Annotated in this window: 76 protein-coding genes and 1 tRNA gene (1 of these 77 cut by a window edge); 47 read left to right on the plus strand and 30 right to left on the minus strand. The window is 67.5% G+C overall.

Features of this window, described 5'->3' with window-relative positions:
• Positions 1-1,438, minus strand: the 5' portion of a protein-coding gene (locus NWF34_RS12635) for a UvrD-helicase domain-containing protein (protein ID WP_258325198.1). 1,076 nt of this gene lie to the left of the window's left edge; 1,438 of the gene's 2,514 nt are visible here — the first part of the coding sequence; the start codon lies at positions 1,436-1,438; its stop codon lies beyond the left edge, outside the window.
• Positions 1,439-1,632: 194 nt separating this feature from the next.
• Between NWF34_RS12635 and NWF34_RS12640 the strand changes: the two genes are divergently transcribed.
• Positions 1,633-3,189 carry a hypothetical protein gene (locus NWF34_RS12640; protein WP_258325199.1) on the plus strand — a complete coding sequence of 519 codons (1,557 nt, stop codon included), beginning with the start codon at positions 1,633-1,635 and terminating at the stop codon, positions 3,187-3,189.
• Between the two features lies 1 nt (position 3,190).
• On the opposite strand, the gene NWF34_RS12645 is transcribed toward NWF34_RS12640, so the two are convergent.
• The gene (locus NWF34_RS12645) at positions 3,191-5,005 is read right to left on the minus strand and encodes a hypothetical protein (RefSeq protein ID WP_258325200.1); all 1,815 of its coding nucleotides are present in this window, start codon (positions 5,003-5,005) and stop codon (positions 3,191-3,193) included.
• A 100-nt stretch (positions 5,006-5,105) separates the two neighbouring features.
• On the opposite strand from NWF34_RS12645, the gene NWF34_RS12650 reads away from it, so the two are divergent.
• From NWF34_RS12650 to NWF34_RS12665, 4 genes are all read left to right on the plus strand, one after another.
• Positions 5,106-5,465 carry a chorismate mutase gene (locus tag NWF34_RS12650; protein ID WP_006436126.1) on the plus strand — a complete coding sequence of 120 codons (360 nt, stop codon included), beginning with the start codon at positions 5,106-5,108 and terminating at the stop codon, positions 5,463-5,465.
• A gap of 75 nt (positions 5,466-5,540) precedes the next feature.
• Positions 5,541-7,238: a glucose-6-phosphate isomerase gene (gene pgi, locus NWF34_RS12655; RefSeq protein ID WP_024499970.1), complete on the plus strand. Its 1,698-nt coding sequence runs from the start codon at positions 5,541-5,543 to the stop codon at positions 7,236-7,238.
• Positions 7,239-7,348: 110 nt separating this feature from the next.
• Positions 7,349-7,876 (plus strand): hypothetical protein, encoded by a 528-nt coding sequence (locus NWF34_RS12660; RefSeq protein ID WP_024499969.1) that lies wholly within the window; start codon positions 7,349-7,351, stop codon positions 7,874-7,876.
• 20 nt (positions 7,877-7,896) lie between these two features.
• The gene (locus NWF34_RS12665; RefSeq protein WP_024499968.1) at positions 7,897-8,430 is read left to right on the plus strand and encodes a hypothetical protein; all 534 of its coding nucleotides are present in this window, start codon (positions 7,897-7,899) and stop codon (positions 8,428-8,430) included.
• A 19-nt stretch (positions 8,431-8,449) separates the two neighbouring features.
• Here NWF34_RS12665 and NWF34_RS12670 read toward each other — a convergent pair whose 3' ends face one another.
• From NWF34_RS12670 to NWF34_RS12690, 5 genes are read right to left on the minus strand one after another with little or no spacing between them, the layout of a single operon-like run.
• Positions 8,450-9,199 (minus strand): SDR family oxidoreductase, encoded by a 750-nt coding sequence (locus NWF34_RS12670; protein ID WP_024499967.1) that lies wholly within the window; start codon positions 9,197-9,199, stop codon positions 8,450-8,452.
• Positions 9,200-9,228: 29 nt separating this feature from the next.
• Positions 9,229-10,263 (minus strand): histidinol-phosphate transaminase, encoded by a 1,035-nt coding sequence (locus NWF34_RS12675; RefSeq protein WP_024499966.1) that lies wholly within the window; start codon positions 10,261-10,263, stop codon positions 9,229-9,231.
• Positions 10,260-11,285: a 3-oxoacyl-ACP synthase III family protein gene (locus NWF34_RS12680; protein ID WP_024499965.1), complete on the minus strand. Its 1,026-nt coding sequence runs from the start codon at positions 11,283-11,285 to the stop codon at positions 10,260-10,262. Before NWF34_RS12680 ends, NWF34_RS12675 begins: the two co-directional genes overlap by 4 nt.
• Positions 11,282-11,947 (minus strand): hypothetical protein, encoded by a 666-nt coding sequence (locus NWF34_RS12685; protein ID WP_024499964.1) that lies wholly within the window; start codon positions 11,945-11,947, stop codon positions 11,282-11,284. The genes NWF34_RS12680 and NWF34_RS12685 overlap by 4 nt, the downstream gene beginning before the upstream one ends.
• A complete protein-coding gene (locus NWF34_RS12690) occupies positions 11,944-13,674 on the minus strand; it encodes a thiamine pyrophosphate-binding protein (RefSeq protein ID WP_024499963.1) in 1,731 nt (576 codons plus the stop codon). The genes NWF34_RS12685 and NWF34_RS12690 overlap by 4 nt, the downstream gene beginning before the upstream one ends.
• A gap of 136 nt (positions 13,675-13,810) precedes the next feature.
• On the opposite strand from NWF34_RS12690, the gene NWF34_RS12695 reads away from it, so the two are divergent.
• Positions 13,811-15,310: an ATP-binding protein gene (locus NWF34_RS12695; RefSeq protein ID WP_238064213.1), complete on the plus strand. Its 1,500-nt coding sequence runs from the start codon at positions 13,811-13,813 to the stop codon at positions 15,308-15,310.
• On the opposite strand, the gene NWF34_RS12700 is transcribed toward NWF34_RS12695, so the two are convergent.
• Together NWF34_RS12700 and NWF34_RS12705 are read right to left on the minus strand one after the other, a co-directional pair.
• Positions 15,295-15,963 carry a response regulator transcription factor gene (locus tag NWF34_RS12700; protein WP_024499961.1) on the minus strand — a complete coding sequence of 223 codons (669 nt, stop codon included), beginning with the start codon at positions 15,961-15,963 and terminating at the stop codon, positions 15,295-15,297. The two genes, NWF34_RS12695 and NWF34_RS12700, sit on opposite strands and share 16 nt — an antisense overlap.
• Positions 15,964-15,966: 3 nt before the next feature.
• Positions 15,967-16,857: a DNA-formamidopyrimidine glycosylase family protein gene (locus NWF34_RS12705; protein WP_258325201.1), complete on the minus strand. Its 891-nt coding sequence runs from the start codon at positions 16,855-16,857 to the stop codon at positions 15,967-15,969.
• A gap of 25 nt (positions 16,858-16,882) precedes the next feature.
• Here NWF34_RS12705 and NWF34_RS12710 point away from each other — a divergent pair, with 25 nt between their 5' ends.
• Both NWF34_RS12710 and NWF34_RS12715 read left to right on the plus strand, forming a co-directional pair.
• Positions 16,883-17,623, plus strand: a complete 741-nt coding sequence (locus NWF34_RS12710) for a 3'(2'),5'-bisphosphate nucleotidase CysQ (RefSeq protein ID WP_258325202.1) — start codon at positions 16,883-16,885, stop codon at positions 17,621-17,623.
• Positions 17,624-17,633: 10 nt separating this feature from the next.
• Positions 17,634-18,383 (plus strand): ABC transporter permease, encoded by a 750-nt coding sequence (locus tag NWF34_RS12715; protein WP_258325203.1) that lies wholly within the window; start codon positions 17,634-17,636, stop codon positions 18,381-18,383.
• 138 nt (positions 18,384-18,521) lie between these two features.
• Here the strand turns inward: NWF34_RS12715 and cobF are convergent, their stop codons facing one another.
• From cobF to NWF34_RS12730, 3 genes are read right to left on the minus strand one after another with little or no spacing between them, the layout of a single operon-like run.
• Complete coding sequence (gene cobF / locus NWF34_RS12720; protein ID WP_258325204.1) at positions 18,522-19,289, minus strand: precorrin-6A synthase (deacetylating); 768 nt, start codon at positions 19,287-19,289, stop codon at positions 18,522-18,524.
• 2 nt (positions 19,290-19,291) lie between these two features.
• Complete coding sequence (locus NWF34_RS12725) at positions 19,292-20,101, minus strand: SDR family oxidoreductase (RefSeq protein WP_258325205.1); 810 nt, start codon at positions 20,099-20,101, stop codon at positions 19,292-19,294.
• Positions 20,102-20,126: 25 nt separating this feature from the next.
• The gene (locus NWF34_RS12730; protein WP_006436111.1) at positions 20,127-20,342 is read right to left on the minus strand and encodes a hypothetical protein; all 216 of its coding nucleotides are present in this window, start codon (positions 20,340-20,342) and stop codon (positions 20,127-20,129) included.
• Positions 20,343-20,424: 82 nt separating this feature from the next.
• Here NWF34_RS12730 and NWF34_RS12735 point away from each other — a divergent pair, with 82 nt between their 5' ends.
• Entirely contained in the window at positions 20,425-21,387 is a 963-nt protein-coding gene (locus NWF34_RS12735) for a GlxA family transcriptional regulator (protein ID WP_258325206.1), read from the plus strand.
• Positions 21,388-21,431: 44 nt separating this feature from the next.
• Here NWF34_RS12735 and NWF34_RS12740 read toward each other — a convergent pair.
• A tRNA-Arg gene (locus tag NWF34_RS12740) sits at positions 21,432-21,507 on the minus strand.
• Positions 21,508-21,759: 252 nt separating this feature from the next.
• On the opposite strand from NWF34_RS12740, the gene NWF34_RS12745 reads away from it, so the two are divergent.
• Positions 21,760-23,091 (plus strand): acyltransferase, encoded by a 1,332-nt coding sequence (locus NWF34_RS12745; RefSeq protein ID WP_258325235.1) that lies wholly within the window; start codon positions 21,760-21,762, stop codon positions 23,089-23,091.
• Between the two features lie 39 nt (positions 23,092-23,130).
• On the opposite strand, the gene NWF34_RS12750 is transcribed toward NWF34_RS12745, so the two are convergent.
• Positions 23,131-24,354 carry an oxygenase MpaB family protein gene (locus NWF34_RS12750; protein ID WP_258325207.1) on the minus strand — a complete coding sequence of 408 codons (1,224 nt, stop codon included), beginning with the start codon at positions 24,352-24,354 and terminating at the stop codon, positions 23,131-23,133.
• A 151-nt stretch (positions 24,355-24,505) separates the two neighbouring features.
• Here NWF34_RS12750 and NWF34_RS12755 point away from each other — a divergent pair, with 151 nt between their 5' ends.
• Positions 24,506-25,198, plus strand: coding sequence for a TetR/AcrR family transcriptional regulator (locus NWF34_RS12755; protein WP_258325208.1), 693 nt, complete (start codon positions 24,506-24,508; stop codon positions 25,196-25,198).
• A gap of 56 nt (positions 25,199-25,254) precedes the next feature.
• Positions 25,255-26,913 carry an MFS transporter gene (locus tag NWF34_RS12760; protein WP_258325209.1) on the plus strand — a complete coding sequence of 553 codons (1,659 nt, stop codon included), beginning with the start codon at positions 25,255-25,257 and terminating at the stop codon, positions 26,911-26,913.
• Positions 26,914-26,919: 6 nt separating this feature from the next.
• On the opposite strand, the gene NWF34_RS12765 is transcribed toward NWF34_RS12760, so the two are convergent.
• Positions 26,920-27,360, minus strand: coding sequence for an SRPBCC family protein (locus tag NWF34_RS12765; RefSeq protein ID WP_006436104.1), 441 nt, complete (start codon positions 27,358-27,360; stop codon positions 26,920-26,922).
• Between the two features lie 143 nt (positions 27,361-27,503).
• Here NWF34_RS12765 and NWF34_RS12770 point away from each other — a divergent pair, with 143 nt between their 5' ends.
• The 3 genes from NWF34_RS12770 (at position 27,504) to NWF34_RS12780 (ending at position 33,234) form a co-directional block, all read left to right on the plus strand.
• Entirely contained in the window at positions 27,504-28,877 is a 1,374-nt protein-coding gene (locus NWF34_RS12770; RefSeq protein WP_258325236.1) for an MFS transporter, read from the plus strand.
• Positions 28,878-28,892: 15 nt separating this feature from the next.
• Positions 28,893-30,884 (plus strand): gamma-glutamyltransferase family protein, encoded by a 1,992-nt coding sequence (locus NWF34_RS12775; protein WP_375295658.1) that lies wholly within the window; start codon positions 28,893-28,895, stop codon positions 30,882-30,884.
• Positions 30,885-31,062: 178 nt separating this feature from the next.
• Entirely contained in the window at positions 31,063-33,234 is a 2,172-nt protein-coding gene (locus NWF34_RS12780) for a glutamine synthetase III (RefSeq protein ID WP_258325210.1), read from the plus strand.
• A 137-nt stretch (positions 33,235-33,371) separates the two neighbouring features.
• Here NWF34_RS12780 and NWF34_RS12785 read toward each other — a convergent pair whose 3' ends face one another.
• Positions 33,372-34,979, minus strand: a complete 1,608-nt coding sequence (locus tag NWF34_RS12785; protein WP_258325211.1) for a CdaR family transcriptional regulator — start codon at positions 34,977-34,979, stop codon at positions 33,372-33,374.
• Between the two features lie 75 nt (positions 34,980-35,054).
• Here NWF34_RS12785 and pruA point away from each other — a divergent pair, with 75 nt between their 5' ends.
• From pruA to NWF34_RS12800, 3 genes are all read left to right on the plus strand, one after another.
• Positions 35,055-36,701 (plus strand): L-glutamate gamma-semialdehyde dehydrogenase, encoded by a 1,647-nt coding sequence (gene pruA, locus NWF34_RS12790; RefSeq protein ID WP_258325212.1) that lies wholly within the window; start codon positions 35,055-35,057, stop codon positions 36,699-36,701.
• 1 nt (position 36,702) lies between these two features.
• Entirely contained in the window at positions 36,703-37,653 is a 951-nt protein-coding gene (locus NWF34_RS12795; RefSeq protein ID WP_258325213.1) for a proline dehydrogenase family protein, read from the plus strand.
• A gap of 380 nt (positions 37,654-38,033) precedes the next feature.
• Positions 38,034-39,293 (plus strand): HNH endonuclease signature motif containing protein, encoded by a 1,260-nt coding sequence (locus NWF34_RS12800; RefSeq protein ID WP_258325214.1) that lies wholly within the window; start codon positions 38,034-38,036, stop codon positions 39,291-39,293.
• Positions 39,294-39,437: 144 nt separating this feature from the next.
• Here the strand turns inward: NWF34_RS12800 and NWF34_RS12805 are convergent, their stop codons facing one another.
• Positions 39,438-39,986, minus strand: a complete 549-nt coding sequence (locus NWF34_RS12805; protein ID WP_258325215.1) for a molybdenum cofactor biosysynthesis protein — start codon at positions 39,984-39,986, stop codon at positions 39,438-39,440.
• Between the two features lie 342 nt (positions 39,987-40,328).
• On the opposite strand from NWF34_RS12805, the gene NWF34_RS12810 reads away from it, so the two are divergent.
• From NWF34_RS12810 to NWF34_RS12825, 4 genes are read left to right on the plus strand one after another with little or no spacing between them, the layout of a single operon-like run.
• A complete protein-coding gene (locus NWF34_RS12810; protein ID WP_243828719.1) occupies positions 40,329-40,649 on the plus strand; it encodes a DUF2249 domain-containing protein in 321 nt (106 codons plus the stop codon).
• Positions 40,650-40,658: 9 nt separating this feature from the next.
• Complete coding sequence (gene fdxA, locus NWF34_RS12815; protein ID WP_258325216.1) at positions 40,659-41,012, plus strand: ferredoxin; 354 nt, start codon at positions 40,659-40,661, stop codon at positions 41,010-41,012.
• Positions 41,009-41,629 carry a metalloregulator ArsR/SmtB family transcription factor gene (locus NWF34_RS12820; protein WP_258325217.1) on the plus strand — a complete coding sequence of 207 codons (621 nt, stop codon included), beginning with the start codon at positions 41,009-41,011 and terminating at the stop codon, positions 41,627-41,629. Before fdxA ends, NWF34_RS12820 begins: the two co-directional genes overlap by 4 nt.
• Positions 41,626-42,102, plus strand: coding sequence for a hypothetical protein (locus NWF34_RS12825; protein WP_258325218.1), 477 nt, complete (start codon positions 41,626-41,628; stop codon positions 42,100-42,102). Before NWF34_RS12820 ends, NWF34_RS12825 begins: the two co-directional genes overlap by 4 nt.
• Before the next feature lie 15 nt (positions 42,103-42,117).
• Here NWF34_RS12825 and NWF34_RS12830 read toward each other — a convergent pair whose 3' ends face one another.
• Both NWF34_RS12830 and NWF34_RS12835 read right to left on the minus strand, forming a co-directional pair.
• The gene (locus tag NWF34_RS12830) at positions 42,118-43,830 is read right to left on the minus strand and encodes a substrate-binding domain-containing protein (protein ID WP_191834817.1); all 1,713 of its coding nucleotides are present in this window, start codon (positions 43,828-43,830) and stop codon (positions 42,118-42,120) included.
• A gap of 113 nt (positions 43,831-43,943) precedes the next feature.
• Positions 43,944-44,381 (minus strand): SRPBCC family protein, encoded by a 438-nt coding sequence (locus NWF34_RS12835; RefSeq protein WP_024499933.1) that lies wholly within the window; start codon positions 44,379-44,381, stop codon positions 43,944-43,946.
• Here NWF34_RS12835 and NWF34_RS12840 point away from each other — a divergent pair.
• On the plus strand, positions 44,359-45,000 hold the full coding sequence (locus NWF34_RS12840) for a DNA-3-methyladenine glycosylase (RefSeq protein WP_024499932.1): 642 nt from the start codon (positions 44,359-44,361) through the stop codon (positions 44,998-45,000). The two genes, NWF34_RS12835 and NWF34_RS12840, sit on opposite strands and share 23 nt — an antisense overlap.
• A gap of 8 nt (positions 45,001-45,008) precedes the next feature.
• Here the strand turns inward: NWF34_RS12840 and NWF34_RS12845 are convergent, their stop codons facing one another.
• The 3 genes from NWF34_RS12845 to NWF34_RS12855 form a co-directional block, all read right to left on the minus strand.
• A complete protein-coding gene (locus NWF34_RS12845) occupies positions 45,009-45,269 on the minus strand; it encodes an antitoxin (protein WP_024499931.1) in 261 nt (86 codons plus the stop codon).
• Positions 45,270-45,344: 75 nt separating this feature from the next.
• On the minus strand, positions 45,345-47,831 hold the full coding sequence (locus NWF34_RS12850) for an HAD-IC family P-type ATPase (RefSeq protein WP_258325219.1): 2,487 nt from the start codon (positions 47,829-47,831) through the stop codon (positions 45,345-45,347).
• The gene (locus NWF34_RS12855; protein ID WP_096273394.1) at positions 47,828-49,012 is read right to left on the minus strand and encodes an MBL fold metallo-hydrolase; all 1,185 of its coding nucleotides are present in this window, start codon (positions 49,010-49,012) and stop codon (positions 47,828-47,830) included. The genes NWF34_RS12850 and NWF34_RS12855 overlap by 4 nt, the downstream gene beginning before the upstream one ends.
• Positions 49,013-49,185: 173 nt before the next feature.
• On the opposite strand from NWF34_RS12855, the gene NWF34_RS12860 reads away from it, so the two are divergent.
• The 5 genes from NWF34_RS12860 (at position 49,186) to NWF34_RS12880 (ending at position 55,157) form a co-directional block, all read left to right on the plus strand.
• Positions 49,186-49,845 (plus strand): TetR/AcrR family transcriptional regulator, encoded by a 660-nt coding sequence (locus tag NWF34_RS12860; protein WP_232513077.1) that lies wholly within the window; start codon positions 49,186-49,188, stop codon positions 49,843-49,845.
• Positions 49,829-51,118 carry an alanine racemase gene (locus tag NWF34_RS12865; RefSeq protein ID WP_375295660.1) on the plus strand — a complete coding sequence of 430 codons (1,290 nt, stop codon included), beginning with the start codon at positions 49,829-49,831 and terminating at the stop codon, positions 51,116-51,118. Before NWF34_RS12860 ends, NWF34_RS12865 begins: the two co-directional genes overlap by 17 nt.
• Positions 51,106-52,437 (plus strand): D-arabinono-1,4-lactone oxidase, encoded by a 1,332-nt coding sequence (locus tag NWF34_RS12870; protein ID WP_258325221.1) that lies wholly within the window; start codon positions 51,106-51,108, stop codon positions 52,435-52,437. The genes NWF34_RS12865 and NWF34_RS12870 overlap by 13 nt, the downstream gene beginning before the upstream one ends.
• 120 nt (positions 52,438-52,557) lie before the next feature.
• Entirely contained in the window at positions 52,558-53,667 is a 1,110-nt protein-coding gene (locus NWF34_RS12875) for an XdhC family protein (protein WP_191834812.1), read from the plus strand.
• 302 nt (positions 53,668-53,969) lie between these two features.
• Entirely contained in the window at positions 53,970-55,157 is a 1,188-nt protein-coding gene (locus tag NWF34_RS12880; RefSeq protein ID WP_375295661.1) for an IS30 family transposase, read from the plus strand.
• Between the two features lie 83 nt (positions 55,158-55,240).
• On the opposite strand, the gene NWF34_RS12885 is transcribed toward NWF34_RS12880, so the two are convergent.
• On the minus strand, positions 55,241-55,972 hold the full coding sequence (locus tag NWF34_RS12885) for an enoyl-CoA hydratase (RefSeq protein WP_096273386.1): 732 nt from the start codon (positions 55,970-55,972) through the stop codon (positions 55,241-55,243).
• 108 nt (positions 55,973-56,080) lie between these two features.
• Here NWF34_RS12885 and NWF34_RS12890 point away from each other — a divergent pair, with 108 nt between their 5' ends.
• The 5 genes from NWF34_RS12890 (at position 56,081) to NWF34_RS12910 (ending at position 60,350) form a co-directional block, all read left to right on the plus strand.
• Positions 56,081-57,217: an NAD(P)/FAD-dependent oxidoreductase gene (locus NWF34_RS12890; RefSeq protein WP_258325238.1), complete on the plus strand. Its 1,137-nt coding sequence runs from the start codon at positions 56,081-56,083 to the stop codon at positions 57,215-57,217.
• A gap of 79 nt (positions 57,218-57,296) precedes the next feature.
• Positions 57,297-57,608 carry a helix-turn-helix transcriptional regulator gene (locus NWF34_RS12895; RefSeq protein WP_258325222.1) on the plus strand — a complete coding sequence of 104 codons (312 nt, stop codon included), beginning with the start codon at positions 57,297-57,299 and terminating at the stop codon, positions 57,606-57,608.
• A complete protein-coding gene (locus tag NWF34_RS12900) occupies positions 57,608-58,231 on the plus strand; it encodes a hypothetical protein (RefSeq protein ID WP_258325239.1) in 624 nt (207 codons plus the stop codon). Before NWF34_RS12895 ends, NWF34_RS12900 begins: the two co-directional genes overlap by 1 nt.
• Positions 58,228-59,124, plus strand: a complete 897-nt coding sequence (locus NWF34_RS12905) for an ABC transporter ATP-binding protein (RefSeq protein WP_258325223.1) — start codon at positions 58,228-58,230, stop codon at positions 59,122-59,124. Before NWF34_RS12900 ends, NWF34_RS12905 begins: the two co-directional genes overlap by 4 nt.
• Positions 59,121-60,350 carry an ABC transporter permease gene (locus tag NWF34_RS12910; protein WP_258325224.1) on the plus strand — a complete coding sequence of 410 codons (1,230 nt, stop codon included), beginning with the start codon at positions 59,121-59,123 and terminating at the stop codon, positions 60,348-60,350. The genes NWF34_RS12905 and NWF34_RS12910 overlap by 4 nt, the downstream gene beginning before the upstream one ends.
• Before the next feature lie 227 nt (positions 60,351-60,577).
• On the opposite strand, the gene NWF34_RS12915 is transcribed toward NWF34_RS12910, so the two are convergent.
• The 4 genes from NWF34_RS12915 to NWF34_RS12930 all read right to left on the minus strand — a co-directional run bounded on the left by NWF34_RS12915 (position 60,578) and on the right by NWF34_RS12930 (position 64,628).
• A complete protein-coding gene (locus NWF34_RS12915) occupies positions 60,578-61,861 on the minus strand; it encodes a deoxyribodipyrimidine photo-lyase (RefSeq protein ID WP_258325225.1) in 1,284 nt (427 codons plus the stop codon).
• A 14-nt stretch (positions 61,862-61,875) separates the two neighbouring features.
• The gene (locus NWF34_RS12920; protein ID WP_006436075.1) at positions 61,876-62,244 is read right to left on the minus strand and encodes an FKBP-type peptidyl-prolyl cis-trans isomerase; all 369 of its coding nucleotides are present in this window, start codon (positions 62,242-62,244) and stop codon (positions 61,876-61,878) included.
• Between the two features lie 62 nt (positions 62,245-62,306).
• A complete protein-coding gene (locus tag NWF34_RS12925; RefSeq protein ID WP_006436074.1) occupies positions 62,307-63,629 on the minus strand; it encodes a citrate synthase in 1,323 nt (440 codons plus the stop codon).
• A 60-nt stretch (positions 63,630-63,689) separates the two neighbouring features.
• Entirely contained in the window at positions 63,690-64,628 is a 939-nt protein-coding gene (locus tag NWF34_RS12930) for a carbohydrate kinase (protein WP_159405861.1), read from the minus strand.
• A gap of 57 nt (positions 64,629-64,685) precedes the next feature.
• On the opposite strand from NWF34_RS12930, the gene NWF34_RS12935 reads away from it, so the two are divergent.
• From NWF34_RS12935 to NWF34_RS12960, 6 genes are all read left to right on the plus strand, one after another.
• Positions 64,686-65,369: an allophanate hydrolase subunit 1 gene (locus NWF34_RS12935; protein WP_159405860.1), complete on the plus strand. Its 684-nt coding sequence runs from the start codon at positions 64,686-64,688 to the stop codon at positions 65,367-65,369.
• Positions 65,370-65,379: 10 nt separating this feature from the next.
• Positions 65,380-66,252, plus strand: coding sequence for a biotin-dependent carboxyltransferase family protein (locus NWF34_RS12940; protein WP_006436071.1), 873 nt, complete (start codon positions 65,380-65,382; stop codon positions 66,250-66,252).
• Positions 66,253-66,338: 86 nt separating this feature from the next.
• On the plus strand, positions 66,339-66,734 hold the full coding sequence (locus tag NWF34_RS12945; RefSeq protein WP_024499921.1) for a phage holin family protein: 396 nt from the start codon (positions 66,339-66,341) through the stop codon (positions 66,732-66,734).
• Positions 66,735-66,986 (plus strand): DUF3618 domain-containing protein, encoded by a 252-nt coding sequence (locus NWF34_RS12950; protein WP_006436069.1) that lies wholly within the window; start codon positions 66,735-66,737, stop codon positions 66,984-66,986. It begins immediately after the preceding gene.
• Positions 66,987-67,011: 25 nt separating this feature from the next.
• Positions 67,012-67,281 (plus strand): DUF4235 domain-containing protein, encoded by a 270-nt coding sequence (locus NWF34_RS12955; protein ID WP_006436068.1) that lies wholly within the window; start codon positions 67,012-67,014, stop codon positions 67,279-67,281.
• A gap of 47 nt (positions 67,282-67,328) precedes the next feature.
• The gene (locus NWF34_RS12960) at positions 67,329-68,456 is read left to right on the plus strand and encodes an oxygenase MpaB family protein (protein WP_159405859.1); all 1,128 of its coding nucleotides are present in this window, start codon (positions 67,329-67,331) and stop codon (positions 68,454-68,456) included.
• An 82-nt stretch (positions 68,457-68,538) separates the two neighbouring features.
• On the opposite strand, the gene NWF34_RS12965 is transcribed toward NWF34_RS12960, so the two are convergent.
• Together NWF34_RS12965 and NWF34_RS12970 are read right to left on the minus strand one after the other, a co-directional pair.
• Positions 68,539-69,612, minus strand: a complete 1,074-nt coding sequence (locus NWF34_RS12965; RefSeq protein ID WP_159405858.1) for an isopenicillin N synthase family oxygenase — start codon at positions 69,610-69,612, stop codon at positions 68,539-68,541.
• A gap of 44 nt (positions 69,613-69,656) precedes the next feature.
• Complete coding sequence (locus tag NWF34_RS12970; RefSeq protein ID WP_159405857.1) at positions 69,657-70,925, minus strand: MFS transporter; 1,269 nt, start codon at positions 70,923-70,925, stop codon at positions 69,657-69,659.
• A gap of 131 nt (positions 70,926-71,056) precedes the next feature.
• Here NWF34_RS12970 and NWF34_RS12975 point away from each other — a divergent pair, with 131 nt between their 5' ends.
• Positions 71,057-73,756 carry a cation-transporting P-type ATPase gene (locus NWF34_RS12975; RefSeq protein WP_258325226.1) on the plus strand — a complete coding sequence of 900 codons (2,700 nt, stop codon included), beginning with the start codon at positions 71,057-71,059 and terminating at the stop codon, positions 73,754-73,756.
• A gap of 93 nt (positions 73,757-73,849) precedes the next feature.
• Here the strand turns inward: NWF34_RS12975 and pdxH are convergent, their stop codons facing one another.
• Positions 73,850-74,584, minus strand: coding sequence for a pyridoxamine 5'-phosphate oxidase (pdxH, locus tag NWF34_RS12980; RefSeq protein WP_024499916.1), 735 nt, complete (start codon positions 74,582-74,584; stop codon positions 73,850-73,852).
• Positions 74,585-74,710: 126 nt separating this feature from the next.
• On the opposite strand from pdxH, the gene NWF34_RS12985 reads away from it, so the two are divergent.
• The 7 genes from NWF34_RS12985 to NWF34_RS13015 all read left to right on the plus strand — a co-directional run bounded on the left by NWF34_RS12985 (position 74,711) and on the right by NWF34_RS13015 (position 82,050).
• Positions 74,711-75,838 carry a citrate synthase 2 gene (locus tag NWF34_RS12985; RefSeq protein WP_024499915.1) on the plus strand — a complete coding sequence of 376 codons (1,128 nt, stop codon included), beginning with the start codon at positions 74,711-74,713 and terminating at the stop codon, positions 75,836-75,838.
• A 151-nt stretch (positions 75,839-75,989) separates the two neighbouring features.
• Positions 75,990-76,205, plus strand: a complete 216-nt coding sequence (locus tag NWF34_RS12990; RefSeq protein ID WP_258325227.1) for a hypothetical protein — start codon at positions 75,990-75,992, stop codon at positions 76,203-76,205.
• A 305-nt stretch (positions 76,206-76,510) separates the two neighbouring features.
• Positions 76,511-77,074 (plus strand): hypothetical protein, encoded by a 564-nt coding sequence (locus NWF34_RS12995; RefSeq protein ID WP_258325228.1) that lies wholly within the window; start codon positions 76,511-76,513, stop codon positions 77,072-77,074.
• Between the two features lie 310 nt (positions 77,075-77,384).
• Positions 77,385-78,530: a phosphoserine transaminase gene (gene serC / locus NWF34_RS13000; RefSeq protein WP_006436060.1), complete on the plus strand. Its 1,146-nt coding sequence runs from the start codon at positions 77,385-77,387 to the stop codon at positions 78,528-78,530.
• A 235-nt stretch (positions 78,531-78,765) separates the two neighbouring features.
• Entirely contained in the window at positions 78,766-79,851 is a 1,086-nt protein-coding gene (gene sepH, locus NWF34_RS13005; RefSeq protein WP_258325229.1) for a septation protein SepH, read from the plus strand.
• Between the two features lie 3 nt (positions 79,852-79,854).
• Positions 79,855-80,628, plus strand: coding sequence for a DUF6928 family protein (locus NWF34_RS13010; protein ID WP_258325230.1), 774 nt, complete (start codon positions 79,855-79,857; stop codon positions 80,626-80,628).
• Between the two features lie 81 nt (positions 80,629-80,709).
• A complete protein-coding gene (locus tag NWF34_RS13015) occupies positions 80,710-82,050 on the plus strand; it encodes an IS256 family transposase (protein ID WP_258325231.1) in 1,341 nt (446 codons plus the stop codon).
• Positions 82,051-82,332 lie beyond the last annotated feature (282 nt).

The following is an 82,332-nucleotide window of genomic DNA, read 5'->3' on the forward strand; positions in this document are numbered from 1 at the left end:
AGCTCCGTCCGGTGTTCTCCGAATGCACGGCGACACAGGCCTCGGCGCGATCGCCGATGCCGCGACGGGGGGTGTTGAGAATGCGCCTCAGGCTCACCGAGTCATCCGGGTTGGCGATCACCCTCAGGTAGGCGACCACGTCCCGGACTTCCTTGCGCTCATAGAACTTGGTGCCGCCGACCACCTTGTACGGGATGCCGTGGCGGACGAACACCTCCTCGATCGCACGTGAGCCGGTGTTGGTGCGGTAGAAGACCGCGATGTCGGAGTACTTGTGGCTCGAACTGCCGCCGATCGAGTAGTCGGTGAGTTCCTCGATCTCCTTGGCGATGAACGTCGACTCCTCGCGATCGGAGTCGGCGACGTAGCCGACGATGAGTTCGCCGTCGCCGGAGTCGGTCCACAGCTTCTTCTCGCGGCGGTTGGTGTTGCGCGCGATGACCGCGTTCGCGGCCGACAGGATGGTCTGCGTCGAGCGGTAGTTCTGTTCGAGCAGAACGGTTTCGGCGTTGGTGAAGTCGCGCTCGAACTCTTCGATGTTGCGGATCGTGGCACCGCGGAAGGCGTAGATCGACTGGTCGGCGTCACCCACGACGCACAGCTCCGACGGTTCGAGTCCGCTCGCCGTGGTCTGCTCGCCCACCAGTTCGCGGATGAGTACGTACTGGGCGTGGTTGGTGTCCTGGTACTCGTCGACGAGGACGTGGCGGAACCGGCGCCGGTAGTATTCGGCCACCTGCGGGTGCCGCTGCAGCAGCGCGACGGTCTCGCCGATGAGATCGTCGAAGTCGAACGCATTCGCCGCCCGCAGCCGGCGCTGGTACTCCGCGAAGATGCGGGCGATCGTCGCCGCGGCGAGGTCGTCCTCGTTCACCGCGGCCGCCGCCTCGTCGGGCGAGATCAGCTCGTTCTTGAAGTTCGAGATGGCCACCGAGACGCCGCGCGGACTGAACTTCTTCGGGTCCAGATCGAGGTCGCGGATGATCATGCCCAGCAACCGCTTCGAGTCGTCGGCGTCGTAGATGGAGAAGTTGGAGTTCATCGACTCCAGCAGCCCCGACTGTGCCCGCAGGATGCGAACGCACGTCGAGTGGAAGGTCGACACCCACATGTAGGCCGCCCGCGGGCCGACGAGGTCGATCACCCGCTCGCGCATCTCGGCGGCGGCCTTGTTGGTGAAGGTGATGGCCAGGATCTGCCCGGGCGTGACGTCGCGCGCCGCCAGCAGGTAGGCGACTCGGCGGGTCAGCACCGAGGTCTTGCCCGACCCGGCACCCGCCACGATCAGCAGCGGTGAGCCCGCGTGGAGCACCGCGGCGCGCTGCTGTGGATTGAGGCCCTCGAGCAGGCGTGCGACACGGTCGTCGGCGGCAGCCGTCCCCGAGGAGGAGGAAGACGTACGACCGGCGAGGAGAGGGGCAGAAGAAGAGCTGTTCATCGGTAGTCCAGGCTACCCGCCCGCACCGACACCTCTCCGCAGGCCATGTGCCCGAATGCCCGTCGTCCGATCGCTCGACCGCCCCGTGCGTTGACACCCGTGACGCCTGTTCCCGCGGCTACGATGACCCGGTATCACTGGCTCGGGGCGCCCGTCGATGCGGATCCATGCCTCGTCGACCGAAAGAGGCGACCATGAAGAGACCGTCCATCGCCCCCGCCGCCATCGTGATGGTCGTCGGAGCACTGGCACTCGCCGTGGCCCTGATCCTGTCGTTCGTGCCGTTCAGCAGTGCGGGCACGGTCGAACCCACGGCCGCGTTCCGCGCCCAGAAGAGCCTCGACGAGGTGCTCTTCAAGATGGCGACGAGCCCCGCGGCCAAGTACACCGGCAAGGTCGCCTACAAATACGAGGACGCCCGCGGCGAGGGCACGGTCGAGTTCAGCGACCTCATCGTGACGACGTCGAACACCGCCGAGGGCACGGTGTCGCTCGGATCCGAGCAGGGCGAGTACCGCCAGATCAGCAACAACCCCTTCATCAGCGCGCCGAACGCCCTGTGGAACGAGCTGCTCGTCGCCGACGAGAAGCTGAACCTCGACATGGCGCCCCTGGACAACAAGTGGGCGTCGACCCGCTTCACCAGCCTCCCGCGCTTCGGCACCATCCTCGGCCCGGACAACCTCGCCGGCGACATCGGCAACGTGGAATCCGATTCCGAACCGCAGCTCGGCGCCGAGCTCCCCACCCCGAACAAGGGCACGCCCGACGCCCGCCGGTGGCCGACGAGCGACCCACCCATCGAGTTCATCGGCGACAACAAGGTGAAGATCGGCGGCTGGGAGGTCACCTTCGACCCGGAGACCAAGAACGTCACCAACGTCAAGGGTCAGTCCAAGCAGGGCTCGGCGACCTACGACATCGACACCTCGGTGAGCCTGCAGCCCGCCGACCAGGCCCAGAAGGTGTTCGCCAATCAGCGCGCCCTCGTCGGCGATCTGCTGTCGGCGCCGGCGCCGGGCCTGTGGGCCAAGCAGCCGGTCGTCACCCCGCGACTGGTCGGCGAGTGCACCACCGTGGCCTGCGCCTACGACTTCTCCGTCTCCGGCATCCCGTGGGCCGACGACGTCACGGGTCACTTCAACTACGGCATGACCCTGAACTTCGCCGTCGGCGGCCGTCCCCCGGGCGCACTGGGCGGCGAGTGCAAGCCGGTCGTGCGCGTCGACTTCGGCCGCACCGCCACGACGCGATGCACCGCGACCAACCTGCCGGCGAACTCGTCGATCGGCCCGCGTTCGGCATACACCTACCTGGCGTTCCTCGACACCACCGAGGCCGACCTCAACAAGCTCATCGACGACAACGAGAAGCAGACCAACACCGAGGTCGTCTACGTCCGCACCGGGAACAAGAGCCCCGAGCAGGCGCGCTACGGCGCCGGCATCACCGGCCTGCCCAGCTACTACGCGGTGAAGCGCGGTGAGTATCTCTTCGACGGCATCGGCACCGACGGCAACCTGCACGTCACCTTCGGCCCCGGTTACAAAGAGCACATCAGTGCCGGCAGCTTCGACCCGAGCTGGGAGGGGACCGCGGTCCTCAAGAAGCAGATCGGCGAGCAGGTTAAGGCCGCAGGGGACGTGAAGGTCGTCTACTTCGTCAACGAACCGGAGACCGCGTCGGCGCTGCGTTCGCTGATCGACTCCGAGGGACAGACCGACAACGTCACCGCCTACTTCTACGAGTAGGTCAGCCGCCGGCGAAGCGCGCCTCGACCGCTTCGCCGACCCGGCCGGCGCCGGTGTGGAGTCGCAGCCCCGCGGTCACCGGACGCACCGAGATCGCGTCGCCGCCGCCGTCGAGGCGGACGTAGATCGAGCCGAGCCCCGACCGGACCGGTACGCGCGCCGCCCGGCCGCCGTCGAGCTTCATCTCGATCTCACCGTCGCGGGTGGCGCAATAGCTGAGAGCGACCGTCCACGGCCAGCGGAACAGCGGGCCGTCGAGTTCCAGACGTGACGGTCCGGAGATCTCGGGCCGGGCGCAGCTGCCCTTTCCCGCGGTGACGAGCCGGCGTTGGGTCACCCCGCCGGGCACTGCGTTGCCCGCGGTGTCCAGGACGAGGAGGCGGTCGGTACTCGTGCCGAAGTCCGGCCGCGGGTCGACTCGACCGAAGATGCGGCTGATCTGGTTGTCCGGGTAGACGACCGGCTGCAGGATCTCCAGCGGGACGGACTGATCCAGCAGCGTCGCATCGGCGTTGTCGTGCAGGGTGGCGACCGCCGTGTCGAGGTAGTCGCCGGTCGGGTTGTCACGCCACGACGCCGAGAACGACACGAGCGAGACGAGTGCCGACACCATGGCCAGCGCACCGACAGTGGGCAGGAGGAGCACCGTCGGCGATGTCTCCTCGGCAGCGTGGCGACGGTCCGGCTGCGCATCGGTCGGCCGGGCATCGGTCGGCCGGACGCCGACCAGCAGCGCGATCGCGATGGCGAACACGAGCGCGGTGTCGGGGAGATACCGCATGTGCTGGGCGAGCTCGATCGCGGTCTCCGGGCTCGACCGATTCCACATCACCGGAATCTGCGCAGCGACCGCGTACAGCGCCGCGAAGCCCACGATCGGCACCGCCCGACGCTCCCGGGTCACCGCCCACCCGGCGACCGCGGCCAGGACCACCCAGCCGGCGACGATCATCCATGTCGCGGGGAACCCGGTGGGCGGGCTCGGCGTCCACCGGTCCCACTCCCACGGGCCACCGACCAGCGACGGCACGATGGCGTGGCTCACCGAACGCCACACCAGCCGGGCGGTCTGTCCGACCGAGTGGTTGCCCGCGGTCGGATCGGCGGTGACGAAGTACACGACGGTCCAGATCGCGGTGATCACCGCGAGCGACGCCCACAGCTCGCGGCCGGCGCGCAGGGTCGACGTCAGCGCGCGTCGCCCACTGCCGTTCGCCAGGACCGCGACCACGAATGCGATCGGGAGGATGAACAGCGACTTCTCGAAGAAGGCCAGTGCGACCACGAAGACCACCGTCGACCGGATCCACACGGCGCGGCGTCGGGCCGGGTCGACGTCACCGCGTGCGAGTCCCACGGCGTCGGCGACGATCCAGGCCAGCGCCGCCTGCATCGGCAGGGTGTTGAGGCCCGCCGCCCACCACGCGAAGGCGGGCACCGTCATCGGACTGAACAGATAGAACGCCAGCGCCACCAGCGCGCCGGCCCGGGCCGCGGGCGCGATGACGCGGATCATCCGCCACACCGCGATCGACGCGATGGCCTGCAGCACGATCAGCGTCAGGGCCGGGACCACCCAGTTGACCGGCGCCAGCCACGTGGCCACTCCGGCCAGCAGGAAGGCCGCCGGCATGAAGTGGCCGTCGTGACTGTGCCCGAGGTACTCCCAGGAGAGGATCGGGTTCGACGAGGCCCGGGCGATCAGCACCAGATCGTCCCAGTAGAAGTTCCCGGTCGCGACGAGCCACCCCCGGATGATCAGCTGTGCGGCGATCAGGGCCACCGCGATCATCGACACCATGCGCGCATTGAGCATGCGCTCCAGTCTCCATGTGGCGAACGCGAGCACATCGAGGGGTGCCGGGTCCGCTCGGGTACCTGCAGGTCGGATCGGTGCGACGTGGCAAAATCAGGCCGTGACCGATCGCAGCCCGAGCTCCGGATCCGACGAACCCCAGCAATCGACGGGGACGTCCTTCGAGAACACGATCGATCTCGAGAAGTACCAGCTCACCTCCGACGTCGATGACCTGCCGGACGACATCGACGAACTGCGTCTGGAGATCGACCGGCTCGACGCCGTCATCCTCGGTGCGGTCAAACGACGCTCGGCGGTCTCGAAGAAGATCGGCGCCGCGCGGATGGCGTCGGGCGGTCCGCGACTCGTGCACAGTCGCGAGGTGAAGGTCCTCGATCGTTTCGCCGATCTCGGCAAAGAAGGTCACACCCTTGCGATGCTCCTGCTCCGGCTCGGGCGCGGTCCGCTCGGACGCTGACCGCGATCGTGAAGTTGTGCCGACGGCTGTGACGAGCGTCGCGGTGGGGACGCCGAACACATAGGGTTGGGTGTCATGAGCACGCAGGCAACCGGGAGCGACTTCACCGGCACCGACCACGGCGACATCACCGCAACGCAGTCCTGGCAGGCTCTCGCCGCACACCAACCGCATGTGTACGCACTTCATCTGCGCGAGGTGTTCGCGCTCGATCCCGCGCGCGGCCGCGATCTGACCGTCGACGTCGGCGATCTCCACATCGACTACTCCAAGCATCGGGTGACACGGGAGACACTCGAACTGCTGATGAGTCTGGCCCGCGAGGTCGGACTCGAGGAGAGCCGCGACGACATGTTCGCCGGCGCGCACATCAACACCTCCGAGGACCGGGCCGTCCTGCACACCGCCCTTCGGCTCCCGGCCGACGCCACCCTGACCGTCGACGGACAGGACGTGGTGGCCGACGTGCACGAGGTCCTCACCCGGATGGGCGAGTTCACCGACCGTCTCCGCAGCGGAGAGTGGAAGGGTCACACCGGAAAACGCATCACCGACGTCGTGAACATCGGCATCGGCGGGTCGGACCTGGGGCCGGTCATGGTGTACCAGGCTCTCCGCCACTACGTCGACGCCGGGATCCGCTGCCACTTCGTCTCCAACGTCGATCCGGCCGACATGGTCGGCACCCTCGACGGGCTCGACCCCGAGACCACGCTGTTCATCATCGCGTCGAAGACCTTCACCACCCTCGAGACGCTGACCAACGCCGCCGCCGCACGGAGCTGGCTGCTCGAGGCCCTCGATGCCGGGTCCGAGGCGGTGGCAAAGCATTTCGTCGCCGTGAGCACCAATGCCGACGAGGTGGCGAGGTTCGGGATCGACACCTCCCACATGTTCGGCTTCTGGGACTGGGTCGGCGGACGCTATTCCGTGGACTCGGCGATCGGACTGTCAGTGATGGCCGCGATCGGCAAGGAGCGTTTCGCCGAGTTCCTCGACGGCTTCCACATCGTCGACGAACACTTCCGCACCCAGCCGCTGGAGCAGAATGCGCCGGCCATACTGGGCCTGATCGGCCTCTGGTACAACAACTTCTGGGACATCGACACCCGGGCGGTCCTCCCCTACAGCAACGACATGGCACGCTTCGCCGCCTACCTGCAGCAGCTCACCATGGAGTCCAACGGCAAGTCGGTGACCGCGAGCGGACACCACGTCACCACCGACACCGGCGAGATCTTCTGGGGCGAGCCGGGAACCAACGGCCAGCACGCGTTCTATCAGCTGCTGCATCAGGGCACGCGGATCGTGCCGGCCGACTTCATCGGCTTCGCCGAACCCACCGACGACCTGCCCGCCGGTCCCGACGGCTCGGGTTCGATGCACGACCTGCTGATGAGCAACTACTTCGCGCAGACCAAGGTGCTCGCCTTCGGCAAGACGGCCGACGAGATCGCCGCAGAGGGCGTGCCCGCACATGTGCTGGCGCACAAGGTGATGCCGGGCAACCGTCCCAGCACGTCGATCCTCGCTCCCCGACTGACCCCGTCGGTGATCGGCCAGCTGATCGCGCTGTACGAACACCAGGTGTTCGTCGAAGGTGTCATCTGGGGGATCAACCCCTTCGACCAGTGGGGCGTCGAACTCGGCAAGACCCAGGCGAAGGCACTCCTGGGCACCATCACCCAGGCCGATGCACCCGCGAGCGACGACGATTCGTCAACGAACGAGCTGGTCGCGTGGTACCGCCGTCATCGGGGCCGAGCGGTCTGAGATCGGAGCTCCCGCGAGCGCGTCTCCCTCCCGCGGTGCCGGGTTCCTTCGCGCTGATCGGATCCGATCAGCGGATGGGAAACGGGACCGCGGGAAGCTAGCGTGGCGGGATGCTGCCACACCGGATTCGACGCCCCGCAGCCGGATTCGCGGCCGTCACACTGGCTCTCGTGGGCGTCACCGGTTGCACCCCCGACGATCCTGTCGATCGCGCGCCGGGCACGTCGACGTCCGCTCCCGCGGCGGTGAAGGTCGTGACCGCCGGTCCCAGCCCGAACATCGAGCCGGTGGCCCGTCGTTTTCCGCTGCTCACCGAGGGCACCGTCGACTGCTGGGCAGCGGGAACCCTCGGGTCCGCCCCCGGGTCCTCCGAGCGGGTACCCGGTCCCACCGCCTACTGGTTCGACACCGTCGTCGACGTCGGGCCCGAGCGCGCAACCGCCTGGGCCGATGAGTATCACGCGGAACCGGTGGCCGCGCCCGACCGGGTGGCCGCCGAACTGCGCGGCTTCGTCCCGGTCGGCGAGTTCGTCGGCGGGCAGCACCTGGACGACGCGTTCTCGTCGGGTGACTGGCGGGCGACGGTGTACCTGTCGCCGTCGACGGGCCGCGTGGTCGTGCTCGGCATCGACGACTGACCTGCGTAAGGTGACGGTCTGTGGCGAACAAGCAGGGACAGAGCGTGGCGTCGGGCGCATTTCAGATGTTCGGGAGCCGTCGTCGTGACCAGGTCAGCGAGTTGCTGGGAGACATCTTCGGCCGGACCGACATCGAGGCGCTGGCCTCGGACTGGCGTGGGGTCGTCTACTTCACGCTCGCCGAGGACGAATCCATCGACGCCGAGACGGTGCTCGGATTCGACGCGTCCAGCGGATCTTCGGGTGAGTTGGCAACCATCGACGACGTGCTCGCAGCCGTCCGCACGGGCGAGGTCGCCGAAGCCGTCGACGTCGCGAGCTTCGATGCCTGGCGGACCGCCACCGGCACACGCTCACTCGACATGGGCGCCTGCGTACCGCCGGCCCTCTACGAGTTCCTCGGTGGCGATCCCGCCGAAAGATCCGTCGAATCCGAGGATCTCGTGACCTTCGTGGCCACCGCCGCCGCGCTCATGGGCCGGCTCGAGAAGCTCGGCGTCGAACCCGGTGACGAGATCCCCGACGAGGTGTTCGACGAGGACTACTGGAAGTAGTCACTCCGCCGGCAACGATTCAGACCATCCGTCGACTGATCGACGCCGGCAGGAACTTGAGCGCCGCGGCGATCGGCGTCCACGGCCACGCGGGTACCGGGGCCCAGTTCTTCTCGGCCTCGATCGCCGCGACCATGGCGTCGACGCCCTTGTCGGTGTCGACCATCAGCGAGGTCTTCACGCCACGGTTGATGTCGGTCTCGATGTAGCCGGGCGCCACGACCGACACCCTGATCGGTGAGCCCGCGAACTCGGCCTGCAGTCCCTGCCCCAGCGCGGTCAGCCCGGCCTTCGACGCCGAGTACGCCGCCTGCGCCTTGGGCATGCCCCGGACCCCGGAGATCGAGCTGACCAGGACGAGGTGACCGGCGTTCTGCTCACGGAAGATCTCCAGCGCGGCCTCGGCCTGCGCGAGCGCGCCGACGAGATTGGTCTGTACGGTCTCGATGTTGGCCGCCGCCTTACCCGTGCCGATCGGTGCCCCCTTGCCGAGCCCGGCGTTGACGATGACGCGATCGAGGCCGCCGAGTTCGCCGGCCAGCGCGCGGAAGACGACCGGCACCGCGTCGAGGTCGGTGACGTCGAGTCGGGCGATCGCGACCTGGGCCGCCGAGGGTCGCAGTTCGGCGGCCAGTGCCTCGAGCTTGTCGAGGCGCCGCGCGGCGAGTGCCAGCGAACGCCCCTGGGCGGCGAATCTGCGGGCCATGCCCTCGCCGAGTCCCGAACTCGCACCCGTGATGAGGATCTTCTGCCGTGTCGTCGCGGTCATGGACCCGAACCTACCGGCACCACCGCCGACTACGCGGACCTGGAGGTGAGTCGCAGGGCGCGGATGACCTGATCGGTGCTGGAACGGTCGCCCACGGTGATACGGGTTCCCGCCGTGCCGCACGCCTTCACCGCAACCCCGAGCCCGCACAGCATCCGGCCGACCGACACGCCCTCCGCACCGGGGAAGAAGACGAAGTTGGCGTGGCTGGGCAGCACCCGGAAACCCATGTGCGCGAGCATGTCCACCATCCGGTCCCGCTCCCCCCTCATCGACCGGACTCGTTGCGCCAGCTCGAGTTCCGCATCGACCGCGACCGGGACGGCCGCCATCGCGGCCCGCCCGACGGCGAAGGGCACCTCGTGTGCGCGCAGGTCGGTGATCAGTTCGGTGGAGCCGATTCCGTACCCGACGCGGAGTGCGGCCAGACCGTACGCCTTGGAAAAGGTCCGCAGCACCACGACGCGAGGGTTCCGGATCAGCCGATGCAGATCCGGCGTGGTCTCGCCGAACTCCACATACGCCTCGTCGACGATGGAGGTCACGTGCGGCGGCACCGCTCCGAGGAACCGGTTGAGGTCGCCCTCGTTCACCACCGAGCCCGTCGGGTTGTGCGGCGAGCAGATCACGACCACCACCGTCTCCGGGGTGATCGCCGCGAGCAGGCGATCGAGGTCGACTGCGCCGTCGTCGGCGAGGTCGACTGCGTCGAAGCGCATCCCGACCATCCGCGCGAGGATCGGATAGCCGTCGAAGGTGGGCGTCGAGGTGAGCAACGCCGGCGCGGCGACGCCGGCCGCTGTCGCCCGGCGGACCGCACACTGCAAGGCGGCCAGGGCGACTCCGGTCGCCCCCGCGCCCACCGTGACCCGCTCGGGTACGAGACCGAGGTGGCAGGCGATCTGTCCGCGCGTGCGATCGGGCAGGAAGTCGGGGTACCGATGGGCATCGAGGATCTCGTTCTGCAGCGCCGCCGCGACCGAGGGCAGCGGTGGGTAGGCCGATTCGTTGAGGTCCAGCCGGATGCGTGGCCAGGACGCGCCGCCGGCGAGCGGCGGACTCACGGCCGTCCTCCCCATCTCAGCGCGGCGGCCGCGGAGAAGTCGCCGGCGTGCGCGAACGCAGCCATCATCACGATGTCGCCCTCGCCGATGCGCCCGTCGGAGATGGCGGCGTCGAGGGAGACCGGGATGGCCACGGCGAACAGGTTGCCGCATTCGTCGAACGTGTCCGGGTGATGGCTGTCCGACAGTTCGAGCGCCTCACGCCAATTGCGCAGGAAGATCCGGCTGGGTTGATTGGTGACTAACCAGTCGAGATCCGACGGCGAGATGCCGATCTCGTCAGCCACCTCGATCGCGACTTCGGGCACCATCCGGTTGCCCCGCGCAAGCACCTTCGCGATCTTGGAGTCGGTGAACCCGATGTGCACCTGGCCCGGTCCGGCCTCCCAGTACTTGCGGGGCGGGTCGGAGACCCCGGTCATGTCGCCGGAGTACTGCCCGAACGAGTGACAACGCAGGCCGAGAACCGGGCTCGCATCCACGTCGTCGACGGTCAGCACGGCCACCGCCGCACCATCTCCCGGGATCGCGGCCTGCGCCTTACCGCGGACCTGTTCCTGGGTGAACACCTGACCTGCACTGTTCTGCGCCAACCCGAGCAACGCCTTGCGGCCTCCGCCGGCCCGCAGCAACGCCGCGGCGACATCGATCATGTGGATGAACGCCGCACAACCGCCGTTGTGTACGTCGAGGACGGTCGAAGGTCTCATACCGAGCCGATGGGCCACCTCCCCTCCGCAACCGCGCACGGGCACCTCGGGCAGCTGACTGTGGGTGAGGACCACGTCGACGTCGTCGAGGAAATCGTCGCCGTGCCGCTCGAACAGCTCACGCGTGGCCGAGAGCATCATGTCTGCCGACGTCTCCCCCTCGGCAGCATGATGACGGAATGCCGGTGCGCGGAACATCACATTGTCCGCCAGGGTGTCGTCCTCGGCGAACTGCGCGTAATACGCTGCAGGAACGACCTTCTCGGGAAGATAGGTGGCGAGGTCGATGAGGCTGACCGGGTTCGATGTCATGATCGCATCCATTCTGGGGTGAGCGGGAGGCCGTTGCGGTGCCGGTATTCGGCGATGGCGGTGAGGTTGTCGAGTTCGATCTGATGGCCGGGGGCGAAGGTGTCCCAGAAGTCCCCCACCCACACCGGCCGTTCGGGCGGAGCGGTCTCCGGGAAAGGGTTCTCGTCGTAGAACGGGTGATGGCAATTCACCCACAGGACAACGGAACCGGGCTTGTCAAAGACGACCTGCGCGTCGACGACCCGCATCAGATAGATCATCCAGAGGTGACGGCCCTGGTCCCACGCGCAGTGATAGTCGACGGTCATCGACTCGGGCGAGGCCACCGTGCGGACGTAGATCTCGGTGTCGGCTCCCAACCGGTCCTGCGCGACCCACAATCCCGGCTCCTCGGTCTCGGTGAATCCGCGGAGGCTGTAGCTCCATTCCTCCAGCGACCGGGTGTGTGCGAGCCAGTCGAACACCTCGCGGGGCGGGGCGTCGACGTAGCCCTGCACCGGGCAGAACTCACCGTAGATCTGGTCGTGGGGATACACCGACCGCAGCTTGTCGAGCACGAGCGGGGTCGCGACCGGCCGCGGATGGGTTTCGATACGGACGAGACCGGCGAGGGTCGCGGCATCCTCGCCGAGGTCGGCGAGGGCGGGTTGTAGCACTGTCATGACTGTCCTTTCGGGATGAGCGGGACGAACGGGGGTATCTCGTCGGGATCGACGTCGACGACGAGACAGTTCGGACCGGATTGCGACAGCAGCTCGGTGGCTGCCCCGCGTACAGATGCGGCGTCGGAGGCGCGGGCGACGACCAGCCCGTCGAACATGGAGGCCAATCCGCCGGCCAGGTCACTGGGTTGAAACCTGTTGACACTGGGCGTGTTCGGGAAGAAGAGTCGTTCCCGGCTGATGCACATCGCGTGTGCGTTGTTGTTGAGCAGGACGAGGGTGACCGGCGCGGAGTGTTCGACGGCGGTGTGGATCTCCATGCCGTGCATGAAGAATGCGCCGTCTCCCGCGATCACCACGGTTCGTTTCGGCTTCTCACCGGCGACCGAGTCGATGGCGTTGCCGATCCCGGCCGCGATCGCGTATCCCATGCCGCCCATGCCCAGCGCCACCACGAATCTGCCGTGGCCGCACGGGAGGTGGTGGATCGCGGCGGCACCGGCGTTGCCGGCGTCGGCGAACACCGGGGTGTCCGGCGGCAACGCACGCCCGATCTCCTCGATCGCGGTGCGCATGTCCAGGCCCGCTCGTCCGGGCAGCACGGTCAGGTGGGTCACGGAGACCGCTTCGCGCGGCCGATCATGGCCGAGTCGTCGCCGGACCCCACCGGCCAGTCGCGAGATCGCGGCCGCGAGGTCGGTACACCGCACATGGTCGACGTCGCCGGGCATCCGCGGCGGTTCGGCGCCGAGGTGGATCAACCGCAGTCGTCCCAGTGCCTCGTCGAGTCCGGCGCGATCGGTCATCGTCATCCGACACCCGAGCACGAGGCACGCGTCCGCATCGGCGATGGCACGATGCGCCGACGGATGTCCCATCACACCGGTGACGCCCGCGAAACCGTCGGCGTCCCTGAGGATGTCACGACCGCCGGGAGCCGCGACGACCACTGCACCGAGCGCGTCGGCGAGAGCCTCGACCGGTCGGCCGGCCTCCGCACGGGAGGCCTCGTCACCCACCCAGATGAGCAGCCGCGCACCGGATTCCGCGAGAGCGCACAGTTCGTCGGCGACCGCGAACAGCGTCGGCCCCGATACGCCGATTCCGTGCTGCACCCACTCCCCGGGATGCAGTTGCCGCAGTCGGGGGCCCGGCGCGGACTGGACGTCCTTGGGCAGCAGGACAGCGGCCGGCAGACCTCGGTGAAGGGTGGCGAAGGCCGTTGCGAGCGCAGCGGGCACCTCGTCGGCGTGCCCGACCACCGAACACGAACCCGTGACGGCCGACAGGACTCCGGCGATGTCGACGGTGTCCGGCGGCGCGAGCATGTCCTGGAAGGCCCCGCGGCCGACCAGCGTCGACGGCGCGGTGCCGATCAGTGCGAGCACCGGGACCCGGCTGTCGTACGCCTCGGCGAGTGCCGGGACGACGTTCATCGCGCCACCACCCGAGGTGGTCATGACGACGCCGGGCCGGCCGGTCATCCGAGCGGTGCCGTCGGCCATCGCACCGGCGGCGAATTCGTGTTTGGCGACGACCGCCGTCATCCCCGGCGCACGCGTCGCGGCGTCGTAGAGGTCTTCGATGTTGGCTCCGTGCACACCGAACCCGAGGGCCATAGACGCTGAGATCAGTTGTTCCACAATGTATTCGGCAACCGTCTGAGTAGCGACGTGCGCGTCGGCGGTGGCGGCTGCCCGATGCCTGAGGTCTGCGGTCAAGGTCATGGGAACAACTCTGCGTCGCCGAACCTGAAGAACCGCTGAAGCAGTACACCGATCGAACACTGTCGTGCGAACGCATGACGACCTAGGCTGAGTGATCAGCAGGTGCTGTCTCGGTAGGCACCGGCGAGGAGTCGCGATGTCCGGTTTTCCACGCATGGCCTCCGGTCGCCGCGCGCTCCCCCGGCCCCCTGCTCTTCTACGCCGGAGTCAGGGAGTCCGCATCCGGTCCACGATCGTCGGGACCCTCCTCGTCACCATCGCTCTGCTCATCGGTGCCGCGGTGATGCTGTTCATGCTGAATCGCGCCGACAGCCGGACGATGTACGACGAGACGAGCTACCGGGCCTACGAGATCGCCGCAGAGATCCGAGAGGGCGGGATCTCGGAGATCTCCCCCGAGTCGCTCGGGATGGGTTCCGGGGCCGACATCGTGCAGGTGATCGACGGGACCGGCGACGTGGTGGCGTCCTCACCGGGCGCCTCCGGCGATGCGGTGACGACCGAGCGCCCGGCACTGTGGACGTCGTCGCAGGTGAAGGGACGGCTGATCCCCGGCAGCGATGTGGAGTTCTGCGCGACCGTCACCGCCACCTCGCACAACGGAGCCTCGTACACCGTGGTCGTCGCGGTGTCGGCGGACGCGTACCGGCAGAGTCTGATCAACACGGCGCTCGTGCTCGCGGTCGAACTCCCGATCCTGGTTCTCCTGTCCGCGGTGGCCATCTGGTTCTTCGTGGGTCGCGCACTGCGCCCGGTCGGGCGGATCACCGAGCAGGTCACCGCGATCACCGCGTCGGATCTGTCGCGTCGCGTGCCGGTCCCGTCCACCGACGACGAGGTGACGCGTCTGGCCACGACCATGAACTCGATGCTCGAACGTCTCGAACAGAGCCGTGCGGCGCAGTTGCGATTCGTCGGGGATGCTTCACACGAGATGCGCAGTCCGTTGACCACGGTGGTCGGTCTGCTCGATCTCGCCGACGACACCGACTCCCCGATCGACGTGCAGACAACCCGCACCTTGCTGCTTCCCGAGGCCCGCCGGCTCCAGAACATGGTCGACGATCTGCTGTTGCTCGCACGCTCCGACGAACACGGTGTGCCGCTGCACATCCGGGACGTCGACCTCGACGACATCGTCGCCGCCGAGGCGCGACGCCTCCGGTCACTGGGGCTCGCCGCAGTCGCGACCACGATCATCCCGATCAGGACGTCGGGCGATCCGGAGAAACTGTCGCGCGCGATCCGCAACCTCGCCGAGAACGCGGTGCGTTACGCGGCGTCGACGGTCCGGTTCGACATGTACTTCGACCCCGCCGCCGGGGTCGCGTCGATCGCGGTGACCGACGACGGCCCGGGCATCCCGCGGGATCGTCGCGACATCATCTTCGACCGCTTCACCCGGCTCGATGTCGATCGCCGCAACCGCAGCGGCTCCGGTCTCGGGTTGTCCATCGTCCGCGAGATCGTCCGTGCGCACCGCGGTTCGGTGTCCGTGCAGGACCCGCCGGCCGGGTTCGCGCACGGCGTCACCTTCGTCATCTCCCTCCCGACGGCTCGTCGTCTCCCGGAGGGCACGGGCGACGGCGAGGTCAGCACGGCACTCGCGATGCCGCCTCGTCAACCGATGCGGTAACCCACCCCGCGGACGGTCTCGATGCTGTGCACGCCGAACGGCTGGTCGATCCGCTTGCGCAGGTACCCGATGTACACCTCGATGATGTTGGGGTCACCCTCGTAGTTCTCGTCCCACACCGAGTGCAGGATGTCGGTTTTCGAGACGACGGTTCCGGCGTGGCGGATGAGGCATTCGAGCACCGCGTACTCGCGTGGTGTCAGGGTGATCGGGGTGTCGCCGCGACGCACGAGGTGTTCGGCCGGGTCGAGGAAGAGGTCGCCGACGCGCAGGGTCGCGGGACGCTCCGGGGCACCACGACGCAGAAGCGCCCGCAGCCGCGCCTTGAGGACGACGACCGAGAACGGCTTCACCAGATAGTCGTCCGCGCCGCAGTCGAGCGCCTCCGCCTGGTCGTACTCACCGTCCTTCGCGCTCAGCATCAGGACCGGGGTCCAGACCTCGCGCTCACGAAGGTTCTGGAGCACGCGGTACCCGTTCATCCCCGGCATCATGATGTCGAGCATGATCACGTCGTAGCTTCCCTCGGTGGCCCGCCAGAGCCCTTCCGGACCGTCGAAGGCCAGGGTGACCGCCCACCCATCACTGACGAGCATCCGGCGGACCGTCTCGGCTGCCCTGATGTCATCGTCGACGACGAGCGCGTGCACCATCGCTCATTTCAGCAGCCGCGACATCCGGCGGTCGGCGAGCACCTTGCCACCGGTCTGGCAGGTCGGGCAGTACTGGAAGGAGCGGTCGGCGAAGGACACCTCACGGACGGTGTCGCCGCAGACCGGGCACGGTAGTCCGGTGCGCGCGTGGACGCGGAGGCCGGTGCGCTTCTCCGACTTCAGCCGGGCGACGGTCTGCCCCTCGAGGCGACTCGTGGCGTCGGTCAACACGGCGCGCATCGCGTCGTAGAGTGCGCTCACCTGGTCGGGTTTGAGAGTTTTCGACGACGCGAACGGCGACAGTCGCGCGGTGTGCAGGATCTCGTCGGAGTAGGCGTTCCCGATCCCGGCGATGGTGTGCTGGTCGGTGAGCACGTTCTTGACGCGCCCGGTGGTGCCGGCGAGGATCTCGGCGAACTGCTCCTCGGTCAGTTCCAGTGCGTCGGGGCCGAGGCCGGCGACGCGGTCGATCTCGGCGAGGTCGCGGACGAGCCATACCGCCAGACGCTTCTGGGTTCCGGCCTCGGTGACGTCGAATCCCTCACCGGGGAGACCGCAGTGCACCCGCAGCGCGATCGGCGACTTCCCGCCCGGGCGCAGCGGCTTGGGTGAGAGGTCCTCACTCCATCGCACCCAGCCGGCGCGCGACAGGTGGATGACCAGCGCCAGCGTCGGCTCCGGTGCCGTCGCCTCCGAACCCGGGATGGTCCGGATGACCAGGTACTTGCCCACGCGACCGACCGATTCGACGATCCGGTCGGTGAGCGCGGTGTACGGCGGATCGGCCGTCTTGAGAACGGACAAGGACGCGACATCGACTCGCCGGATCGGGAGTCCGGCTGCACGTCCGTCGACATAGTCGGCGATGGCGGCCACCTCAGGGAGCTCGGGCATGCAACCAGTGTGCTCTAGTAAAGGGATGACTTCCCGACTTTCCGACGCCGAGCTGGCCGCCCGGATCGCCCAGGGAGCCGGGGAGATCCTCCTCGGGATTCGTCATGGCGGCCTGTTGGCCGGCAGCATGCTCGGCGATGTCGGCGATGCTCTCGCGCAGGCGTGGATCTCCACCGTCCTGCGCAAACACCGTCCGCGCGACGCTGTTCTGTCCGAGGAGGCCGCCGACGTCGGCGACCGCTCGACGGCCCAGCGCGTGTGGATCATCGACCCGCTCGACGGCACAAGAGAATTCGCCGCGGGCAGCGCGGACTGGGCTGTGCACGTGGCGTTGACGGAGAACGGGACCGTCACCGAGGCGGCGGTCTCGCTGCCCGCCACCGGCGAACTGTTCCGCGCCGACACCGTCGAGAAGCCTGGCGGCGAACTGACCCGTCGCATGGTGACCTCGCGGTGGGGCGGCTCATACGAGACGAGCTACGTGTCCAACCGGCTCGGCCTGCAGATGGTTCCGGTCGGGTCGGCCGGCGCGAAGGCGATGGCCGTCGTCCGTGGTGATGCCGACGCCTACGTCCATGCCGGCGGCCAGTACGAGTGGGACAACGCGGCGCCGGTCGGGGTCGCAATGGCGGCCGGGTTGCACTGCAGTCGCCTGGACGGGTCGGAGATCGTCTACAACAATCGCCACCCCTACATGCCCGACTTCGTGATCTGCCGCCGCGAGATCCGCGAGGACATGCTCGCGGCCCTGCAGCAGATCTGGTGAACTGGCCGATGTGAACGGAATCGGCGACGCCGTCGTCCGGATCGGACCGGTCCTCGCGGTCGCCATCGGTGTGCTCGCCATCGTCGCGGTGCTGGTGAACCGCCGAAGCGGTTTGGCCACCGACACTTTGGTGGCGACCCTGCGGGCCGTCGTGCAACTGGCGGCGTTGGCGGGGCTACTGGCGGTGGTGATTCCGCATCTGTGGGCGTCGGCGCTGTTCGTCGTGGTCATGGCGGTGGCGGCGGCCTGGACGTCAGCGCGGCGCATTCGTCCGAAACGATCCGACCTCGTCACCGTCGCGCGGTGCCTGGGCCCGGTCGCGGCACCGACGATCGTCGTCGTGCTCGTGCTGGTCGTGGTCGGTGTGCTGCCCGCCCGCGGTATCGCGGTCATCCCCACCGCGGGCATCTTGCTCGGCGGCGCGATGGTCACCACGTCCCTCGCCGGTCGGCGGGCACACGACGAGCTGACCACACGACACGGTGAAGTCGAGGCCGCGCTTTCGCTGGGCCTTCTCCCCCGCGACGCTCGGTTCGAGATCTGCGCCCCGGCGTCGGCGACCGCTCTCATACCCGGGCTCGATCAGACCCGGGCCGTCGGGCTGGTGACGATCCCGGGCGCCTTCGTCGGCATGGTGCTCGGCGGCGCGTCGGTGTGGGCCGCCGCGGCGATGCAGTTGTTCGTACTCATCGCGCTGCTCGCCGTCAGTTCGATCGCCATGCTCGTCACGGTGGAGCTGGTGGCGCGCGAGGACCTGTGACGACGATCAGAACAGTGGCGGGTCTGCCTGGGCGTTCCTTCACTCCCAGAACTCATTTCGACGTTGCGACCTCGATCGAAGTCGCAACTCCGGAATGAAGTCTGGGAGTGGAAGGTTCCTCAGACTTCAGTTCTGCGATCACGCGGGGCGGGAAGCCTTGCGCAGCAGGTAGATGTCCATGATCCAGCCGATGCGTTCACGCGCCTCGGCACGAGCTTCGACGATCCGGTCGGTCACGTCGCCCACCCGTCCGCTGATGAGGATCTCGTCGGCGGTGCCGACGTAGGCGCCCCACCAGATGTGGTCGTCCGGGTCGGCGGTGTGACGGAAGGCCAGATCGCCGTCGAGCATGACGATCTGGTTGGCATCGGCGCCGGCGGGGGTCTCGGCGAGGCGTCGACCGGTGGTGATGTGGATCGGTTCGCCGACGCGGTTGGCGACGATGCCGTGCGCGGCGGTGAGTGCGCTGGCGCTGGTCACGCCGGGAATCACCTCGACCGAGAGCTCGAGGTCGTCGCGGGCGGCCAGGTCGTCGACGATGCGCAGTGTGCTGTCGTAGAGCGCCGGATCGCCCCACACCAGGAAGGCCGCGACCCCGCCGTCGCCGACCTCGTTCCGCAGTGCGGCGGCGATCAGGTCCGCGCGAGCCGCATGCCAGCGCCGGACCTCGGCGTCGTAGTCGGCCGGGGTGCGATCACGCGGCGGATCGGGGATCTCGACGAGCGAATAGCCCGCGCGCGCATGCGCATCGAGGATCACCCGGCGCGCGTCGAGTAACCCGCTCTTGGCCGTTCCCTTCTCGAGGGCGAGGAAGGCGTCGACGTCGGCCATGGCGTCGATGGCTTGCAGGGTGACCTGGCGTGGACCGCCGGGCCCGATCCCGATGACCCGCAGCGTGATTCGCACGGTCAGATCTTCACCTTGGGGAGGCCGTGTTTACGGGCGGTCATGTCCAGGATCAGCTGGCGCGGCGCGAGCCGGCGCAGGAAGAACACGATTCCCGCCTGATTTCCTCTGGCGTAGAACGGCTTCGGGTGCTCGGCGAGCGCCGCGTCGACGATCTGGGTGGCCATGTCCTCCGCGCTGATCCCGGCGTCCTCGTTGCGGCGGGTGGCCGCGGCGAGGGTCTCGTATTCGGCACGGTACGGCGAGTTCTCGCCGACATGGATGGACCGACGATCGCCGATCCCGGTGGCGATGGTGCCCGGCTCCACCGAGATCATGCGAATCCCGTACGGCGCCACCTCACGACGGGTGGCCAGCGCGAACGCCTTCAACGCCGACTTGGTCGCCGCGTAGTTGGAACGGAACGCGACCGGGAAACTCGACAGCATCGAGCCGACCATGACCACCGTGCCCCAACGCCGCTCCCGCATCCCCGGAAGAACCGCCTTCGTGAGCGCGATCGGCCCGAACACGTTGACGCGGAACAGATCCTCGATGGCCTGCATCGAGGTGTCCTCGAGCGCGCCCGCCTGCGATTCGCCGGCGTTGTTGACGAGGATGTCAACCGGACCGACGAGGTCGGCACAGGCGGTGGCGGAGTCATAGTCGGCGTTGTCCAGGCGGACGTAGGTGACACCGGCGATCGGGTTCCGCACGGCGTCGGGGTTACGGGTCGTGCCGTAGACCCGGTGGCCACGGGCGACGAACTGGCGGGCGACTTCGGCGCCGATGCCGCTGGTCGCGCCGGTGACGAGAACGGTCTGAGAGCTCACGCCCGCTACGGTATCGCAGCCCGTTTCAGACGAGACGGTCGTAGCGACGCGTGAGAATGCTCAGTTCGGCCGCGACCCGATCGGTGTCGGGGCCGTAGGGACGCTGCGGATCGCGCGTCCACCAGTCGGCGAAACGCTGAAGCGGAGTGCGGCGGCCGGTCGGCGTGCGGCGGGTGACGTACACCAAGGTCGCCGCGGCGACGACGGCCAGGACGGCGAGGACGATGAGTGCGATGATCATGGCAGTAATTTTCTGCGCACTCGATTTCAGCCAACAGTGGCACAAATGACAATGTCCACAAATCTTCTGCCATACTGACGTCATGCTGACAACGGTCGGGGTCCTCCTCCACGGCAACGTCGCGCTCTTCGAGTTCGGCGTGATCCACGAGGTGTTCGGCCTCGACCGCACCGACGACGGCGTTCCCGCATTCGACTTCCGGGTCGCCTCCCCCGATCCATCGGTCCCGCTGCACGTCGGCAACGGAGTCTCACTCCAGGTCTCGCACACCCTCGACGAGTGCCGCGACGTCGACCTCGTGGCCATCCCGGGCGGAAAGGTCGACGGCGACTATCCCACTGAGATCCTGGACACCGTGCGCGCGGTCGTCGACAACGGCGGCCGCGTGCTCACCGTGTGCTCGGGTGCCTTCGTCGCCGGCGCGGCCGGCCTGCTCGACGGCCGCCGCTGCACCACGCACTGGCGCTACGGCGACGAATTGTCGCGACAGTTCCCGAAGGCGAAGGTCGACACCGACGTCCTCTTCGTCGACGACGGTCCCATCACCACCAGCGCCGGCACCGCCGCCGGGATCGACGCGTCGTTGCATCTCGTACGCGAGGCCTGGGGACCGGGCGTCGCGAACCGGATCGCCCGCCGCATGGTCGTCTCGCCGCACCGTGACGGCGGTCAGCGACAGTTCGTCGACGCCCCGATGCCCTCCTGCTCCGACGAGGGTTTCGGAGCTCTGCTCAGTTGGCTTCTCGAACACCTCGACAGCGACATCAGCGTCGACGACATGGCGGAACGGATGCACATGTCCGGCCGGACATTCGCGCGCAGATTCGTCGACGAGGTCGGGGTGTCACCGCGGCGATGGCTCACCGAGCAGCGCGTCCTCGCCGCGAAAAACCTGCTGGAATCCACCGACGCGCCCGTCGAAGAGGTCGCGCGGTTGGTCGGATTCACCTCGGCGACACTGCTGCGGCACCACTTCGCGGCGTCCGTGGGCGTCTCGCCGCTCGTGTACCGACGTCGCTTCGCGAAGTCCGCCGCCGCTTCATAGCTCGAACCCGCGATCAGCGCGGTTTCGAGCTATGAAACGGCAGTTGGTGCCCTCGGTAGGATTCGAACCTACGACCTACCCTTTAGGAGAGGGTTGCTCTATCCCCTGAGCTACGAAGGCGCAGCGACCCGCCGACGGGCGAGACCCGCGCGAGCGCCACACGGCAGTGTACGTCAGCACTCGACGCCGACCGCACCATCTCCGCACGGCACCCGATTCCGATCGCCGCTATAGTCGACAGGAGGCGCGAACCGGGCAATTCGGGCTGTGATTGTCGCCACTTCATGCACCCCGACGTTGAGGTTCCTGCCAGATTCGGCCCGTACACTTCGTTCGGGTAACAGTTTGGTCAACGGGGAGGTCATTGCTTTGGTGCACGCAGCGGGCTCGGCGCGCACCGCCGACAGCGAGACCGGCACGGCTACCCCCTCGGGACCGACCACTCCGGCGACACCGTCGACGACGACGGCGCCGGTCGCCGCTCCGGTCGGCAAACCCCGCTCTCGCGCACACACCGCCGACTTCGTCCGGGTGGTCCTGTTCACCTTCGTGGTGGTCGCACACAGCGTCAACGCGATCAACGGCGGACCCGACGAGATCCGCGGCGCCAACCTCGTCGGCACCCTTTGTCACCTCACCCGCTACGGCTTCGTCGCGGTGACGCTCTACGTCCTCGTCCTGAGCATGCAGGGACGCGAGATGTCGCCGGTGCAGTTCTGGCGGCGTCGCTTCGGCCTGGTGATCGGGCCCTACCTCGCGTGGACGGTCATCTACGCGATCACCGACCACGTGATCATCCGGGACAACCCCTTCCCGCCGGCCGGTGAGTGGGTCTCCGGACTCGCGCACGATCTGCTCGTCGGCGAGGGAAAGTACCAGCTGTACTTCCTGCTGATCTCGATGCAGATCTATCTGTTCTTCCCGCTCATCGCGTGGATCTTCGAACGCGGCCGGAACCGTCCGTGGCTTCTGCTGTCCGGTGGCGCGCTCATCCAGATCATGATGTTCGTCGTCTTCCAGTACCTGCCGCGTCCGTCCGGGGCGGCCTGGGACCTCGCCTACCAGCACCTGTGGAAGACGCTGCCGATGTACGCACTGTTCGTCGCCATGGGTGTACTCGCGGCGCAGCATCAGCAGGCGGTGGACAAGTGGTTGCGTGAGCACATGGCCACCGTGGTGCTCGTCGCCGCGGGCTGCGCGGCGTTCACCGTCGCCGGCTACCTCCTGGCGACCTCGCCCGGCAACGTCCCGTGGAAGGCGAACACCGCCTGGAATCCGGTGTCGCTGCCGTGGCTCGTGGGCGGGTTCGCGCTGCTGTGGCTGATCGGTCTCGTCTGGGACGACCGCCGCGCGGCCGGCCGGCCGGCCGCCGCGAAGTTCGTTTCGCAAGCAACCCTGCGCGCGTTCGGCGTGTTCGCCGTTCACCCACTCATCCTCGACATCCTCGGGCGCGTGGGCTTCCTCGGCGGGCTCTTCGAATGGTTCCCGCACTCCGCGATCATGCGTTCGCTGATCCTCATCGCGGTCGTTCTCGTCAGCTCGCTGGTGCTCGTTGACATCCTGCTGCGTCTTCCGTTCAGCAAATGGCTGACCGCCCGGCCCCGCCTCCCCCTGCTGCCGAAGCGGCGAGAGAAGAAGCAGGACCGGGCGGCAGTGGCCGAAACCCCGACGGTCGAGGCCTCGACGGCGGATGAGAGGGGATGACCGCCGCGTGGTCGAGGTCGGCCAGTCTGGGTGACCGGACTACTTGTACTTCGGGTTGTTGAACACCGGGATCTCGATGTTGATCGGCATCCGCAGTTCCGACATGTAGAGGAGTACGAACTGCCGGAGGAATTCGTCGATCATCCAATAGGCCTCGCGTGGCATGCCGACGTTCAGCAGGCCTTCACGGACCAGTACATACGGCGTCCACGCGGTCTCCAGCAGCGGAGTCCATACGGGTTCACGCGGGATGTGCAGCCCGTCGGCGGCCTTGTCGCCGAGCATGAACCGGGTCAGCGCCCCCAGAACTCCTCGCGAGAGGAGGGTCAGGTCCAGGTTCATCCCGAGGTCGAGCAGCATGTCGGCGAGCTTGCGACCCTCCGGCGTCGGCTCGATGATCGGGTCGAGCACCTGCTTCGCCTGTGATTCGGCGGCGTTCCACGACGCCGGGATGTACTCGTCCTTGACCCCCAGCATGTGGGCGGTGATCTGCCACGAATGCAGGAAGCCCGCCGATTCGTCGGCAGCGATCGGCACCTGCCACTTGCGGAAGTTGCGCATGACGGTCGTCGGCAGGCTGTGCCACGTCACCATGATGTCGGCCTGACTGATCGGCACGTTCTCCGACGCGGAGTGCACCCAGTGCGGCGACTGGGGCAGCAGGTGCCGGACGCCGGCATGTGCCATGCGGGTCTTGAGACAGGTCACGATCATCTCGCCGCCGGGCTGATAGGCATTGAGCGAGCCGATGTCGTAGCCGAGTTTGGCTGTCTTGGAAATGCGGTCCTTGAGGTCCCAACCGCCCTTGGAGTAGTAGACCGCCCGCGCCTCCCGCGGGATCAGGGTGCTCATCATCCCGCTGGCGAAGCCGTAGATGATGCCGAGGTACGTGCCGCGCTTCTGGTTGAACTTCACCGCCGTGGCCAGTTTGGACTGGTCGGTCCAGGACGGCAGCTGTCGCGCGTGCTCCATGAAGTCGCGCAGTTCCGACGGCAGCCCGGCGGGCAGCGGTTGCGAATTCTTGTGCCAGGTACGCAACAGCTTGTTGACCTTCGGCGCCTGACCGCTGTCGATGACCTTCGCGATCACCGGGTCGGCCTCGTCGTCCCACAGCTGCCGCGGGTCGGTGCCGGCACCGCGGCCCGGTACGGAGTTCGCGGGTGACCACGTCCAGGGCGTTGCCGGGGCCACCGCGGCCACCGCACCCGCGGCGCCGACCACTCCTCCGGCCTTGAGCAGCTTCCGCCTGTTCAGATCTTCCATGACCCCGTCCCATCCGTTTCGATGTATCAATGTGACAAACTTCGTATCCTTGTATCCTCTGTACCATCGGGTGATCCAAGACACACCGAAATCCCCGGATTTGGGATCGTTGATCCGGCCGGATCGATCGCCACAGAAAGGGGGATCACCGATGCCGTCGTCCGCCGCAGACAGCCCGGAACCGGGCATGATGCCGGTCGGCTCGTCGTCGAGTTCGGTGATCCACCGCGCTTTCCTCGGGTCGGTGAACCCGACGGACACCGAGTCCGATCCGACCGCCGAACGTCTGCTCGACGCCGCCTTCGACCTCTTCTGTCGCCTCGGCATCCAGCGGACCCCGATGGAGAAGGTCGCCAAGAACGCGGGCGTCACGCGAGTGACCCTCTACCGGAAGTTCGCCACCAAAGACGCCTTGGTCGACGAGGTGGTGCTGCGCGAGTTCCGGCGCTACTTCGAACAGTTCCGCGCCGACATCCCGGCCGCACAGACGGCTGCCGAGCGCGTGGTCGTCGGATTTGTCGGATCTCTCCGCGCGGTCGCCGGCAATCCCCTGATCAGCGGCATGGCCGACTCCGAGTCGAGCATGCTCATCGAATCGATGATCGGCGACGACGGCCTCCTTCTGTCCGTCGTGCAGAAGTTCGTGGCCGCACAGCTACGACGAGAACAGCTGTCGGGCACCATCTCCGACGATCTCGACATCGAGCTCGTGGCCGAGATGATGGTGCGCATCTCGGCGTCGTTCCTCACCGTGCCGAGTCGTGTCGTCGACATCACCGACGACGCGCAACTGGCCGACATCGCGAGACGATTCCTCGTCCCGATGCTCGATCACCCACGCTGACGGCGTCCGGCTGGGACAATCGGCGGAGATCACTTCCAGCCGAGGGGAGTTCCGCGATGCGTTCGTGGTCGGTCATCATCATCCTGGCGGTGTCGCAGTTCGTGATGGTGCTCGACAGCACCGTCATGAACGTGTCGATCTCGGTCGTGGCCGCGGATCTCGGCACGTCGATCACCGGCATGCAGGCCGCGATCACCTTCTACGCCTTGACGATGGCAGCGTTCATGTTGACCGGTGGCAAACTCGGCGACCTCATGGGCCGGGTGCGGGCCTTCAAGATCGGCGCCGTCATCTACGGGATCGGTTCGCTCACCACCGCATTGAGTCCCAACCTGGCCGTCCTGATGGTGGGCTGGTCACTGGTCGAGGGACTCGGGGCCGTGCTCGTCATCCCCGCGATCGCCTCTCTGGCCGCGATCAACTACACCGGCAAGGCCCGCGTCGCCGCCTTCTCGATCCTCGGTGCCGTGACCGGACTCGCCGCCGCGGTCGGCCCGTTGCTCGGCGGCCTGATGACCACCTACGCCTCATGGCGTTATGTCTTCGTCGCCGAAACCGTCGTCATGGTGATCGTCCTGTTCGCGGCGGGACTGATCCACGACGTCGAACGCGATCGCGACGTGCGGATCGATCCGGTGAGCGTCCTCGCATCCGCCGGCGGCCTGTCGCTCATCGTCTACGGTGTGCTGCAGTCGAAGACGTGGGGGTGGCTGAAACCGCAACATCCGCCGGAGATCAACGGCTCGGAGATCGCCCCGTTGGGCGTGTCCCCGGTCGCCTACCTGTTGCTGCTCGGCGTCGTCGTCCTCTGGTTGTTCGTCGATCGACAACGCGCACTTGCCAGTTCCGGCCGGCAACCACTTCTCCGCGTCGAACTGTTGCGGATACCCGCGTTGCGCAGCGGACTGGGCGGGTTCCTCGCGCAGTACTTCGCGATCGCCGCCCTCTTCTTCGTGGTGCCGGTCTACCTGCAGACGATGCTGGGTCGCGACGCCCTGCAGACCGGTGTGAAGATCCTGCCGCTGTCGGCGGGTCTCGTGCTGTTCTCGATCCTCGGTTCGTGGCTCACCGCACGACGTTCGGCCCGGTTCATCGCCCGCGGCGGGCAGCTCACCATGGCGGTCGGCGTCCTCTTCGTGATCGCCGGGGTGGGGGTCGACCTGCGCAGCATGACCTTCGCCATCGGGATGTTCGTCGTCGGAGCGGGTTTCGGCCTCCTGGCCTCCCAACTCGGAAACGTCAACATGTCCGCGGTCGAGGAGAAGGACACCTCCGAGGTCGGCGGCCTGCAGGGCACGTTCCAGAATCTCGGCTCGTCATTCGGGACCGCAGTCGCTGGTTCGGTGTTCATCCTCCTGTTGTCGTCGGGTTTCGTCTCCGCGGTCGACGACACCGATTCGCTCCCCGCCGCCGAGCAACAGCAGATCGTCTCGACGGTCGACGACAGTGGAGTGCCCATCATCTCGGCGGATCAGGCACGCACCATGGTGCTCGACGCCGGCGGCTCGGAAGCCTCGGCGCAGGCGGTGTCCGACGCCTACGCCGACGCGCAGATCGCCGCGATCCAGCAGGCCTTGTTCATCGTGTTCGTCCTGCTCGTGCTGGCGTTGCTCTCCTCACGGCACCTGCCGAACCGGATCGTCGCGCACACCGACGCCGACACCGACACCGACACCGACACCGACACCGACACCGACACCGAGGAGAAAACCTGAGGAGGGTCAGCCCCGCGCGACAACCTTCTTCGCGATCGTGGCCTCGATGTGTCTGACCGCTTGCGCCGCGAACGGGCCGATGATGCCTCCCAGAACACGGCCGGCGATCCCGCCGGGCAGCGTGTAGTTGATCTCGAGCTGGAGATCGGTGCCGTTCCCGTCGTCGGCGAAGCGCCACGTGGTGTCGGCCTCGAAACCGTCGATCGCCCGGAGCTCGATCAACTCGTTCTCGACGTACCGGGTGCACTCCACGACCGCCTTGATCTTCTTCGGCCCGAGGTCGACCCTCACGTCGAAGACCGACCCGAGTCCGCGGGTCTGATCTGTTGTCGGATCGAAGTGCGTGACACCGATCAGATACTCGGGAACGTTCTGATATCCGTCGACATAGTCGAAGACCCGCTCGCGAGGTGCATCGACGACGACCTGATGACGTACCACTCCCACGCTCTACCCCGTTCTCGCGTGTCCGGCCCGGTGTCTCCGGCGCCGCTCCCGACCGACACTATGCGGTCGCAACCACTTCCAGGTGCGGGACACGGATAACCGACTTGACCTTCCGTCGTGGGGTCGGCTATTCCTGCAGCACGATGTCGACGTCACCGGGCGGATGGTCCGAACTCCTCGCCCGTGAACACCGCGCGGCGGTGTCGGTGTTCGCCGGCGGCATCCTCGTCTTCGCGATCAACACCTTCCTGACCGCGGCGTCACTGCCCAGCACCATCGCCGACATCGGCGGCGACGAGTTCTACGCCTGGGTCGTCACGATCTTCCTGATCGCGTCCGTGGTGGCGTCGATGCTGGTGACACGCGCACTGGCACAGTTCGGCGCGCGCGGCGCCTACCTGATCGGGTTCTCCGCCTTCGCCGCGGGTTCACTGATCTGCGCCCTCACCCCGACCATGCCGATCCTGTTGGCCGGCAGGCTGATCCAGGGACTCGGTGGCGGCCTGCTCACCGGGTTGGCGCTGGCGGTCGTGCAGATCGCGCTGCCACAGCGGATCTGGGGGCGGGCGGTGGCGCTCATCTCGGCCATGTGGGGAGTCGGGAACCTCCTCGGCCCGGCGCTCGGCGGCCTGTTCGCCGAGGTCGGGTTGTGGCGCGGCTCCTTCTGGTTCCTGACGTTGTTCACCCTGGTCATCGCTGCCATCGCCGCGCGGGTGTTGCCACGCGGTCGCGGCTCGGGCGAACGGCACCCGTTGCCGTGGGCATCGCTGGCCGCGGTGACCGTCGCCGCCGGCGCGGTCTCGGTCGCCGGCGTCGTCGGTTCGACGTCGGTGATCGTGGTGCTCGGCGGAGTCGCCCTCCTCGCCCTGGTCGGGTTCGTGGTCGTCGATCGACGCGGGACCACCGGCCTGCTCCCCCGTCTCACCTATTCGGTGGGCAACCCCCTCAAGTGGATCTATCTGTCGATAGCGGTGCTGGCGATCGGGTCGACCGCCGAGGCATTCCTCCCGCTGTTCGGCCAGCAGGTCGGCGGCCTGACACCATTGGCCGCCGGGCTCATGCCCGCGGCGCTGTCGTCGGGGTGGACCGTCGCGCAGATCGCCAGCAGCACGTGGGCGCACGGCCGGTCCGCGGCGGCCGCCCGCATCGCCGGTCCGGCCTTCCTCGCCGCAGGTATGGCCGGATACGGCCTGCTGCAGTCGTCGAACGCGCCGATCGCGGTGGCCGGGTGGTACGCATCTTTGGTCGTCGCCGGCATGGGTATCGGTATGGCCTTCCCTCACATCGCGACCGCCGCGATGGGCATCACCACCGATCAGGCGGAGGCCGCCCGCGCCTCGGCAGGGGTCAACTCCGTACAGATGGTCGCCAACACCATCGGCTCGGCGGCCGCGGGTCTGCTCGTCAGCATCGGGTCCGACGCGGTCGGTTCGGCACGTCTGCTCTCGTTCGGTTTCGCCTGCCTCGCCGTCATCGGTGTGGGCATCGCCGTTCGTTCCGTCCGTCCTGCGCGGTGACCGTACGCTGAGTCCATGAGACGCCGTCGGGGAAGTCCTCATTCCGGGCGTCGGGTCGTCCGCTTCGCGGTGTTCGGGGTCTCCTGCATGCTGGTCCTCGCGTCGTGCGGAAACGGCTCCGACGAACCGGCCGCCGCCCCGGTCACCTGCGCGGAGATCCCGAACAGCGATCTGATCGGCGCCGAGAGTGTCTCGGTCGCCCCCACCGACATCGCGACGAAACCCGAGATCGCCTCGGGTTACCGGAACGGGATGAAACCGGTCGTCACCGCAACGTACGTCGCGGCCACCGCCAATCCGCTCGCCACCCGCGCGGCGTGTGACGTCCTGCACGACGGCGGTACCGCGGCCGACGCGCTGGTCGCCGCACAGATGGTGCTCGGTCTCGTCGAACCCCAGTCCTCGGGGATCGGCGGCGGCGCCTTCGCCCTCTACTACGACGCCACGTCGAACACGGTGCGCGCCTTCGACGGTCGCGAGACGGCCCCCGCAGCCGCCACCGAGACCTATCTGACCCGGATCTCCCCCACCGATCCGGCGCCACCGGTGCCCGGTACACGCGCATCGGGCCGGTCGATCGGTGTCCCCGGCGTGGTGCGGATGCTCGGCATGGTCCACGGCGAGTACGGCAAACGGGCCTGGCGTGATCTGTTCACCCCCGCGATCTCGTTGGCGGACAGTGGTTTCGAGATCAGCCCCCGTCTGGCCGGGGCGATCGCGGCCGCGGCGGCGGACCTCGAGGCCGACGTCGACGCCCGCGACTACTTCCTGACCGGCGAGGGCGCGGCGAAACCGGCGGGCACCCACCTGGCCAACCCCGCCTACGCGAAAACCCTTGGGGTGCTGGCCACCGACGGCGCCGACGCGATGTACGACGGACCGCTCGCGCAGGCGATCGTCGCCGAGGCGGGCACCACCGCCGGCGGCATGACGCCCAGCCTGATGACCGTTGACGACCTGCGCAACTACCGGGCCATCGCGCGGGACCCCATCGTGACGGAATACCGGGGCCGCCAGATCGTGGCGATGCCGGGACCGTCGTCGGGCGGGATCGCCGTCGCCTCCACGCTGGGCATCCTGGAGAACTTCGACCTGCCGTCGATGCCGCCCAGCGAACTCGACGGTTCCACACCGACAGCCGCGGACGGCGGTCGGCCGAATCCCGCTGCGGTACACCTGATCACCGAGGCCGAACGTCTCGCCTACGCCGACCGCGACAAATACGTCGCCGACCCGGATTTCGTCCCGCTGCCGGGACGCGGCGTCGACACCATCCTCGACCCGGGGTATCTGAAGACCCGGGCCGGACTGATCCGCCCCGACGCCTCGCTCGGCGAAGCCCCGGCCGGCGATCTCGGACCGGTCCCGCTGGGTTCGCATCCCGGTACCGAGTACGGCACCAGCCACATCACCGTCGCCGACCGATACGGCAACGTCGCGTCGATGACGACGACCATCGAATCGGCCTTCGGCAGTTTCCACATGGTCGACGGCTTCCTGCTGAACAACCAGCTCACCGACTTCTCGGCCGAACCGCGCGACGACGACGGGGCCCTGCTCGCCAATCGGGTGTCGCCGGGGAAGCGTCCGCGGTCGTCGATGGCCCCGACCCTGGTGATGCAACCGGGGGCCGGGGGCGCACCCGCACAGGTGGTCGCCGCGTTGGGTTCCCCGGGCGGATCGGTCATCATCCAGTTCGTCGTCAAGACCCTTGTCGGGATGCTGGACTGGGGACTGAACCCGCAGCAGGCGGTGTCGATGATCGACTTCGGCTCGGCCAACACCCCGACGTCGAACGTCGGTGGCGAACATCCACTGGTCGACACCACCGACGACGGCGCGCACGATCCGTTGGTGCGGGGCCTCCGCGAACGCGGAGAAGAGGTGTCCGTCGACGAACAGTCCAGCGGTCTGAGCGCGATCATGCGCCACGAGTCCGGATGGATCGGCGGCGTCGACCCGCGGCGTGAGGGTGCCGTGATGGGTGACGACGCCGCACTGCGGTGATCCAGGTGGTCCGAACGGACGAATCCCTGCTGTGCCATCAGTTTTCCTCAGCGTCACACGGGGGCAACGGAGCGCATACACCCAGCTCATAGCGTCAAGTCGCTCGCAAACGCGGCAACACCAGCGACGTCGTCGTTCCGACATTCGCCGAGGTCGACGAGAGACTCCAGGAGTAACCATGAGTGGCAGCATGTCCCGCCGTCAGGCCATCAAGGCCGTGACGACCTACGAGGTGTCGGCACCCGGATTCACCGAACCGTTGGCAGACACCTTCGGACGCAACGTGTTCGGCTTGTCGGTCATGAAGAAGCGCCTGCCGAAGCATGTCTTCAAGGCGGTCGCGGCGACCATCGACACCGGCTGCGCGCTCGATCCGACGCTCGCCGACTACGTCGCGGTGGCGATGAAGGACTGGGCCATCGAGAAGGGCGCCACCCACTACGCCCACGTCTTCTACCCGCTGACGGGTTTCACCGCGGAGAAGCACGACTCGTTCCTCGAACCGGATTCGAGCGGTGCATCGCTCGCCGAGTTCGCCGGAAAGACCCTGCTGCAGGGTGAACCCGACGCGTCGAGCTTCCCCAACGGCGGGCTGCGGGGCACCTTCGAGGCCCGCGGTTACACCGGCTGGGACGTGACGAGCCCCGCATACATCCTGGAGAACCCGAACGGCAACACGCTGTGCATCCCCACGATCTTCATCTCGTGGACCGGTGAGGCACTGGACAAGAAGACCCCACTCCTCCGCAGCCAGCAGGCGATGAGCAAGCAGGCGATGCGACTGCTGAAGCTCTTCGGCCACGAGAACGTCGACACCGTCGTCTCCTACGCCGGCGCCGAGCAGGAGTACTTCCTGATCGACGAGCACTTCTTCTACGCCCGGCCCGACCTGATGACCTCCAACCGCACGCTGTTCGGCGCCCCACCGTCGAAGGGTCAGGAGTTCGACGACCACTACTTCGGCGCCATCCCCGAGCGGGTGCTGTCGTTCATGATCGAACTCGACCGCGAGCTGTTCAAGCAGGGCATCCCGGCCAAGACCCGCCACAACGAGGTCGCCCCCGGCCAGTTCGAGATCGCGCCGGTCTTCGAACGGTCCGTGCTCGCCCACGATCACCAACAGCTCATGATGACCACGATGAAGGCCGTCGCCGAGAAGTACGGGATGAAGTGCCTCCTGCACGAGAAGCCCTTCTCCGGGGTCAACGGCTCGGGCAAACACGTCAACTTCTCACTCGGCAACTCCAACCAGGGCAACCTGCTCAACCCCGGTGACACCCCGCACGAGAACATGCAGTTCCTCACCTTCTGCGGTGCCATCATCCGCGCCGTCCACACCTACGGCGGCCTGCTACGAGCCGCGGTCGCATCGGCGTCGAACGATCACCGCCTGGGCGCGAACGAGGCTCCGCCGGCGATCATCTCGATCTTCCTCGGCGAGCAGTTGATGGACGTCTTCGAGCAGATCGCCAAGGGCGGCGCCACCGGCTCCAAGGCGGCCGGCGTCCTCGAGCTCGGCGTCGACACCCTGCCCCCGCTGAAGGCCGACCCGGGCGACCGCAACCGCACCAGCCCATTCGCCTTCACCGGCAACCGATTCGAGTACCGCGCACCGGGATCCAACCAGTCGATCTCCGATCCGATGGTCGCGATCAACACCATCCTGGCCGATTCCATCGACTTCATCTCCACCGAACTGGAGAAGCTGCTCGCCGACGGCGCGGAACTCAACGACGCCGTGCAGAAGGTGTTGCAGGAGATCATCAACAGCCACGGCGCGGTCATCTTCAACGGCAACGGCTACTCCGACGAATGGCAGGAGGAGGCCGCCGCCCGCGGCCTCAAGAACCTCCGAACCACCGTCGACGCCGTCACCGAGTACACCGCGCCCGAGGTCGTCGAGATCTTCGAGAAGTACGGCGTCCTCTCGGCCCGCGAACTCGAGGCCCGCGAGGACGTCATCTTCGAGTACTACGGGCTCACCATCCTCGTCGAGGCCAAGGAGACCGCGGAGATCGCCAAGACGATGATCATGCCCGCCGCGATCCGCTACCAGGGCGAACTGGCCGGCACCGCGGCGTCGTTGAAGATGGCCGGGATCGAAGCTCCCACACCACTTCTCGTTGAGATCACCGACCTGATCGGCAAACTGCAGGCCGCCGTGGTCACCCTCGACGAGGGCATCGCCGGCATGCACGGCGAGAGCACCTACGAGGAGTCGAAGTACGCACTCGAGACGCTGATCCCGGCGATGGCCGCGGTGCGCGAGGTCGCCGACACGCTCGAGAGCATCGTCGCCGACGATCTGTGGCCGCTGCCCACGTACAACGAGATGCTCACCATCCTCTGAGATCTCGCGAACGCACCGCCGGAAAGCGCCCCCGAAGTACGCCCTCCACAGCGGATCCGACGACAATACGTCGCCGGTCCCGCTCCACGGGGTGGATTCCGGGGGCGTTTTCCGGGGCGGGTTTCCAGAGGTGACCGCTACCGCACCCGCAAGGACAACGCCACGACGAGCCGCGTGGCGGGATCCTCGAGGTCCATCCCGGTCAGCGCCTCGATCCGGCGGATGCGGTAGCGCAGCGTGTTCGGGTGGACGTGGAGATCCCCGGCGGCGGAACGGACGTCGCCGAAACGGTCGAGGTAGGCGCGCAGGGACACGGTGAACTCGCTGCCGGTGCGGTCGTCGAGGTCGGCGAGTTCGGAGACCCGCGGGTCCACCAGATCGGGGTTCTCGGCGAGGAGCGCCACGATCTCGCCGAGCAGGACACCGGTGCGCGAACCGCCGACGGTCGTGACATCGTCGATCAGTTCACCTTCGAGGGAGGCCGCGTCGAGCACACGGTCGATCTGGGTGCGCAGTTCCGGTACCGCGGCGAGGTTGTCCGGTCCCGCGACCACCGCCCGGATGTGGACGCCGAACTGCCGGTCCGTCGCATCGACGGACACCCGCGCCCACTCGACCGCGGCGTCACCGGTCACGCCGGGCAGCACCACGTAGGCGCGGTCGCCGATGGTCGCGGTCACCGACAACGGACTGAACGCGCTGGCGTGCAGGGTGAGCGCGGAGATGCGAGTGCCGTTCTCTGACAACGGGACCGGAGCGTCCACGGCCGACCCGGTTGTCGCGAACCCGACGAGCACCACCGCGACGGAGGATTCGATGCCCAGTTGGGCGGCCAGGGCGTCGACGTCGATGATGTCGCCGCGCGCGCCGAGGAGCCGACGAACCGATTCGTCGTGTTCGGTTCCGGCGGTTCGACGCCGGGCGATCACCCGAGCGGCCATTGCGGCGGCACCGGTGAGGACCTCATCGGTGTCGGCGGCGAAGGGCCGGGTACCGCGCTGCAGCCAGACGACCCCCAGGAACTCAACCGTCCCGGGGGCCCGGATCGCGACCGCCCGGCGTTCTCGCAGCCCGAGGTCGGTGCGTGCGTCGACCGCCACCACCCGCGACGACCGGCGCAGCGCGTCCATCACCCCCCACTGCCGGAGCCAGGCGAGCATCTCCGGCGGACCCTCGCGTCCGAGGATCGACAACCGCCGGAGCTCATCGGCCTCGTCGCCTGCCGAGCTGTAGGCCAGCACGTGCGAGCGCTCGTCCTCGATGCTGACCAGGCCACCGGTGCGCCGGGCGACCTGGGTCGCGATTTCGAAGAGGTCGCCGGTGGTACCCGACTCCATCGACTCGCCGTCGTTCGGCGAACGCCGCGCGGTGTCGAGGACGCGCGCCACGAGGTTGTAGATGCGCTCCCACCTAGCGTGCGGGTCGATGGCCACGACCGCGATTCCGAGCCGATCGGCGAGATCGGTGAGTGTCGCCGACGACGTCTTGCTCATGACGGCCACCGGACGGTGCATCCCGAGACCGCCCAACAGTTCGGTGCTCACCTCGTCGGACAGTCCGACCAGCAGGAACACGTCAGCGGACCGCGCGGCGTGACCGAGGCCGAAGTGGACGTCGTCGATGTCGATCATCGCCAGGCTCCGCACCGGCACGTCGAGTCCTTGCGGCGCGGTGATCAGCGTCGCCACCGTCCGGTCGAGGGCCAGGATCAGACGCCCCAGCGCCACACCCGGCGACTTGTCCATGAGAACAAGGCTACGGCCGATCGGTTTGCCGATCGGCCATATCGCGGGAACCATCTCCCCAGGTGAACTGACGTCATGGACGCCATCACCACTCCCCCTCGACCGGCCAACGAGCCGGTACACACCTACGCACCCGGATCGCCCGAACGCACCCGCATCATCAATGAACTCACCAGCCAGTCCATGGCGGGTCGCCGCGAGCTGCCGCACATCATCGGCGGGCACCTGCACCTCGGACACGGCGAGCAGATCGACGTCGTGCAGCCGCACGCACACCGTGAGGTGCTCGGCTTCCTCACCAACGCCACGCACGACGACGCCCGCGCCGCCGTCGACGCCGCGATGGCCGCGAAGGACGAGTGGGCCCACACCAGCTTCGACGACCGCGCCGCGGTGATCCTGCGCGCGGCCGAACTGCTGTCGGGTCCCTGGCGCGAACGGGTCGCCGCCGCGACGATGCTCGGCCAGTCGAAGTCGGTGCAGCAGGCCGAGATCGACGCTCCCTGCGAGCTCGTCGACTTCTGGCGGTTCAACGTCGCCTTCGCCCGGGAGATCCTCGCCGAGCAGCCGGTGTCGTCGCCGGGTGTCTGGAACCGGCTCGACCATCGTCCGCTCGACGGATTCGTCTACGCGGTCACCCCGTTCAACTTCACCGCCATCGCCGCGAACCTGCCGACCGCACCGATGCTGATGGGCAACACCGTGGTGTGGAAGCCCTCTCCCACACAGGCGTATTCGGCCCAGTACACGATGGCGCTCCTCGAGGCCGCGGGACTGCCACCCGGAGTGATCAACCTCGTCCACGGCGACGGCCGGGCCGTGTCGGATGTGGTTCTCGCGGACGAGAACCTGGCCGGGATCCACTTCACGGGCTCGACCACGACCTTCCAGCACCTGTGGCGGGAGGTCGGCGGCAACATCGGCAAGTACCGGAACTACCCGCGGCTCGTCGGCGAGACCGGCGGTAAGGACTTCGTCGTCGCGCATTCCTCCGCCGAACCGCGGGCGCTCCGGACGGCATTGATCCGCGGCGCTTTCGAGTACCAGGGCCAGAAGTGCTCGGCCGCCTCGCGTGCCTACGTCGCCCGGTCGGTGTGGGACAAGATGGGCGACGACTTCCTCAGCGAGACCGCCGAACTGGGTTTCGGCGACGTGCGCGACCTGTCGAACTTCGGTGGTGCGCTCATCGATCGTCGCGCCTTCGACAAGCAGGTCACCGCGCTGCGACGCGCCAAGTCCACGCCGTCGCTCACCGTCGCGGTCGGTGGCGCCTGCGATGACACGGTCGGATACTTCGTGCGCCCGACCGTGCTGCTGTCCGACGACCCTCGGGACGAGGCGTTCTCCACCGAGTACTTCGGACCGATCCTGTCGGCGTACGTCTACGACGACGCCGACTACGAGACGATCCTCGATCTGGTCGACACGACGGCGCGGTATGCGCTCACCGGTGCGGTCATGGCGACCGACGTCGCGGCGGTCGCCCTCGCCTCGGATCGGCTCCGCAACGCGGCCGGCAACTTCTACATCAACGACAAGCCGACCGGGGCCGTCGTCGGCCAGCAACCGTTCGGCGGCGGGCGCGCCTCGGGCACCAACGACAAGGCGGGGTCGAAGGAGAACCTGTTGCGCTGGACGTCGACCCGCACGATCAAGGAGACCTTCACACCACCGACGACTTACCGATACCCGCACATGAGCACTGACTTCACGGGGGTCTGAGGTGAGCACGCTCTTCGACACCGTCCTGCGCCCGACGATCATCGCCGCGGCGCGCAGCGAACGGATCAAACAGGCCTCGCAGCGATGGTCGGCGACCGAGAAGGTCGTGCGGCGGTTCGTACCCGGCGAATCACTCGACGACGTGCTCACCGCGATCAGACGTGAACTCGACGACGGACTCGCCGTGACCATCGACTTCCTCGGCGAGGACACCGTCGACGAGTCGCATGCCGACGCCACCGTCGCCGCTTATGTGGCTCTGCTGCAGGCGATGCCGGGCCTGGCTCCGGTGCCACCCGGTTCGCTGGAGGTGTCACTGAAACTGACCGCACTCGGCCAGAGACTGCCCGAGCACGGCGCCAAGATCGCCGAAGAGAACGCACGGACGATCGCGGAGGCGGCGCGGTCCGCGGGTGCGTCCGTCACCGTCGACGCCGAGGACCACTCGACCGTCGACGAGCGACTGGCCGTCGTGCGCTCGCTGCGGCGCGACTTCCCCGACGTCGGGACCGTCCTGCAGGCGTATCTGCGACGCACCGAGGACGACTGCGCCGAGTTCGCGGAGTCGGGTGCGCGAATCCGGTTGTGCAAGGGTGCCTATGCCGAACCACCGTCGGTCGCCTACCCCGACCGCGGTCAGGTCGACGAGGCGTACCTCCGCTGCCTGCGAATCCTGATGAAAGGCAACGGTTATCCGATGGTCGCCAGCCACGACCCGACGATGATCGAGGCCGCGTCGATTCTGGCGAAGGAGTTCGATCGGGCTCCCGACACCTGGGAGCACCAGATGCTCTACGGCATCCGCAGCGACGAGCAACGTCGGCTCGCCGCTGCGGGAGCTCGAGTGCGCGTGTACATCCCGTACGGCACCGAGTGGTACGGATACATCGTCCGTCGCCTCGCCGAGAAGCCGGCGAACCTCGGGTTCTTCCTGCGCGCGCTGGCGGGGTAGAGGCCGTGCGGACCCAGGTTCAGGACCCGGGATCGCGTTGTTGCCGTCCCAGCCGGTGGCGTGCACACCGGACGGCGACCGGCTGCGCATCGCCGGCCCGGGAAAGACCCTGACCAAACCGTCGTGTTGACCGAACACCCGGATGTGGAGAAACATGGCAGTAGAACACATGTTCGAGTAAAGTGGGTCAAGCAGAGTCACGGCGAAATTGACCACGGTTCTCGCCCATCGCACCGATTCGCGCGGTCGACTTGGTCGGTGTGCAGTGCTTGTCAGACCCCCGATGTAGAACTGAAGACACAAAACATTCATGACAGAGCAGCAGTCAACGACGGTCCCACTCACCGCTTGTGCACCTCAGAAGAGGGATGGCTGCCGTCATGATCGACACCGACACGACTCCACTCGACGCAATCCTCGATCAACTCGTCGAGATCACCCCACCCGCCGACGACCCCACCGGCGTCCGCACGTACTCACAACTGCGCCGATGGATACAGCTGCGCAACCTCGCCGATCACCACATCGCCTCGTTCACAGCACAACTCGATGATCTCGGCGTCGCAGCAAAAGCCGGCTCCACCACCAAGAACCTGTTGATCGACATGGGACTCCCACCCGCAGCAGCCACTCGCACCGCCCGCATCGCCGACCACCACGGCACGCTGGACAAGATCGAAACCTGCGCAGCTGACGGCCGCCTCGCGAGTGAAGTCGTCGACGCCATCGTCCGCGGGATGTCCACGATCGAGAAACGCTCCCCCACATCACTTTCCGACGACGCCCGAACCATCTACCACACCGAACTCCTCACCCAGGCACTGTCAGGGGCCACACCTGCCGACATACAGAAGCACGCCCACACGATCGGCGACACCATCGCCGACACCACCGACGGGGGTGTCCCCGCGTGTGACGACCGATCCCTGGACACCCTGTCGCACAGCCTCACCGACGACAACCGCATCGACATCCGCGCCAACGTGACACAGGTCGTGGGCGAGAAATTCATCGCTATGATCGACGAACGCAGCATCCCCCGGCCCGAACCCGACGGCTCCGACGACCGACGCTCCCCCGAACAACGACGCGCCGACGCCCTCGAGACACTGCTCGACCAAGCCGCCGTCGGAGCCGCCATCGACACCATCGGCAGCCCGCGAACCCAGACAGTGCTGACCATCCCCGCCGACGGCGGCGACCCCGCCTTCCTGCCCTGGACCGGGTCGGTCACCCAGGCGACTGCGAAACGGTTGTCCTGCGACGGGACCCTGACCGAGATCATCATCGACGGCGAGACCGTGCCACTCGAGATGGGTCGCGAACGACGGCTCTTCCCAGCCCACCTACGCAAAACGATCATCATTCGCGACGAGAACTGCATCAAATGCGGTGCGCCGCCATCCCATACACAGGTTCATCACATCCAGCACTGGACCGACGACGGTGATACCGAGCTCGACAACGGCTGCCTGCTCTGTCAACGCTGCCACACCCAGGTCCACCACAACGGCTGGGACATCATGCTCGGCTACGACCGCCACCCCTGGCTCATCCCGCCCGCCGACATCGACCCCCAGCGTCGGGCCCTACCCGCCTACAACCGACGCACCATGCGACTCGACGACATCGCCGCCTGACACAGACTCTCGCGCAGCACCTTCCGCACCCGACACCGTCGGGACCGCATCCGTACCTTGACAACTCCACAGTGTGAGAAGTGAGCCACCGCAGACGGTGCCTTTTCCGCTCGGCCGCGCACCCGAGCGGGAAAGCACCCATCATCACATCGGCTGAGCCCGCTTCACCTGGGCGGCGGCGCGGGCGGCGTCGAGTTCGACATCGGTGACGATCACAGCGGGACCGATGTGCAGGGTCCCCGACGTCAACGGCTGCGCCCGGAGTCCGCCACGCCCGATGAGTGCCTTGCGCACGCCCTCGCCGGCGACGGTGTCCATCCATGAACACGGATGTGCGGGACGCCCGCCGCGGAAGCGGATCGGGCCGGGCCCGGTGTCGAGCTCGAACTCCCTCCCGCGCAACGGGTCCAGTTCGACACCGCGGACCACGACGTTGCGTCGGGCCGATACGGGGTCCACGTCACCCGCCGCCGCGGTCCAGGCCTCGAGGGCAAGGAACGTCACCGCGGCTTCGGTGTGGGCCTTCACGCCGAAGAAGCGATCGCCTCGAATGCCCTTGTCCGCGACGATCCCCACCGTGTCGGGCGTGTGGGTCTCGACCTCATCGGCGGGACCGTCCTTGGGCCGTCCGAAGTACGCATGCTCCGGGGACACCACGAAGGTGACGATCTCGCAGGGGTATTCGTACCGCATCAGGTGGACCCTTCGAGGCTCATCGACTTCGATGCGCTCCTTCGTCGCTCACTCAGCCCGGCGCACCCACGCAGCGCGTAGCAGCGGTCACGAACCTGATCAACCGGGTCGATCGGCACAACCACCACCCGTCCTCGTCGAAGGCGCGCACCTCGTCCGTCCGACAATTCTCTGGCCTTCCCCCGTCGGTGAGGATGCACCCCAGACGCTATCGCTCCCGGCGCGCCGCCGCGGACATCAGCCGCCGAATGGGCGTGGCTGCCAGCGGGGATGCGGCGGTCGGACGGACGTGCTTTAATTTTCACAACCTTAATTCGTGTTTAATAGGAAGGTGCTTCGGACATGGCCGATATCGAACTCGACGTCCGGGAGATCCCCAAGCCGCAACGGCATCCCAAGATCTTCGGCATCTTCGACGATCTGTCCGTCGGTGAAGCGCTGATCTTGGTCAACGACCACGACCCCATCCCGCTGCACGGTCAATTCGAGGACGTTCGCGCCGGGGCGTACTCCTGGGAGTATCTCGTCCGTGAACCCCGCGACTACCGGATTCGTATCGGCAAGACCGCCGACGTGGAGCCCGCCTCCCCCGACGCACCGGCGGCGACCCACAACCCGGCGGCAGCGCCCGAGTCGGCGCAGCAGCTGCTCGGCGACAACTGAGCTGCGATCATGACCTACGTCATCAGCCTGCCGTGTGTGGACGTGATGGATCGTGCCTGCGTCGAGGAATGTCCGGTGGACTGCATCTACGAAGGCGGTCGCAGCCTCTACATCCACCCCGATGAATGTGTGGACTGCGGCGCCTGCGAGCCGGTGTGTCCAGTCGAGGCCATCTTCTACGAGGACGACCTACCCGAGGAGTACGCCGGTTACCTGACCGACAACGCCGACTTCTTCACCGAGACGCTGCCGGACATGGACCTGCCGCTCGGATCGCCAGGCGGAGCGGCCAAGCTCGGGGCCATCGCGGCCGACGCCCCACTCGTCGCATCCTTACCTCCGCAGGAGAACCCGTTGGAATGAGCCTGCGCACCACGTTGACGACACTGCTACGCGACGCTCCCGATGGTGCGACGCTGACCGAGCTCGCGACCGCGGCCGATGTGCCACCGACCACCGCACGCTTCCACCTCGACGCGCTGGTGGCCGATGGCGTCGTAGAACGCGACACCGCCCCGCCTGCGGGACGGGGCCGGCCACGAGCGGTCTACCGTACGCGCCGGCGCATGGATCCGGCCGGCCCACGCAACTATCTCGCCCTGGCGAGATCGCTGATGGCCGCCCTCGGTGACGTCCCGGATGCCGCCGAGCGGGCCACCCGGGCCGGGGAAAAGTGGGGTCAGGAACTCGGCGACAGCGGGCACGACCCGGTGCCGGTACTGCTGGCTGCCTTCGCCGACGCCGGTTTCGCCCCCGAGCCGCTCCCGGCCGCCACAGACGATCACATCCGGATCGCCCTGCGCCACTGCCCATTCCTGGAGCTCGCGCAGGCCGACCCGCAGATCACCTGCGCGGTCCACCGCGGCCTGATCCGCGGCGTGCTGCGCAGCTGCGGGAAGGATCCCGACACCACTGTCCTGCTGCCCTTCGCGGGCGGCGACCACTGCGTCGCCGCTGTGACCGCTGGTGACGCCCCGTGACCGCCGGGCAATCGGACCTCACCGTCCGGGGCGGGCAGATCAGCATCGACCGCTTCACCTGCCTCGGTACAGCCTGCGTGGTGGTCGGCGGCCTGGTCGCGGCGGTGGCGCGGCCGCTGGATCTGACCAAGGGCAGCTGGCTGGCGGCCTACCTGGTGCTGGTCTGCGGGGTGACGCTCGCGGTCATCGGCGCCGCCCAGCAACACACCCGCGAACCGGTGCCGCCGGGTGTCCAGCATCTGCAGCTGACCGGCTGGGTGGTGGCCAACGGCCTGGTGATCGGGGGATCACTCGCCGAGCTGCCCTATGTCGTCGATGCCGGGTCCCTGATCCTGTTCCCCGTTCTCGCGCTCACCGCCTGGGCAGGCCGCAGCCTTGCCAGAGACTTCCCCCTGGCCGGCGGCGCCTATCTGGCAACGCTTTTCGTCCTCGCGAGCAGCATCCCCGTCGGCATCGTGCTCGCACATCGCTGAACCGGCCAGGCGCGGTCAGCGACCGGCCGCGGCGACGCGCGCCTGGATGGCGTCGACGAAGACGGTCCGGATGTCGGCGGCGTTCTCGGCGATGTAGGTGGTGCCGCCGGTGGCCTCGGCGATCTGCTTGAGCGCGTTGGAGTCCGCGTCGTCGGAGATGCCGATGGTCAGGACCAGCACGGGTCGCGCCGGATCCTCGAGTCGCTTCAGCTCGGCCAGCAGTTCGTCGAGGCCGATGCTGTTCGGATCCTCGTTCTGGCCGTCGGTCATGATGATGACGCTGTTGGAGTAGTTCGGGTCATAGGTGTCCTGCACCTTCTTGAACGCCGCGAGTGTGGTGTCGTAGAGGCCCGTACCGCCACCCAGATCCGACAGACCCTCCTCGACCGCTTTACCGAGCGCATCACGGTGCGTCCCACTGCCCGACCGCGCGTCGAGTCGCCGGATAGGTGCCATCTCCACCCAGTCCTGACCTTCACCGCCCTTGTCGACGCTGAACGCCCAGCCACCGATCATCGTGTTGTTGGGGAACAGCTTCAGGCCCGTCTTCGACGCATCGATCAGCAGACCCGCGCGGGTGGTGCCGCCGGCGGGCGTCTCCATCGAACCCGAGGTGTCCTGGACGACGAGGGTGCGGATCGGTACACCGAGCACCTGCCACTGGCGCAGTGCCTTGTCGACCGCCGACGGATCGCGCAGCTGTAGTTTCTTGACCGGCTCGCCGACCCCGTTACCGTCGGCGTCGCGGTAGCCCGCCTCGGTCAGCGCCTTGCGGCCCGCATCCGTGTTCAGTGCCGCGACGAGTGCGGTACCGGCGTCGTCGGCCACCTGCTGGCGAGCCGCGGACGCGGTGTTCACCAGGGGGTAGTCGAGCATCACGGTGCCCGAGGCGGGAATGGTGGACTTCAGCTTCGACCCCTGATGCGTGCGCATGAAGAGCTCGTACTGCTGCTCGGTCGTCACCACCGGCACACCGGAGGTGTTCGCCAGGTTGAGTCGGGTGCCCTCGTTGTCGTTGACGAGACGTGCGTTGTTCTGCTGGATGGCCAGGATCGTCATGGCCTCGGTGAACTTCTCCTCCGGGAGTTCGCCGGCGTCGACGGCCGCGAGCGCACCGATGATCGGGGCGTCGCCGGTGCTGGTGTCGACCGGGCTGCCGGTCCTCAGGTCGGGCAGCTTCATGACGTCGACCCACGTCTGCAGTTCGGGGACGTTCTCACCGGCGACGACGGCCGGGGTGGAGGCGGTCGACGGCGATACCAGGTCGAGGTCGCGGCGGACCTGCGTCGTGACACGACGTGCCTGCACCTGCGAGTCGGCGACCCAGAGGTCGGGGGCGGCGGCGCCCTGCGTCAGCAGACCGGGCACGTCGGCACCGGCCGCGGTCTGGACGTCGTAGTCGTAGCAGGAATCCGCGGACGCCTGACGCGCCACCTCGCGGAGGGGTCCGGTCATCGCGGCGTCGGAGGCGACCGCCACCCGGGTCCGGTCACCGCAACCGCCGGAGCCGGCCTGCCAGATGATCACGCCGGTGACCAGCACGACGACCGCGACGAGGGCAACGATCGCCCAGAGCCAGCCACCGCGCCGGCCGCTGCCGGCCTCCCGGTGCTCGAAGCCGAAATCGTCGTCGGACCGGCTGTTGCCGCCCGCGGCTCCCCCGCTGCTCGCAGCAGCCCTGGACCAGTCGTTTCCGCCGCGGTCGGCATCTGAGCTGTGACGCCCCATAGTTACTCTCGTTCCCCTCGTACGGCGGTGTCCTCCACCGTCTGACGCATCGCTGTCACCCGTCACCGCGTCGGCGCGGCGCCCGATGAGGCCCGCGCGACGTCACGCGCGGGTCAGCCGAACACCTCTCGGAATTGCTGCAGCGACTTTCGCAGATCCCCCGATACCGCCAGGACCGCGGTCTTCCCCACGGGCCCGATCAGCGGCAACCCACCCAGATCAACAGTGAAGGTTACTTCCGATCCGCGCGAAGTGGGAATGATGCCGAGATCGAGCTTCGCCTTCACCCCGCCTTTCCCGCTTCCCTTGAGGCGTACGTGCGACACCGGGTCGAACTTCTCGATGACCCAGTCGAAGCGCACCCGCGTGCCCTTGACCCTGACGATCGAGGCGATCTCGATGCCCGTGCGCAGCTCTCCGGCGGCGGGGATCGGGCTGCGCCAGGTCTCGTGGATCAGCAGCCACTCCGAGTACCGCCCCAGGTCCGACGCGGCGGCCCAGGTATCTTCCGGAGACAGTTCAACCTCGATGGAGTCACTCGTCTTCGCCATGGTCCCAGAGCCTAGTGTCCGCGCGTCCGATCCTCCCGCACCGGTGGCCGAACAGGCCCGCGGGCTACTCGGCGTCCACCTGACCGGCCACGGCGTGACGATCCAGCTCACCGAGGTGGAGGCCTATGCGGGCCCGGACGATCCCGCATCGCATGCCTACACGCGGACCGCCCGTTCGGAGATCATGTACGGCCCGCCGGGACGGCTGTACGTCTACCGCATCCACGGCCATCACTGCGCCAACATCGTGGTGCAGGGACCCGGCCCGGCGGCGGCGGTCCTGCTGCGGGCCGGGGAGGTGGTCGACGGGGTCGAACTGGCACGTGCCCGACGCGGCGCCGCGCGCTCGACGCCGGTGTCCGACGATCGGCTCGCGAGCGGGCCGGGAAACCTCTGCCGCGCGCTCGGGATCACGATGGCCGACCTCGGCACCGATCTCACCGATCCGGCCACGCCTGTGACTCTCGACACATACCGCCGCGGACCGCTCCCGGAGCTGCCGGTGACCGCCGGACCGCGCGTCGGCGTACGACGTGCGGCCGACCTGTCGTGGCGGTTCTTCTTCGACGGTCACCCGACTGTATCGGGGTATCGGCGCCACCCGCGCGCCGGCGGGTGACCTGGTACCTACTGCGGGTTTTGCGGGTTCCGGGGCTGCGGGCTCTGCTGGCCCGGCAACGGCTCCCCTGGGTTGGAGGGCGGGGTCTGACGCGGAGCGCCCTGCTCCTGCGCGCCGACGGCCTTGCGGACGGCGTCCTGGGCCTTGTCGACCTGGCCGGCGTACTTGTTCTTGGTGGCCTTGTCGATGGCGTCGCCGCCCTTCTCGATCAGGTTCGGGTTCTTGCGCAGCGTGTCGCGTGCCTTGTTGACGAGTCCCTTGAGATCCATGACGTCTCCTGTGTGTCGACGAGCCGAACTTCTTCCGGCCATACGCCGCAGAGTTTAGCCGCCTGCACGGCGTGGTCACGCGGCCGCCGCGTCGACCTCCACCGAGTGTTCCGCGGGCGAACCGTGGGTCGCGATCCACCGCGGCACCACCCGCGAAACGGCCTCCACGCACACGATCCCGATCGCCGCCGAGATGAGCGCAACCGAGTTCATCATCGCGTTGGACGAGTCGAGACGGAAGAGGTCCTGGGTGAACGGCCACGCGAAGATCAGCACGTAGGCTCCGGCCGAGACGCCGAGCAGGACGACCTTCCACCAGGTGTAGGGCCGGGCCACCACCGCGAGAACGTAGACGGCGATCGCGATGAGCGTCATGAGCGACGCGGTCGCGGCCTGCGTCTGCGCCGGCGACAGGTCGACGGCGTCACCGCCGACCTCCACCCCCGGCCCGCCGGGGTTGACGATCAGATAGGTGACGAAGGTGCACAGGCCGACGATGATGCCGTTCGGGACCGCCTGCAGCAGCACACGGCGGACGAAGCCGCGTCGGGCGCGTTCGTTGTTCGGGGCCAGCGACAGCACGAACGCGGGAATGCCGATCGTGAACCACGCCGAGATCGTCACGTGGATCGGCTGGAACGGGTAGCTCAGCGGATCGGAGTCGAACAGCTTGCCCAGCACACCGCCGACGCCCACGAACAGCGCCAGGAGCACCGCGTACACCGTCTTGGTGAGGAACAGGTTGGACACGCGTTCGATGTTGCCGATGACGCGGCGGCCCTCGCCCACCACATACGGCAGGGTCGCGAACTTGTTGTCCAGCAACACGATCTGGGCCACCGATCGGGCGGCCGAGCTGCCCGACCCCATCGCGACACCGATGTCGGCGTCTTTGAGTGCGAGCACGTCGTTGACACCGTCGCCGGTCATCGCGACGGTGTTGTCCCGCGCCTGCAGCGCCTTGACCATCGCGCGCTTCTGATCGGGGCGGACCCGGCCGAACGTGACGCCGTGCTCGACGACATCGGCCAGTTCGTCGGTGTCGTCCGGCAGCCGGCGCGCATCGACCGAGGTGTCAGCGGTACCGAGGCCCAGTGATTCGGCGACCGCGCCGACCGAGCGCGCGTTGTCGCCGGAGATCACCTTGACCGCGACGTGCTGCTGTTCGAAGTATTCGATGGTGCCGCGCGCGTCGGGCCGGACCCGCTGTTCGAGCACGACGAGCGCGACCGGGGTCACGGTGCCGGGGGCGACCGCGCCGCCGGCGGGTTCGATGTCGACGGGGACGTCGGTGCGCGCGAGCAGCAGGACACGCAGCCCGGTGGCACCGATGTCGGAGGCGAGCTGTGCGGTCGGCCCGCTGGGATCGAGCAGCACGTCGGGTGCGCCGATCAGCCAGTTGCCCGCGTCGTCGCCGGCCGGGCCGTCGAACGACATGCCGCTCCACTTGGTGGCCGAGGTGAACGGTTTGATGGCCGACACGGTCCACGCGGGCGGCGTCGGGTAGGCCTCGGCGACCGCGATCATGCTGGCGTTGGGCCGCGGGTCGTGGGCCGCCAGCGCGGCCAGCACCTCCCCGGCCCGGGTTTCCGGCACGTCACCCACGAGCCTCAGTTCGGACAACCGCATGCCGTTCTCGGTGAGGGTGCCGGTCTTGTCGGCGCACACCACGTTGACCCGGGCAAGCCCTTCGATCGCCGGGAGTTCGTTGACCAGGCACTGCCGCTGACCGAGCCGCACGACGCCCACCGCGAAGGCGATCGAGGTCATCAGCACCAGACCTTCGGGGACCATCGGCACCAGAGCGGCGACCATCCCCAGCAACGCCTGCTTGAGACCGTTGTCGCTGATGAACAGCTGATTGACGATGGTGAGGAGGCCGGCGGGGATCAGCAGCCAGGTGATCACCCGCAGGATCTGGTCGATCCCCGACCGCAGTTCGGAGGAGACGAGGGTGAACTTCGACGCCTCGGCGGCGAGTTGCGCGGCGTAGGCGTCGGCCCCGACCTTGGTCGCGCGGTAGGCACCGCCGCCGGCGACCACGAAACTGCCGGAGAGGACCCGCGCACCCGGGTCCTTGTCGATGGGGTCGGCCTCACCGGTGAGCAGCGACTCGTCGACGTCGAGTGCGATCGCCTCGATCACCTCCCCGTCGACGACGATCTGATCGCCGGCGCCGATCTCGATGATGTCGTCGAGGACGACCTCGTCGGGCGACACCTCGGCGACCTCGCCGTCGCGTCGCACCCGGGGCCGGGTCTGGCCCACGATGGCCAGCTTGTCGAGGGTGCGTTTGGCGCGCACCTCCTGGACGATGCCGATCGTCGAGTTCGCGATGATCAGCAGGCCGAACAGTCCGTTGATGAGTGATCCGGTGAACGCGACGATGGCGAAGAGGACGCCGAGGATGGCGTTGATGCGGGTGAACACGTTGGCGCGCACGATGTCCGCGACGCTGCGACCCGAACGGTCGGGCATGGAGTTGACCTTGCCGTCGGCGACCCGCTGCGCCACCTCTGCCGCGGTCAGGCCGGGCTCGATCGTCTCCGCCGTGGTGCTCACGCCGAAACCTCCCACCAACTCGAGTGCGCCACACCCGTTCCGGTGCGGTGTTCGATGTCGATCGAACCACCGGGTTGCGGCACGAGCACAGTCGGGTCGCCGTGGTGTGAGGCTGCCTGCAACCGCGCGATCGGCTCGCCCCACGGATGGCGTGCGAGATTGAAGGTTCCCCAGTGGATCGGGATCATCACCGAATCGGCTCCCGCGCCGGGCGACACCATCCGGTGCACCGACAGCGCCTCCTCGGGGTCGACGTGGACGTCGGGCCACAGCACGTCGTAGGCGCCGACGGCGATCAGCGTGAGGTCGAAGGGACCGAGTCGCGCACCGACGTCCTCGAAGCGTTCGGTGTGCCCGGTGTCGCCGGAGAAGAAGACCCGGTGCGTGTGCCCGGCGATCGCCCAGCTCCCCCACTGCGTCAGGTTGCGGACCAGCCGCCGACCCGAGAAGTGGCGCGCCGGACCGCAGGTGAACCGCAGCTCACCGCCGCGCGTCGCGACGACCACCTCGTCCCACCAATCAGCCTGCCGGATCCGGCCCTCGGCGATACCCCAGGACGTCAGATGTGCGGCGACGCCGATGGTCGTGACGAAGACCGCGTCCGGCTGGGTGGCGGCGATGGTGGTGACCGTGTCCATGTCGAGGTGGTCGTAGTGGTCGTGGCTGATGACCACCACGTCGATCGGCGGCAACTCTCGCGCCGCCAGCGGCGCCGCGTGCATGCGTGCCGGACCGACGAGCTGACTCGGGGAACACCGGCGGCTGAGTACGGGGTCGGTGATGATGCGCGCTCCGTCGATGTCGACGATCGCCGTCGCATGTCCGAGCCAGGTGGCCGAGAGGTGCGCAGGGGCGTCGAAGGTCGGGACGGTGAGCATCACCGGCCGTCGCGGCCGTCCCGGGCGGCGTGCCATGTCGGCGAGCACCTGGAGGTCCGCGGCGACGGACGCCTCGGGCGGTTCGGGGTTGTCGAAGACCCCGTCGCGCAGGTTCGGTGACGTGCGGACATGCGGCATGATCTCCTCGCGGGTGGCGCCGAGCGCGCGTGCCGGGCCGAGACCGCCGGCGGCGAGCCGTCCGGCCACCGCGTCGGCCATCATCGCCCCCGCCGATGTCACCCGCCCGAGGACCCGCGAGGTCGCGTCGGAGCCGGTTCTTCCGGGGTTCGAGGTCACGTCCACACAGTAATCCGATCAGCGGGGGTACGACGTGAAGCGCGACGACGCCGGCACCGAACCTCACACGGCCGGATTCGGATTGTGAGCCGGGGCCTGGATCGACACATATTCGGCGGTGAACCGCGCAAACGCGATCAGCGGCACTGATAGGCTGCGGCGAACATTGTCCATCGCACATGCGCAGGCGCATGTGGGCCAAGGGGTTGACCGTCGTGCCACGGATGTCCGTCGAACAGCGTCGAAGCGCGCTCATCGAGTCGGCCTACCGGGTGATCGCCGATCACGGTGTCGAGGGTGCCACCACCCGCCGGATCTGCGCTCACGCCGGAATGCCTCTCGCGAGTTTCCACTACGCGTTCGAGAGCCGCACGGCGCTCCTCTGCGCGGTGATGGAGCAGGCCGTCCCCCTTGACATCGAGCGGATGCTGCATTCGGTCATGCCCGCCGCCGACTTCGGACCGAACCCCGACGTCGACGCACTCAAAGCGAACATCGTTCGCCAGTTCCATGCCTTCGTCGACCTCCTCAAAGCCGATCCCGGCCGCATGCAGGCGACGATCGCGCTCGGTATCTACGCGCACAACCATCCGGAACTGCAGCAGGTCGGCAAGGTCATGTACGAGCAGCTCTACCGGGTTGCGTCGTTCGGTCTGCAGGAGACGGCCGAACTCACCGGTCTGACGTGGAACCGGCCGACGGAGGAAATCGGCCCGTTCATCATCGCCGCGACCAACTCGATCACGCTGATCTACCTGAGCACCGGCGACGACAAGGTGGTCGACTCGATCATCACCGCCGTCGCCGACCAGCTCGTCAACTATGTCACCTTCGACTGACGGTTCGGCCGACAGATCCTCGGCGGTCGGGGTCGGCGATCTGTGGGTGAGAGATCCCGAGCAGTACTGGGCGGCAATCGATCAAGCGGTCTCCGTGGCCGGGCTCGACGCCCCGGTCCTCGCCCTCGACCGGGCAGCTCTCGAGCACAATGCCGCCGACCTGCTGCGACGCTCGGCCGGTGTCCCCATCCGGATCGCCAGCAAGTCCCTCCGCGTGCGTTCGGTGATCTCGGACCTCGCCACCCGCACCGGTTTCCACGGTGTGCTCGCCTACGACCTCGCCGAGGCGCACTGGCTGGCGACGTCGACGGCGATCGAGGACATCCTGCTCGGTTATCCGGGCGTCCGCCGGGAAGCGTTGGCCGCCTTTGTGACCGACGAGGTGGCGACGAGCCGGGTGAGTCTGCTCGTCGACTCGGTCGACCAGCTGGACATCATCGATGCGGTCGCGCCACCCGCATCGCGACGGCCGATCCGGGTGGCCATCGACCTCGACGCGTCGTACCGGCTTTTCGGTGGTCGCGTGCACATCGGGGTTCGGCGTTCACCGGTGCATTCCCGTCGCGATGCCGTCGAGCTCGCCCGGATCATCGAGTCGCGAAACGGTTTTCACCTGGTCGGCGTGATGTCGTACGAGGCGCAGGTGGCCGGGGTCGCCGATGCGGTTCCGGGGAAGGCCGTCGTCAACCGGGTGGTCGGGGCGATGCAGCGCCGGTCGATGGCCGAACTGCGCCGCCGGCGCGGGAAGATCATCGGCGAGCTGCGGCAGATCGCCGAACTGGAATTCGTCAACGGCGGCGGCACCGGATCCCTGGAGGCGACGGCAGGCGATCGATCGGTCACCGACATCGCCGCGGGCAGTGGCCTTTTCGGTGGCCACCTCTTCGACGGATACGCCCGGTTCCGGCCCGCACCCGCACTGTCCTTCGGACTCGACGTCGTCCGGCGCCCCGCCCGCGACATCGTCACCTGCGCCGGTGGCGGCTGGATCGCCTCGGGACCGCCCGCACCCGATCGTCTCCCGAAACCGGTGTGGCCCAGTGGGCTCGAGTTCGTCGGCACCGAGGCCGCCGGCGAGGTGCAGACCCCGCTCCGCGGTGAGGCCGCCGCCACGATGGCGATCGGCGACCGGGTATGGTTCCGGCACACCAAGTCCGGCGAGGTCTGCGAGCGTGCCCGGCACGTCGCGATCATCGATCGGGACGACGCGGGTCATGCGGTGGTGAGTGAGGTCGTGCCGACCTACCGAGGCGAAGGGAAATGCTTTCTGTGAGCGGGACATCTACTGCCACCGGACACAGCTGGCAGAACTGGGGTGGCACCGCGTCGTGCTCACCGAGCCGGGTGGTGCGTCCGACGAGTGTGGCCACGATCGCCGACATCGTGCGGGAGACCGCCGGGCGGGGCGGCACGGTCAAGACCGTCGGTGCCGGACACAGCTTCTCCACCATCGCCGTGGCCGACGACGTCCAACTCGAGCTCTCCGGTCTGCGGGGCCTGGCCGGCGCCGATGGCCGCCGGGTGACGCTGCATGCGGGCACCCACCTGCACGAGATCCCCGCATTGCTGGCGCCTCGGGGCCTGGCGATGGCCAACCTCGGCGACGTGGACCGGCAGACCATCGCGGGCGCGATCTCCACCGGCACCCACGGCACCGGGCTGGGGTTCGGCGGCATCAGCACGCAGATCGCCGGCGTCAAACTCGTGAACGGCAGAGGCGAGATCGTCACTGTCGGCCCCGATGACCCGGACTTACCCGCCGTCGCACTGGGTCTCGGCGCACTCGGGGTACTCGTCGAGATCACGCTCGACTGCGTCGACAACTTCCGGCTGCACGCCGTCGAGGGACCTGCTTCCGCCGACGATGCGATCGCCGGCTTCCTCGACCGCGTCGCCGAGTCCGACCACCACGAGTTCTACATGTTCCCGCACACCAATTGTGCGCTTGTGAAGACGAATACGCGGCTGGGCACCGATGCACCGATCACCGGGCCGCCGCGGTTCCGCCGCTATGTCGACGATGAGTTGTTGAGCAACAAGGTCTTCCGGCTGCTGTGCGAGGTCGGCGTCCGCGCACCCCGTCTGGTCCCCGCCATCAACGCGGTGGCCGGCCGCAGCCTGTCGTCGCGCGAGCTCACCGACACGTCGACCAGGATCTTCGTCTCCGACCGGGATGTGCGCTTCCGCGAGATGGAGTACGCCATCCCGCTCGAGAACGTCCCCGAGGCACTACGGGAGATCCGGGCGCTGCTCGACCGCCGCGAGTACCGCGTGAGCTTCCCCATCGAGATCCGTGCCGCGGCGGCCGACGACCTGATGCTCTCCACCGCCACCGGACGCCGCAGCGGGTACATCGCCGTGCACCGCTACCATCGCGACGACCCGGCCGACGCCGCCGCCTACTTCGCCGACGTCGAGTCGATCCTCACCGGCTTCGGCGGACGACCCCACTGGGGCAAGATGCACACTCGCGACGCCGAGTACCTGCGCTCCGTCTACCCCCGATTCGACGAATTCCGTGCGGTGCGCGACAGGTTCGACCCGTCACGTGTGTTCGCCAACGACTACCTGCGACGGGTGCTGGGCGACTAGCGGGCGGCCTCTACGTCGATGTCGCCGATCGTGTCGACCACCGCCGCGATCCGCGACATCTGTTCCGTCGTCATCAGGCACCGGTGGCCCGGGCGACGGTGATCTGGTCAACTGGAACACATGCGCGACATCCTGCCCGACCTGCTCGGCGTCCTCGGCGGCGCAGACGCGCGTCCGGTCGCGCTGTGCCGGGTGGTCGCGACCGCCGGTTCCGCTCCGCGTGAGGTCGGTGCGGCGATGGTCGTGACAGCCGAGAGCGCGGTCTTCGGCTCGGTGTCCGGCGGCTGCGTCGAAGGCGCCCTGGTCCACACCGCGCAGCAGGTCCTGTCCGACGGGATCGCGGTCGTCGAACAGTTCGGCATCGAGGACCCGCGCGATCCAGCACCCGGCCTGACCTGTGGCGGTCAGATCGACGTCGTCGTCGAACGGATCGAGCCGACGCCGGAACGGCTCGGTCAGCTTCGACGCCTCGCCGACGCGGTGGCCGCCGAGAAGCCGATCGCCGTCGCCACCACCCTCACCGCTGACCCGGAGTGGTACCTCGCAACCGAGACCTCGCAACCGCCGTGGCGACGCCTCGACCGCGACGTCGCCGACATGCTCGCCACCGGACGCTCCGGCGTGATCGGCGTCGACGACTGCGAAGTCACCGATCCGGCCGCCCCGACCGGCGACCGGCCGCGCACCTTCGTCCAGACCTTCGCCCCGGCAGCGCGTCTCATTCTGGTGGGCGCCAACGACTTCGTACGCGCGCTGAGCGCACTGGGCTCGACACTAGGGATGCGCGTCACCGTCGTCGATGCCCGTCCGGTGTTCGCCACCCCGGAAAGGTTTCCCGACGCCGACGAGGTGATCGTCGGCTGGCCCGATCGCTATCTCGCCGAACAGATACGGGATCGGCAGATCGGCTCGACCACCGCACTGTGCGTGATGACCCACGACACCAAGTTCGATGTGCCGACGCTGCGCACCGCACTCCGGTCACCGACCTTCGGCTTCATCGGTGCGCTCGGCTCCCGTCGCACAGCCGCCGACCGCAACCGTCGCCTTCGCGAAGAGGGTGTCGACGACGAACAGCTCGCGCGGCTGCGGTCACCGCTCGGACTGGACCTCGGTGGGCACACTCCCGCCGAGGTCGCGGTCGCCGTTGCCGCCCAACTCATTGCCGAACGGCATGGCGCGCCGGCCGCACCCCTCTTCGAGGGCGCCGGGCCCATTCACCGGAACTGAGAGACGGACCGGGGCGGGATCACTGAGCCGCTCCCGAAAACCGCCCCCGAAATGCACCCCGTGGGGTGTCACCGAACCTGGGCTCAAGTGGTCACTGCAACACCTTGATGGAGGTGGCTGTGGCTGCAAGTGGTGTGCGTGTGAGTGATGGAGTGCGCGAGGGCTTCTTTGATGCGGTCGAGGCGGGTGCCTCGGTCGTGGCTGCGGCGAAGGCCGCTGGGGTGTCAGGGTGCACCGGGTATGCGTGGATGACTGCTAGCGGGCGGTCGCTGCCCTCGGCACGTCCGGGACGGCCTCAGGGAATGTGGCCGCAACAGGTTCACGAGGCTTTCTGGGCGGAGTTGGCGCGCGGAGTGAGTGTCGCGGCGGCCGCGCGTCACGCCGGCGTGTCGAAACGCACTGGCCAGGATTGGTTCACCAAAGCTGGTGGAGTGCATCCCCGAACACAGAATCCGCAGTTGGAAGCAGTGGTGAGCACCGGTCGCGGCCGGCTCAGTTTCCTGGACCGATGTCATATCGAGGAGCTTCTCGAGGCCCGCTACCGGCCTGCGCAGATCGCGGGGCTGTTGGGGCGGGCTCGATCGACGATCACCCGGGAGATCGCCCGCGGGCAGCTCGGCGGCCGCTACCGCGCCCGTCAGGGTGAGAAGGTCGCCGCCCGCCGTCGACGCCGACCCAAACAACCCAAACTGGTGGCGGGCAGCAGACTCTACGCTGAGGTGGTCCGACAGTTGCGCCAGTTCACCAGTCCCGAGCAGATCAGCGGACGCTTGCGCATCGAATTTCCTGACGATCCGGAGATGCGGGTGTCCCACGAAACGATCTACCTCGCCCTCTACGTCCAAGCCAAGGGCAGCTTGAAAGACGAGGTCAAGAAGGGATTACGCACCGGGCGACTGCGCCGCAAACCCCAGGGCCGCCAACCCCGGGGCGGTGGCTCGATCAAGGACGCGGTCTCGATCAGCGAACGCCCCGCCGAAGCCGCCGACCGCGCCATCCCCGGTCACTGGGAAGGCGATCTGATCCTCGGCGCGCACGGCACCTCAGCGATCGGCACGCTGGTCGAACGCAGCACCGGGTTCGTGATGCTGCTGCATCTGCCCGGTGATCACACCGCCGCCACGGTGGCCGCGGCCATGACCGAGGCCGTGCCCAAGATCCCAGAGATCCTGCGCCGGTCGTTGACCTGGGACCGCGGATCGGAGATGGCGCTGCACACTGCCATCACCGCCGCCACCGGACTGCCGATCTACTTCGCCGATCCCTACAGCCCATGGCAACGCGGCACCAACGAAAACACCAACGGACTACTACGCCAATACTTCCCGAAAGGCACCGACCTGTCATTCCACGGGCCAGGCATCCTCGACAACGTCGCCGCCGAACTCAACAACCGGCCCCGCAAACGCCACGGATTCCTCACACCCGCCGAAAAACTCGACGAACTCCTACACTCACACCCAACCGATCCTGTTGCAGCGACCGCCTGAATTCACCGAAGACGATATGTCGTCCGTGGGCTCAGGCGGGGTCTATTTCGGGGGCGCTTTCGGCCGCGTGAAACCGACGACCCTCAGTGACCCACGAACCGCGGAGGCCGCTTCTCGGTTCGCGCGGCGCGACCCTCGGCCATGTCGTCGCTCTGCCAGGCGCGCATCATCGCGGCAACCCGATCCTCGGGTGCGGTGTCGCGGGCGCCGTCACCGTTGAGGACCAGCTTGTAGTGCTGCAGGGTGAGCGGCGCGAGGTCGGCGATGGTGGCCGCCCAGTGCTGGGCGTCGGCGAGATCGCCGATGCGATTGGCGAATCCGAGGGTGTGCGCTCGGTCGGCGTTCAGTGGGTCGCAGCCGATGAGCATTCCTCGCGCCTGCCCGGCACCGACCAGCGACACCAGCCGGCGGATGGTCCATTCGTCCACGGCGACACCGAGTTTGGCCGCCGGAATGGCCGCAATCGCGTCTGGGGCCATCACCCGGAGATCAGCGGCCATCGCCAGCTGGAGTCCACCACCGATCGCGGAACCGTTGAGCGCGGCGATGACCGGCACCGGTGTCTGCTCGATCTTGTGCAGCGTCGAGACCAGCTTGTCGAGGAAGCCCGGGTCGTAGACCGGACCGGACAGGTCGGCACCCGCGCTGAACACCGAACCGCGTCCGGTCACCACGATGGCCCGCGCACCCGCCTGCACCGCCGCACCGAAGGCGTCGGCCAGCCCGGTCAGCATCTCCTCGTTCAGCGCATTGCGCTTGTCGACACGGTCCAGCTCGATGGTGACTACGGCGCCCTCGGTGGTGGAGTGAATCATGGGCGCCAAGCCTACCGATCGCACCGTCGAGCCGAGCCATGACAGGGTGGTGAGGTGCCGAACACCACGCCGAGCAGCGCGACGCAGAGCACCACATACAAGATGGACATGTCCGTCTCGGATGCCGTCGACGTCGAGGAGCACTCGGATGTCGTGGTCATCGGCGGCGGCCAGGCGGCGCTGTCGGCGGCCTACTTCCTGCACCGCTTCGGCCTCGGCGATCGGTACCAGATGCTCGACCATGCGCCCGGACCTGGCGGGGCCTGGCAGTTCCGGTGGCCGACGCTGACCCTGGCCACCGCCAACCGGGTCCACGACCTGCCCGGCTGGGGCATCGTCGAGGCGCTCGGCCTCGATTGCGATCAGCTGCCCGCGGCCACCGCGGTCCCCGACTACTTCGGCCGCTACGAGGAGAAGTTCGGCCTCAACGTCCATCGGCCGGTGCACGTGCGCACGGTTCGACGCGATGACACGAATCTTCGGGGCGAAGGCTTCCGCGTCGAGCTGGCCGACGGACGCAGCGTGACCGCGAATGTCATCATCAACGCCACCGGGACGTGGGACCGACCGTTCATCCCGCACATCCCCGGTGCGGCCGACTTCCGGGGACGTCAGCTCCACACCCATGACTACAGGTCGCCGCAGGAATTCGCCGACCAACGGGTCCTCGTCGTGGGTGCGGGGATCTCGGCGATCCAGCTGCTGATCGAGATCGCCCGGCAGGCACCGGACGTCGAGACGTTCTGGTGCTCGCGGCGCGAACCCGTCTTCAACTCCCAACCGTTCACCCCCGAACAGGGCCGCGAAGCCGTGGCACGCGTCGAGCGTCGCGTCCGCGCCGGACTCCCCCCGACGTCGGTTGTCTCGGTGACCGGGCTGGCACTCACCCCGGCGATCGCCGCCGCACAGCGCGACGGAATCCTGGAGTGGCGCCCCATGTTCACGCGCATCACCGAGACAGGCGTCTGCTGGGACTGCGGTCCGCAGGGCGGCGAACACCTCGACCTCGACGTGATCTTCTGGAACACCGGGTTCCGCAGTTCGCTGGATCATCTCGCGCCGTTGAGGCTGCGCGCGCCGGGTGGCGGGATCACGATGACCGGCCGTCTCGCGACGGTCGTCGAGGCGGACCCGCGGATTCAGCTGATCGGTTACGGGCCGTCGGCGTCGACGATCGGCGCCAACCGCGCCGGCCGGGAAGCCGCCAGAGCGGCCGCTGACCTGCTCGGAGTCGTCTCCCGCTGACCTCGTCACCATCCGGCGACGAACCCGTCGTCGTTCGAAGACATTGACAAGTTGTTGTGTTTTCCCAACACTTGGTGAGGTGAGCCCAATACGCCGTGGGGAAAAGCTCCCCATCTACAACCGCATCGGCGTCTTGCGTGCGGAACGACAGATGTCGCGAGCCGAGCTGGCGAACCTCGTCGGCATCAACGTGCAATCGGTCGGCGCGCTCGAGCGGGGCGACAACTACCCGAGCCTCGACCTCGCGTTCCGCATCTGCGATGTCTTCGACCTGCCCGTCGAAGCCGTGTTCAGCCGTACGCCGTTCGGCGCGATGTCCGCCGAGCTCTACCGGCGCGATACGCGACCGACATCGAACGGCTCGCCCACCAACGACACCGGAGGTGAATGATGAACGACCCGAACTCGGCGTTCCCGGAGGAGGTCAAACCCGAGCTCTGGCGCCGTTATGAGGACTGGCGGGGGCGCCGTCACGAGGAATTCAATGCCAAGCACGCCCATCGCCTGCCGTCGTGGCGCAATCAGCGCGCGTACCGACGGCTGGTGGTCGCACTGATCGTCGCACTCGTGTTCATCATCGCCAGTTCCTCTCTCGCGTTCCTGTCGTCGGGTTGGTTCCTCCTCCCGTTCGGCATCGGACTCGTCTCGGTCATCTCGATCCTGACGGCACTGCGCATCGTGACCGGGTCCGTCGCCGACTCGCCCGTCTCCACGCTCGACGAAATACAGCTCGCACAACGCAATTCGGCACGTTCGTTCGGATTCTTCGTGCTCTACGCGGTGATGTTCATCCCCTACTTCGTCCTCATCGCGATCAGCATGCGCGACGAGGTCCCGGGCCAGTGGGTCTACGGCAGCGCCATCCTGCTCATCTCCCTCGTCCTCTCCTCGATCTGCGTGCCCACCATGCTCATCGCCTGGTGGATGGGCGACCCCGACCCGGAAGATCTCATCGACGGACCGCGGATACCCACAGACAAGACCGCCACCGGCAGGAAGGAACGCGAAGCATGAACGCACCTCTCATCGTCGACGGTCTCCACAAACGCTACGGGGACCTGGTCGCCCTGCGCGACATGACTTTCCACGTCGAACCCGGCGAGATCTTCGGTTTCGTCGGCAGCAACGGCGCGGGCAAGTCGACTACGATGCGCATCATTCTCGGGGTCTTGTCCGCCGACGCCGGCGAGGTCCGGCTCGGCGATCGCCCCATCGATCTCGATCTCCGCCGGCGCATCGGATACATGCCCGAAGAACGCGGCCTCTACCCGAAGATGAAGGTCGGCGAACAACTCACCTTCCTCGCGAGGCTCCACGGCATGAACACCGCTGAAGCCGAGGAATCGGTACGGCGCTGGACCGATCGGCTCGGCGTCGGCGCCCGGTACGACGACAACGTCGCCGACCTCAGCCTCGGCAACCAGCAGCGCGTCCAACTCGCAGCCGCGTTGGTCCACGATCCCGAGGTGCTGGTGCTCGACGAGCCGTTCTCCGGGCTCGACCCGGTCGCCGTCGACGTCATGAGTGATGTGCTCAAAGAGAAGGCGGCCGAGGGCATCCCGGTGATCTTCTCCTCCCACCAGCTCGATCTCGTCCAGCGCCTCTGCGATCGCGTCGGCATCGTCGCGCGCGGCGAGATGCGGGCTCTGGACACCGTCGACGCACTGCGTTCCCGCGACGGCATCACTCTCGAGATCACCGGCCCCCGCTCCGATGTCGCGTGGGCCGACTCACTCCCCGGCGTGCACCGCGTCGACTACGGCGAGACCACCCGTCTCCTGATCGACCCGAACGTCGCCGACGACCAGCAGATCCTCTCCGCCGCACTCGATCACGGCCCCGTCCACCGCTTCGCGACGTCCACACCCTCCCTCACCGACCTGTTCCGAGAGGCGGTTTCGGCATGACCGCACTGCACCACGTCCCCGACACGACAACCCGTCCCTCCCCCAAGGCATCGGCCGCCCAGGCGATTCGACTCGTCGCCGAGCGTGAGATCACCACTCGCGCCAAGACCAGGTCCTTCGTCGTCAGCACGGTGCTGCTGATGGTCGTCATCATCGCCGGCGCCATCGTCATCAACCTGCTCGCCGGCGGCGAGGACGTCGAGAAGGTCGCCGTCGTCGGGCAACCGACGGCGGTCACCGAATCGATTGTCGCGATCGGCGATTCGGCCGGTACCACCATCGCCACCGAGCCGGTGGACACCATCGAACAGGCGCGGTCCAGGGTCACCGACGGCGACGTGGCGGCGGCACTCGTACCGGGAGAAACCCCGGGCTCCTACGTGATCCTGAGCAAGGACGGCGCCGACCCTGCGGTCGAAGGCCCCATCCGGACAGCGGTGTCGCAGGCAGGTATCGCCGACGCCCTGGCGGCCCGCGGCGTCGACGCGGCCTCGCTTCCCGCCGTGGACATCTCGGTGACACAACTCCAGCCGGCTCACCCGGACGAGGGCGAGCGCCTCGTCATCGCCCTCGTGGGTGTGGTGCTGCTGATCACCGCGATCATGATGGGCGGCACGATGGTGGCGGTCGGCGTCGTGGAGGAGAAGACGTCTCGTGTCGTCGAACTGCTCCTCGCGACGATCAAGCCACTGCATCTGTTGTGGGGCAAGATCATCGGCATCGGAACGGTCGCTCTGGCACAGGTCGTGCTGCTCGGCGCTACGGCGCTGATCGCCGGGACCGCGACCGGCATTCTGACGCTTCCCGGCGCGGCGGTCGGGATGTTCGCGGCCGTCATCGCCTGGTTCGTGCTCGGCTTCCTGTTCTTCGCGTCCCTCTACGCCGCGACCGGCGCCATCGTGTCACGCCAGGAAGAGCTCAGCTCGGCGTCCTTCCCCCTGACGGTTCTCGCCATGGCGGTGATGTACGCCGGGATCTTCGGTGTGCAGGCGCTGGATTCGACCCTGATCAAGGTGCTCAGCTGGATTCCGCCGTTCAGCGCGGCGCTCATGCCGATGCGGATCGCGAGCGGCGACACCGACACCCTGCAGATCGTGCTCACGTTCCTGATCATGGCCGTCGTCTGCGCGCTCGCCACCTGGGTCGCGGCACGGATCTACCAGCGGTCGATCCTGCGCACGGGGTCGCGCCTCGGATGGGGCGAGGTGCTGAAGCTGGCGCGGTAGGGGTTTCGACACGCTCGTCGCTTGCGCTCCTCACGGCTCAACCGGCAGGACCCCCGTCGTGTGCGCTCCTCACGGCTCAACCGGCAGACCCCCGTCGTGTGCGCTCCTCACGGCTCAACCGGCAGGACCCCGTCGTGTGCGCTCCTCACGGCTCAACCGGCAGAACCCCCGCCGGTTGAGCCGGTCCCGAGCGAAGCGAGGCACCGCGTCGAAACCACCGGCTCCGTTCAGATCTCGCCGAACCTACGCAGGGCTTCTTCCCGCTCGGCCTTGTGGTCGACGATCGGGTCAGGATAGTCGTCGGCGTCGGTGTCGCCGACCCAGCGCCGGATGTATTCGCCGTCGGGATCGAACTTCTTGGCCTGCGCCTCGGGATTGAACACCCGAAAGTACGGGGCCGCATCGGTTCCCGTACCCGCAGCCCATTGCCAGCCGTGGTTGTTCGACGCCACGTCGCCGTCGACGAGCTGCTCGAGGAACCACTCCGCACCCCACCACCAGGGCAGGTGGAGATCCTTCACGAGGAACGACGCGGTGACCATCCGGACCCGATTGTGCATCCAGCCGATCTCGGCCAACTGTCGCATCCCGGCGTCGACGAGCGGAAAGCCGGTCCGTCCGGCCTTCCACTCCTCGAAGCGCTCGTAAGCCTTCTCGTCGGTGTCCAGCGCAATGTCGTCGAACTGGCGATTCCAGTTGTGCCACAAGCTGTGTGGCCAGTGATGGAGAACGTCGGCATAGAAGTCGCGGAAGGCGAGTTCACGGAGGTAGGCCTGGTCCCCGTCGGAGCGGCCGAGATCGGCGGCCAGCGTGCGCGGGTGGATGTTGCCGTACTTCAGGTACGCCGACATCCGGCTGGTCACGTCGGCGGCGGGGTCGTTGCGTCCGGTGTCGTAGTCGGCGAGATCGTCCTCGACGAACTCGGCCCACCGGGCGAGCGCGGCATCCTCTCCGGCCGGAAACGACAGCCTCGTCGGCGCCTTCGGGATTCTGATCCGGCCCGACTTCGTCACGTCCGACGGGTCGAGAACCGCTGAATCCGGGACCGACGAATCGGCCGGCTTTCGCCAGCCGTGATCGCGCCACCGGCGAAAGTACGGGGTGAAGACCTTGTACGGCTCGCCGTCGTCCTTGGTGACCCGGCCGGGCGAGACGAGGTACGGCGAACCCGTGGCCTCGAGCGGGGTGTCGCCCAGCGCCTCGTCGACCGCCTCGTCACGGCGTCGACCGAACGGCGAGAAGTCCCCGGAGATGTGTACGGACCCGGCGCCGACGGCCCGGGCCAGCCGCGGGATCTCCTCCTCCGGCCGACCGCGGACGACGAGGAGTCTGCCGTCGAGCTTGGCGTCGACCTCGCGGAGCGAATCGAAGAGGAACGCGAGGCGTCGCTCCCCCGACGACTTCTCCAGCCGGGGATCCACCACAAAGCACAGAAGGACCGACGAATCGGTCCCTCTGGCTGCAGCTAGCGCTGGTAGGTCACTCAGGCGCAGATCGCGCCTGAGCCACACCAGGTTGGTGGACGTCAGCCCACTCCGAGCAGGTCGATGACGAACACGAGGGTCCGTCCCGAGAGGCGGTGCCCCGCCCCGGCCGGTCCGTAGGCCAGCTCGGGCGGAACCGTCAGCTGACGGCGGCCGCCGACCTTCATGCCGGGGATGCCTTCCTGCCAGCCCGGGATCAGCCGGTCCAGCGGGAAGTTGGCCGACTGGCCGCGATCCCACGAGGAGTCGAACTCTTCGCCGGTCTCGTAGTCGACACCCACGTAGTGGACGTCGACGACACCCCCGCGGACGGCCTCGGCACCGTCACCGACGATGAGGTCGGCGATGGAGAGGTCGGCCGGCGGAGGACCCGCCTGGAACTCGACTTCGGGCTTCTCAGTGCTGGTCACAGGACTCTCCTTTGAGTCGGGCGGTCAGTCGTTGTTCCGGGTGGTCGGCGCCGAAGCGTCGCTCAGCGATCGCCCATCTGCACGTAGTCGCGCTCGGTGTAGCCGGTGTAGAGCTGACGCGGACGGCCGATCTTGGTGGTCGGGTCCTCGTGCATCTCACGCCAGTGCGCGATCCAGCCCGGCAGGCGGCCCAACGCGAACAGCACGGTGAACATCCGCGTCGGGAAGCCCATCGCACGGTAGATGACGCCGGTGTAGAAATCCACGTTCGGGTACAGCTTGCGCTCGATGAAGTAGTCGTCGGACAGAGCGACCTCTTCGAGACCCTTCGCGATGTCGAGCAGGTCGTCCTGCACGCCGAGGGTTTCCAGGATCGAGTCGGCGGTCTTCTTCACGATCGCGGCGCGCGGATCGTAGTTCTTGTAGACGCGGTGACCGAAGCCCATCAGCTTGACGCCGGCTTCCTTGTTCTTCACCCGCTTCATGAAGTCCTTGGTGTCGCCACCCTCGGCGCGGATGGCGTCGAGCATCTCGAGCACCGCCTGATTGGCGCCACCGTGCAGCGGACCCCAGAGGGCGTTGATGCCGCCGGAGATCGAGGTGAAGAGGTTGGCCTGAGACGAGCCGACGAGGCGCACCGTCGAGGTCGAGCAGTTCTGCTCGTGATCGGCATGCAGGATGAACAGCATGTCGAGTGCCTTGGCGACGTCCGGGTTGACCTCGTAGGGCTCGGCCGGGAAGCCGAAGGTCATGCGCAGGAAGTTCTCGACGAGGCTCAGCGAGTTGTCCGGGTACAGGAACGGCTGGCCGGCCGACTTCTTGTAGGCGTAGGCGGCGATGGTCGGCAGCTTCGCCAGGAGGCGGATCGTCGACAGCTCGACCTGCTCGTCGTCCTTGGGATCGAGAGAGTCCTGGTAGTACGCCGACAGCGCGTTGACCGCACTCGACAGCACCGGCATCGGATGCGCGTTGCGGGGGAAGCCGTCGAAGAAGCGCTTGAGATCCTCGTGCAGCAGGGTGTGCCGCTGGATCTTGGTGGTGAAGTCCTCGAGCTGCGACGGGGTCGGGAGCTCTCCGTAGATGAGGAGGTAGCTCACCTCGATGAAGGTCGACTTCTCCGCGAGCTGCTCGATCGGGATGCCGCGGTACCGCAGGATGCCGGCGTCGCCGTCGATGTAGGTGATCGCCGACTTGGTCGACGCCGTGTTCACGAAACCACCGTCGAAAGTGGTCAGGTTTGTCTCGGCAAGGAACTTGCCGAGCGCAACCGAGTCAGTGCCCTCGGTGGCCTTCAGGATCGGGAGCTCCAGCTGTCCACCGGGGTAGGTGAAGGTCGCTGAGGCCGTGTCGGACGCCTGGTCGGCTGGGACTGTTTCAGCAGACACACGAACCCCTTATTCAGATCAGAGTTTTGACAGTGTCCGGGTAGGACACACAGGTACAAACTAGTCTCTTCTCAGCTCGCCTGCCCACGGAGGGTCGGCGCCACGCCTCGAGACGGTGACGGCAGCCACGTGAGCTGCGAATTCGGCGACCTCACGCCACTGATCGGCGGTCAGTGAGCGAACCGAATCCGGCGACAGCGCACCCAGTCGGTCGAGCTGGTGGACGAGGCCTCCCAGGACGCTGTCGCCGGCGCCGATCGTGTCGACGACGTCGACGTTCCGGGCGGGCACGGTGACCTCGTCTTCGGTCGTGGTCACGGTGATTCCGGACGCGCCCGCGGTGGTGATCACCGCTGCGACACCGTCGGCGAGCCAGTCCTTCACAGCGCTCCCGGCCGCCCCTTCACCGAGCCATGCCGCATCCTCGTCGGACAGTTTCACCACGTCGACGGACGGCATCCAACTGCGGAAACGCCGCCGGTAGGCGTCTGCGTCGGGGATGAGGACCGAGCGAATGTTCGGGTCCAGCACGACGAGTCGGCGTTCGGCGTGGCAGCGCCGCATCAGGTTCTCGTAGACCGTGGCGCCGGGTTCGAGCACCAGCGAGAGCGTCCCGAAGGTCGCCGCGGCGACGGTCGGTGCGAGTGAACCCGGGTCGGCGACAGTGCGATCCGCGGTGCCTTCCACATAGAACGAGTACTGCGCGGAACCGTTGTCCGCGATGGTGGCCAGCGCGAGCGACGTCGGTTCCCGTCGGCGCTGCAGCATCGCGGTGCCGACCCCGGCGCCCTGCAGCGAGCCGACGATGGCCTCGCCGTAGTTGTCGGTGGACACCGCCGACAGCAATGAGACGGCACTCCCCAAGCGTCCCAATGTGATCGCGACATTGAACGGTCCCCCGCCGAGCGCCGGCTGCAGTGGCGCCAGCGTCGCGCCGGGTGCCTGTTCCTGCTGCACCACGTCGACGAGCGCTTCCCCGCAGACAACGATCTCTCTCATGGGTCCCTTTCGTCTGTGTGGCCCAGTCTGCCACCCTCTCGGCGGTAGATTCGGTGCATGCACGAGTTGCCGGCGGGTCCCGATGCGGTGGTGCTCGACTTCTCGGCCTACGAGTCCCCGTCGGCCGCAGTGCTCGACGCAACGATCGCCCTGCGTGATGCCGTGGACCGCGGAGAGCTGCCCGGGGTCATCGATCTGGTACCGAGCGCCCACACGCTGCTGGTGCAGGCCCGACCGGGCCGCGGCGTCGACGAACTGGGTGTGCGGCGCGCGTTGCGTCGTCGACGTGCCGGTGTCCACCAGGGCGTCGGACGGGCTGACGAGATCCTCGTCCCGGTGCACTACGACGGCGACGATCTCGCGGATGTTGCTGACGCCCTGGGCATCTCGGCCGACGAGGTGATCAGCCTGCACTGCAGTACCCGCTGGCGTGTGCAGTTCATGGGGTTCGCACCCGGGTTCGGCTACCTGGTCGCCGACGAGCCGACACCGCATCCGTTCGACGCCGTGGGCCGGCGCGCCGAGGCGCGCACCCGTGTCCCCGAAGGTGCCGTCGCGATCGCCGCCGGGTACAGCGCCGTCTACCCGAAGGAGAGTCCGGGCGGCTGGCAGCTGTTGGGCCGCACCGATGTTCGACTGTGGGACGAGAAGGTCGACCCGCCCGCACTGTTCGCGACCGGACACCTGGTGCGGTTCGTCGACGTCAGGACAAGCGGGGGGGAATGGGCAGGGACGACATGAGCACAACCGGATGACCGCCGTCACCGTGCTCGCGACCGGCCCGCTCGCGACCTTTCAGGACCTCGGCCGCCACGGATACGCGCATCTCGGCGTACCCGCTTCCGGTGGTGCGGATCGCGGCTCGCTGACCTTGGCCAATCGCCTTGTCGGCAACGACGAATCGGCCGCCACGATCGAGACGACCCTGGGCGGCTTGCGTATCCGTGTCGAAGGCGACGTACTGGCGGTGGTGACGGGTGCCGACACCTCGGTGCGCCACAACGGGGTTCCGGTCGGTCTCGCCGCGACCGTCGTCCTGCGCGAGGGTGACGAACTGGCCGTCGACCCACCGGTGTGGGGTCTGCGCAACTACCTAGCGGTGCGCGGCGGGTTCGACGTCGAGCCGGTCCTGGGGTCGCGGTCGACCGACACGTTGTCGGGGTTGGGGCCGCCGGTTCTCACCGCGAATGTGCGGGTGCGGGTGGGCCGGGCCGCCGGCGAGTGGCCGTCCGTCCAGTCGGCGCCGGCGAACACCGAGCATCCGCGCGTCGTGGTTCTCGAGGTGGACGAAGGTCCGCGTGCCGATCTGCTGCACGCGGCTGCCGACCTGAGATCGGGGACCTGGGTGGTCGGCGCCGACAGCAATCGCGTCGGTGTCCGCATCGACCGCGCCGCGGGTTCGTCGTATCCGCTGCTGACGCATCGGGAGAACGCGGGCGAGTTGCGTTCGGAGGGAGTCGCTCACGGATCGGTACAGGTGCCACCGAGCGGTCGCCCGGTGCTGTTCCTCCCCGACCATCCGGTCACCGGCGGTTATCCCGTGGTGGCCGTGCTGACCGACACGTCGGCCGATCTCGCCGCACAGCTCGTGCCCGGATCGGAGATCCGTTTCAGACGGCGCTGATCGGAGATCCGATTCAGACGGCGCCGACGTTTGGGACCGGTGCCGGTCGGGAACGCGTAGGACGTCCCCGATGTGGAGGTACCACCGTGAGCGATCCGTCTGTGAACGATCTGTCGACCGTGCAGCTCGTCGAACGGCTCCAGAGTCAGACGACGACCCTGGTCAAGACCGAGCTGCAGAATGCAGTGGCCGAGATGAAGGGGAAGGGGACCCGGATCGGTGTCGGCGCGGGGATTTCCGGCGCGGGCACCCTGCTGGTGCTGTTCGGCCTCGGAACGCTGGTCGCCGCTGCGGTCCTGGGACTGGCGAATGTCGTGCCGGCGTGGCTGGCCGCGGTGATCGTCGGAGTCGTGCTCCTGGCGATCGGCGGCGCAGCGGCGGCGTTCGGTGCGCAGCGTGCGAAGTCGGCCGTCCCGCCCGCCCCCGAGCACACCGTCGAGAGCGTCCAGCGCGACGTCGCAACCGTGAAGGAGCACCTGTAGATGAGTGACACGCAGCCCGATCGGAACCCGACCGACCCGCCGCCGGTGGAGCAGCAGCGCGAGGAACTCGCCGAGACCGTCGATGCGCTGGCGGCGAAGCTCGATGTCCCGGCACGAATGAACGCCGCCGCGGCGGAAACGGCGTACACCGCGAAGGTGAAGGCCGAGGAGAACCGCACCGCATTGATCGGTGTCGCGGTGGCCGTGCTGGTCGCCATCGGGACCGTCGTCGTCATCAAGCGTCGCCGCTGAACACCCGACCCAGGAGGAATTCGACATGACTGCCGTGTCCAAGGCGTTCTACAAACCACTGTCACTGGCGACGAGCGTGCTCGGCGGCATCGCCGCGGGAGCCGTGTTCGGCCAGATCTGGAAACGGATCTCCGACGACGCCGAAGCGCCCGATCCGAAGGATCTGGAGCGCAGCAATGTCGAGGTGCTCACTGCCGCGGCGCTTCAGGGACTGGTCTTCGGACTGGTCCGTGCGGCCGTCGACCGTGCCGGTGCACGCGGCTACCAGGCGGTGACTCACGAGAACCCCGACTAAGACGTGACGGTTGACACACCACTGAGACGAACCTAGGGTTCTGTCTCATGACTGAGGTACTGAACGACGAACAGACCACCTGTCCCGTTCACGCCACCGACGACGCGTCGGCCGAGCAGAGCTGCCCGGCCGACGCCGGGCGTTCTCCCGGCAGCCAGTTCTCCGAGGACGGCTACGAGACCGATGCCGAGGGAGTCAAACCCGCCCACGAGTACGAGCCCCTCGGTCCGGACTCGCTGACCTGGCAGATCTGGGGTACCTGGACCGGCATGTTCCAGAGCCTGTGGGCCGGTTCGATCCAGAACATGCACCCCAAGCTCGGCGCCGCCGTCTGGGACCACTCCGACTTCTTCGGAGAACGCTGGCAGCGCCTGATGCGGTCGCTCTACCCGATCAGCGGCGTCGTCTTCGACTCCGTGATCCCCGGCACGAAGACCGGCCTCGAGGTCCGGGACTATCACCGCACCGTCAAGGGGACGATGGAGGACGGGTCGCGCTATCACGCGCTCGACCCCGACGTCTTCTACTGGGCGCACGCGACGTTCTGGTACGGCAACGTCCGCCTGTGCGAGCGGTTCGGCCCGTTCCTCACCGAGGACCAGAAGCGCCAGCTGTTCGAGGAGTCCAAGGCCTGGTACGCCCAGTACGGCGTCTCGATGCGCCCCGTCCCGGAGACCTACGAGGACTTTCTCGAGTACTGGGACTACATGTGCCGCAACGTCCTACGCGACCACGTGTCGGTACGCACGGTCCTCGACATCACCCAGCTGCCGCCGCCCCCGTTCCTGAGCTTCATCCCCAAGTCGGTCTGGGACCGCTACCTCGTCCCGCAGAACCAGAAGATGTTCATGTGGCTGACGACCGGCTTCTACGACGAGCCGATCCGCGAGATCCTCGGCCTCGAGTGGACCGACGACGACGAGCGTCGATTCCGCCTCCTGGGCAAGGGAATCAACCTCGTCATGCACAGGCTGCTGCCGAAACGCTTTCTGCGCCACCCGCGTCCGCGCGACGCGTGGGACCGCGTGAACGGCAGGGTCGCGAAGGACGCGCCGATCGCGCACACACCCAGGCGCAACCTGCCACCGCTGGACCAGCGCGACAACCCGATGCACTACTGCCCCGTCACCGCCGCTCGGCGCGCGACGTATCCGACAGTGCTGACCTCGGACTGAGACTTCACGACGACGTCGGGGGCGGTTCCCGCTCACCTGTCCGGGTGAGCGGGAACCGTCGTCTGGTCTCTGCCCGGCCCGACTACTGCCGTCCCTGTCCCCGTCGCATCGCATGACGCACCCGCTCCGCCTCCCGCTGGGCATACGGGTTCGGCCGGCCGGCGCGTGATCCGGCGAGTTTGGCGCCGATGTGCTCCCCGACGGTGATCGGCGAGTATCGGCTTCCCGCCCCGACGCACGACGGCAGGGTCGCGATCATCGCGTCGATGTTGCCGTCGTGGAAGTACGCGGCGGAGCGTCGACGCTCGATCGCGCCGTCGACGATCGGCGCCTTGACCCGGTGTAGCGTCGACATCCAACGTTCGTTGGTCCAGCGGGCCATGAGGTCGCCGATGTTGACCAGCAGTGCACCGTCGACGGGACTCACGTCGTGCCATCGGCCGTGGTGGTCGAGGACCTGCAGGCCCTTCACCTGGTCCGCCCACAGGACGGTGACGATGCCGTAGTCGGTGTGCTCCCCCATCCCGGTCAGTTCTCCCTCGAGTTCGATCTCTCCGGGCGGGAGCGCGTAGTTGTTCATCCGCAGGACGTCGAGCGAGTGATCGGTGAATCCTTCGAAGAAGTCGGCGGGAAGGTCGAGGGCATCGGCGAAGATGCGGGTCAGGGTGTGTGCGACCCGTCGTGCCTCGACGAAAAAGGTCGAGACGGCCGCCTCGAAGTGGTCGACGGCCGGCCACGTGTTGTCGGCGTAGTGGTCGCCGGGAAGAGCGAGTTCGGGGTACTCGCGTGCTTCGACCCCGACGTTGAACGCCTCGAAGAAGTCGTTCATGCGGTCCGCGGACTCGACGCCCAGCGACAGGGACAACGACTCCGACTTCGGTGGCGCGTAGCCGCGATTGATCTCCGGCGGCGTTCGGTACGCCTTCTTCTCCTCGAGCGGAAGGGCGAAGAAGTCGTCCATGACCGCGGTGAACTCGTCGATGACCGCCGGCGGGATCCCATGCCCGACGATCTGCATGAACCCGACCGAACCGGCGGCGTCGTCGACCTTCGCCGCGACCACGGCCCGATCGGCGGCATCACCGTTGCGGATGTAGGGCGAGATGTCGATGATCGGCACCTGGAAGCCGGTGGAGGCGGCGGTCATGGCGTCCATGGTGACACCGAATCACCGTAACCGCTGGCCAGGCGTCGAACGGCTCAGGTCCGCTGACCGGCCCGGTACTGCACGAAAGCCGGGATCAAGAGGGCCGCAATGATTGTCGCGATCACCACGGCGACACCGCCGAAGGCCGTGGCAGCCGCGACCCCGATCGATGCGGCCGCGGTGCCGTGCGCCACGTCGCCGATCCGGGGGCCACCCGCGACCACCACGATGAACACGCCCTGCAGGCGCCCGCGGACCTCGTCGTTGGCCGCCGCCAGCAGGATCGTCTGACGGAAGGCGGCCGACGCCATGTCGGCGGCACCGCCGATCATCAGCAGCACCACCGCGACGACGAGCATCGGCATCGCCGTGCCGTCGGCGAAGGACACCGCGATGCCGGTTCCGGTGATCGCCAGACCCCAGATGATGATGCAGACGATCACGGCCAGGCCCTGCCGTTCGACGCGCGCGACCCAGCCCGAGAAGATACCGCCGACCACTGCCCCCGCGGAGATCGCCGTGAACAACAGGGCGAACGCCATGCCGCCGCCCTCCGGTCCGCCGAAGTTCTCGTGTGCCATCTGCGGGAACAGCGCCCTGGGCATGCCGAAGATCATGGCGATGAGGTCGACGAGAAACGACGCCATCAGGATCTTGTGGCCGGTCAGGTACCGGAGCCCTTCGATCACCGAGCGCAGCCCGGCGACCTTGGGCGCCGCGTCGCTCTCCGGACGCAGCGACGGCAACATGACGACCGCGATCAGCGTCGGCAACAGGAACAGGGTGTCGACGAAGTAGAGCCACGAGTAGCCCAGGATCGGGATCAGCGCTCCACCGACGAGCGGGCCGGCGATGGCACCCGCCTGCATGACCGTCATGTTCAGCGACAACGCCGCCGGGAGATCCTTGGCGTCGAGCAGTCGTGGCAGCACCGCCGTCCGCGTCGGCTGGTTGACCGCGAGGAACGCCTGTTGAACGGCGAACAGCACCAACAGGATCCACACGTTGCCGCCGCCGGCTGCAGCCTGCACCCAGAACAGCGCACTGCACACGATGAGACCGACGGTGGTGGTGATCAGCAGTGTTCGACGGTCGACGACGTCGGCGAGTGCACCGCCCCACAGCCCGAACACCACCAGCGGGACCAATCCGAACACGCCGGTCAGGCCGACGTAGGCGGAGCTGCCGGTGACCTCGTAGATCTGTGCGGGCACCGCGACGATCGTGAGCTGGGCTCCGACGACGGTGACGATGTTCGCGAGCCACAGGCGCCGGAAAGCGAGAGTGCGCAGCGGCGTCGTATCGGCGAGGTGGCGGCGCATTCTCGCCATCCTAGGACCGCCCGCACACGAGTAGACCGACGCCGGCCCGGACGCCCATTACTGTCGAGGTGTCAGCACCTGTCCATGACCGCGCCCCCGCTCACGGGGCCGAGTGACCCGGGAAAGTCCGCATGACGACGACCACCGAACACCCCCACACGTGGACGGCGGAGGCTCTCGCCGACGGATTGGCAACCGACATCACGGTCGGGCTCACCGATGCCGAGGTCGCCGAACGTCGCTCCGAATACGGCGAGAACCGCTTGCGCAAGGAAGCCCGCGAACCGGCCTGGCGTAAGGTGCTGCGTCTGCTCGCGGACAAGATGACGTTGGTGCTCGTGGCGGCGGCAGCTGTCAGCGCCGGGGTGTCGCGCGAGTGGGAGACGCCGGTGGTGATCCTCGCGGTGATCACGTTCAACACCGTGATCAACTACGTTCAGGAGTCGCGAGCCGAAGAGAGTCTCCGCGCGCTGCGGAGCATGTCGGTGGACTCCTCACGGGTTCGACGAGACGGTCAGGAGCGGTACGTCGAACGCACCGAGCTCGTGCCCGGCGACATCGTCCTGCTCGAGGCCGGCGACGCCGTCCCAGCCGATGGCCGGATCGTGCAGGCGGCCCGGCTGCAGATCGCGGAGTCGGCTCTGACCGGGGAATCGCAGCCGGTCACCAAGACCGCTGATCCCCTCGACGATCCGAACCTTCCGATCGGCGACCGAACCAACATGGCATTCATGAACACCGAGGTCACCCGCGGCCGGGCGACGATGGTGGTGACCGGAACCGGCATGTCGACCGAGATCGGCACGATTGCTTCGCTTCTGGGCACGGCCGGCGTCGACAAGACCCCCTTGCAGCGACGAATCGACCAGCTTGCGACGCTGCTGACCGTCATCGCGATCGTCGTCGTGAGCATTGTCTTCCTCCTCGGTCTGCTTCGCGGGGAGTCGTGGTCGGAACTGCTGTTGACCGCCGTGTCGCTGGCGGTGGCGACCATCCCGGAGGGATTGACCGCAGTTGTCGCATTCACGCTCGCCCTCGGCGCGTCGCGGCTGGCCAAGCGCGGAGCGATCATCAAACAGCTGGCGGCCGTCGAGACCCTGGGCAGCACAACGCATATCGCAACCGACAAGACAGGAACGCTGACCCTCAACGAGATGACTGTCCGAAAGCTGGTCGTGGCCGGTCACATCTACCGGGTGACCGGCAGCGGCTACTCGTCCGACGGCAAGATCCTCTCCGACAGCGAAGATGCACTTCCCGATTTCCGCCGGACCTTCCTGGCGATGTCGCTGTGCAACGATGCGTCGGTGAACGACGGTGTGCTGGTGGGTGACCCGACCGAGGGTGCGCTGGTCGTGCTCGCCGAGAAGGGCGGCATCGATGTGGTCGGCGCCCGGGCGAATCATCCGCGTCTCGCCGAGGTGCCGTTCGACTCCGACTACAAGTTCATGGCGACCTTCCACGAGAGCAGCCTGCCGGGCACCGGCCCGTACCGGTGCTATGCGAAGGGCGCCCCGGGTGTGCTGATGAGTCGGGCAACGATGGTGCGTACCTCCGAGGGCGACCGCGCGATCACCGACGAAGATCGCGACCTGATCGCGACGGCTGTCGACGAGCTCGCCCACGAAGGGCTGCGCACCCTCATGATCGCCGGGACGACGTTGTCCGACCTACCCGACGAGTCCTCGCTTTTCGACGCCGTCGACAACCTCGCGATCTACGCGGTGGTCGGCATCCTCGACCCTCCTCGACCGGAAGCACGCGAAGCCATCGCGACCGCCCACGAGGCCGGGATCGGCGTTCACATGATCACCGGCGATCACCTCACCACCGCGTCGGCGATCGCCACCGACCTCGGCATCGAGGGCGAACCGCTCTCCGGCGGCACCATCGACGACATCAGCGACGACGAGTTGCGAGCACGCGCAGCCCATTTCGGGGTTCTCGCCCGGGTGGCACCGGAACACAAGATCCGTTATGTCGAGGCTTTGCAGGCGAATGGCGAAGTGGTCGCGATGACCGGCGACGGCGTCAACGACGCACCCGCCCTCAAGCAGGCCGACATCGGCATCGCCATGGGTATCACCGGCACCGACGTCTCCAAGGGTGCAGCGAAGATGATCCTCACCGACGACAACTTCGCGACCATCGTCTCCGCGGTGCGCGACGGTCGCGGAATCTACGCCAACATCGTCAAGTTCGTGAAGTTCCAGCTCACCACGGCGTGGGGCTTCGTCCTCATCTTCCTCACCGCCGGTATCACGGGAATCGCCGGGGGCGCACCGTTCACCGCGCTGCAGATCCTGTGGGTCAACATCATCATGGACGGCCCTCCGGCGCTCGCACTCGGTGTCGACGCCACCGAGCCCGGCACGATGAAGCAGAAGCCGAGATCGCCCGGCGAAAGACTGCTCAGCCGTAATCGCGTGCTCCGCATCCTCTCACTCGCCATCGTCATGACCGTCGGCACCATCCTGACCCTGGTGTTCGCCGACGACATCTTCCCCGACAGCGCCCGAGACCCGCTCTTCGCGGGCACGCTGGGTTTCACGACCTTCGTCTTCTACCAGGTGTTCAACCTGCTCAACGTGCGTTCGGATCGTGGGTCGGTGTTCTCCCTACAGACCCTGACCAATCAAGCGATCTGGATCTCCCTGGTGGCGGTGATCGTGCTGCACGTGGCGGTCGTCAACGTGGGCTTCCTCCAGGACCTGTTCGACACCACTTCCCTCACCGCCACCGAGTGGCTCTACGCCGTTGTCGTCGCGTCGTCGGTTCTGGTGGTCGAGGAAATCCGCAAGGCAGTGGTCCGCGCGGTGTGGCGCCTCTGATACGGACCGCCGAGACACCGGGCGCCCTGCGGCGGACGCACGATCGGGAGGTCGCGCCGGTGTCGGACATGGCGGCTCCACCGGGTCGCAGGTTCAGGGCTGCAGCCGCTCGACGCGCCATTCGTGGTCGACGTGGGTGAGGCGCACCCGGTTGTGCAGGCGATTCGCCCGCCCCTGCCAGAACTCGACCTCCACCGGAACGATGCGGTAGCCGCCCCAGTTCGACGGGACGGGGATCTCGTCGCCGGCGTCGAACCCGCCGTACTGCTCGGCCAGCTCGGCGGCCTTCTGCTCGAGTTCGAGTCGGCTGCCGATCGGCCGGGACTGTTCCGACGCGGCGGCCGACAACTGTGATCCCCGCGGTCGGATCTCCCAATAGGCCTGCGTCTCTTCGGCACTGAGGTGTTCGACCGGCCCGCGGAAATGGACCTGGCGCTCCAGGGCGATCCACGGGAAGGTCACCGATGCATGGGGATTCGCGGCCATGTGCTGGCCCTTTTCCGACTCGTAGCCGGAGAAGAACACCACGCCGTTGGCGTCGACCCCTTTGCACAGCACCGTGCGCGTCGACGGGCGGCCCCGGTCGTCGACGGTGCCGAGCACCATCGCATTGGGCTCGGCGATGCGGGCGTCGAGAGCTTCGCGCAGCCAGACGTGGAAGAGGTCGAGCCACGGCGGGTCGCCCCGGAGCCAACTCGGGTCGAGATTCTCCCGGATGCCGTCGGCGCCGGCTGCGCGGTCGCCCTCCCCGATGTTGGGCGGGATACCGCCGCCATAGCCGACGCGCATGTTCGGCAGATCGATCGGCTCGAGTGGTTCATCCAACACCTGGCCGAATTTACTCCGACGACATTGTCCCTCCGTCGTACACGCCGAGGCGCGCGCTGATCTACAGTTCGATCTGATCGACGCATGTGAATAGCAGGACACAGTTGTCTCAGTGAGGTGGTTGCCATGGCCAACGCGGTACCCGAGGATTTCGTCCCAGGTCTCGAAGGCGTGGTGGCGTTCACCACCGAGATCGCCGAACCGGACAAGAACGGCGGCAACCTGCGCTATCGCGGGGTTGACATCGAGGATCTCGTCGAGAACAAGGTGACCTTCGCCGACGTGTGGGCTCTTCTCGTCGACGGAAAGTTCGGCGACGGACTGCCGCCGGCCGAGCCGTTTCCGCTACCCATCCACACCGGCGACGTGCGCGTCGACGTCCAGGCGGCGCTCGCCATGCTCGCCCCGATCTGGGGTTACGAACCGCTGCTCGACATCGACGACGCCACCGCGCGGGAAAACCTTGCACGCGCCTCGGTGATGGCGTTGTCGTATGTCGCACAGTCGGCGCGCGGCATCCATCAGCCCGCCGTCCCGCAGCACGTCATCGACGAATGCTCGACCGTCACCGAACGGTTCATGACCCGATGGAAGGGCGATCCCGACCCCAAGCATGTGGCCGCCATCGACGCCTACTGGGTGAGCGCGGCCGAGCACGGCATGAACGCGTCGACGTTCACCGCACGCGTGATCGCCTCCACCGGCGCCGACGTCGCGGCGTCGCTGTCGGGAGCCATCGGCGCGATGTCGGGACCACTGCACGGCGGCGCACCGGCGCGCGTGCTGCCGATGATCGAGGAGGTCGAGAACACCGGCGACGCACGAGGATTGGTGAAGGGCATCCTCGACCGCAAGGAGAAGCTGATGGGCTTCGGGCACCGCGTGTACCGCGCCGAGGATCCCCGCGCCCGCGTTCTCCGACGCACCGCCCAAGAACTCGGGGTCCCGCGTTTCGAGGTCGCCGCCGCGCTCGAGCAGGCTGCCCTCACCGAGCTTCGCGAACGACGCCCCGACCGGGCGATCGAGACGAATGTCGAGTTCTGGGCCGCGGTCATCCTCGACTTCGCCGAGGTTCCGACGCACATGATGCCCGCGATGTTCACCTGCGGTCGCACCGCCGGCTGGTGCGCCCACATCCTGGAGCAGAAGCGTCTGGGCAAGCTCGTCCGCCCCGCTGCGATCTACACCGGTCCCGCCCCGCGTCGTCCCGAGGACGTCGAGGGCTGGGGTGACGTGGTGAAGCCGGGGCTGTAGACAAGTCCACCGCTGGCCCCAAGCGACGCTCACCGACGCCGCCGAAGCGATCAGTTCCTCGCAGACCGTCGTCAACGGCGCGCTCCTGGGTGCAACGCTCCAGCGTTGTGCCCTCGTCAGCGAAACCGATCCCACCTGGACGATGCGTTACGTGCCCAAAGAAGACGATGAACTGACGCCCGCGGAAATCGCGGAGCGAGAACGCCAGATGACCAGCTTCGTCAAGTCCAAAGCAGACGAACTGGCGACGACGGCAGCCGACCATGCCGCGCCGATCAAATCCTTTCCGAGCACGAAGGCGATACCGGTGATCTCCTTAGCGCGATGGAACGCGCACTTGGCTCAGATTCTGAACGGGCATAACTGATGAGTGCCGCCCTCCGATACGTGCTCCTCGCTGTCGCGGCCTGCCTGAGTGTCGTTGGATGCTCGACGCCTGAACCAGGAGCGCAGTCACCGACCACAAGCACAAGCAGCAGTGCGCAGGCGATTCCGAGCACTGTGCCACCAAGTGAATACCGCTACCCCGTTGACGTCGCGGGCCCCTACAACGTCGTGTGGTCCGCGTCTGAACCGATCGATCTCAACGGTCGGGCCGCAGAGCTGACCCGGGCATATGTCGAATCATGTCAACTGTCGATATTCGGCCGACAGTATGTGTACCCCGGCGCCATGGACGCTGCACCGCCGCCTAGCCTCGACACCTCGGCGAGCTGCCTGTGGGCTCCGAAGCGACCGGAGGCCACGAAGCCGGCATACTTCGGGACCCTGTACGCACACATCCTCGAAGTCGACGTCGCCGACAGACGCGTGACGGCGCGGGGCTGCTACTCGACGAACGGACGAGCAGAGGTCGAGACGCAGGAACCCGAAAGCGACGAACTCAGCGCCATCGAATTCTCCTTCACCGCCCGATTGCCCGATGGCGCAACCGATCCCCGCGAGAACACCGACCGCGCGATAACTGCGGGCACCGGGACACGCGCACCACAGTTCGACGTCTTCTACCCGTGGAAGTTCGACGCTGTCCGGTGGGATAAGCCACGGCCCGCGCAGAGCCCCTTCAAAGATCGCCCCTGCACCCAGTGGGCGGTGGACAAACTCAACCAGGTTCCCGCATTCTCCGGGCAGAGCCCGTTCGCAGCCGACGGATACCCGAACGAACTGACACCGAAGATGTTCGGCGAGGAAGGTTTTCCGACGCTTCCTCAGACCCCGGCGTGGCCGGTGCCTTAGCCCCCTCACGATCGAGAGGTCAATCCAGCTCGCCCGCCGCGCCCACCACTATCGAACCTGCCGTCGCTGGAGCGAACATCCTGGACCGGGGTGGCGATCGCGCGGCCGGTCAGACGGTCAGTGCAGGCCCCACGGCAGTTGTGTCCGCCGTTGCGGCACTTGAACGTGACCGGCAGCCCGAGCTGGTCGACGGTCGACTCGAGCGCGTGCATAGCGCTTCTGCCCGAAAAAGGCGATTCTGCGAGCGGTCGGAACGGAAAAGCCGAGGCGCCAAGAAGGTGGTGTCCGCCACAACCCTAGAATCGAGCCCATGAGCGATACCGCAACCGCACCCATCACCCTGCCCGCCGACCTGCTGCCGTCGGACGGCCGCTTCGGTTGCGGACCGTCGAAGGTACGCCCCGAGCAGTTGCAGTCCCTCGTCGACACCGGCGCCTCGGTGTTCGGCACCAGTCACCGCCAGGCACCGGTCAAGAACGTGGTCGGCTCGATCCGCGAGGGTCTGGCCGATCTGTTCTCGCTGCCGGAGGGATATGAGGTCGTCATCTCCAACGGTGGCACCACCGCGTTCTGGGACGCCGCCGCCTTCGGTCTGATCAAGCAGCGCTCGCTGCATCTCACCTATGGTGAGTTCTCGTCGAAGTTCGCGACCGTCGCCAAGAAGGCACCGTTCCTGGACTCGCCCGCGGTCATCTCCACCGATCCCGGCACCGCTCCCGACCCGGCCGCACTGACCGCCGACGACTTCGGCGGCGTCGACCTCATCGGCTGGGCCCACAACGAGACCTCGACCGGTGTCGCCGTGCCGGTCCTGCGACCTGCGGAGTCCGACGACGCGCTCATCGCCATCGACGCCACCTCCGGGGCCGGCGGTCTCCCCGTGAACATCGCCGACGCGGACGTCTACTACTTCGCACCGCAGAAGTGCTTCGCCTCCGACGGCGGCCTGTGGGTGGCACTGATGAGCCCGCGTGCACTCGCCCGCATCGCGAAGATCGCCGAAACCGACCGCTGGTGCCCGGAGTTCCTGTCGCTGCCGACCGCCGTCGACAACAGCAGCAAGAACCAGACCTACAACACCCCGGCCGTCGGCTCACTGCTCCTGTTCGCCAACCAGATCGAGTGGATGAACAACAACGGCGGCCTGGACTGGTGCGTCTCGCGCACCGCCGACTCCAGCTCGCGCCTGTACCAGTGGGCCGAGGCCAGCGAGTTCGCGACGCCGTTCGTCGCCGAGCCCGCCAACCGCAGCCAGGTCGTCGGCACCATCGACTTCAACGATGATGTCGACGCCGCCGCGATCGCCAAGACCCTGCGCGCCAACGGTGTCGTCGACACCGAGCCCTACCGCAAGCTGGGACGCAACCAGCTGCGTATCGGCATGTTCCCGGCGATCGAGCCCGAGGACGTCACCAAGCTCACCAAGTGCATCGATTACATCGTCGAGCGTCTCTGAGCACGGCGAAGACCCACACCGTCACCGGCGCGTCCATACCTTCGGGTCGACGCGCCGGTGGCGTTCAGGCCAGCGGGTAGCCTGGACAACACAGACCACATACGACGCACCCATCGCTGGAGTCGCACGGGCCCCACGCGTTCTGAACTGCGGTTTTACCGCGTGTCCCACAGTGAATCGGCAGATCGGTGAGTTAATGTGGCTCCAATGCGTGCACCCACCGGAGGAGGAGCAGATGCGTGAGCTCCGCGTCGTCGGAGTGGAAACCGACGGTTCCCACGTCATCTGCCAAGACCCTCAATCGGGTGAGAAATTCCGGATCGCCTCCGATGAACGCCTTCGCGCCGCGGCCCGCGGCGACATCACCAGGCTGGGACAGATCGAGATCGAGATGGAAAGTGGATTGAGGCCACGAGAGATCCAGGCACGAATCCGCGCGGGTGCGTCCGTCGCCGAGGTCGCCGCCGCGGCCGGGGTGGGTGTCGACAAGATCGAACGTTTCGCCCACCCGGTACTGCTCGAACGCTCCCGCGCCACCGAGCTCGCCGGCGCAGCTCACCCGATCCGGCACGACGGGCCGGCGGTTGCGACCCTTGCCGAAACCGTGGCGGAGGGACTCGTCGCATACGGCCACAACCCGGCCGACGCCGATTGGGACGCCTGGAAGGACGACAGCGGCTACTGGGTCGTGCAGGTCGCGTGGAGCGTCGGACGCACCGACAACCTCGCGCACTGGCGTTATCAGCCCGGCACCCACGGCGGCACCGTCGATCCGCTCGACGATCTCGCCGACGAGCTGACACACCCCGAGACCATCGCACCGCGGCGTCGACTCATGCCGGTCGCCACCCCGGAGATCGCCGTCGAGACCACATCGGACGGACGTGAAGAAGTCACGCTCGACGCCAACTCGCTGATCGGTGCCCAGCGCGCACGCCAGGAACGTCGTGCGGTGCGGGAGGACAACGGCACCGTTCCTCTCGATTTCGGGTTCGACGACGAGACCACCGCCCACACGCCCCCGGCACCGGTCACCCCGATCGCCGCCCCCGTTGCGCAGGCGCCTGTCCAGTCCACAACCATGGAACCGGACGCCGCTTCGGCGCCATCCCAGGCGGACACACCCGGGCGCGACAGCATCGACTCCGAAGCGGACACCGCGTCGGCGACCGACCACGACACCGACTCGCCGGAGGGCCCTGCGACACGCGAGCCCGGACCCGCTCACGCCGAACGTCCGCGCAAGAAGAAGCCACGCAAACCCGCCGTGCCCGCGTGGGAGGACGTCCTGCTCGGCGTACGCAGCAACGGGAACAGCTGACATATGTCGGCACGCGCGGCCACCGTCTGGTTCATCGACTCTCCCGACCCGGCCGACGACCTACGCAGCGTCGTGCGCGCACCGCGGCACGATCATCAGCACGCCCAGCAACTCGCGTCGAAGATCTACGGCGACAGCGTTCTCGTCCCGCTCGTCGACACCGACCTGGCGACCGCAGCCGCTGCGAAGGACCACCACGTCTACGCCGGGTTCTACGGTTCGCTCGCGGTCATCTCATGCTCGCTGTTCGAGACGGCCGTCCCCTCGACGCTGACCCGGACGCTGGCCGCAATCCGCCCGAGCGCGGTGACGACGCTGCTCTACACCGAACCCGACACGTCGTTCGGGGCGTTCGCGCGCTGGGAATCGGGTTCACTCCGACGCTCGTTCTCCGCCGACCCGGTGACCATCCATGAGGACCACGGACTCCCGTTCACCTTCGAGAAGCCGTTCTGGGGTGGCGAATACCCGCTCACCTACGCCGAAGGTGTCCCCAACCAGGGGATGGCGCTGCCTTTCCACCCGGCCCAGCTCGCCGAGGAGGCCAACCGGTCCTGGCTCGGGTTCCGCTACACGCATCCGCTCGCCCCGACCGACCTCGACCCGGCCGACATCACCGTCACCGGCTTCGCGCTCCACCCGGCGGAGTACGAGCCGACCGCCGCCGACTTCGAGAACTATCGCCGAGCCACCGCCGCCCACGCCGGGGAACGTGTCGCACCGCCAGAGGGCCATCCCCGCAAGCGCGGACGCATCCGGGAGTATTTCGGCTTCTGACCGCTCCTCGTGCGGGACTGTCGCTGATTCGGTGTAAGTGGTTTTGATCGCCCCCGGCGTGGGGCAGGAGGAATCACGACGATGACCGACACAATCGGGGGCGTGGATGCCCCGGTGGCAGGGCCGGTTCAGCCCGGTCAGGAACACGATGTCACCACCGCGGATGCGGTGCGTGAGCTCTCGAAGGCCGAGCAGGCCTTGGTAAGCGATCTAGTACGTAGCTCCCGCGCTCAGGGCGTGGCCCTGACCGGTCCTGACGGGCTGCTCAAAGCATTGACCAAGAGCGTGCTCGAAGCGGCGCTCGATGAGGAGATGACCGAGCATCTTGGCTACGACAAACATGACGTGGCCGGCCGCAACACCGGCAATTCGCGCAACGGCACGCGCACGAAACGGGTCCTGACTGACGCGTGCGGGCAGGTGCCGATCGAGGTCCCCCGCGACCGCAACGGCACCTTCGACCCGGTGATTGTCGGTAAGAGCAAACGTCGCGTCACCGATGTGGATCGGGTGGTGCTGTCGCTGTATGCCAAAGGCCTCACGACCGGAGAGATCTCGGCGCATTTCGCCGATGTCTACGGTGCGTCGGTGTCGAAAGACACCGTCTCCCGCATCACTGATCGGGTCATCGAGGAGATGGTGGGTTGGTGGGCACGCCCGCTGGAGAAGGTGTACGCGGCGGTGTTCATCGACGCGATCATGGTCAAGATCCGTGACGGGCAGGTGCGTAACCGGCCGATCTACGCCGCGATCGGTGTTGATCTCGACGGGCACAAAGACATCCTAGGCATGTGGGCCGGCGACGGGGGCGGTGAGTCGGCCAGGTTCTGGTTGGCGGTGCTCACCGACCTCAAGAACAGGGGTGTCCGCGACATCTTCTTCGTTGTCTGTGACGGGTTGAAAGGGTTGCCCGACAGTGTATCTGCCGCGTTCCCGTTGGCCACGGTACAGACGTGCATCATCCATCTGATCCGCAATACCTTCAAGTACGCCTCCCGCAAGTACTGGGACAAGATCAGCGCCGATCTCAAACCGATCTACACCGCGTCGACCGCCGCTGAGGCCCGGCTGCGGTGGGAGGAATTCGCTGAAAAGTGGGGCACGCCGTACCCAGCGATCGTGACCCTGTGGGAGAGCGCGTGGGAGGAGTTCATTCCGTTCCTTGACTACGACGTCGAGATTCGGCGAGTGTTGTGCTCTACCAACGCGATCGAAAGTCTCAACGCCCGCTACCGGCGTGCGGTGCGCGCTCGCGGGCACTTCCCGAACGAGCAGTCCGCACTCAAAACGCTCTACCTGGTCACCCGGTCGCTGGACCCGAAGGGTACCGGTCAGACGAAGTGGGCCGTACGCTGGAAGCCAGCGCTCAACGCCCTGGCAATCACGTTCGCCGATCGTATGCCCGCAGCCGAAGAACACTGACCCGCCGAGCAATCGGAAACCGCCGCTTACACCGAATATCGGACAGACCCCCTCGTGCCGTGGTCCGGACATGCTTCAGACCGGTATGACGTTGTGCCCGGATTCCGGGCACAACGTCATACCGATGCCATCTCAGGCGCGCGGGTATGCGGCGGCGAGCATTATCGAGGCGAGGGTGGCTTCGGCGTCGGAGGCGTTGCGTAGGTCGATGACTTGGCGCAGGTGCAGGCGCGACTGATCGCCGGACGCCGGGTCGGGTCCGTGGATCTCGGTGCGCACCTG

The sequence above is a fragment of the Gordonia sp. GONU genome (assembly GCF_024733855.1).
GTDB lineage: Bacteria > Actinomycetota > Actinomycetes > Mycobacteriales > Mycobacteriaceae > Gordonia > Gordonia amicalis.

Bases quoted from the DNA above. Each gene is read 5' to 3' on its own strand.
- NWF34_RS12640 (WP_258325199.1), top strand. From the start codon at position 1,633: ATGAAGAGACCGTCCATCGCCCCCGCCGCCATCGTGATGGTCGTCGGA.
- NWF34_RS12645 (WP_258325200.1), bottom strand. From the start codon at position 5,005: ATGCTCAATGCGCGCATGGTGTCGATGATCGCGGTGGCCCTGATCGCC.
- pgi (WP_024499970.1), top strand. From the start codon at position 5,541: ATGAGCACGCAGGCAACCGGGAGCGACTTCACCGGCACCGACCACGGC.
- NWF34_RS12660 (WP_024499969.1), top strand. From the start codon at position 7,349: ATGCTGCCACACCGGATTCGACGCCCCGCAGCCGGATTCGCGGCCGTC.
- NWF34_RS12670 (WP_024499967.1), bottom strand. From the start codon at position 9,199: ATGACCGCGACGACACGGCAGAAGATCCTCATCACGGGTGCGAGTTCG.
- NWF34_RS12680 (WP_024499965.1), bottom strand. From the start codon at position 11,285: ATGACATCGAACCCGGTCAGCCTCATCGACCTCGCCACCTATCTTCCC.
- NWF34_RS12685 (WP_024499964.1), bottom strand. From the start codon at position 11,947: ATGACAGTGCTACAACCCGCCCTCGCCGACCTCGGCGAGGATGCCGCG.
- NWF34_RS12690 (WP_024499963.1), bottom strand. From the start codon at position 13,674: ATGACCTTGACCGCAGACCTCAGGCATCGGGCAGCCGCCACCGCCGAC.
- NWF34_RS12695 (WP_238064213.1), top strand. From the start codon at position 13,811: ATGTCCGGTTTTCCACGCATGGCCTCCGGTCGCCGCGCGCTCCCCCGG.
- NWF34_RS12700 (WP_024499961.1), bottom strand. From the start codon at position 15,963: ATGGTGCACGCGCTCGTCGTCGACGATGACATCAGGGCAGCCGAGACG.
- NWF34_RS12705 (WP_258325201.1), bottom strand. From the start codon at position 16,857: ATGCCCGAGCTCCCTGAGGTGGCCGCCATCGCCGACTATGTCGACGGA.
- NWF34_RS12710 (WP_258325202.1), top strand. From the start codon at position 16,883: ATGACTTCCCGACTTTCCGACGCCGAGCTGGCCGCCCGGATCGCCCAG.
- NWF34_RS12730 (WP_006436111.1), bottom strand. From the start codon at position 20,342: ATGATCATCGCACTCATCGTCCTCGCCGTCCTGGCCGTCGTCGCCGCG.
- NWF34_RS12735 (WP_258325206.1), top strand. From the start codon at position 20,425: ATGCTGACAACGGTCGGGGTCCTCCTCCACGGCAACGTCGCGCTCTTC.
- NWF34_RS12750 (WP_258325207.1), bottom strand. From the start codon at position 24,354: ATGGAAGATCTGAACAGGCGGAAGCTGCTCAAGGCCGGAGGAGTGGTC.
- NWF34_RS12755 (WP_258325208.1), top strand. From the start codon at position 24,506: ATGCCGTCGTCCGCCGCAGACAGCCCGGAACCGGGCATGATGCCGGTC.
- NWF34_RS12760 (WP_258325209.1), top strand. From the start codon at position 25,255: ATGCGTTCGTGGTCGGTCATCATCATCCTGGCGGTGTCGCAGTTCGTG.
- NWF34_RS12770 (WP_258325236.1), top strand. From the start codon at position 27,504: ATGTCGACGTCACCGGGCGGATGGTCCGAACTCCTCGCCCGTGAACAC.
- NWF34_RS12775 (WP_375295658.1), top strand. From the start codon at position 28,893: ATGAGACGCCGTCGGGGAAGTCCTCATTCCGGGCGTCGGGTCGTCCGC.
- NWF34_RS12780 (WP_258325210.1), top strand. From the start codon at position 31,063: ATGAGTGGCAGCATGTCCCGCCGTCAGGCCATCAAGGCCGTGACGACC.
- NWF34_RS12785 (WP_258325211.1), bottom strand. From the start codon at position 34,979: ATGGACAAGTCGCCGGGTGTGGCGCTGGGGCGTCTGATCCTGGCCCTC.
- pruA (WP_258325212.1), top strand. From the start codon at position 35,055: ATGGACGCCATCACCACTCCCCCTCGACCGGCCAACGAGCCGGTACAC.
- NWF34_RS12800 (WP_258325214.1), top strand. From the start codon at position 38,034: ATGATCGACACCGACACGACTCCACTCGACGCAATCCTCGATCAACTC.
- NWF34_RS12805 (WP_258325215.1), bottom strand. From the start codon at position 39,986: ATGCGGTACGAATACCCCTGCGAGATCGTCACCTTCGTGGTGTCCCCG.
- NWF34_RS12810 (WP_243828719.1), top strand. From the start codon at position 40,329: ATGGCCGATATCGAACTCGACGTCCGGGAGATCCCCAAGCCGCAACGG.
- fdxA (WP_258325216.1), top strand. From the start codon at position 40,659: ATGACCTACGTCATCAGCCTGCCGTGTGTGGACGTGATGGATCGTGCC.
- NWF34_RS12820 (WP_258325217.1), top strand. From the start codon at position 41,009: ATGAGCCTGCGCACCACGTTGACGACACTGCTACGCGACGCTCCCGAT.
- NWF34_RS12830 (WP_191834817.1), bottom strand. From the start codon at position 43,830: ATGGGGCGTCACAGCTCAGATGCCGACCGCGGCGGAAACGACTGGTCC.
- NWF34_RS12840 (WP_024499932.1), top strand. From the start codon at position 44,359: ATGGAGTCACTCGTCTTCGCCATGGTCCCAGAGCCTAGTGTCCGCGCG.
- NWF34_RS12835 (WP_024499933.1), bottom strand. From the start codon at position 44,381: ATGGCGAAGACGAGTGACTCCATCGAGGTTGAACTGTCTCCGGAAGAT.
- NWF34_RS12845 (WP_024499931.1), bottom strand. From the start codon at position 45,269: ATGGATCTCAAGGGACTCGTCAACAAGGCACGCGACACGCTGCGCAAG.
- NWF34_RS12860 (WP_232513077.1), top strand. From the start codon at position 49,186: ATGCGCAGGCGCATGTGGGCCAAGGGGTTGACCGTCGTGCCACGGATG.
- NWF34_RS12865 (WP_375295660.1), top strand. From the start codon at position 49,829: ATGTCACCTTCGACTGACGGTTCGGCCGACAGATCCTCGGCGGTCGGG.
- NWF34_RS12870 (WP_258325221.1), top strand. From the start codon at position 51,106: ATGCTTTCTGTGAGCGGGACATCTACTGCCACCGGACACAGCTGGCAG.
- NWF34_RS12875 (WP_191834812.1), top strand. From the start codon at position 52,558: ATGCGCGACATCCTGCCCGACCTGCTCGGCGTCCTCGGCGGCGCAGAC.
- NWF34_RS12880 (WP_375295661.1), top strand. From the start codon at position 53,970: ATGTGGCCGCAACAGGTTCACGAGGCTTTCTGGGCGGAGTTGGCGCGC.
- NWF34_RS12885 (WP_096273386.1), bottom strand. From the start codon at position 55,972: ATGATTCACTCCACCACCGAGGGCGCCGTAGTCACCATCGAGCTGGAC.
- NWF34_RS12890 (WP_258325238.1), top strand. From the start codon at position 56,081: ATGTCCGTCTCGGATGCCGTCGACGTCGAGGAGCACTCGGATGTCGTG.
- NWF34_RS12900 (WP_258325239.1), top strand. From the start codon at position 57,608: ATGAACGACCCGAACTCGGCGTTCCCGGAGGAGGTCAAACCCGAGCTC.
- NWF34_RS12905 (WP_258325223.1), top strand. From the start codon at position 58,228: ATGAACGCACCTCTCATCGTCGACGGTCTCCACAAACGCTACGGGGAC.
- NWF34_RS12910 (WP_258325224.1), top strand. From the start codon at position 59,121: ATGACCGCACTGCACCACGTCCCCGACACGACAACCCGTCCCTCCCCC.
- NWF34_RS12930 (WP_159405861.1), bottom strand. From the start codon at position 64,628: ATGAGAGAGATCGTTGTCTGCGGGGAAGCGCTCGTCGACGTGGTGCAG.
- NWF34_RS12935 (WP_159405860.1), top strand. From the start codon at position 64,686: ATGCACGAGTTGCCGGCGGGTCCCGATGCGGTGGTGCTCGACTTCTCG.
- NWF34_RS12940 (WP_006436071.1), top strand. From the start codon at position 65,380: ATGACCGCCGTCACCGTGCTCGCGACCGGCCCGCTCGCGACCTTTCAG.
- NWF34_RS12950 (WP_006436069.1), top strand. From the start codon at position 66,735: ATGAGTGACACGCAGCCCGATCGGAACCCGACCGACCCGCCGCCGGTG.
- NWF34_RS12955 (WP_006436068.1), top strand. From the start codon at position 67,012: ATGACTGCCGTGTCCAAGGCGTTCTACAAACCACTGTCACTGGCGACG.
- NWF34_RS12960 (WP_159405859.1), top strand. From the start codon at position 67,329: ATGACTGAGGTACTGAACGACGAACAGACCACCTGTCCCGTTCACGCC.
- NWF34_RS12965 (WP_159405858.1), bottom strand. From the start codon at position 69,612: ATGGACGCCATGACCGCCGCCTCCACCGGCTTCCAGGTGCCGATCATC.
- NWF34_RS12970 (WP_159405857.1), bottom strand. From the start codon at position 70,925: ATGCGCCGCCACCTCGCCGATACGACGCCGCTGCGCACTCTCGCTTTC.
- NWF34_RS12975 (WP_258325226.1), top strand. From the start codon at position 71,057: ATGACGACGACCACCGAACACCCCCACACGTGGACGGCGGAGGCTCTC.
- NWF34_RS12985 (WP_024499915.1), top strand. From the start codon at position 74,711: ATGGCCAACGCGGTACCCGAGGATTTCGTCCCAGGTCTCGAAGGCGTG.
- NWF34_RS12995 (WP_258325228.1), top strand. From the start codon at position 76,511: ATGGACGCTGCACCGCCGCCTAGCCTCGACACCTCGGCGAGCTGCCTG.
- serC (WP_006436060.1), top strand. From the start codon at position 77,385: ATGAGCGATACCGCAACCGCACCCATCACCCTGCCCGCCGACCTGCTG.
- sepH (WP_258325229.1), top strand. From the start codon at position 78,766: ATGCGTGAGCTCCGCGTCGTCGGAGTGGAAACCGACGGTTCCCACGTC.
- NWF34_RS13010 (WP_258325230.1), top strand. From the start codon at position 79,855: ATGTCGGCACGCGCGGCCACCGTCTGGTTCATCGACTCTCCCGACCCG.
- NWF34_RS13015 (WP_258325231.1), top strand. From the start codon at position 80,710: ATGACCGACACAATCGGGGGCGTGGATGCCCCGGTGGCAGGGCCGGTT.